At 58.3% G+C, this 115,343-nt stretch carries 101 protein-coding genes and 1 tRNA gene (2 of these 102 cut by a window edge); 47 read left to right on the forward strand and 55 right to left on the reverse strand.

Features of this window, described 5'->3' with window-relative positions; translation table 11 throughout:
• Both C4N22_RS08655 and C4N22_RS08660 read left to right on the forward strand, forming a co-directional pair.
• On the forward strand, positions 1–886 hold the 3' portion of the coding sequence (locus C4N22_RS08655; RefSeq protein ID WP_112148663.1) for an ABC transporter ATP-binding protein. The gene continues 866 nt to the left of window position 1, outside the view; the window shows 886 of its 1,752 coding nt (coding positions 867–1,752); its start codon lies off the left edge, out of view; it ends in the stop codon at positions 884–886.
• Complete coding sequence (locus C4N22_RS08660) at positions 886–2,814, forward strand: ABC transporter ATP-binding protein (RefSeq protein WP_112148664.1); 1,929 nt, start codon at positions 886–888, stop codon at positions 2,812–2,814. The genes C4N22_RS08655 and C4N22_RS08660 overlap by 1 nt, the downstream gene beginning before the upstream one ends.
• Before the next feature lie 76 nt (positions 2,815–2,890).
• Here C4N22_RS08660 and C4N22_RS12905 read toward each other — a convergent pair whose 3' ends face one another.
• From C4N22_RS12905 to C4N22_RS08675, 4 genes are all read right to left on the reverse strand, one after another.
• A complete protein-coding gene (locus C4N22_RS12905) occupies positions 2,891–3,031 on the reverse strand; it encodes a hypothetical protein (RefSeq protein ID WP_181567193.1) in 141 nt (46 codons plus the stop codon).
• A gap of 106 nt (positions 3,032–3,137) precedes the next feature.
• Positions 3,138–3,731 (reverse strand): TVP38/TMEM64 family protein, encoded by a 594-nt coding sequence (locus tag C4N22_RS08665; RefSeq protein ID WP_112148665.1) that lies wholly within the window; start codon positions 3,729–3,731, stop codon positions 3,138–3,140.
• A 156-nt stretch (positions 3,732–3,887) separates the two neighbouring features.
• Positions 3,888–4,901: a 3'-5' exonuclease gene (locus tag C4N22_RS08670; protein ID WP_112148666.1), complete on the reverse strand. Its 1,014-nt coding sequence runs from the start codon at positions 4,899–4,901 to the stop codon at positions 3,888–3,890.
• A gap of 16 nt (positions 4,902–4,917) precedes the next feature.
• Positions 4,918–5,739: a Cof-type HAD-IIB family hydrolase gene (locus C4N22_RS08675; protein ID WP_112115850.1), complete on the reverse strand. Its 822-nt coding sequence runs from the start codon at positions 5,737–5,739 to the stop codon at positions 4,918–4,920.
• A gap of 413 nt (positions 5,740–6,152) precedes the next feature.
• On the opposite strand from C4N22_RS08675, the gene C4N22_RS08680 reads away from it, so the two are divergent.
• Together C4N22_RS08680 and C4N22_RS08685 are read left to right on the forward strand one after the other, a co-directional pair.
• Complete coding sequence (locus C4N22_RS08680) at positions 6,153–6,434, forward strand: DUF6110 family protein (protein ID WP_022256992.1); 282 nt, start codon at positions 6,153–6,155, stop codon at positions 6,432–6,434.
• 69 nt (positions 6,435–6,503) lie between these two features.
• A complete protein-coding gene (locus C4N22_RS08685) occupies positions 6,504–8,606 on the forward strand; it encodes a heavy metal translocating P-type ATPase (protein ID WP_242980992.1) in 2,103 nt (700 codons plus the stop codon).
• A 65-nt stretch (positions 8,607–8,671) separates the two neighbouring features.
• On the opposite strand, the gene C4N22_RS08690 is transcribed toward C4N22_RS08685, so the two are convergent.
• From C4N22_RS08690 to rsmD, 11 genes are all read right to left on the reverse strand, one after another.
• A complete protein-coding gene (locus C4N22_RS08690; RefSeq protein ID WP_112148667.1) occupies positions 8,672–10,150 on the reverse strand; it encodes a UDP-N-acetylmuramoyl-L-alanyl-D-glutamate--2,6-diaminopimelate ligase in 1,479 nt (492 codons plus the stop codon).
• 14 nt (positions 10,151–10,164) lie between these two features.
• Positions 10,165–11,715, reverse strand: a complete 1,551-nt coding sequence (locus C4N22_RS08695; protein ID WP_112148668.1) for a cell division protein FtsQ/DivIB — start codon at positions 11,713–11,715, stop codon at positions 10,165–10,167.
• 53 nt (positions 11,716–11,768) lie between these two features.
• Positions 11,769–12,896, reverse strand: coding sequence for an undecaprenyldiphospho-muramoylpentapeptide beta-N-acetylglucosaminyltransferase (gene murG, locus C4N22_RS08700; protein WP_112148669.1), 1,128 nt, complete (start codon positions 12,894–12,896; stop codon positions 11,769–11,771).
• Between the two features lie 24 nt (positions 12,897–12,920).
• Positions 12,921–14,213 carry an FtsW/RodA/SpoVE family cell cycle protein gene (locus C4N22_RS08705; protein WP_112148670.1) on the reverse strand — a complete coding sequence of 431 codons (1,293 nt, stop codon included), beginning with the start codon at positions 14,211–14,213 and terminating at the stop codon, positions 12,921–12,923.
• A gap of 19 nt (positions 14,214–14,232) precedes the next feature.
• Complete coding sequence (locus C4N22_RS08710; RefSeq protein ID WP_112115845.1) at positions 14,233–15,270, reverse strand: glycosyl transferase family 4; 1,038 nt, start codon at positions 15,268–15,270, stop codon at positions 14,233–14,235.
• 29 nt (positions 15,271–15,299) lie between these two features.
• Positions 15,300–16,667: a UDP-N-acetylmuramoyl-tripeptide--D-alanyl-D-alanine ligase gene (locus C4N22_RS08715; RefSeq protein ID WP_112148671.1), complete on the reverse strand. Its 1,368-nt coding sequence runs from the start codon at positions 16,665–16,667 to the stop codon at positions 15,300–15,302.
• A gap of 15 nt (positions 16,668–16,682) precedes the next feature.
• The gene (locus C4N22_RS08720) at positions 16,683–19,178 is read right to left on the reverse strand and encodes a peptidoglycan D,D-transpeptidase FtsI family protein (protein WP_112148672.1); all 2,496 of its coding nucleotides are present in this window, start codon (positions 19,176–19,178) and stop codon (positions 16,683–16,685) included.
• A 61-nt stretch (positions 19,179–19,239) separates the two neighbouring features.
• The gene (locus tag C4N22_RS08725; protein ID WP_112115842.1) at positions 19,240–19,728 is read right to left on the reverse strand and encodes a cell division protein FtsL; all 489 of its coding nucleotides are present in this window, start codon (positions 19,726–19,728) and stop codon (positions 19,240–19,242) included.
• 36 nt (positions 19,729–19,764) lie between these two features.
• Complete coding sequence (rsmH, locus tag C4N22_RS08730; RefSeq protein ID WP_112148673.1) at positions 19,765–20,733, reverse strand: 16S rRNA (cytosine(1402)-N(4))-methyltransferase RsmH; 969 nt, start codon at positions 20,731–20,733, stop codon at positions 19,765–19,767.
• Between the two features lie 250 nt (positions 20,734–20,983).
• Positions 20,984–21,448, reverse strand: coding sequence for an ATPase (locus tag C4N22_RS08735; protein WP_112148674.1), 465 nt, complete (start codon positions 21,446–21,448; stop codon positions 20,984–20,986).
• The gene (gene rsmD / locus C4N22_RS08740) at positions 21,445–22,020 is read right to left on the reverse strand and encodes a 16S rRNA (guanine(966)-N(2))-methyltransferase RsmD (protein ID WP_022257526.1); all 576 of its coding nucleotides are present in this window, start codon (positions 22,018–22,020) and stop codon (positions 21,445–21,447) included. Before rsmD ends, C4N22_RS08735 begins: the two co-directional genes overlap by 4 nt.
• Before the next feature lie 159 nt (positions 22,021–22,179).
• Between rsmD and C4N22_RS08745 the strand changes: the two genes are divergently transcribed.
• The 5 genes from C4N22_RS08745 to C4N22_RS08765 all read left to right on the forward strand — a co-directional run bounded on the left by C4N22_RS08745 (position 22,180) and on the right by C4N22_RS08765 (position 27,599).
• Positions 22,180–22,800: a flavodoxin family protein gene (locus C4N22_RS08745; protein WP_022257527.1), complete on the forward strand. Its 621-nt coding sequence runs from the start codon at positions 22,180–22,182 to the stop codon at positions 22,798–22,800.
• 103 nt (positions 22,801–22,903) lie between these two features.
• Positions 22,904–25,300 (forward strand): glycoside hydrolase family 2 protein, encoded by a 2,397-nt coding sequence (locus C4N22_RS08750; protein ID WP_112148675.1) that lies wholly within the window; start codon positions 22,904–22,906, stop codon positions 25,298–25,300.
• 141 nt (positions 25,301–25,441) lie between these two features.
• Positions 25,442–25,837 (forward strand): hypothetical protein, encoded by a 396-nt coding sequence (locus tag C4N22_RS08755; protein ID WP_112148676.1) that lies wholly within the window; start codon positions 25,442–25,444, stop codon positions 25,835–25,837.
• A gap of 3 nt (positions 25,838–25,840) precedes the next feature.
• Positions 25,841–26,671 (forward strand): DUF5685 family protein, encoded by an 831-nt coding sequence (locus C4N22_RS08760; protein ID WP_112148677.1) that lies wholly within the window; start codon positions 25,841–25,843, stop codon positions 26,669–26,671.
• A 166-nt stretch (positions 26,672–26,837) separates the two neighbouring features.
• Positions 26,838–27,599, forward strand: a complete 762-nt coding sequence (locus C4N22_RS08765) for a DnaJ domain-containing protein (protein ID WP_112148678.1) — start codon at positions 26,838–26,840, stop codon at positions 27,597–27,599.
• A 72-nt stretch (positions 27,600–27,671) separates the two neighbouring features.
• On the opposite strand, the gene C4N22_RS08770 is transcribed toward C4N22_RS08765, so the two are convergent.
• The 3 genes from C4N22_RS08770 to serC form a co-directional block, all read right to left on the reverse strand.
• A complete protein-coding gene (locus C4N22_RS08770) occupies positions 27,672–28,613 on the reverse strand; it encodes a hypothetical protein (RefSeq protein ID WP_112148679.1) in 942 nt (313 codons plus the stop codon).
• A gap of 243 nt (positions 28,614–28,856) precedes the next feature.
• Positions 28,857–30,017 (reverse strand): phosphoglycerate dehydrogenase, encoded by a 1,161-nt coding sequence (locus C4N22_RS08775; RefSeq protein WP_112148680.1) that lies wholly within the window; start codon positions 30,015–30,017, stop codon positions 28,857–28,859.
• A 24-nt stretch (positions 30,018–30,041) separates the two neighbouring features.
• On the reverse strand, positions 30,042–31,124 hold the full coding sequence (gene serC / locus C4N22_RS08780) for a 3-phosphoserine/phosphohydroxythreonine transaminase (RefSeq protein WP_022257534.1): 1,083 nt from the start codon (positions 31,122–31,124) through the stop codon (positions 30,042–30,044).
• Positions 31,125–31,455: 331 nt separating this feature from the next.
• Here serC and C4N22_RS08785 point away from each other — a divergent pair, with 331 nt between their 5' ends.
• From C4N22_RS08785 to rlmD, 4 genes are all read left to right on the forward strand, one after another.
• On the forward strand, positions 31,456–31,878 hold the full coding sequence (locus C4N22_RS08785; protein WP_022257535.1) for a BlaI/MecI/CopY family transcriptional regulator: 423 nt from the start codon (positions 31,456–31,458) through the stop codon (positions 31,876–31,878).
• Positions 31,862–32,131 (forward strand): restriction endonuclease, encoded by a 270-nt coding sequence (locus C4N22_RS08790; RefSeq protein WP_181567194.1) that lies wholly within the window; start codon positions 31,862–31,864, stop codon positions 32,129–32,131. The genes C4N22_RS08785 and C4N22_RS08790 overlap by 17 nt, the downstream gene beginning before the upstream one ends.
• 223 nt (positions 32,132–32,354) lie before the next feature.
• Positions 32,355–32,498, forward strand: a complete 144-nt coding sequence (locus tag C4N22_RS12910; RefSeq protein WP_181567195.1) for a hypothetical protein — start codon at positions 32,355–32,357, stop codon at positions 32,496–32,498.
• Between the two features lie 154 nt (positions 32,499–32,652).
• Positions 32,653–33,807, forward strand: coding sequence for a 23S rRNA (uracil(1939)-C(5))-methyltransferase RlmD (rlmD, locus tag C4N22_RS08795; RefSeq protein WP_112148682.1), 1,155 nt, complete (start codon positions 32,653–32,655; stop codon positions 33,805–33,807).
• A 238-nt stretch (positions 33,808–34,045) separates the two neighbouring features.
• On the opposite strand, the gene C4N22_RS08800 is transcribed toward rlmD, so the two are convergent.
• The 9 genes from C4N22_RS08800 to C4N22_RS08840 all read right to left on the reverse strand — a co-directional run bounded on the left by C4N22_RS08800 (position 34,046) and on the right by C4N22_RS08840 (position 44,766).
• The gene (locus tag C4N22_RS08800; protein WP_112148683.1) at positions 34,046–36,487 is read right to left on the reverse strand and encodes a homocysteine S-methyltransferase family protein; all 2,442 of its coding nucleotides are present in this window, start codon (positions 36,485–36,487) and stop codon (positions 34,046–34,048) included.
• Complete coding sequence (locus C4N22_RS08805) at positions 36,474–37,163, reverse strand: methionine synthase (RefSeq protein WP_112148684.1); 690 nt, start codon at positions 37,161–37,163, stop codon at positions 36,474–36,476. Before C4N22_RS08805 ends, C4N22_RS08800 begins: the two co-directional genes overlap by 14 nt.
• Positions 37,164–37,282: 119 nt before the next feature.
• On the reverse strand, positions 37,283–38,425 hold the full coding sequence (locus C4N22_RS08810; RefSeq protein ID WP_112148685.1) for a YncE family protein: 1,143 nt from the start codon (positions 38,423–38,425) through the stop codon (positions 37,283–37,285).
• 66 nt (positions 38,426–38,491) lie between these two features.
• The gene (locus C4N22_RS08815) at positions 38,492–39,511 is read right to left on the reverse strand and encodes a PHP domain-containing protein (protein ID WP_022257540.1); all 1,020 of its coding nucleotides are present in this window, start codon (positions 39,509–39,511) and stop codon (positions 38,492–38,494) included.
• An 85-nt stretch (positions 39,512–39,596) separates the two neighbouring features.
• A complete protein-coding gene (locus C4N22_RS08820; protein WP_242980993.1) occupies positions 39,597–40,496 on the reverse strand; it encodes a carbohydrate ABC transporter permease in 900 nt (299 codons plus the stop codon).
• 23 nt (positions 40,497–40,519) lie between these two features.
• Positions 40,520–41,476: a carbohydrate ABC transporter permease gene (locus C4N22_RS08825; protein WP_112148686.1), complete on the reverse strand. Its 957-nt coding sequence runs from the start codon at positions 41,474–41,476 to the stop codon at positions 40,520–40,522.
• Positions 41,477–41,515: 39 nt separating this feature from the next.
• Positions 41,516–42,880, reverse strand: a complete 1,365-nt coding sequence (locus C4N22_RS08830) for a substrate-binding domain-containing protein (RefSeq protein WP_112148687.1) — start codon at positions 42,878–42,880, stop codon at positions 41,516–41,518.
• 359 nt (positions 42,881–43,239) lie between these two features.
• Positions 43,240–44,040, reverse strand: a complete 801-nt coding sequence (locus tag C4N22_RS08835) for an HAD-IIA family hydrolase (RefSeq protein WP_112148688.1) — start codon at positions 44,038–44,040, stop codon at positions 43,240–43,242.
• A gap of 36 nt (positions 44,041–44,076) precedes the next feature.
• Positions 44,077–44,766, reverse strand: coding sequence for an MgtC/SapB family protein (locus C4N22_RS08840; protein ID WP_242980994.1), 690 nt, complete (start codon positions 44,764–44,766; stop codon positions 44,077–44,079).
• A 437-nt stretch (positions 44,767–45,203) separates the two neighbouring features.
• On the opposite strand from C4N22_RS08840, the gene C4N22_RS08845 reads away from it, so the two are divergent.
• From C4N22_RS08845 to C4N22_RS08860, 4 genes are all read left to right on the forward strand, one after another.
• Positions 45,204–45,770 carry a glycerol-3-phosphate responsive antiterminator gene (locus tag C4N22_RS08845; RefSeq protein ID WP_112148689.1) on the forward strand — a complete coding sequence of 189 codons (567 nt, stop codon included), beginning with the start codon at positions 45,204–45,206 and terminating at the stop codon, positions 45,768–45,770.
• Between the two features lie 261 nt (positions 45,771–46,031).
• Entirely contained in the window at positions 46,032–47,480 is a 1,449-nt protein-coding gene (locus C4N22_RS08850; RefSeq protein WP_112148690.1) for an NAD(P)/FAD-dependent oxidoreductase, read from the forward strand.
• Positions 47,473–48,726 carry an NAD(P)/FAD-dependent oxidoreductase gene (locus C4N22_RS08855; RefSeq protein WP_022257549.1) on the forward strand — a complete coding sequence of 418 codons (1,254 nt, stop codon included), beginning with the start codon at positions 47,473–47,475 and terminating at the stop codon, positions 48,724–48,726. The genes C4N22_RS08850 and C4N22_RS08855 overlap by 8 nt, the downstream gene beginning before the upstream one ends.
• Before the next feature lie 5 nt (positions 48,727–48,731).
• Positions 48,732–49,079: a DUF1667 domain-containing protein gene (locus C4N22_RS08860; protein ID WP_112115819.1), complete on the forward strand. Its 348-nt coding sequence runs from the start codon at positions 48,732–48,734 to the stop codon at positions 49,077–49,079.
• A gap of 124 nt (positions 49,080–49,203) precedes the next feature.
• Here the strand turns inward: C4N22_RS08860 and C4N22_RS08865 are convergent, their stop codons facing one another.
• The 8 genes from C4N22_RS08865 to C4N22_RS08900 all read right to left on the reverse strand — a co-directional run bounded on the left by C4N22_RS08865 (position 49,204) and on the right by C4N22_RS08900 (position 60,160).
• Positions 49,204–49,899 carry a hypothetical protein gene (locus C4N22_RS08865; protein ID WP_112148691.1) on the reverse strand — a complete coding sequence of 232 codons (696 nt, stop codon included), beginning with the start codon at positions 49,897–49,899 and terminating at the stop codon, positions 49,204–49,206.
• 17 nt (positions 49,900–49,916) lie between these two features.
• Positions 49,917–50,612 (reverse strand): YesL family protein, encoded by a 696-nt coding sequence (locus tag C4N22_RS08870; RefSeq protein WP_112148692.1) that lies wholly within the window; start codon positions 50,610–50,612, stop codon positions 49,917–49,919.
• Positions 50,613–50,645: 33 nt separating this feature from the next.
• A complete protein-coding gene (locus C4N22_RS08875) occupies positions 50,646–51,386 on the reverse strand; it encodes a glycerophosphodiester phosphodiesterase family protein (RefSeq protein ID WP_112148693.1) in 741 nt (246 codons plus the stop codon).
• 72 nt (positions 51,387–51,458) lie between these two features.
• The gene (glpK, locus tag C4N22_RS08880) at positions 51,459–52,955 is read right to left on the reverse strand and encodes a glycerol kinase GlpK (protein WP_112148694.1); all 1,497 of its coding nucleotides are present in this window, start codon (positions 52,953–52,955) and stop codon (positions 51,459–51,461) included.
• Between the two features lie 279 nt (positions 52,956–53,234).
• Positions 53,235–54,383 carry a ComEC/Rec2 family competence protein gene (locus C4N22_RS08885; protein ID WP_112148695.1) on the reverse strand — a complete coding sequence of 383 codons (1,149 nt, stop codon included), beginning with the start codon at positions 54,381–54,383 and terminating at the stop codon, positions 53,235–53,237.
• Complete coding sequence (locus tag C4N22_RS08890) at positions 54,356–56,416, reverse strand: YgiQ family radical SAM protein (RefSeq protein ID WP_112148696.1); 2,061 nt, start codon at positions 56,414–56,416, stop codon at positions 54,356–54,358. Before C4N22_RS08890 ends, C4N22_RS08885 begins: the two co-directional genes overlap by 28 nt.
• 16 nt (positions 56,417–56,432) lie before the next feature.
• Complete coding sequence (locus C4N22_RS08895) at positions 56,433–59,375, reverse strand: DNA translocase FtsK (RefSeq protein WP_112148697.1); 2,943 nt, start codon at positions 59,373–59,375, stop codon at positions 56,433–56,435.
• Positions 59,376–59,464: 89 nt separating this feature from the next.
• A complete protein-coding gene (locus C4N22_RS08900; RefSeq protein WP_112115812.1) occupies positions 59,465–60,160 on the reverse strand; it encodes a ClpP family protease in 696 nt (231 codons plus the stop codon).
• A gap of 249 nt (positions 60,161–60,409) precedes the next feature.
• Here C4N22_RS08900 and C4N22_RS08905 point away from each other — a divergent pair, with 249 nt between their 5' ends.
• The 5 genes from C4N22_RS08905 to C4N22_RS08925 all read left to right on the forward strand — a co-directional run bounded on the left by C4N22_RS08905 (position 60,410) and on the right by C4N22_RS08925 (position 65,612).
• Positions 60,410–61,051: a redox-sensing transcriptional repressor Rex gene (locus tag C4N22_RS08905; RefSeq protein ID WP_022257562.1), complete on the forward strand. Its 642-nt coding sequence runs from the start codon at positions 60,410–60,412 to the stop codon at positions 61,049–61,051.
• Between the two features lie 83 nt (positions 61,052–61,134).
• On the forward strand, positions 61,135–61,737 hold the full coding sequence (locus C4N22_RS08910; protein ID WP_112148698.1) for a thymidine kinase: 603 nt from the start codon (positions 61,135–61,137) through the stop codon (positions 61,735–61,737).
• A 490-nt stretch (positions 61,738–62,227) separates the two neighbouring features.
• Positions 62,228–63,616 carry an ABC transporter substrate-binding protein gene (locus C4N22_RS08915; RefSeq protein ID WP_112148699.1) on the forward strand — a complete coding sequence of 463 codons (1,389 nt, stop codon included), beginning with the start codon at positions 62,228–62,230 and terminating at the stop codon, positions 63,614–63,616.
• A 200-nt stretch (positions 63,617–63,816) separates the two neighbouring features.
• Positions 63,817–64,743: a carbohydrate ABC transporter permease gene (locus C4N22_RS08920; RefSeq protein WP_022257293.1), complete on the forward strand. Its 927-nt coding sequence runs from the start codon at positions 63,817–63,819 to the stop codon at positions 64,741–64,743.
• A 17-nt stretch (positions 64,744–64,760) separates the two neighbouring features.
• On the forward strand, positions 64,761–65,612 hold the full coding sequence (locus C4N22_RS08925; protein ID WP_431602984.1) for a carbohydrate ABC transporter permease: 852 nt from the start codon (positions 64,761–64,763) through the stop codon (positions 65,610–65,612).
• Between the two features lie 153 nt (positions 65,613–65,765).
• Here C4N22_RS08925 and C4N22_RS08930 read toward each other — a convergent pair whose 3' ends face one another.
• Entirely contained in the window at positions 65,766–66,578 is an 813-nt protein-coding gene (locus tag C4N22_RS08930) for an AraC family transcriptional regulator (protein WP_242980995.1), read from the reverse strand.
• A 117-nt stretch (positions 66,579–66,695) separates the two neighbouring features.
• On the opposite strand from C4N22_RS08930, the gene C4N22_RS08935 reads away from it, so the two are divergent.
• Together C4N22_RS08935 and C4N22_RS08940 are read left to right on the forward strand one after the other, a co-directional pair.
• The gene (locus tag C4N22_RS08935) at positions 66,696–68,252 is read left to right on the forward strand and encodes a glycoside hydrolase family 28 protein (RefSeq protein WP_112148702.1); all 1,557 of its coding nucleotides are present in this window, start codon (positions 66,696–66,698) and stop codon (positions 68,250–68,252) included.
• Between the two features lie 5 nt (positions 68,253–68,257).
• Entirely contained in the window at positions 68,258–69,403 is a 1,146-nt protein-coding gene (locus C4N22_RS08940) for a glycoside hydrolase family 88/105 protein (RefSeq protein WP_112148703.1), read from the forward strand.
• Between the two features lie 247 nt (positions 69,404–69,650).
• On the opposite strand, the gene C4N22_RS08945 is transcribed toward C4N22_RS08940, so the two are convergent.
• Genes C4N22_RS08945 through C4N22_RS08960 form a run of 4 tightly spaced genes read right to left on the reverse strand, consistent with a single transcriptional unit; the run spans position 69,651 to position 72,231 of the window.
• A complete protein-coding gene (locus C4N22_RS08945) occupies positions 69,651–70,514 on the reverse strand; it encodes a hypothetical protein (protein WP_181567196.1) in 864 nt (287 codons plus the stop codon).
• The gene (locus C4N22_RS08950) at positions 70,504–71,151 is read right to left on the reverse strand and encodes a hypothetical protein (protein ID WP_181567197.1); all 648 of its coding nucleotides are present in this window, start codon (positions 71,149–71,151) and stop codon (positions 70,504–70,506) included. Before C4N22_RS08950 ends, C4N22_RS08945 begins: the two co-directional genes overlap by 11 nt.
• Positions 71,152–71,168: 17 nt before the next feature.
• Complete coding sequence (locus C4N22_RS08955) at positions 71,169–71,690, reverse strand: hypothetical protein (protein WP_242980996.1); 522 nt, start codon at positions 71,688–71,690, stop codon at positions 71,169–71,171.
• A complete protein-coding gene (locus C4N22_RS08960) occupies positions 71,683–72,231 on the reverse strand; it encodes an RNA polymerase sigma factor (RefSeq protein WP_112148704.1) in 549 nt (182 codons plus the stop codon). The genes C4N22_RS08955 and C4N22_RS08960 overlap by 8 nt, the downstream gene beginning before the upstream one ends.
• Before the next feature lie 152 nt (positions 72,232–72,383).
• On the opposite strand from C4N22_RS08960, the gene C4N22_RS08965 reads away from it, so the two are divergent.
• Positions 72,384–73,346, forward strand: coding sequence for a biotin--[acetyl-CoA-carboxylase] ligase (locus C4N22_RS08965; RefSeq protein ID WP_112148705.1), 963 nt, complete (start codon positions 72,384–72,386; stop codon positions 73,344–73,346).
• A gap of 178 nt (positions 73,347–73,524) precedes the next feature.
• On the opposite strand, the gene C4N22_RS08970 is transcribed toward C4N22_RS08965, so the two are convergent.
• The 4 genes from C4N22_RS08970 to C4N22_RS08985 all read right to left on the reverse strand — a co-directional run bounded on the left by C4N22_RS08970 (position 73,525) and on the right by C4N22_RS08985 (position 78,190).
• Positions 73,525–74,751 carry a hypothetical protein gene (locus tag C4N22_RS08970; RefSeq protein WP_112148706.1) on the reverse strand — a complete coding sequence of 409 codons (1,227 nt, stop codon included), beginning with the start codon at positions 74,749–74,751 and terminating at the stop codon, positions 73,525–73,527.
• A gap of 6 nt (positions 74,752–74,757) precedes the next feature.
• Positions 74,758–75,000, reverse strand: a complete 243-nt coding sequence (locus C4N22_RS08975) for an acyl carrier protein (protein WP_112148707.1) — start codon at positions 74,998–75,000, stop codon at positions 74,758–74,760.
• Positions 75,001–75,077: 77 nt separating this feature from the next.
• A complete protein-coding gene (locus C4N22_RS08980; protein WP_112148708.1) occupies positions 75,078–76,553 on the reverse strand; it encodes a class I adenylate-forming enzyme family protein in 1,476 nt (491 codons plus the stop codon).
• 155 nt (positions 76,554–76,708) lie between these two features.
• Positions 76,709–78,190, reverse strand: a complete 1,482-nt coding sequence (locus tag C4N22_RS08985) for a class I adenylate-forming enzyme family protein (RefSeq protein ID WP_112148709.1) — start codon at positions 78,188–78,190, stop codon at positions 76,709–76,711.
• Positions 78,191–78,566: 376 nt separating this feature from the next.
• On the opposite strand from C4N22_RS08985, the gene C4N22_RS08990 reads away from it, so the two are divergent.
• The 4 genes from C4N22_RS08990 to C4N22_RS09005 all read left to right on the forward strand — a co-directional run bounded on the left by C4N22_RS08990 (position 78,567) and on the right by C4N22_RS09005 (position 83,390).
• Positions 78,567–79,691 carry an acyltransferase family protein gene (locus C4N22_RS08990; protein ID WP_112148710.1) on the forward strand — a complete coding sequence of 375 codons (1,125 nt, stop codon included), beginning with the start codon at positions 78,567–78,569 and terminating at the stop codon, positions 79,689–79,691.
• A 49-nt stretch (positions 79,692–79,740) separates the two neighbouring features.
• Positions 79,741–80,562, forward strand: a complete 822-nt coding sequence (locus C4N22_RS08995) for a hypothetical protein (RefSeq protein WP_022257279.1) — start codon at positions 79,741–79,743, stop codon at positions 80,560–80,562.
• 35 nt (positions 80,563–80,597) lie between these two features.
• The gene (locus C4N22_RS09000) at positions 80,598–82,217 is read left to right on the forward strand and encodes a glycosyltransferase family 4 protein (RefSeq protein WP_112148711.1); all 1,620 of its coding nucleotides are present in this window, start codon (positions 80,598–80,600) and stop codon (positions 82,215–82,217) included.
• 138 nt (positions 82,218–82,355) lie between these two features.
• The gene (locus C4N22_RS09005; protein ID WP_112148712.1) at positions 82,356–83,390 is read left to right on the forward strand and encodes a lysylphosphatidylglycerol synthase domain-containing protein; all 1,035 of its coding nucleotides are present in this window, start codon (positions 82,356–82,358) and stop codon (positions 83,388–83,390) included.
• Positions 83,391–83,501: 111 nt separating this feature from the next.
• Here C4N22_RS09005 and C4N22_RS09010 read toward each other — a convergent pair.
• From C4N22_RS09010 to C4N22_RS09035, 6 genes are all read right to left on the reverse strand, one after another.
• A tRNA-Met gene (locus C4N22_RS09010) sits at positions 83,502–83,578 on the reverse strand.
• A gap of 92 nt (positions 83,579–83,670) precedes the next feature.
• Positions 83,671–84,831 (reverse strand): DUF4349 domain-containing protein, encoded by a 1,161-nt coding sequence (locus C4N22_RS09015; RefSeq protein WP_112148713.1) that lies wholly within the window; start codon positions 84,829–84,831, stop codon positions 83,671–83,673.
• Entirely contained in the window at positions 84,818–85,309 is a 492-nt protein-coding gene (locus C4N22_RS09020; RefSeq protein WP_112148714.1) for an RNA polymerase sigma factor, read from the reverse strand. Before C4N22_RS09020 ends, C4N22_RS09015 begins: the two co-directional genes overlap by 14 nt.
• Positions 85,310–85,572: 263 nt before the next feature.
• Positions 85,573–86,148: a hypothetical protein gene (locus C4N22_RS09025; protein ID WP_112148715.1), complete on the reverse strand. Its 576-nt coding sequence runs from the start codon at positions 86,146–86,148 to the stop codon at positions 85,573–85,575.
• Positions 86,148–87,143, reverse strand: a complete 996-nt coding sequence (gene argF / locus C4N22_RS09030; RefSeq protein WP_112148716.1) for an ornithine carbamoyltransferase — start codon at positions 87,141–87,143, stop codon at positions 86,148–86,150. The genes C4N22_RS09025 and argF overlap by 1 nt, the downstream gene beginning before the upstream one ends.
• 76 nt (positions 87,144–87,219) lie before the next feature.
• Positions 87,220–87,699, reverse strand: coding sequence for a deoxycytidylate deaminase (locus C4N22_RS09035; protein ID WP_022257286.1), 480 nt, complete (start codon positions 87,697–87,699; stop codon positions 87,220–87,222).
• Positions 87,700–88,147: 448 nt separating this feature from the next.
• Between C4N22_RS09035 and C4N22_RS09040 the strand changes: the two genes are divergently transcribed.
• The 11 genes from C4N22_RS09040 to C4N22_RS09090 all read left to right on the forward strand — a co-directional run bounded on the left by C4N22_RS09040 (position 88,148) and on the right by C4N22_RS09090 (position 103,874).
• Positions 88,148–90,232 carry an elongation factor G gene (locus C4N22_RS09040; RefSeq protein ID WP_112148717.1) on the forward strand — a complete coding sequence of 695 codons (2,085 nt, stop codon included), beginning with the start codon at positions 88,148–88,150 and terminating at the stop codon, positions 90,230–90,232.
• A gap of 283 nt (positions 90,233–90,515) precedes the next feature.
• Entirely contained in the window at positions 90,516–91,001 is a 486-nt protein-coding gene (greA, locus tag C4N22_RS09045; protein ID WP_022257288.1) for a transcription elongation factor GreA, read from the forward strand.
• Positions 91,002–91,012: 11 nt separating this feature from the next.
• Positions 91,013–92,524, forward strand: a complete 1,512-nt coding sequence (gene lysS, locus C4N22_RS09050) for a lysine--tRNA ligase (RefSeq protein WP_022257289.1) — start codon at positions 91,013–91,015, stop codon at positions 92,522–92,524.
• A 301-nt stretch (positions 92,525–92,825) separates the two neighbouring features.
• Positions 92,826–93,074: a DUF6061 family protein gene (locus C4N22_RS09055; RefSeq protein ID WP_112148718.1), complete on the forward strand. Its 249-nt coding sequence runs from the start codon at positions 92,826–92,828 to the stop codon at positions 93,072–93,074.
• Positions 93,075–93,306: 232 nt separating this feature from the next.
• Entirely contained in the window at positions 93,307–96,840 is a 3,534-nt protein-coding gene (locus tag C4N22_RS09060; protein WP_112148719.1) for a UvrD-helicase domain-containing protein, read from the forward strand.
• 1,759 nt (positions 96,841–98,599) lie between these two features.
• Positions 98,600–99,646, forward strand: a complete 1,047-nt coding sequence (locus C4N22_RS09065; protein WP_242980997.1) for a plasmid recombination protein — start codon at positions 98,600–98,602, stop codon at positions 99,644–99,646.
• Positions 99,647–99,722: 76 nt separating this feature from the next.
• Complete coding sequence (locus C4N22_RS09070) at positions 99,723–101,015, forward strand: virulence-associated E family protein (protein WP_242981001.1); 1,293 nt, start codon at positions 99,723–99,725, stop codon at positions 101,013–101,015.
• Between the two features lie 212 nt (positions 101,016–101,227).
• Positions 101,228–101,515 (forward strand): excisionase, encoded by a 288-nt coding sequence (locus tag C4N22_RS09075; RefSeq protein ID WP_112148721.1) that lies wholly within the window; start codon positions 101,228–101,230, stop codon positions 101,513–101,515.
• 111 nt (positions 101,516–101,626) lie between these two features.
• On the forward strand, positions 101,627–102,889 hold the full coding sequence (locus C4N22_RS09080; protein WP_112148722.1) for a tyrosine-type recombinase/integrase: 1,263 nt from the start codon (positions 101,627–101,629) through the stop codon (positions 102,887–102,889).
• A gap of 463 nt (positions 102,890–103,352) precedes the next feature.
• A complete protein-coding gene (locus tag C4N22_RS09085) occupies positions 103,353–103,619 on the forward strand; it encodes a DUF6462 family protein (RefSeq protein WP_112148723.1) in 267 nt (88 codons plus the stop codon).
• A 45-nt stretch (positions 103,620–103,664) separates the two neighbouring features.
• A complete protein-coding gene (locus C4N22_RS09090) occupies positions 103,665–103,874 on the forward strand; it encodes a DUF6462 family protein (protein ID WP_005920587.1) in 210 nt (69 codons plus the stop codon).
• Between the two features lie 95 nt (positions 103,875–103,969).
• On the opposite strand, the gene C4N22_RS09095 is transcribed toward C4N22_RS09090, so the two are convergent.
• A complete protein-coding gene (locus C4N22_RS09095) occupies positions 103,970–104,851 on the reverse strand; it encodes an Abi family protein (RefSeq protein WP_112148724.1) in 882 nt (293 codons plus the stop codon).
• A 221-nt stretch (positions 104,852–105,072) separates the two neighbouring features.
• Between C4N22_RS09095 and C4N22_RS12915 the strand changes: the two genes are divergently transcribed.
• The 3 genes from C4N22_RS12915 to C4N22_RS09105 all read left to right on the forward strand — a co-directional run bounded on the left by C4N22_RS12915 (position 105,073) and on the right by C4N22_RS09105 (position 107,279).
• Positions 105,073–105,243: a hypothetical protein gene (locus C4N22_RS12915; RefSeq protein ID WP_181567198.1), complete on the forward strand. Its 171-nt coding sequence runs from the start codon at positions 105,073–105,075 to the stop codon at positions 105,241–105,243.
• A gap of 36 nt (positions 105,244–105,279) precedes the next feature.
• A complete protein-coding gene (locus tag C4N22_RS09100) occupies positions 105,280–106,515 on the forward strand; it encodes a tyrosine-type recombinase/integrase (RefSeq protein ID WP_112148725.1) in 1,236 nt (411 codons plus the stop codon).
• 512 nt (positions 106,516–107,027) lie between these two features.
• Positions 107,028–107,279 carry a DUF6061 family protein gene (locus tag C4N22_RS09105; RefSeq protein ID WP_112148726.1) on the forward strand — a complete coding sequence of 84 codons (252 nt, stop codon included), beginning with the start codon at positions 107,028–107,030 and terminating at the stop codon, positions 107,277–107,279.
• 84 nt (positions 107,280–107,363) lie between these two features.
• Here the strand turns inward: C4N22_RS09105 and C4N22_RS09110 are convergent, their stop codons facing one another.
• The 4 genes from C4N22_RS09110 to C4N22_RS09125 form a co-directional block, all read right to left on the reverse strand.
• Entirely contained in the window at positions 107,364–108,839 is a 1,476-nt protein-coding gene (locus C4N22_RS09110) for a glycoside hydrolase family 32 protein (RefSeq protein WP_112148727.1), read from the reverse strand.
• A 24-nt stretch (positions 108,840–108,863) separates the two neighbouring features.
• Positions 108,864–110,534 (reverse strand): extracellular solute-binding protein, encoded by a 1,671-nt coding sequence (locus C4N22_RS09115; protein WP_112148728.1) that lies wholly within the window; start codon positions 110,532–110,534, stop codon positions 108,864–108,866.
• A 76-nt stretch (positions 110,535–110,610) separates the two neighbouring features.
• On the reverse strand, positions 110,611–111,546 hold the full coding sequence (locus C4N22_RS09120; RefSeq protein WP_097779273.1) for a carbohydrate ABC transporter permease: 936 nt from the start codon (positions 111,544–111,546) through the stop codon (positions 110,611–110,613).
• A complete protein-coding gene (locus C4N22_RS09125; RefSeq protein ID WP_112114530.1) occupies positions 111,530–112,477 on the reverse strand; it encodes an ABC transporter permease in 948 nt (315 codons plus the stop codon). Before C4N22_RS09125 ends, C4N22_RS09120 begins: the two co-directional genes overlap by 17 nt.
• Before the next feature lie 332 nt (positions 112,478–112,809).
• Between C4N22_RS09125 and C4N22_RS09130 the strand changes: the two genes are divergently transcribed.
• The 4 genes in view from C4N22_RS09130 to C4N22_RS09145 are tightly spaced (at most 43 nt apart) and all read left to right on the forward strand, a layout consistent with a single transcriptional unit that may run on beyond the window.
• Entirely contained in the window at positions 112,810–113,865 is a 1,056-nt protein-coding gene (locus C4N22_RS09130; RefSeq protein ID WP_112148729.1) for a LacI family DNA-binding transcriptional regulator, read from the forward strand.
• A gap of 17 nt (positions 113,866–113,882) precedes the next feature.
• Positions 113,883–114,533 (forward strand): YesL family protein, encoded by a 651-nt coding sequence (locus C4N22_RS09135; RefSeq protein ID WP_112148730.1) that lies wholly within the window; start codon positions 113,883–113,885, stop codon positions 114,531–114,533.
• On the forward strand, positions 114,520–115,137 hold the full coding sequence (locus C4N22_RS09140; protein ID WP_112148731.1) for a hypothetical protein: 618 nt from the start codon (positions 114,520–114,522) through the stop codon (positions 115,135–115,137). The genes C4N22_RS09135 and C4N22_RS09140 overlap by 14 nt, the downstream gene beginning before the upstream one ends.
• A gap of 43 nt (positions 115,138–115,180) precedes the next feature.
• Positions 115,181–115,343, forward strand: the beginning of a protein-coding gene (locus C4N22_RS09145; RefSeq protein ID WP_112148732.1) for a carbohydrate kinase family protein. Its footprint extends 770 nt past the window's final position; 163 of the gene's 933 nt are visible here — the first part of the coding sequence; its start codon is at positions 115,181–115,183; its stop codon lies off the right edge, out of view.

Here is a 115,343-nt window from a genome sequence, read left to right on the forward strand (position 1 = left end):
GCTGAGCATGGCGTTCGTCATGATCGCCATGTCCGCCTCTTCCGCCAAGCGTATCGTGGAAGTGCTGGACGAGAAGACGGACCTGCCCCCGGCCAAGAACCCCGTGCAGCAGGTGGCCGACGGCTCCATTGAGTTTGAGCATGTTTCCTTTCAGTATAAGCACGGCTCCGGCCAGCCGGTGCTGAATGATATCACATTCTCCGTCAAACCCGGCGAAACGCTGGGCATCATCGGCGGCACGGGCAGCGCGAAATCCAGCCTGGTCCAGCTCATTCCTCGCCTGTACGACGCCGAGACCGGCACCGTCAAGGTCGGCGGCGTGGACGTGAAAGATTACAACCTTGATGTCCTCCGCCATGAGGTCTCCATGGTACTGCAGAAGAACGTGCTGTTCTCCGGCACCATCCTGGATAACCTGCGCTGGGGCAACGAGAACGCCAGCGAGGAAGAGTGCATCCGGGTGGCAAAGCTGGCCTGCGCCGATGAATTCATCGAGCGCTTCCCCGATCAGTACAACACCTGGATCGAGCAGGGCGGCAGCAACGTCTCCGGCGGCCAGAAGCAGCGCCTGACCATTGCCCGCGCCCTGCTGCGCAAACCCAAGGTTCTGATCCTCGATGACTCCACCAGCGCCGTGGATACCGCCACGGACGCCAAGATCCGCAAGGCGTTCCGGGAAGAGATCCCCGGCACCACCAAGATCATCATTGCACAGCGCATCTCCTCGGTGCAGGATGCGGACCGCATCCTGGTGCTGGACAACGGCCAGATCAACGGCCTGGGCACTCATGAGGAGCTGCTGAAGACCAACGCCATTTATCAGGAAGTCTACAACAGCCAGACCCAGGGCAGCGGCGACTTCGACAAGCAGGGAGGTGAGCAGTAATGGCACAGGAAAAAGCAAAAGTGGTTCACGGCCCCGGCCCCCGCGGCGTCGGCGGCCCGCGCCCCAAAGTAGAGAACCCGGGCAAGCTGCTCAAGCGGATCATGGGTGAGGTATTCAAGCACTACCTGCCCCACTGCATCATCGTGCTGTTCTGCATCGTGGCAAGTGCCATGGCAAATGTGCAGGCCAGCCTGTTTTTGCAAACGCTGGTGGACGATTACATCGTCCCCATGACCCAGCAGGCCAACCCTGATTTTGCTCCCCTGCTGGGCGCTCTGCTCAAGGTGGGCTGCATCTATCTGGTGGGCATCATAGCCGCCTGGTGCAATTCCCGCATCATGGTCAACGTGACCCAGGGCACCCTGCGCAACCTGCGCGTCCAGCTCTTCACCCACATGGAGAGCCTGCCCATCAAGTATTTTGACCAGCACCCCCACGGCGATATCATGTCCGTTTACACCAACGATGTGGACACCCTGCGCCAGATGCTCAGCCAGAGCATCCCGCAGCTCATCTCCAGCGCCATCACCATCGTTTCCGTCTTTGTCAGCATGTGTATGCTGGACATCCGTCTCACCGTCGTCACCATGCTGATGGTAGCCCTGATGCTCTTCACCACCAAGAAGATCACCTCCCAGAGCGGCAAATACTTCATCGCCCAGCAGCGTGACCTCGGCAAGCTGAACGGCTACATCGAGGAAATGATGGAGGGCCAGAAAGTTGTCAAGGTGTTCACCCACGAGCAGAAAACTCTGGCCGGTTTCCGGGAGCTGAACGATAAGCTGAAAGACAGCGCCAAGCAGGCCAACAGCTACGCCAACATCATCATGCCCGTCACGGCCCAGCTGGGCAACGTGAGCTACGCCGTCTGCGCTCTGGTGGGCGCGGCCATGGCCGTGGGCAATGTGGGCGGCATGACGCTGGGCACTGTCATGGCGTTCCTGGCCCTGAACAAGAGCTTCAACATGCCCATCAGCCAGGTGTCCATGCAGGCCAACAGCATCATCATGGCACTGGCCGGTGCCGAGCGTATCTTCAAGATGATGGATGCGCCCAGCGAGGCCGATGAGGGTTATGTCACCCTCGTCAACGCCAAGTACGACCGGGACGACAACCTCGTGGAGACCAAGGAGCGGACGGGCATCTGGGCCTGGAAGCACCCCCACCACGACGGCACCACCACCTACCACAAGCTGGCCGGTGACATCACCTTTACGGATGTTGATTTCGGCTATGTGCCCGAGAAGACCGTCCTGCACGACATCAACCTGTACGGCCGCCCGGGCCAGAAGATTGCCTTTGTCGGCTCCACCGGTGCCGGCAAGACCACCATCACCAACCTCATCAACCGCTTCTACGACATCTCGGACGGCAAGATCCGCTACGACGGCATCAACATCCAGAAGATCCGGAAGAGCGACCTGCGCCGCTCTCTGGGCATCGTGCTGCAGGATACCCACCTGTTTACCGGCACGGTCATGGAGAACATCCGCTATGGCCGTCTGGACGCCTCGGATGAAGAGTGCATCGCGGCCGCCAAGCTGGCCAACGCCAATGGCTTCATCCAGCGCCTGCCGGATGGTTACAACACCATGCTGACCGGCGACGGTGCCAACCTGTCTCAGGGCCAGCGCCAGCTGCTGGCCATCGCCCGTGCCGCGGTCGCTGACCCGCCGGTGCTGATCCTGGACGAGGCAACCTCCTCCATTGATACCCGCACCGAGGCGCTGGTCCAGCGCGGCATGGACGGCCTGATGTACGGCCGCACCAGTTTCGTCATCGCCCACCGCCTGTCCACGGTCCGCAATGCAGACTGCATCGTGGTCCTGGAGCAGGGCCGCATCATTGAGCGCGGCAGCCATGATGAGCTGATTGCCAAGAAAGGCAAGTACTATCAGCTCTACACCGGCAACCTGGCCGAGAATTGATCAGACCTGAAAAGGGGCTGTTGCAAAAAACGCAACAGCCCCTTTTTATCATTTGCTTTTTATATTCTGTCCGAAATTATTTCCACAGGAAGTTCTCTGCTGCATTTGCAAAGGTCAGCTGCCAGCACTCCCAGTCATGGGCGGCGGGCACCTGCAGATAGGTATAGTCCAGACCCAGTTCGCTCATTCTTGCGTGTGAAAAGTCTGTCTTTTTCATGATTTTCCGAAGCAGTCCGCTTTTATCTCATCTGATCTATTGGAGTCTTTTCTGCCGGAGATCCCACAACACGGTAAGCCATCGCTCCATTGGGCTGCACCGCTTTTCAGTTGATATCGTGCTTCTTGCAGAATTGCTTGCTCACCCAGTACATTCCGCCCCAGATGGCAATGGCCAGCACCAGATACCCCGGGTTGCGCAGGCTGCTCAGCAGCGATTGTCCGAACACGGCCATCATGCCAACCATGGCACCTTTGCCCAGCAGCACGGTGCGCAGATAGTGGCCCTCGTCCATGTCCGACATGCCAAAGGCAAAGTGCATGAACGAAGTGGGCGCAAAGGGCAGCAGGGCCAGCATAAACAGGGACGCCGTATCCAGGTGGTTCACCCACTGCTGCGCCCGTTCCAGCTTGCGGGAGCGGCTGGCCAGCTTCCAGAAAAACCGCTTGACCACCCGCCGCCAGAACAGGAACATGATGGTGCCGCCTGCGGCCACCCCCATCCAGCTGTACAAAAAGCCCAGCACCCCGCCGTGAGCCGCCACATTGAGGGCCACAATGGCCACCAGCGGCAGCGGCGGGAAAAACGACTCCACCGCTGCCAGCAGGATGGGCACCAGCGGGCCCAGATTCTCAAACCCGGCCAGCAGGCCCTCCCAGAACTCCAGCTGCCCCAGCTGGTGGAACCATGTCCAGTCCATCACGCGTTCATCCTTTCCCGTTTCGCACATTCTATGCAGCTAGTATATCCAAATTCTATGACGGGGCTATGAACAGAATTTGAGCGTTTTTGCCTTTTTGCACCCGTCCTCTCCTTTTGTTACGGAAGAAAGGTGGGTTTTCCTGCAAAATTTTTCTTATTTCGCGGCGTTTTTGGCGGCTTCTTCCGCCTGCTTTTCGGCCCGGGCACGCATCCGCTCGATCTGCTGGGTGCGCTGCTTGTGCCAGCGGGCCAGGCCCGCGTCGTCCGGCACCTGCACGCAGCGGGCAAAGCTCCAGTGCAGGCCGTCCCGCCGGGCCAGCTTGTACCGCTGCAGGACGCCCTTGCCTGCCTCGTTGCCGCTGCCCTGGCAGCGGGGGCACTGGGCCAGCGTATACCAGCTGTTGCTGCCCTTTTTCAGCCAGATCTCGTCCGGGGTCAGATCTTCTCCGCACACCGGGCACTGCGCCACGCTGATGGCGGGATCCATGCGCCAGGTAGATGGCTCCACATAGCCGCGGAAGACTTTGAAATCCCGGTAATCGCCGGGGGCCGGGCAGAGGCTCTGGTGCAGGGCCTCGTCCTCGGTGGGGTAGGCCGCCAGCCCGGCCCGCAGGTCCAGCTTGCGGCAGACATCGGCGGTGTAGAGCGTGTCGGACAGGGCATCGTGGAACGGGCGATCCATCGGAATCCCCATCCGGGTGACGACACTCTCCAGCGTCATCCCCTCGCCCTCCTTGCGGGGGTGCTCCCGCAGGAAGACCTGCTGCAGATCATACCAGACGGTCGGGCGGCTCTCATCCAGATTGCACAGGAAAAGATTCTGCTTGAGCACCGGCACATCGTCCATGCCCCACTCCGCAAACTCGGCATCCGGGCCGCACCACTTCATAAAGCGGCGCAGCCCCTGCACGATGGGCTCGCCCCGGTCCAGGTCGGCCTGGGTCAGGCCCGTCACCTTGGCGATGTGGTGCTGTAATTTGCGGAAAATGCGGGGCCGGAGGTGGATGGAGAACGTATCCAGGACATTGGCGTCCTCGTCGATCTTCACCGCGCCGATCTCAATGATCTCGCCCCGGAATGTCTGCTGCACCCCGTGATAGTTGAATGGATACGGCTGGTAGCCGATGTTCCACTCCAAATCGAATAAAACCAGATTGCGCTGTGGCATTGTTGTGTCGTCCCTCTCAGTCCAAAATAAACTTCTCGATGGCTTCGGCCACGCCGTCGTGGTTGTTGTCGGCGGTGGTCACATCGCTGGCCACCGCTTTCACGGCGTCCTCAGCGTTCCGCATGGCAACGCCCGTGCCGGCAAAGGCCAGCATGGAGCGGTCATTCAGGCCGTCGCCGCAGGCCATGAGATTTTCGCGGGTCAGCCCCATCTTCTCCAGCAAAGCCCCCAGGCTGACGTCCTTGGCGACGCCCAGCGGCACGGCCTCGATGAAGAACGGGCTGGAGGGGTACAGGTCGATCTGCCCCTCAAACCGCTTTTTCCCCTCGGCGCAGACTTCGTCGCGGCGGGCGGGGTCCAGCGTGATGAGCATTTTGCAGATGGGGTAATCCACATAAGCCGCCAGATCCTCCACTTGGATCATGGGCAGGTGGCAGGTAAAGCCCTCCCGGGCCGCCCACTCGTCCTCCGGGCGCTCGGTGACAACGCCCTCTTTATTGTAAGTAAGAATGGCAATGTCCTGCTCCGCCGCAAAGGCGCAGAGCTTAGGCACCATGTCCGGGTCCAGCCGCTTCTGGTAAAGGGTCTCCCCCGTTTTGCAGTCGATGATGGCACCGCCATTGTAGGCCAGGATGCAGCCGCCCTTTTTGTCCAGTCCCAGGTCCTTTGCCAGCGGCATGATGCCTGCCGTGGGGCGACCGGAGGCCAGCACGATGGTCACGCCCTTTGCCACGGCGGCATCCAGCGCCGCGCGGGTGCGGGGAGTCACTTTCTTTTCGTCATTGGTCAGGGTGCCGTCCAAGTCCAGTGCCAGCACCCGGATATTCTTCTCGCTCATATCTTCCTCACTTCCGGGCAGTGTTGCCCGCCCTTTGGATGGTCGTTTTTCTCTCTTACGCTTTATTGTACAATGAAGCGCTGCCCCAGTGCAACCCTCCGGGCCGTATTTCGTTGATTTTTTTGTTCCCGGCGTATTACAAAGAGTGGTTTGTTCAGCCATACAAACCGCAGTTTGTTATAAAAAACACGTAGGGATAGCGTTTTCTAACTACTTTTCGTAAAAAGTTAGCACGTCTTAATTTAACTCAAAACCCTTGAAAATTTGAAAAGCCGTGCTACAATATGGCCAGAAGTGGTCCTCCACTGCCCGGATTCGGCCTGTAGACATCGGGTGAAAGCAGGCAAGGCAGCCGCGGGGGCTCAAGACAGGCATTCCAGATGCCGAAATAAAAATAAGTGAGGTTTACAACTATGGTTGACGTGAAGAAGATTGCTCTGTTTGTTGGTGGTGTCGTGTTTGGTTCTGCCGGTTTCAAAGTGCTGGCAAGCAAGGATGCCAAGAAAGTTTACACCCAGACCACTGCCGCCGTCCTGCGCATGAAAGACTCCACCATGGAGACTGTCAATAAGGTCCAGGAGCAGGCCGGTGATATCCTGGCCGATGCAAAGGCCATCAACGAGGCCCGCGCTGCCGAGGCTGCACAGGAAGTCATCGAGGACGCTGCCGAGACGGAAGCAAAGACCGAGGAATAATCCCGCAGCTTCTGAGCCGCCTTCGGGCGGCTCTTTTTCATGAATCTGCACTAAAAGAGGTTCTTACTGATGAAATGTACGATTTTACATGAAAGCCGGGGCCGGATGCGGGTGCATGTCCACGCTGTGCGGATGACCCTCCACCGTGCCGATGTGCTGGAAGCTTACCTGAACCATCAGGACAGCATCCACCACGCCACCGTGTATGAGCGGACAGGCGACGTGGTGCTGACCTACACTGGCAGCCGCAAGGAAGCCATTGCCCTGCTGGCCGGTTATAAATTTGATAACGCGGAGCTGGATGTGCTGGTCACCTCCAACGACAGCCGGAAGATCAACCGGGAATATCAGGATAAGATGTTCACCCTGGTGGCCGGCCACTACGCCCGCAAGCTGTTCCTGCCCGCTCCCATCGCGGCGGCCTACACCATCTGGCGCTCCATCGCGTTCGTTTGGAAAGGCATCCGCTGCCTGCTGCAGCGCAAGCTGGAGGTGGAAGTGCTGGATGCACTGAGCATCAGCGCCTCCATCCTGCGCAGCGATTTCAACACCGCCAGCTCGGTGATGTTCCTGCTGAACCTGGGCTCCCTTCTGGAAGAGTGGACCCGCAAGAAGAGCCTCGATGATCTGGCCCGCAGCATGGCCCTGAACGTGGATAAGGTCTGGGTGCGTGCCGGGGGCGGCGAGGTCCTGGTGCCCCTGACGAAAGTCCACCCGGGCGACGAGATCGTGGTCCGCTCCGGCAACATGATCCCGCTGGACGGCACCGTTCTGGAGGGCGAGGCCATGGTGAACCAGGCCGCCCTGACCGGCGAGTCCATGCCGGTGCGCAAGGCTTCCGGTGCCACCGTTTACGCCGGCACTGTGGTGGAAGAGGGCGAATGCGTCTTTACCGCCAAGGCCGAGGGCGGCGCCAACCGTTACGACAAGATCGTCTCCATGATCGAGGAGTCCGAGAAGCTGAAGTCCAGCACGGAGAACCGCGCCCTGCAGCTGGCCGACCGTCTGGTGCCCTGGTGCCTGGCCGGTACCGTGGCCACCTACGCGCTGACCCGCAACGTGACCCGCGCCATCTCCATCCTGATGGTGGACTTCTCCTGCGCCCTCAAGCTCTCCATGCCGTTGGCCGTCCTCTCCGCCATGCGCGAGTGCGGCAACTACCACATCACCGTCAAGGGCGGAAAATATCTGGAAGCTCTGGCCAAGGCCGACACCATCGTGTTTGATAAAACGGGCACCCTGACCCACGCCACCCCGCAGGTGGTGCAGGTGGTTCCGTTCTCCGGCTGTGAGGAGCGTGAGGTGCTCCAGCTGGCTGCCTGCCTGGAAGAGCACTTCCCCCACTCCATGGCCAACGCCGTGGTCCGTGCCGCCAGGGAGCGCGGCATCTCCCACGAGGAGATGCACTCCGAGGTGGAGTACATCGTGGCCCACGGCATCGCCAGCCGCGTGGGCGGTGAGCGGGTGGTCATCGGCAGCCACCATTTCGTCTTTGAGGATGAGCATTGCACCGTCCCCGCAGGCGAAATGGACAGGTTCAACGACCTTGACCCGCAGTATTCTCACCTCTACATGGCCGCTTCCGGCCAGCTGGTGGGCGTTATCTGCATCGCTGACCCGCTCCGCCCCGAGGCCGCCCATGTGCTGCGCCAGCTGCGCGAACTGGGCATCTCCAACACCGTGATGATGACCGGCGACAGTGACCGCACCGCCGCTGCCATCGCCAAACAGGTGGGCGTGAACCAGTACTTTGCCGAGGTGCTGCCCGAGGATAAGGCTTCCTTTGTCCAGAAAGCCAAGGCTGAGGGCCATACCGTCGTCATGATCGGCGACGGCATCAACGACTCCCCTGCCCTCTCCGCCGCCGACATCGGCATTGCCATCAACTCAGGCGCTGCCATTGCCCGCGAGATCGCGGACGTGACCATCAAGGCCGACAGTCTGGAAGAGCTGGTGGCCCTCAAGGCCATTGCCAACCAGCTGCAGCGCCGGGTGAGCGCAAACTATCACTTTGTGCTGAGCTTCAACTCCACCCTCATCGTGCTGGGTGCCATGGGCATCCTGCAGCCGGCCACCAGCGCCATGCTGCACAACCTGTCCACCATCGGCATCAGCCTCAAGAGCATGACCAACCTCCTGCAGGAGGAGAGCGTTCCCCAGCTGAACGCCTGAATCTGAATTTACAAAAAATACCGCCGTGTCACACGACACAGCGGTATTTTTTATTGCTCGCAAATTTATTCCAGGCCGATCTGCCGGGCGTACTCTTCCAGCAGTTCCCGCTCCAGGAACGGGGTCTTGACGCCCTCGCGGTCACGGTAGGTCTCGTGGCCCTTGCCGATGACGGCGATCAGGTCGCCCTCCTGGGCGTGGTCCACCGCGTAGTGCAGGGCATCCAGCCGGTCCGGGATCTCGATGTACTTGGCGTCCGGGTTGCCCTTTTCCATGCCCACACGAATGTCCGCGATGATGTCTTCCACTTTCTCAAAGCGGTTGTTGTCCTCGGTGACGATGGAGAAATCCGCCATCCTGGCGCAGATCTCGCCCATGCCGTAGCGGCGCAGCTTGGAGCGGTTGCCGCCGCAGCCAAACACCACCACCAGCCGGTGTGGGTGGTAGGCCCGCAGGGTGGTAAGGAGGCTCTCGGTGGAGACTTCGTTGTGGGCGTAGTCCAGCAGGATGGTGAACCGCTTGCTGATGGGCACCAGCTCCACGCGGCCCTTGACCACACACTTGCCCAGGCCCTCGTGGATGGCCTCATCCGGCAGGCCCAGCACCTTGCCCACGGCCAGGGCGGCCAGGGCGTTGTACACGCTGAACTCACCGGGCATGTTCACTTTCACGTCCATATCGTCCTTGCCGGAGACATGGAACTGCACGCCCAGAAAATCGTGGGTACGGAGCAGCTGATACTCGCCTGCACGGTAATCAGCGGCCTCGCCGCAGCCATAGGTCACCAGCTGGCAGGTGTGGCCCTCCAGCAGGGCCTCGGTGTTGGCGTCGTCGATGTTGACCACGCCGATATCGCACCGCTGGAACAGCTTGCCTTTCCAGCTGCGGTATTCCTCAAAGGTCTTGTGCTCACCGGGGCCGATATGGTCCGGCGAAAGGTTGGTGAAGACGCCCACATGGAAGTGGATGCCCGCCACACGGTCCATCATCAGGCCCTGGCTGGAGACTTCCATCAATGCCGTATCACAGCCCGCGTCCAGGAACTGGCGGAACGTCTTCTGCAGCTCATAGCTCTCGGGCGTGGTGTTGGCCGTCTCCTTGTGGTGGCCCAGGAAGTAGATGCCGTTGGTGCCGATCATGCCCACCTTGCGGCCCGCGGCTTCCAGCACGCTCTTGATCATGTGGGTGGTGGTGGTCTTGCCCTTGGTGCCCGTCACGCCGATCATGGTCATCTGGCGGGAGGGGTTGCCGAACAGATTGGCGCTCATTTTTGCCATGGCGTAGCGGCTGCTCTCCACCTTGATGACATTGACGTCCGGCATGGCCGAGAGGTCGATATCGTGCTGGATGACCAGCGTATTGACGCCCTTTGCCACGCAGTCGGCGGCAAGATCATGGCTGTCCCGCTGGGTGCCCACGATACAGACGAACAGCAGGCCGGGCGCGGCTTTGCGGCTGTCGTAGATGATATCCTCGATTTCGGTCTCCAGGGTGCCCTGCACGAGGGTAAAGGGCACATCCTCCATCAGTTGTTCCAGTTTCATAAGTAACACACTCCTCATCCCTGATTGGTGGTTTCCTGATTTGCGGCTTTTTCCGTCGGCGGAGTTTCCGCTCCGGCCGCAGGGTCGGCCTCCGGCGCTGCCGATGTCTCCGCGGAGAGCTCCGCATCCGCCGGGGGATCCGCCTCAGCGGCGTCCGGGTTTTCCACCGGCGTTTCCTCCGGTGTGGAAACTTCCGGCACGAGATAGCCCGAGGGCAGGGTAGGTTCGCCCTGCGCAAAGCGGAATTTCCGGGTGCTGGACGCGCTCAGGTGGCTCAGGTCCAGCAGACCGGTATCGGTGGCGGCGCAGCCCTTGCCGTCCTGGTTGAGCAGGACATACTGGGCCAGCTTGAGCTTGTAATCCAGCTCATTCAGCGTGCCCAGCAGGACGCTGATGCGGTCCTGATACAAAAAGGCCATTTCCTCGGTGTCCGCAAACTCCATGCGGGTGGCGTCGCCCAGCATCCCGTAGCTGTCCAGTGCGGACATCAGGGTGTTGAGCGATTCCAGCCGTTGGTCGGTCTCCGCCTCTGTTTCCGAAGAAGCCGCGCTGTCGGCACTCTCTGAAGCGGCCGCACTGCTGGCGGCAGGGGCCGCGGCAAAGTCCAGCTGTTCGCCGGGCGTGGTAGACACCGGCTCCCCGCCGTAAAGGGTGGCAAGGCCCGCTGGCTGGGCGGCATCCTTGGACAGGATCTTCAGGCTGGCCGAGAGGGTCAGCCAGCCGCCCTCCACCTGCATGGCGTAGGTGGGCCGGGCTTCTGTCACCTGGACCACCACGGTGCCGGGGTACTGCCGCTCCACATGGATGAACTCCAGCATGGGGAACGCTTTTTCCAGCTCCTTGGATTTCTGGCCCGGGTCAAAGCTGAAGATGTTCTCTTCGGTGTGGACGCCCAGCGCCTGCAAGATCTGCTCGCTGGCGTAGCCGCCCGCCTCGGCCACCTGCGTGCCGTCCGCCGTCTGCACCTGAATGGAGCTGATCTTGAACAGCATGGTGACCGTGAGGTAAACGCCCGCCGCAATGACGCAGAGCAGCAGGGCAAAGGCGGTCAGACGGCGGATGATCCTGCGCCGCCGGATGGCCGCGCGGGTCAGCTTCCGCTTCTTTTTGCTCTCCCGGCGGCTGGGGCTGCGGAGGTTGGCCTCCGTGGGGCGCATCCTCCCGCTGGGGCCGTTTTTCGCGCCTCTGGAGGCTCCGTTCGCCGGGCGGGTGCTGCTGTTCCCATTCCGGCCGCGGGCACGGTCCTGGGCGCTCCGGGAGCGGCCCGCGCCGTTCTGCCCGGCAGAGCCGGACATCTGCCTTCCCTGCCGGGGGAACTGGATGCTGTTATCTGCCCGGCGGGGCTGCTCATAGCGCACACTGCCGTTTGCAAAATCAATGGTCTGCTCCTGGTAGCCCTGCGGGCTGCCCCGGCGCTGAGAGGAGGCACGGCGGGCGTCCTGCGCCTGGTCATACACCCGGCGGCGGCCGGAAGCGTTGGAACGGCTGCGGCGGCGGGCTGTATTTCCCTGCGCCGGGCGGCTCTGGTTCCGGTTTGGATTCTCACGCCTGCGGTTCTGTGCCATGGGGCCTCCCCTCCTTTCCGTCTGATTTTATCACAAGTTGTCTCCCGGTGCAATTACGGGGTCTTGACCAGCTTGAGCAGGGCGTCTGCAATGCGGTCCAGGCTGTCGTCCACCGAGAGCTTCCGAGCGTTCTGGCCCATTTCAGCCAGCTTGCCGGGCCGGGCCAGCATGTCGGAAACGGTCTGCACCAGCTTTTCCCCGGTCAGGTCTTTTTCCTCAATGACCACGGCGGCCCCGGCTTTCTGCAGCTCGAGGGCGTTGTAATACTGGTGGTTCTCCGCCACATTGGGGCTGGGGATCAGGACTGCAGCGCGGCCCACGGCCTCCAGCTCGGCCAGCGTCAGGGCACCGGCGCGGCTGATGACGAGATCGGCAGCCGCCAGCAGCTCCGGCATGTTGTTGATGTATTCTTTTACCACAAGGCTCTCGCCCGGGGCAAAGCCTTTTTCTTTTTCCAGATTCTGGAACAGCTCCACGCCGTACTGACCGGTGGCATGCAGGTGGAGCACCGGCTTTGCATTCTTCTGTTCCCAGGCGCAGAGGTCGGCCACCACTTCATTGACACGACGGGCACCCAGACTGCCGCCGAACGACAGGATGATCGTCCGGTCGCCCGCGCCCAGCCCGGCACGGATGGCGTCACGGTTCCTGGCCTGCGCAAACACCTCCGGGCGGACCGGGTTGCCCACCACGATGGTCTTTTCCGGGGCACCCAGCTTCTCCACGGCGGCGGGCACGGCGGCGAACACGATGTCCACATCCGGGGCCAGCAGTTTGTTGGTCACGCCGGGGAACGCGTTCTGCTCATGCAGGGCGGTCTTGATGCCCTGCTTGGCGGCGCAGCGCACCACCGGGCCGGAGACATAGCCGCCGCAGCCGATGACGAGGTCCGGCTGGATCTCTTTCATCATCTTTTTCGCCGTGGGCCCCGAGAGGGCCAGGTTCCACAGGGTGATGATGTTCCGCCGGATGTTGTTGAGCGAGAGTTTGCGCTGGAAACCCGTGATCTCAATGTGATGGAACGGGTAGCCCGCCTGGGTGACCAGGCGGTACTCCATGCCCTCTTTCCGGCCTGCAAAATGGATCTCAGCGGTGGGGTCGGCTTTTTTCAGGGCACCCGCAATGGCCAGCGCCGGGTTGATATGGCCGGCCGTGCCGCCGGCAGCGATCAGAACTTTCATACAATTTCCCTCCTGATAGGCCCATTACCGTTCCGGCTGGGCATTGCGTGCCGTATCCAGCACGATGGTTTTGGCTTTCCGCTGCTCTTCCCGCAAATGATGCAGGTTTTCCCGCTCCAGGCGGGCGCGCTCGCCGTTGCGGCCGATGTTGACCATAACGCCCATCTCGGCCAGCAGCAGGATCAGGCTCGTACCGCCCGAAGAGAAGAACGGCAGCGAAATGCCGGTATTGGGCAGGGTGTTGGTGACGACCGCGATGTTGCAGAACACCTGCCACGCGATCTGCGCCATGATGCCGATGCCCACTAAGGTGCAGTAGCGGTTCTCGGCGTGGAACGCCAGCCAGAGTCCCTCCACCAGAAACAGCACAAACAGCAGGATGACCAGCACGGCCCCCACAAAGCCCAGCTCCTCACAGACCACGGAGAAGATGAAGTCGTTGTTGCTCTCGGGCAGCCAGAGCTGTTTTTCAATGCTGTTGCCAAGGCCGAGGCCGGTCACGCCGCCGGAACCGATGGCGTACAGGCTCTGCAGGGTCTGGTCCGTCATCTGGGAGAGGTCCTGCGTCCAGCCGTCGAGGCGGCTCTGCAGGTACGGGATGGAATCAATGTGCTGCAGCAGGGTCTCCAGCAGGAAAATGCCGGTAGCAGCCCCCGCCCAGGTGATGATGCCGCCGTTTCCGCCCAGCAGCAGGATGGTGCCCACGATGGCCGTGGTCAGCACGATGCCGGACATGTGGGGCTCCAGCACCAGCAGCGCCAGCACCAGCAGCAGGGGCAGCAGCGGAACGATGAGCTCCCGCACCAGGCGCTGGTAGAGCCAGACGCTGGGCGGCACCCGGCGGTTGGAGCCGGGGTCCAGCTTTTCCAGCCGGGGGGCCCTGGCGGCCAGATGGGCCGTGAGCAAGATCATCTCAAACTTGGCGATCTCCGATACCTGCACCGTAAAGCCGCCGAACGAGATCCAGCGGCGGCAGCCGTTGAGCGGCGTGCTGAACAGCACCAGCACCAGCAGTACCAGACAGAGCAGATACCCCGGCCAGACCAGCTTGCGCAGAAAACGGTAGTCGATATAGGAAAACAGGGCCATGGCCACAACGCCAAGCCCCAGACAGAGCACCTGGCTGCGGATAAAGTGCAGGCTGTCGCCAAAGCGGAGGTAGCCTGTGGTGTAGCTGGCGCTGAACAGCATCACCAGCCCGAAGATCACGATGATGCCCAGCGTCGCCATCCAGTTGATGAGGAGCGTTGGCCAGGGGCCGGGGTCGCGCTGTAAGATGGAAAAAGGCTCCGCCTTTTTTCTGCGGATGGTCGCCATCTGCATTCCTCCCTCTGAATCAGCTGATCTTTGCCATCTGCATCGCCAGTGCGACGCCCAGCATGGCAAAGACACAGAACGTGTAAAAAATTGAGATGGGGGCACGGCCCCGCTTTTCCAGCCAGCGGTGGAGCGGCGCGGTGCCAAAGAGCTGCTTCCGGCCTTTTGATGCCTGATAGACCAGAATCTGCAGCGCCACCATGCCGCCCTCCAGCCAATAAGGCAGGCCCAGCGGCACACTCAGGCCAGGCCAGCCGATGCTCAACGGCACGCAGCCCAGCGCCCCGGCCAGGAACAGGCTGCCCACGCTGCCGGGCAGCAGCTTGGCAGGCGGGAAATTCCAGAGCAGGAGCGCCATCAGCGCCCCGGCCAATGCGGCAGGCAGCACCCCCAGCGGGAACCAGCCCAGAATGGTCATGGCTCCCATAAGGCCCAGCATCCCGAGGAACGCGCTCCCGCAGACCACGCCGTCCGCTCCATCGGCCACCCGGGCGCTCTCGGCAAGGCCGACGAGGAGCAGTCCCCACACGATGGGGGCCAGCACGCCCAGCTCGCAGTAACCAAGGCCGGGCAGTACCAGCCCGGTGGCAAGGCAGTGGTTGGCCGCCAGCAGCACCTGCACGGCGGCAGCAGCCGCGGCCTCCAGCCCCAGCCGCACCGGGCGGCGGAGGCCCAGCGGGGCATGGCGGCGCAGGCGGGCCAGGTCATCGGCCAGGCCCACGGCCCCAAAGGCCAGCGCCCCAAACAGCGCGATGAGGAGCCGGGTGGTCCACAGGCCCTCATCCCCCAGCAGGGCAGGCTCTGCCACGCAGGCGGCCGTCCAGCCCACGCCCACCGCTGCCAGCGTGCCCACCATGAGGCAGAGGCCCCCCATGGTCGGGGTGGCCGGGGGCGGCAGGTCGTCCGGGTCGCTGTCCGGCTGCAGCTGAGAGGTCTGCGGTGCCTCGGGCTCCTGCCCGGGGCCGAACGCCCGGAGCAGCGGCACCATGAAATTCCCGAGCGCCGCCGTGAGGAAGAACCCCAGCGTTGAGGCGACGATCAAGGCAAAACGGATCATTTTTGTATTACTCCAATTGATATTTCTTTTTATTTTTGCTCATTGTAAAAGATTTCGAGCACTTTTTCCAGCGCCATGCCCCGGCTGGCCTTGACCAGCAGCGCGTCGCCGGGCTGCATCCGGGCCAGCAGCAGTTCTGCCGCCTCCCGGTAGGTATCCACATGGCGGGCCTCCACCCCGGCAGCCGCGGCAGCCTGGGCCGTGCGTTTTGCCTCCGGGCCATAGGCCACGAGGAAGTCCACGCCGTATTCCGCAGCCTGTTTGCCCACCGTCTCATGGGCTTCCGGGCTGATCTCGCCCAGCTCCAGCATATCGCCCAGCAGGGCAAAGCGGCGCTTGCAGGGGTACTCTTTGAACATGGCCAGCGCGGCTTTCATGCTGTCGGGGTTGGCGTTGTAACAGTCCTCGATGACATCCACGCCCTTGCTGTGGACCACTTTCTGGCGCATCCCGGTCTGCTGGAACTGGCTCAGCCCCGCAATGACCCGCTTGGCGTTCAGGCCCAGCCGGGTGGCGGCGGTGTAAGCCGCCAGCGCGTTGGCCACATTGTGGCGGCCCATGGCCGGGATGTGCACCTCGGTGGTGTCTTCCTCCCGGTCTTCCAGCGTAAAGGTCATACCGTCGTCCTCCTGCCGGATGTTCAGGGCGCAGACGTCCGCGTTCTCATCCCCCAGGCTGAACCAGACCGGGTGGACATGTTCCGGCAGCTTCGCGGCCCGCAGGAACGGGTCATCCCCATTGAGCACCAGCGGGGCACCGTTGGGCAGGCCCTCGCAGATCTCCAGCTTGGCCTTGCAGATATTCTCCTGGCTGCCCAGGTTGCCAATGTGCGACACACCGATGCAGGTGATGATACCCACATCCGGGCGGGCACAGCGGCTCAGCCGCTCGATCTCGCCCCGGTGGCTCATGCCCATCTCCACCACCGCGTACTCCGTCTCTTTGCCGATGCGGAACATGGTGCGGGGCAGGCCCAGCTCGTTGTTCTGGTTGCCCTCGGTCTTGATGGTATTGCCAAAGCCCGCAATGGCGGCGTAGGTCATCTGTTTGGTCGTGGTCTTGCCCACGCTGCCCGTCACGCCCACTACCTTGGGGGAAAACTGGCGGCGGTAGTTGGCACCCATCATCATCATGGCGCGGTAGCTGTCCGGGCAGAGGAAACACTTCCCCGCCGGGACATCCTTCACCGGGTGGTTGAGGACGACATATTCGGCCCCTTCTTCCAGTGCTTTGGCCGCGAAATCGTGGCCGTCAAATTTTTCACCGGGGAACGCCACAAAGATGCACCCGGGGCGCACCTCGCGGCTGTCGGTGGTCACAAGGTCGATGGCTGCCTCATCGGCAAAGCCCTCCGGGGCCAGGCCTTTTAAAAGAACGCTTGCACTGATTTTATCCATAGCTGTACTCCTCATTTATCCACAAGTAATTGTAACGATGGTACCACGCTGGACGCTGGTGCCGGGGGCCTCGCTCTGGCTCTGGACCAGACCGTTGGCATCGCCTTCCACCGTGCAGTTCAGGCCCGCTGCCGCCAGCATCTGGCGGGCAAACTCAGCGCTCTTGCCGCTGACATCCGGCACCTCGGTGTGGCTGCCCTCGTAAGTGTCCGTGTACAGGTAGATGGTGGTGCCGTAGGGCACCTCGGCCCCGGCGCGGGGATACTGATAAGTGACCACGGCGGCGGTCTGGTCGGAGCTGCTCTCCATGAGCTGATGCTTGAGGCCCTTGATGTTCAGGGAGACCTGTGCGTTGCTCCACTCCTGCCCGATGAGGTTGGGCACCTTGTAGCTGGTCTGGCCGCGGTCCACGCCGTCGGTCGCAAGGCCCAAGTAGGGGGCCACCTCACTGATGATGTTGCCCACCACAGGCGCCGCCAGAATGGAGGAGTAGTCCGTCCTGGCGTTGTTGGGGTCGTCCAGCATGACGTAGACCAGAATCTCCGGATCATTCGCAGGGAGAACCGCCGCAAAGGAGGCCACTTTCTTGTAGTCGCCGTCGGCGCGGCGGTCCATGTTCAGCTGCTCGGACGTACCGGACTTGCCGCCGATGCGGTAGCCCGCCACGTAGGCGCGACCGCCGCCGCCCTGCGTGCCGTCCGCCACTTCGTATTCCATGATCTGGCGGATGGCGTCGCTGGCGCTCTCGCTGATGATCTGACGGCGGATGTTGGAACCGATCTCCTGAATGACGTTGCCGTTCTGGTCGGTGATCTTATCCACCACATGGGGGGTGACGAGGTAGCCGCCGTTGACGGCTGCCGAAATGGCGGTGCAGACCTGCAGCGGTGTGACCGCCATGGCCTGACCGAACGCCGAGGAAGCGAGCTGGACTTCGCCCAGCTGGCTGGCGTTGTAGTACTGCATAAAGTTGGTCTCATTGGGCAGATCCACGCCCGTCCGCTCGGTGAAACCGAACGCGTCAAAGTAATCGTAGAAGAGGCTGGAACCCACCCGCTGGCCCAGCTGGATGAAGTAGATGTTGCAGCTGTTCCGCAGGGCCATGGCCAGATTCTGCACGCCATGGGCCTTTTTGCCGGCGCAGTGGTAGGTCTGCTTGGCAATGGTGTAGGCACCGGAGCAGTTCAGGGTGGTGTTGAGGGTGGCATGGCCGGAGTCCAGCCCCATGGCCGCCGTGATGACCTTGAAGACGCTTCCGGGGTAGTACAGCTCGGTGATGGTCTTGTTCTTCCACTGGATATCACGGTAATAGCCCGAGTAATCGCCTTCCGGGTCCAGAATCTTATTGCCCCGCTCATCGGTGATGTAGTTGCCATTCTCATCTTTTTGATAGATGCCGTAGAGCTCCGGCTCCGCGTGGACCAGTTCATCCAGATAAGTCAGGTTCTGGCTGTAATCCAGCGGGTTATTGGGGTCAAAATCCGGCTTGGAGGCCATGGCCAGAATGGCACCCGTCTTGACGTTCATCACGATGGCGGCGCCACGGTTCTCGACATTGTTGGCTTTGATGGCCTCGTTCAGATACCGCTCCACCACTTCCTGGATATTGACATCCAGCGAGAGAACGAGGTTGGAGCCGTCCTTGGCTTCGTAAGTGGTGGCGTTCTCGTCGGCAATGGCGTTGCCATAGGCATTGCGGAGCGTGATGGTGCGGCCATTCACACCGGCCAGCGTGGATTCATAGGATTTTTCGAGGCCATAAGTACCGTAGCCGTCGGCATCGCAGAAGCCCAGCACCGAGGCCGCAAAGGCACCATAGGGGTAATCCCGCTGGAAGCTCTTGGTGGAGGAGACAGAGACGCGGCCCTTGCGGATGCCTTTTTCGGCGTTGGCTTTTTTGTGGGCCTTGTTGTACTCCGAGACGTATTTTTCAATGGAGAGCTTGACGGCGTTGTTGACATTGGTGGCCAGCACCTGATAGGATGAATCGTTTTGGGAGAGGGCGTCGTACACCGTCTGATACTGGGTCTTGTAGGCTTCAGAAGAAGTGTCCACGCTGTCCAGCGCCGCGCCATCGCCCGAGAGGAGCCGCAGGGTGATCTGGGTGCTCACCTCATTGAGGGCAGCGGGGTCGATGGTCTTGGTCACCACCTTGGTGTCGTCGTCCGTCTGGCTGGTGAAGAGAGCGCTGCTGTAGCTGGGGTCGGCCCAGATGGTCCATACCACGCTGGTGGATGCCAGCGTGATGCCCGAGGTATCGTAGATCTCGCCGCGGGTCGCCTGAATCGTGCTGTCCAGCAGCTGCTGCTGGGCGGCGTACTGGCGGTACTGGGCACCATCCCGGATCTGGATGTCATATAGGCTGTGGATGACGATGGCCGCCGCCGCCACAACAAAAAAGACCGCCGCGCCGAAGCTGAAATGCCGCAGCGTTGCGCCAAGACGCTCGTGCGGGTCGCTGCGGCGCAGACGGTAGTAGATTTTTTTATGGTTCTTGGGGGATTCTTGCATTGCGTACTCCTGCAGAAACCGAAAAAGCGTGCACTGCCGCACGCTTTCCCGTTGTTTCGTTTTATTTTGCCTGGTTGACCGCGCCAATGATGGTCATGGCACCATCGTGCAGAAAATCCGTCCACTGGTGGACTGCCGATTCTTTCCGCACCAGCACGCTGCCCGCATCCAGCCGGATATAGGTGATCTGGCTCTGGTCGATCTTCATGAGGCCAAGGCGGCTGGCCGCTTCCTCCACACTGGTGATGTTCGTTTTGCTGTTCAGGGCACTGTTGTAGTATGTATACTGACTCTGCTCGCTCACCAGCTGCGCTTTGGCATCCTGGATCTGGTCGTTGAGCTCCACCAGCTGGGCTTCGCTCCACAGCAGGCTGACCGCAAAACCCACCATCAGCGCCACCGAAATGAGCTGGATGGCGTGCTGCATGGCAGCCTGGAACGGGGTAAGGCGCCGCTTGCCGCCTTTTTCCACCCGCAGAGGGACGTTCTTCCGCGTCTGCGGTGCTCTTCTGCGGCGCACCGCGTTCATATCATATGCTGCCTGGCCCATGGTAGGTCTCCTCCTCACTCAGATGCCGTAACGCATTCAAATTTTTTCCAGTACCCGCAGATGGGCGGAACGGCTGCGCCGGTTTTCTTCCAGCTCCCGCGTGTTCGCCTCAATGGGTTTGCGGGTGATGAGCTTCGCCTTGGCTTTGCCGCCGCAGACGCAGACCGGAAACTCCGGCGGGCAGGTGCAGGCAGTGGACCAGCGGCGGAACTTGTTCTTTACCAGCCGGTCTTCCAGCGAGTGGAATGTGATGACACACAGCCGCCCGCCCGGGGCAAGATGCTCAAAAATGGTGTCCAGCCCCTCCTCCAGAGCGTCCAGCTCATGGTTGACCGCAATGCGCAGCGCCTGGAACGTGCGCCGCGAGGGGTTTTTGTTTTTGCGCCGCTCCGCAGGCGGCATGGCACTGGCCACGATATCGGCCAGCTGAAGCGTTGTTTCAATGGGGGCCGTCTCCCGCGCCTCCACGATCTTGCCCGCGATCTGCCAGGCAAAGGGCTCCTCGCCGTAATCGCGCAGGATGCGGGCCAGCTCTTCCCGGCTCTCGGTGTTCACGAGGTCGGCGGCGGTCTCGCCCTCCTGGCTCATCCGCATGTCCAGCGGGGCGTCCGCCCGGTACGAAAAGCCCCGGGCCGCGTCGTCCAGCTGGTGGCTGGAAACGCCCAGGTCCAGCAGCGCGCCATTGATCTTCTCAATGCCCAGCTGCTCCAGAGCTTGTCCGGCATAGCGGAAGTTGATCTGTACCACCGTGGCAGGCAGGCCCGCCAGCCGCGCCCGGGCGGTCTGTACCGCGTCCGGGTCCTGGTCCAGCGAGATGAGCCGCCCGCCCTTTGTGCCGTCCAGCCGGAGGGCGATCTGCCGGGAGTGTCCCGCGCCGCCCGCCGTGCCGTCCAAGTAAGTGCCTGCCGGGTCGATGGCAAGCCCGTCCAGGCACTCGTTCAGCAGCACAGGGATATGCTCAAACGAGGCCGGGTCAAAGGCTTGCGGGTTGGTTTGTGGTTCCACAGGGCCCAGCCTCCTTTCAAATGTCTCAAAATTGGGATGCTGTCAGGCTGGAAGCGTTGGAATTTTGCACCATTCTTCCGTTCCCACTGACACAAGTTTATTTTAACAAATCAAGCCCCCGATTGCAAGGATTTTCCGCTTGCCAAATGTGACAAAAAATGCCCCTGTGAGCCGTCATTTTTGCTCACAGGGGCCGTAGAAGCGAGACGCTCTGTTTTCGGGGTCGATTTTGCCCGCCGAATTTCTCTGGTTACAGGGTGGTTTTGCGGGGTGGCTGGCGCAGGTTTGCCCGCACGCTCTTGACCTGGGCGGCATTTTCCGCCATGGTCTCCTCGGTGGTCTTGAGCATGTTGTCGCAGTAGTCCGTCACGGTCTGGCGGACGGTGCGGGCCTCGGTCTGGGCGGCAGAGACGATCTCGGAAGCGCGCTGCTGCGCCGCTTTTACGATCTCCGCCTCACTGACCAGGATGCGGGCACGCTCCTCCGCCTTTTTCACGATGGCCTGTGCCTGCGCGTTGGCCGATTCAATCAGCTGGGCGCGGTCGCTGACGATGGACTGGGCCTGCCGCAGCTCCACCGGGAGGTTCGAGCGGACCTCGTCCAGATAGTCCCGAATTTGTTCCACGTCCACAATGCGTTTGCCGCCCGAAAGGGGCATTCCGGCGCTCTCTTCCAGCGCGTCCTCAATGGTATCCAGAAGCTCGTTTACGTTCATTCTTCCACTCCTCCGGTTTCTTCCTCGGCAGCCATGGGTTTGGTGTACTTCCACAGCAGCACCTTGCCATATTTATACTGCTTTTTGAGGGTCAGGCTGCCCACCTCGGCAGGCAGCACCAGGCCCGTCTCACTTTCGCACAGGACGATGCCGCCGGGTGCCACGCATTTCTCCACGCCGGGCAGGATCTTTTCCAGCGTACCACCCCGGAACGGCGGGTCCAGCAGAACCAGGTCGAACTGCTCATGGCAGGCCGAGAGGTAGCGGGCCGCCTCGCCAATGTTGACCCGGCTGCGGTCAAACACGCCGCAGTTTTTGCAGTTTTTCATCACGATGTTCACGGCGTCGCGGTTCTCATCCAGAAAAACGCAGCGGGCCGCCCCGCGGGAAAGGGCCTCGATGCCCAGCTGGCCGCTGCCAGCGTACAGGTCCAGCACCCGGGCGCCGGGCAGATCAAATTGGACGATGCTGAACATGGCCTCCTTGACCTGATCGAGGGTGGGGCGGGTCACGTCGGTGCCGGGCAGTGCTTCCAGCCGTCTGCCCCGGGCTTCTCCTGCAATTACGCGCATGTTTGGCCTCCTTTAAAGCTCTTGTTTTCGTAACTTTATATTAAAATCAAATCCCCGTGCTTTGTCAAGTAGCTGCGTTGCACTCCGGGCTGTTTTGTGCTAAAATCAGGCCAGAACGCGCCGGAACTTCCGCGCGGCGCACAAAGGAGAGTATTTGTTATGCATGTTCTGCTCATCAACGGCAGTCCCCACGAAAAGGGCTGCACTTACACCGCCCTCAGCCTGGTGGCCGGGGAGCTCAACGCCGCCGGCATCACCACTGAGATTTTGAATGTCGGCACCAAGCCCGTGGGCGGCTGCATCGGCTGCGGCGGCTGTGCCAAGGGCAATGGCTGCGTGTTTGGCGGCGTGGTCAACGAGGCCATCGAGAAAGCCCGGACCGCCGACGCCTTTGTCTTCGGTACCCCGGTGCACTATGCTTCCGCCTCCGGCAACATGACCAGCTTCCTGGACCGTCTGGCCTACGCGGGCGGCAAGTATCTGGCCTATAAGCCCGCCGCCATCTGCGCTTCCGCCCGCCGGGCCGGCACCACCTCCGCGCTGGATCAGCTGGTCAAGTACCCGGAGTTCTTCCACATGCCGCTGGTGAGCGGCTCCTACTGGCCCATGGTGCACGGCTCCAACCCCGAACAGGTTTTGCAGGATGAAGAGGGCTGCGCCGTGATGAAAGAGCTGGGCCGGAACATGGCCTGGCTGCTCCAGTGCATCGAGGCAGGCAAGGCCGCCGGGATCTCCCACCCGGAGAACCCCCGCCGCCCCATGACCAATTTTATTCGATAATTTTCCCATGAAAGCACCGAAATTGCACTTCGGTGCTTTTTTCGTTCATAACTTTGTGGTAGCATAGGAGGAGAATGTTGATTCACCGAGGGAGAGAACGGCGATGGAACACTACGATTGGAACGACGGCTGGCTGTTTGCCCCCGTCTTTACCCCCGCACTCGTACAGCCGGACCGCGCGGAAGAGCTGACCCCCGTGCGCGTCCCGCACACGGTCAAGCCCCTGCCCTACAACTACTGCAACGAGAACGATTACCAGCGGCTTTCCGGCTACCGGAAAGAGTTTTTTGCGCCCAAGGAGTGGGAGGGCCGCACGGTCCTGCTCACGTTCGGGGCAGTGGCCCACGACGCCACCGTTTTCTGCAACGGGCGGCGGATGTTCCACCACGGCTGCGGCTACACTGCTTTTACGGTCGATCTGACCGCCGCTCTCCGGCTGGGCCAGAAAAACGTGGTGGCCGTCCGGTGCGACAGCCGCGAGGATCTGAACATCCCGCCCTTTGGCGGCCAGCTGGACGGCCTGACCTACGGCGGCATCTACCGCGCCGTCTCGCTGGACATCAAGGAGCCCGCCTACCTGCGGGATATCTTCATCGAGGCAAAGGCCGAGGGCGATTTCCGCATCTATTCCTCCACCGTGGGCGAGACGGTGGGCTGCACGTTACAGGCCGAGATCCGCAGCCCCTCGGGCAGCCGGGCCCTCTACCAGGGGGAGCTCTCCCTCCCGATCGTGGGCACCTTGAACGGCGTCCATCCCTGGAGCCTCGAACACCCCTCCCTCTACACCCTTACCGTCCGGCTCATCCGTCCGGGCACCAACGGCCTGCCGGACCGTGTCCTGGATGAGCGGAGCACCCGGTTTGGCTTCCGCACCCTCCAGTTTGTGGCCGGGGGACTGTACCTCAACGGCCAGCGGGTGGAGCTGCGGGGCCTCAACCGCCACCAGAGCTACGCCTACCAGGGCTATGCCATGCCGGACAGCATCCAGCGGCTGGACGCCCAGCTGCTGAAAAAAGAGCTGGGCTGCAACGCCGTCCGCACCAGCCACTGTCCCCCCAGCCCGGCGTTCCTCGATGCCTGCGACGAGCTGGGCATCCTCGTGTTCACGGAAATGCCCGGCTGGCAGCACCTGGGCGACGACACCTGGAAAGCCCAGGCTTTGCAGAACTGCCGGGAGATGGTCTGCCAATACCGCAACCACCCCAGTATCTTTTTGTGGGGCGTGCGGGTCAGCGGCAGTGCCGACGACGAGGCGTTTTACAAGCGCACCAACGAGACGGTGCGCCGCCTGGACCCCACCCGCCCCACGGCCGGGGCCCGGGGCTTCCACAAGAGCCAGCTGCTGGAGGACGTGTACGCCTACAACGATTACTCCTACCGGGGCCGCGGCCCGGGCTGCGAGGCCCGCGGCAACGTGACGCCCGACACCCGCAAGGGCTACCTCATCAGCGAGTTCGGGGGGCAGCAGTTCCCCGCCAAAGCCTTTGACGACGAGCCCCACCGGCTGGCACAGGCTCTGCGCTACGCGGCTGTCCTCAACGACAGCATCGCCCAGCAGGGCGTGGCCGGCAGCTTTGGCTGGTGCATGACCGATTACAACACCCACCGGGAGTTTGGCAGCGGCGACCGCATCGCCTACCACGGCGTGATGGACCTGTTCCGCAACCCGAAGCTCTCCGCCGCCGTCTATGCCAGCCAGAAAACGCCCCGCGCTCCCTCGGACATCGTGCTGGAAGTCTCTTCCGGCATGGCTCTGGGTGATCTGCCCGGCGGCATTCCGGTGGCCTGCTGGGTCTTTACCAACGCCGAGAGTGTCCGCCTGTACCGCGACAACGATTTTGTGGCCGAGTTCGCACCCGACCGCCGGGGCCGGTTTGCCGCCCTCCCGCACCCGCCCATTGAGATCCAGGATTTCGTGGGGTCCCTGCTGGAAAAATACGAGGGGCTGGACCGGGCCGCGGCCCCGCAGGTGGCCGCCATCCTCAACGAGATGCGCCGGGACGCCATGGAGCTCTCGCCCCTGTCCCGGGCCCGGATGCTTTCGCTCCGGCTCAGCGCGCAGGAGCTGCTGCGGATGTATTACAAGTACATCGGCGTGCTGGGTAGCCCCACCAGTGTCTACCGCTTTGAGGCCGTCTGGCATGGCCGGGCCGTCAAGACCGTCATCCGGGAGCCCGTGCAGAGCGTCCGGCTGGAATGCACCGTCCACAACCCCATCCTGACCGACGGCCCCACCTGGGACTGCGCCGCCGTCAGCCTGCGGGCCATCGACCAGAACGGCAATCTCCTGCCCTACTGCAGCGAGGCTGTTCAGCTCCGCGTGGAAGGCCCCGTGGAGATCCTTGGCCCCAGCGTCGTGCCGCTGCGGGGCGGCATGGCGGGCACCTATCTGGCTACCACCGGCGAGGCCGGCCGGGCCGTGCTCCACTGCAAAATGGAGGGTGCTTTGGACACCGAGGCCGTGCTGACCATCCGCTGCCGGGAGGAATCCAGAGCTTAAACCCCGTCCTTTCATGATAGATTTGCACTCTGTTCAAAGTTTTATCATGGTTGCATGGTATCCTAATGGCAAAGAAACAGTTAAGGGCAGCCCCGGCTGCCCTCCTTTTTAAGCGTATTTGCAAAGGAATGGATGACGTTTATGAGAGAAAAACTCCGCCAGTTTATGATCGGCCGCTATGGCACGGATGGCCTGAACCAGTTTTTGAGCATTGCCTCGATCGTGATGCTGCTGATCTCCCTGATCACCCGGGTCAGTCTGTTCACTTATGTGGGCATGGTGCTGCTGATCCTGTGCTACTACCGCTCTCTGAGCCGCAACATCTCCAAGCGCACCGAAGAGAACTATAAGTTCTACACCATCAAGGACCGCATCACCGGCAAGGCCAACGGCCTGAAAGACCAGTGGGCGAACCGCAAGCTTTACCACTACTACCGCTGCCCCCAGTGCCGCCAGAAGCTGCGGGTGCCCCGGGGCCGGGGCCGCATCCAGATCTCCTGCCCCCGCTGCGGCACCCAGTTCATCAAAAAGAGCTGAGTTATGTTTGGTTATGTGATCCCCAATCAGGCCGCCCTCTCCCCGGAGGCGCAGGCCCGCTACCGCACCGCTTACTGCGGGCTCTGCCGCCGCATTGGCGCGCTGCACGGCCTGCGCGGGCGGTTGACCCTGAGCTATGACCTGACGTTTCTGAACCTGCTCCTCTCCAGCCTGTACGAGGGCGAGACGGAGTGCGTGCAGGGCTGCGGGCACTGCCCCATCCACCCGGTGCGGAAGATCCACTGGCGTTCCAGCGGCCCCACCGATTACTGCGCCGATCTGAGCGTGGCGCTCCACTACTACAACGCGCAGGATAAATGGAACGATGACCACAGCCTGCTGGGCCTTGGGTTTGAAAAACTGCTGGCTGCCCCCACACAGGACGCCGCCGCCCGCTGGCCCCGCCAATGTGAGGCCATCCGCAGCTGCCTGGATCAGCTGGCCGAGTATGAGGCCGCCGGCAGCGAAGATTTAGACGCCGTTTCCGGCTGCTTTGGCCAGTTGATGGCGGAGCTGTTTGATTACAAGCAGGATCACTGGTCGCCGGAGCTGCGGAGCATCGGCTTCCACCTGGGCAAGTATCTCTATCTGCTGGACGCCTACGATGATTTAGAGCGGGATCAGCGCAAGGGTGCCTACAATCCGCTCAAGACCCTGAGCCAGCAGCCCGGATACGAAGAAGAGATGCGGGAAATTTTTGAGCTGCTGCTGGCCCGCTGCGCCAAGAGCTTTGAGCGCCTGCCCTGCGTGGAGGATGCAGACTTGCTGCGCAACATCCTGTATTCCGGCGTGTGGCTCAAATACAACTGCAAAAACGCCAAAAAAGAGAAATAACCCTCTCGGGCGCTCATGCGCCAGGTCTCGCCTCTCCCTTTGGGAGAGGTGTCATTTTGCGAAGAAAAATGACGGAGAGGGCGTGGAAACACTTGATTTATTCTCTGTGTTCCTGTAGACTGAGAAAGTATTGTGACCAATGCTAGAGACGTGAGGAAGTAGACCGATGAGAGACCCCTATGAGGTGCTGGGCATCCAGCGCGGTGCAAGCGATGAAGAGATCAAAAAGGCATACCGGGCCAAGTGCAAGCGCTGGCACCCGGACCTGAACCCCAACGACCCGACGGCTGAAGAGCACTTCAAGGAGGTGCAGGCCGCTTACGATGCCATCACCAAGGGTGAGACCCAGCAGCAGGCCGGCGGCTATAGTTACGGGCAGCAGGGCTACAGCAACCCCTACGGCAATTACCAGCAGCAGGGCAGCTACCAGCAGAACGGCTATTACAGCAGCCAGAACAACGGCTATACCGATTTTGGCGGCTTTGATTTCGACCCGTTCGGTTTCGGGTTCAACTTTGGCGGCTACCAGCAGCAGAGCGGTGCCAGCTACAACAGCACCGACAGCGCCGAGATGCAGGCCGCCCGCAACTTCATCATGAACCGCCGCTACGCCGAGGCCCGCCGGGTGCTGGACAGCATGAACGCCCGGAACGCCCGCTGGTATTACCTCTCCTCCCTGGCCAACCAGGGCCTGGGCAACAGCATCGACGCCCTGCAGGACGCCCGCCGCGCCGCCCAGCTGGACCCGAATAATACCGAGTACCAGATGCACCTGCGCAATTTGCAGAACCCCGGCCAGACTTACCGCACCCAGACCACTTACGCCCAGCCCGGCGGACTGATGCGCTGGTGCTGGAGCATGATCCTGCTCAACCTGCTGTGCAACTGCTGCTGTGGCGGCGGCTGGGGCTGGCGGTTCCGGATGTAAGCATTTTCATTTTGATCAACATAACAGCAAAGGCCCCGTGCACCGCACGGGGCCTTTGCTATTTATGCATCTTTAATTGATCACGATGGTTCGGGTGATCTTTTCGCTGGAGTAGTTGCCAGCGGCCTTGGCCGTCTGCGTGTAGGTGCCCGGCTCGGTGGGGAAGCCGCTGATGGTCGTACCGCCAAAGAAGCTGCTCTTCTTTTTATAGCTGTAGGTCACCTTGCCGTTCTCAACCACCTGCCCGTCGGACTCGACGACAGCGGCAGCGTTGAAGCTCCGGGCCTCTTCCACGGTCATGGCGGCGGGAGCCTCCTGGGCCCAGTAGACCCGGACGCCCTCCGTCTTGGGCTTGATTTTGAAGAATGCCACGCCCGCGGTGTTCAGATCACCGGATTCCAGCGCGATGGCACCGGCAATGTAGCTGCCGGCATCGCTGGGCTGTTCATCCACATAAATGCGGCTCATGCTGCCCGCCGGCAGATACTTGCGGATCATCTCCAGCGCCAGCCGGAGGCCAGTGGAAACATCCTTGATGGTGGGGATATAAAACTGCAGAGCATCCATCACCGAGGCGACCTCATCGGCCACCCGAAGCAGCACCTCCACGTCGTTGCCGTCGATGAGCTGCTTGATGTAGGAATACAGGTTGAAATCGGTGGTCTGGTCCGGCGTTGCGGACATCCGCTTGGGCAGCGGGATCATTTTGAGCAGGGTGCGGATCTTATCGGAGAAGACCAGGGTCACAAAGCCTTTTGCCTCGCCCTTGGTGCCCAGCACCACCCCCAGATACTGCGTCTCGGCCGGGCGGGTCTCCACCACCAGCTCAAACGGAGAGCCGTACACCAGCGGGCCGGAGGCCGTCAGCTTGATGGACACCGGGCCGTTGCTCTCCTCCAGCGCCGCGCTGCCGGGCAGAGCCGGCGCTGCCGAGGCGGCCACAGCCGGGGTCACGGCGACACCCAGCGTCAAAACCGCTGCTAAAAACAGTGAAAGGATGCGTTTGGCGTTCATATGCAAAACCTCCTGTTTGCAAAACTTCCGGCAGAGTTTCCGCATTCTGCACGGGCCCGGAGCACCGCCCCAAACGCGGCACTCCGGATAGTCTCATTTTACCGCAAACCGGAGGGCAAATCAACAACGGGATTCAACCAGTTTCACTTTTTGAGGTACTTTTCCCGCCGCTGCCGCAAAGAGCCGCTGCCCGGGCGGGCGGCGGCTCTTTGCGGATAAAAAGGTTCGTGGAAGATCTCCGTGTTACAGGATGCGCACCCGGATGACGGCGGGGATGGCAGCCAGCTTTTCGGCCAACGTGCCGTCCACGGCACCGGTCGCGTCCAACATGGTGTAGGCCATATTCTTTTTGCTCTTGTTCACCATGTTTTCGATGTTCAGGCCCGCCTCGGTGGTCAGGGCGGTGATCTGGCTGATCATGCCCGGCTCATTCTTGTGAATGATGCAGATACGCTTGCCGCCGGCACGGGGCTGGTGAACTTCCGGCATGTTGACCGAGTGGGCAATATTGCCGTTTTTGAGGTAATCGCTGATCTCCTGCGCTGCCATGACGGCGCAGTTGTCCTCGGCTTCCGGGGTGGAAGCGCCCAGGTGCGGGGTGCAGACGACGCCCGGCTTGCCCAGCAGGGCCTCGGTGGGGAAATCGGTCATGTAACCGGAGACCTTGCCCGTCTCCATGGCGTCCAGCAGGGCGGGGGTGTTCACCAGCTCGCCGCGGGCGTAGTTCAGGATCCTGACGCCATCCTTGCACAGGGCCAGTGTCTGGGTATTGATGGTATCTTTCGTGGTGGGCAGGTAGGGCACATGGAGGGTGATGTAATCGCAGAGAGGCAGCATGTCGTTCAGGTTGACACAGTGGCGCACCTGGCTGCTCAGGTTCCAGGCCGCGTCAATGGAGATGTAGGGATCGTAGCCGTAGACCTCCATGCCCAGCGCGATGGCACAGTTGGCCACCCGGGAACCGATGGCACCCAGACCGACGACGCCCAGCGTCTTGCCCTTGATCTCGTTGCCCACAAACTGCTTTTTGCCCTTTTCCACACTCTTGGCCATGGCGGCATCCCCGGCCAGCCCCTGGGTCCACTGGGCGGCGTCAGCCACATTGCGGCTGCCCGCGATCAGCATTCCGATGACCAGCTCGGCCACGGCATTGGCGTTGGCACCCGGCGTGTTGAACACCACGATGCCCTGCTCACTGCAGCGGTCCAGCGGGATGTTGTTGACGCCTGCACCGGCGCGGGCAATGGCCAGCAGGTTGTCCTTGAACGTGGTGTTCAGCAGGTCTGCGCTGCGGACGAGGATGCCGTCCGGCGCGTCGGCATCCACCGACACGTCAAAGAGGCTTTTGGGGAGCTTTGCCAGGCCCACCGGGCTGATGGCGTTGAGGGTTCTGATGGTAAACATACTTTCCGATCTCCTATACACAAATCAGGCATTCGCCTTGCGGAATTTCTCCATAAAATCGACCAGCTTGTCGATGCCCTCGCTGGGCATGGCGTTGTAGATGGAGGCGCGCATCCCGCCTACCAGACGGTGGCCTTTCAGGTTGACAAAGCCTGCCTCCGCGGCCTCCGCACAGAATTTCTTGTCCATGTCGGGGTTGGGGCTGGTGAACGTGACGTTCATCGTGCTGCGGTAACGGTGCTCGACGGGGTTGTTGTAGAAGTCCTGGCCGTCCAGATAATCGTAGAGGACTTTTGCCTTGGCCTCGTTGATCTTCTGCATGTTGGCCAGGCCGCCGATGTCGTTTTCCAGGTACTTGAGCACCAGCCCGGTCATGTAGATGCACCAGCAGGGAGGCGTGTTGTACATACTGTCCTTGTTGATCAGGGTGGTGTAGTTCATCATGGTGGGCACATTGTCCGCTGCTTTGCCCAGCAGATCGTCCCGGATGATGGCAATGGCCATACCGGCGGGTGCGACATTCTTCTGGACACCAAAATAGATGCATCCGTACTTGGTCACATCCACAGGCTTGGAGAGGATCATGGAGCTCATATCCGCCACCAGCGGCACGCCCTCCACCTGCGGCACCTCCACATACTGGGTGCCGAAGATGGTGTTGTTCTGGCAGATGTGGATGTAGCTTGCATCCTTATTATAAGGGATGGCGTTCACATCCGGGATGTAGGTAAAGTTTTTGTCCTTGCTGGAGGCCACGATGTTGGCCTCGCCGAACTTGGCGGCTTCTTTGGCGGCCAGGTTGGAGAAGTTGCCGGTCACGATGTAATCGGCCTTGCCCGTGGTCATAAAGTTCAGGGGCACCATGGCAAACTGCTGGGTAGCACCGCCCTGGAAAAAGCCGATCTTGTAATGATCCGGGATGTTCATGACCCGGCGCAGGGTGGCTTCCGTCTCAGTGATGATGGCATCAAACCACTTGCTGCGGTGGCTCATCTCCATCACGCTCTGGCCGCTGTCGCCGTACTCGAGCAGCTCGGCCTGTGCCTGCTTCAGAACTTTCTCGGGCAGCATGCTGGGCCCCGCGCTGAAATTATATACTCGTGCCATAATGCACCTCTCCTTTTCCCTCAGTGATTCCTGGAAACGCCGCCCGAACCTTGGCGGCGTTCGTGTTCTGGATTTGTCCGTAGTATACCGGTTTTGAGGGGAGCAAAACAAGAGCATCTTTGCACAAAGATGCAGCGTTCCTGTCCGCATTGAAATCGCAAAGCGCACAAACGTTCGTCGTATAAGAACAAATTCTAAGACATCTGTAAAATAAGTACAGAATCGCCGCATGACCACTCGATTTTCCGCTCTTGCGCTTTGGTGTGGATTCTGGTAAAATAGCAGTATCAGAGACAATTGTAAAAGTATTTTTTTGAAAGGAGGCGGTCCCATGTACGGTATCCCGGAGCACTGCCAGCCCCTTTCCCCCGCCGAGGAGCAGGTGCTGCTGGCCGTCTGGGCCTGCCGCCCGCCTGCCACCCGGCGCGACATCGGCGAAAAGCTGGCTGCCAAGGGCTGGGCCCCGGCCACAGTGCTCAACTTCTTGTATCGGCTGGAAAAAAAGGGCTGGGTGAAGAGCGGCAAGGACCAGAACCGCAACACCTACACTCCCACCGTTACCCGCCGGGCCTACGGCGTGGCCGCCATGCGGGAACGGCTGGACACCGTCTTCGGCGGCGACCTCGCCGAGGCCGTCCGGGCCCTCGTCAGCGAGAGCGGCTGCGGCCAGAGCGAGCTGGAACAGGCCATGGCCGTCCTGGCCGAAAAGCACGCTGAAGCGGAAGAATATGATTTGTATGACCCCTACGGGTAAAGCAATAGTCAATTTAGCGGATGCTGACCACATGCTTTTTGTTACAACCAGTAATTATTCTTCTGGTGCTATAGAGTATGCCGCTTCAAGTGGGGTGTCTCTTATCAATGGCTCTGAATTATTAAAACTTTTGAGCACCTACGGCTTTCTTCATAAAAATGATGTAACCATTGCCCCCTCTGAATGGCAACTAACTGTTTCCGATTTAAAGCCGTACGTTCCTACTGATATTTATTCACGATTCTTTTTGTAGCAGTGCATTAAAAACGAAAAAAGCTCCGACAAATCGGAGCTTTTTTCGTTGCTTTTCGTTTGCATTTATGATATCCTAAAAGTGCCGTATTTCGCGGTAGGCGCTGTCTGCAAATGCAGGTGGTCAGACTCCACCCCGGGCATTGACCCGGAGGAGTTTCTTTTTGTCATCCTCCGGGTGGTACGAATGTTTTTACACACGATACCCAAAGGAGGAGTCCATTATGGATTATTTGAATCTTGTTTTTAGTGCTCTCACGCTGTTAGCCACCGTTACGCTCGGCGTCATCCAGATCACCTGGATGATCGCGCGGGACGTTTTTCGGGACAAACACAAAGCCAGGCATGATTCTTGGGATAAAAAGTAACGACCGCCTCACGTTCCCCAACACGAGCGGTCGTTGCTTTTAGCAATAATGTTCTGGTAAGGAGCTGACCATTTTGCAGGCAGCGCCTTTTCTATTTGTAGTATAGTGATTTTTTGTTGTTTTGTCAAGCCCGCATGGTGGGCTGGGAGGATCTATGTCAGATTGCAAACTGCGCGCCAAAAACTGCGGCGGCTGCCCGCTTCTGGGGCTGGACTACGCCGCGCAGCTCAAACAAAAAGAAAGCGCCGTCCGCGCCCTGCTGGGCAAATACGGTCCCGTGCACCCCATCCGGGGGATGGATGTCCCCTACCGCTACCGCAACAAGGTCATTTCCACCTTTGCCCCGGCAGCGGGCGGGAAGCTCACCTCCGGCATCTATGCGGCCCGCACCCACAAAGTGCTGCCCGTGGAGAGCTGCCTGCTGGAAGACGAAGTGCTGGACAAGGTGCTGCTGGCTGTCCGGGCGGCGGCCAATCGCTGCCGCTACCAGCCCTACAACGAGGACCGCGGCACCGGCCTGCTCCGTCACTGTCTGCTCCGTCGGGCCGTTGCCACCGGGCAGGTGATGGTGGTACTGGTCACGGCCCAGCCCGTTCTGCCCGGTGCCAAGAACTTCGTCCGTTATCTCTTGGAAGAAGCCGAAACGCGCGGCGTCCCTGTGACCACCGTGGTGCAGAATTACAACCCCCGCCAGACCAGCGTTGTGCTGGGCGAGGCCGAAAAAGTGCTGTACGGCAAGGGCTTCATTCTGGACACTCTCTGCGGCAAGACCTATGCCCTGAGCCCCCGCAGCTTCTACCAGGTCAACCCGGTGCAGACGGCGGTGCTCTACGGACTGGCCGTGGATGCCGCCCGCCTGACCGGAAAAGAGACCGTGCTGGACGCCTACTGCGGCATTGGTACCATCGGCCTCACGGCCTCCGGCAAGGCCAAGCAGGTGGTAGGCGTCGAGCTCAACCGGGACGCCGTGCGGGACGCCATTGGCAACGCCAAACACAATGGCGTGAAAAACGCACGCTTCTTCGCCGCGGATGCCACCGCGTGGATCCAGGAAGCCGCCGAAGCGGGCCAGCGGGCAGACGTCATCTTCATGGACCCGCCCCGAGAGGGCTCGACCCCCCGGTTCCTTGAGAGCGTGGCCAGGATGGCCCCGAAGCGGGTGGTCTATGTCAGCTGCAACCCCGAGACCATGGCCCGCGACCTCGCTCTCCTGACCCAAAAAGGCTACCGCGCCGAAGGTTTTGTCCCAGTGGATCTATTCCCCCAGACCGCCCATTGCGAAGTGGTCGGGGCCTTGTCCAGACTGTGAATCAAACACCGTGAAAGCGAGGAAGCAGTATGAATGAGTTTTCACACTTAAAAAACAAGCTTCTGGCAGCGTGGGCTTCCTCGTGGCACTGATCATCTCTTTCTTTGCTTGACCGACGATTTGATTCTCTTTCAAGTTGTCGTTCCCTGTTCTCCTAATTCATTTACCTTCTAAAACAACAGCCGCTCCGGTTTATGCTTTGCCCGGAGCGGCTGTTGTTTTTTATTTTAAATTGAAATCACGCCCCAAAGAACTCTTTTGCGATATCCGCGCTCTGCTTGGCGTCCTTGGCGTACCAGTCCGCGCCGATCTTCTCGGCGTACTCGGGGGTCAGCACGGCACCGCCCACCATCACCTTGCAATCCAGCTTGGCGGCGTGGAGGGCCGCAATGGTCTCCTCCATGCTCTTAAGGGTTGTGGTCATCAGGGCGGAGAGGCCCACAAGGTGGACGTCCTTTTCCCGGACAGTCTCCACTACGGTCTCCACGGGAACATCGCGGCCCAGGTCGATGACCTCAAAGCCATAGTTTTCAAGGATGACCTTGACAATGTTCTTGCCGATGTCGTGGACATCGCCCTTGACGGTGGCCAGCACGATGCGGCCTTTGCTGGCCCCGGAACCGCCCCGCTGGGCAATGGCGGTCTTGATCTCGTCAAAAGCGCTCTGGGCCGCGCTGGCGGCCTGCAGCAGCTGCGGCAGGAAGAGCTTCCCTTTCTCGTACTTGACCCCCACGATGTCCAGTGCCGGGATGAGGGCCTCATCCACCAGCTCCAGCGGCTCTTTCTCGGCCAGCAGGGCCTTGGTGCAGGCAGCAGCTTCCCCTTTCAGGCCCTGCTCCACCGCTTTCATCAGGGGGGCATAGGGGCCGGACACCGCCGGGCCCGCTGCCTCCGCGGCGGCAGGGACACCGCTGGCAGCTTTGTCCTGCATGGCCTTGGCCAGCGCCGCCGAGGCGGGCACTTGATCGGCATAGCGGGCAATGTATCTGCCGCTCTGCTTGTCCCGGTTGGTGAGGACGTTGTAGGCATAGACCGCCGCCATCATCTCCTCGCTGGAGGGGTTCATGATGGCAAGATCGAGGCCTGCATACATGGCCATGGTGAGGAACGTGGTGTTCAGGTACGGGCGGCAGGGCAGGCCGAAGCTGATGTTGGACACGCCCAGAATCGTCCGTACCCCCAGCTCCGTCTTACAGGTGTGGAGAGCCTGCACCGTGGCAAGCACGTCCTCCTGCTGAGCGCTGGCGGTCAGGGTCAGGCAGTCGATGTAAATATCCTCCTGCGGGATGCCCGCTTCCAGCGCCGCTTTTTTGATGCGGCGGGCAATGGCCACACGGTCTTCCGCCTTGGGCTGGATGCCCCGCTCATCAATGGCGAGGCCTACCACGGCGGCACCGTACTTTTTGCACAGGGGCAGAACTTTTTCCAGCACCTCCGGCTCGCCGTTGACCGAGTTGACGATGGGTTTGCCGTTGTAGACCCGCAGGCCCCGCTCCAGCGCTTCGGCGTGGGAAGAATCCAGCTGCAAGGGCAGGCTGACCACGCTCTGCAGAGCCTTGACCACCTGCTCCATCCGAGCGGGCTCATCCACGCCGGGGGCACCCACGTTGACGTCCAGGATCTGTGCTCCGGCCTCGGCCTGGCTGACCGCCTGCTCGAGAATATAGTTCATGTCGCCGTCCCGCAGGGCCTGCTGGAACCGCTTTTTGCCCGTGGGGTTGATCCGCTCGCCCACCACGGTGATGCCGTCCACATTCACGCAGTCCACCGGGCTGCAGATGACCGAGAGCATCGGGTGCTCCGGGCGGCCCGGCTTGCAATCGGCAAACACGCCGTTGAGCATCTGGATGAACTCCGGCGTGGTGCCGCAGCAGCCGCCCGCCGCAAACAGGTGCAGCTCCCGGTAGGGCTTCATCTGCATTGCGTAAAGCTGCGGGGTGATGTCGTAGCCGCTGCCGTCGGCCCGGGGCAGGCCCGCGTTGGGCTTGACGAAGACCGGGAAATCTCCGGGCACGGCCTCCGCCAGCCGCTTGGCCATGGGGAAGATCTCTTTGGGTCCCAGCGAGCAGTTGATGCCCACGGCGTTGGCCCCCAGGCCCCGGGCCGTGGCCGCAAAGCTCTCCACCGTGCAGCCCGTAAAGGTGCGGCCATTGGCCTCAAAGCTCATGCTGGCCATGATGGGCAGGGTGCTGTTCTCCTTGGCGGCCAGCAGAGCCGCTTTCATTTCATACAGGTCCGTGAATGTCTCAAAATAGAGGATGTCCGCCCCGGCGGCCACACCGGCCCGGACGATACGGCCATACTCCGCCACGGCGTCCTCAAAGGCCAGCGTCCCGCTGGGTTCCAGCAGCTCGCCCAGCGGGCCCACATCCAGCGTGACCAGCGCGCCATACGGAGCCACGGCCTGCTTGCAGTTGGCAATGCCCGCCGTGATGACCTCTTCCAGCGTGTACTTGCTGTCGGCCAGCTTGTGGGGCGAAGCGCCAAAGGTATTGGCGTTGACGACGCGGCTGCCAGCGGCCGCGTATTTTGCATGGATGCTCCGGATGAGCTCCGGGTTTTCAAGGTTCAAATCTTCCGGCCGGGTCCCCAGCTTCATCCCGGCTGCCTGCAGCATGGTGCCCATACCGCCATCCAACAGGATGGTATTGGGCTGGTTGAACAGTTCACTCGCTTGCACAGGTCTTCCCTCTCTTTCGATATTCGCACCGGGTACGGAGCACACAATGCCCGCAGCCCGCTAAATGTCCCTTGACCGGGTGGTCACTGAGGCCCAGAATGGCCGTCACGCTCTTGCGGGGGGTCATCAGGTTGGTGTTCAGCACACAGATGCCCGCCCGCCGGGCGGTGTCCAGCACTGCCGCTACTTTCGGCTGCACCGTGATGGGCCAATCGCCGTAGCCCGGCGAGAAGCGGCCCGTGAGGTACTTTTCCTCCCGCGCGGCCCACTGCCGCAGCTCGGCTTCGGCGGCATCCGCCGCCTGCTCCGCCAGGGCGGAACCCAGTGCGTCCGACGCCACGGAGGCGGCAATATCCCCCACCCCGGCCCGGCGGATCTGTGCATCCACGCCGGGGCCCAGAGTAACTGCCAGCAGCAGTGCCTGCGGGCAGCCCTCCAGATGCTTCATCACATCCCCGCCCTGCAGGATCCCTGCTTCCAGCAGGCTGTCCACATCGGCTTCCAGCCAGACGGCCCGGGGCGTGGCGGCTGCCAGAATGGGCACCGCGCATTTTTCCAGCAGTGTCCGAGTGGCAGTGTCCGGCTCCCCCCGGGCTCCAAAGTAGCGCGCCGCCTGCGGGATATCGATCTTGGCCGGTTTTTCCAGCACCAGCGGCCTGCTTGGCCCGATGGACATTTCCGCCGCCCCCTTTCCGTAGAATCTGTTTCAGTATACCGCACCGGTGGGATTTTATCAATCCCGCAGACAGAAAAACACCCCTGCACACGGGGCGCAGAGGTGTTTTGCATCCGGTATCAGAATTTGATCTTCCACACATGGTCGGTGCGGAACGTGCCGTTGGCGTAGTGGATGGCACCGGACTCAAACAGCACATAGATGCCGCCGTCCTTGGCGTCGGCCAGTGCCTCGGTCATGGGCATGGCGGTCACGCTCTCTTTGAGGCGCTTGCTGTCCAGAATGTAACCCGGCACATCCCTGCCCTGCACGGTCAGCATGGTGTCCAGCGTCTCTCCCAGTGCCAGCGAGTAGTGGAGCAGGCTGGCGTTGTTCTTCCGGCCATAGGACTGGCTCAGGGTGACGGTATCGTCCTCCCCGACCACGACACCCTGAATTTTGTTGGGACCGACCAGTACCACATCCGGCTGAGCATAATCGTCGCCGTCCGCCACGGAAAGGCTCCCCTTGCTGAGGTCATAGCCCATGATGTAGCAGCCGTAGTCCTCGCCGTCGGCGCTGGCCGTGGTGTACTTCATGCCGTCCGAGAGGGGGTAATCCGCGCCCGGGTGGTAGAAGTTTCCCACCCACAAATAGCCGTGGGAACAACTCAGGAACGAGGGCGAGACCGGCACCGGGATGGTCTGCTCCAGCTTCACCTCGTGGCTGCCCTCGGCGGGCAGGTCTTTGAGGGGAATCGCGCAGATGGTGTACAGACCGTTTTGCTTCTGGCCCGAGACGTAGAGGGTGTCTTCACTGACAGCCACGCCGCCCACATGGCCGTCAAAGGGGGTGCCACCTGCATTGAGCAGGAGATACTCCGCCGTCAGCTCCCCGGTGGCGGTGTCCACGGCCAGAATGGCCGAGGATTTTCCGTCGGTGGTGTAATAGCCGGAGATGTACAGGATGCCTGTTTCATCGCACTGGTCCATGCCCTGGGGGATGAGGTTTTCCGCAAGGCCCGGAATGACCAGCCCCGGCTCCGCCTTGCTCAGGAAATCCGCAAAATCCGCTTCCTCTTTGTAGGTCTCCGTGGGCACGGTGGGGGTCTGGGTGTACTTCATGGCAGGCTCTTCCGGCTGCTCTGCCGCCTCCGAGGAAGCCACAGACGATGCAGGCACGGAAGAAGCCGAGGATGCCGGAGCACCGCCGCAGGCCGTCAGGAGCAGGGCCCCTGCCAGCAGGGCAGCAGAGAGGGATAACCCTTTTTTGAAACAGGACATTGCTTTCATCCTTTCCGTTTTGTTGTTTTGTTCGTGTTTATTCTGTTTTGTATGATCTTTTCCGGGCTATTCCGCAAGCTCTGCCCGCCGGAACGCCCGGGTATGGGCGGCTTTTCCATCGGCCGTGTAGACCGAGAAATAGACGTACTCGCCGATGGGCGGCAGGTCCAGCTCCGCGTGGGTGATGGGGCTGCCGTCCGGGTTGTAAAAGCTCTTGCCCAGCTTGGGGCTGCCGTGGACGACGATCCGCTGGGCCGGGCTGCAGCCGATCCGCACATGGCTGCCGTCAAACGTCAGCTCGGTGATCTCGGGGCCGGTGGTGGCATAAAAGCGGCCCTCTTCCAGCGCCCGAATGACCGCCGGGTAGGTCAGCTCCTCGGCCAGGATCTGGGTCCAGGAGCCGAACGAATCGCACATCAGGTCCCCGAACGGTGCCTTGTTGTGGTTGTCGTCCGCGCCATGGACATAGAGGAATTTGCCCTTGCGGAGGAACTTATCGTACAGGGCCATGTTGCACTCGTAGCCGCTGATCTTCTCCGAGCCGGTGTTGAACACCTCCAGGCTGAAGCAGCCGTCATAGCTCAGGGTGTCTTCCTCGGCCTCCATGGACCAGCAGGGGTGGTTGTAGGTGACGAGATATCCGCTGGCCCGGGCCGTATCAATAAACCGCTGGATATATTCCCGGCTGTATTTCCGGGGGCCAAGGTCGCCCTTGTGCTCCCGCTGATGCTCGGCCACTTCCAGCGGCATATACTTGCAGAAATTGGGGTCCCAGCCGATGATGGCGGTGTTGTGCGGATCCTTTGCCAGCAGGTTGAGGTGAATTTCCGGCTTGAACAGGTCAAACTCGCAGGTGGGCGAGGGGCGGATATAGGCCTCATAACCCGTCAGCATGAGGAAATCGTCCGTGGAAAGGGCCGTGTGGTCATAGGGAGCCTCGTGGTCCGTGATGGCCAGGATGGAGTAGCCTTTTTCCTGATAGGCTTGTACCATCTGTTCCGGCGTCAGGGTGCCGTCCGAAAGGTTGGTGTGGGAGTGCAGGTTGGCGCGGTACTGCTTCGCGCCCGGGGCAATGTACGAGAACATGGCATGTGCCTCCTTGATTGCTTTGTGCCAGAACGGCAAAAGGGCAGCCGCCGTGGGCTGCCCTTTTCCGGTTGTGTGGAGGAATTTACTTCATTGCGGCCTTGGAGTAGCCCGTCATCATATATTTCTGGAAAATGAGGAACAGGATGACCACGGGGATGATGGCCAGCACGGCGCCCGCCATGATCTCGTGATAGTTGGAAACTGCCTGGCCGGCAAAGGTGTTTTTGAGCTGTGCCAAGCCGACGGTCAGCACGCGGCGGACTTCGTTCTTGGCAATGATCTTGGGCCAGAAGTAAGCGTTCCAGCCGTTGGTAAAGGTGACCAGCGTCACGGTGAAGATGGTGGCCTTGCTCATGGGGACCAGCACATACCAGATGGTACCCAGACGGCTCAGGCCATCAATGCGGCCTGCATCGATGTAGCTCTGGTCAATGGACATGAACGTGTTCCGCAGCATGAAGATGTAGTAAGCGGAAACTGCTTCCGGCAAAATCAGGCCCAGGAACGTATCGCACAGGTTCCAGTTGGCACACATGATGTAGATGGGGATGAACGTGACCTGCAGGGGGATCATCAACGCGCCCAGCACCACATAGAACAGGGCGTTGCGGCCCTTGAAGCGGCCCACCGCGAAACCATACGCCGCCAGGACGCCGGTGCCCACCTGCAGCAGCAGGATGCCCGCCGTCATGACGATGGTGTTCCAGTAGTATTTCATGAAGTTGGCTTTCTGGAGCACGTTGAGATAGTTTTCGGGGTGGAACTCATGCGGGAAGAGCGTGGGGATGACCAGCTGCACTTCCTCGGCGGACTTGAACGACGTTGCGATCATCCAGTACAGCGGGAAGAGCATGATCAGGGTAACGATGACAGCCACAACGGTCTGTGCATGGTAGCCCACGGAATATTTTTTGTGCTTGTGCGCCTCGTTGACCTCTTTGATCAGAGCCGCGTTGTCCATAGCTGTATTCTGCGTAGCCATGTCTGCATTCTCCTTTCAAAGCATTACGAGTCGTAAGTGACCGAGCGGTCGGACACTTTCATGGTCAGCACGGTGATAACCAGCAGGATGAGGAAGAACATGACGGCTGCGGTGGCCGCGCGATCCATCCGGAAGTCCACCATGGCGTAGCGGTAGATGAGGTAGACGAACACTTCCGTCGAACGGGCGGGGCCGCCGGACGTCAGGATATCCACCGACTGGAAAACTTTCATGGAAGACAGGAATGTGGTGACCAGCAGGAACAGCGTGGTGGGAGACAGCAGGGGCAGCGTGATGCGGAAGAACTTCTGGACGCCGTTTGCGCCATCCAGAGAAGCCGCCTCGTAATACTCCTGCGAAATGCCCATCATGGCCGAGAGGTAGATCATCATGCCGTAGCCGATGACACGCCAGCCGGTCAGCATCAACACCGAGGGCAGCGCCGTGGACTGCTGGTTGAGCCAATCCACCGCCGGCAGCCCGATGCACTGCAGCAGGTAGTTGAGAACGCCGGAATCGGTGTTCAGGATCCACAGGAAGACCACTGCCGCGGAGGACATGGCCACATACTTGGGCACGAACACAAAGGCACGCATCAGGCCGAACGAGCGGGTCATCCGGTTGAACAGCAGTGCCAGCAGCATACCGCCCACCATGGTGACGAGGATCTCGCCCATCGAGTAGAGGAACGTGACCTTGAGGGAGTTCCACAGGTATTTGGCACCGCTGCCTGCGAACAGCCACTGCCAGTTTTTCAGGCCGACATATTTCCAGGTGTCATTCAGCAGGTTCCAATCGGTAAAACTGATCTGCACCAGCTTCACGATGGGGTAGTAAGTAAACACGCCCAACAGGATCAGAGCAGGCAGAACGAAGAGGAAATCAATAAAATGGGAAAGGGTGCGCTGGGAAAAGAACGGCTTCTTGTCGGCTTTCACGGCCTGTGTGGCAGAAGCTGCGCCCGCAGCGGCTTGTTTCATGATCTCACGTCCTTTCAGGAGGTGTCGAATACTTATTTATCAAGCGTGGTCTGCCAGGATCTCGTCGATCTCCGTGACCATATCCTCGGAGTTGGAGTTCACGTCGCCGTCCTGGTTCATGATGACTTCCATGTAGTTCTTCCAGGTAGTGGCCAGCTCGCTCCAGGCGCTGTTCTGGATACGCGGGTTGATGAGGTTCAGGTTATCAAAGATGCACTGGAATGCAGGCTTCTTCTCCAGGAACTGCTTGCCCTCATCGGTCTCCAGCACGGAGTTACGGGTGGGCAGGTAGCCGGTGCCCTCGGCCCACTCCATGTTGACTTCCTTGCCGCAGAGGAACTGCAGGAACTGCCATGCAGCGTTCTTGGTGGCCTGGTCGTTCTTGGAGGGGATGCCCAGCACGCAGCCGCCGACCTCAGAATTCTTATCGCCGGTAGAAGCGGCGGGATACCATGCCATACCGACCTCGAAGTCCGGGCACTTGCTGACGTAGTTGTTATACAGGGAAGAGGTGTGCATCACGGAGAACGTCTTCTGATCGTAGAAGTTCTGACGCATGGCAGCGGAAGCATCGGTGCCGGTTGCAAAATAGGCATCGCCCGCGTCGCACCAGTCCTTGATCATGCTGGTCACGCCCAGAGCGGTGTCGCTGCCCAGGTCGCAGGTGTTGTCATCGGTGATGATCTGCACGCCCTCATTGAGGTACATGGTCTCGAAATACCACTGGTCCCAGCCCGGAACCACGGTGCCGTACACACCGGCGGTCTTGTGGACCTCGGCCAGGAACGGGGTAAAGTCCTCGATCTTTTCGGGGATGGTCCAGCCGTTGGCGTCGGCCATGGTCTTGTTGTAGTAGATGACCTGGGTGGAGTGCAGGAACGGCAGAGCCACCTGCTTGCCCTCGAACTGGGAGCTCAGCAGCAGACCAGCGGAGAAATCATCGGTGTCATAACTGGTGCCCTCGATGTAGGGGTCCAGGTTCTCAAACAGGCCGCTGTCGCCGTAGGAAGCAACGTAGTCGGTGTTGGCGACGGCGATCGCGGGCAGGCCGGTTCCGGCCGCGTGGGCAGCCACCAGAGCCTCGTTGATGTCCTTGTAAGCGCCGATGTACTGGGCCTCGACGGTGATGAGGCTCTGGGTCTCGTTGAACTTCTTGACCACGTCGGCCACCAGATCGTCGTACTGAGACTCCAGCGCGTGCCACCAGGTAATGGTGATGGGTTCGGTGACCTCATACTTGCTGGGGTCCGCAGCCTCGGAAGCAGCCGCGCTGGATGCGGGTGCGGAAGAAGCCGCCGCGCCGGCCTTGCCGGTGGAGCCGCCGCCAGAGCACGCGGTCAATGCTGCCGAAGCCGTCAGGATACCAGTAGCGGTCAGAAAGCTGCGACGAGAGATCTTTTTCATAGTTCTTCCTTCTTTCCTTCGTGTTTTGGTTGTTCTTTTTTAAAAGCGCCCGTTCCATAGAGCGCAGGGTCCATGGTAAATTGGCATCCCATTCCCCGCTCTTCCGTTTTCAGGGATAAAAGAAAAGCGAACAATCCAAAACGGCTCGAATGGCTCTTCAAGTCTCTTTCTGGTTGTCCGCTTGGCGCTCTCATCTCTGCAAGCTAGATACAGGGTTCGTGATGCAATTCTCTGGTTTTGATGATATCATATCATCTTGGATTTTTCAACGGGAAAAACGTATTTTTTACAGTTTCTATTTCCTATCTTGACCAATTTCGTCTACTTTGCCTAAATCTAACGCAAATTATAGGCAGATTTTACAATTGACAGAGCTGCTGGCCCATCTCGCCCAGTGAGGCAAAGATGGCATCCGGCTGCACCTCGGAAGTCGGCACATCTTCCAGATGTGTCTCCCCTGTCAGCACCAGCAGGCCGACGGCTCCGTTTTTCACGCCGGTAGCCACATCTGTATACAGGCGGTCGCCCACAAAGGCCACTTCCGGGGCGGCAAAGCCGGTCTTGTCCAGCACCATCTCCACGGTTTCGGCAAAGGGCTTCCCCAGGTACTTGGGCTGCTTGCCGGTGGAAAGGCTGATGGCGGCACAAAAGCTGCCGCAGTCCGGGATAAAGCCCGTCTCGGTGGGGCAGTTGATATCCAGATGGGTGGCTAAAAACAGCGCCCCCTCCCGGATGAACGTGCAGGCGTTGGAGAGTTTCTCGTAAGTCAGGGTGGTATCAAACCCGATGACCACAATGTCCGGTTTCTCATTGACCAGAGGGATGCCCGCCTCCTGAAAGCTCTCCACCAGCGGGGGCGTGCCCACCAGATAGACGGTCTTATCCGGGTAATGGGTCTGCAAATAGCGGATGGTCACATCGCCACTGGTCATGATCTGGTCCCGGGTGATGGGGCAGCCCATCTTTTCCAGCTTTTCCATGTAGTCCCGGGGCGAGCGGGAAGAATTATTGGTAAAAAACAGGTACTGCTTGCCTGCTTTTTCCACAGCTTTCAAAAAATCAGCCGCTCCGGACAAGATCTGGTTGCCCAGATAAAAGGTACCGTCCATATCCAGCACAAACAGCTTGGTGCGCTTGAGAAGTTCCATTTTGTCGGTCATACTTTATACCACCCTTTCGGTGATGCCCGGTGCGGGTCACTCGTTGACTTCCAGCACCCACGGCAGTTTCTCCAGCTCGCCGATGATGGTCAGCTGGTCCACATTCTTACCGGGCTTGATCCGCATTTCCACACGGATGATGTCGTTTTTCTTCTGCGTTACCGTCAGGTCCACCAGTTCGCCGCCCAGTGCCTGGATCTGCTGGACGGTCTGGCTCACGGTGCCGTTCCGTCCATCGATGCGCAGGACCAGGAACATCAACCCGCCGCCGATGATGTGCTCGTTGTGGAGCAGGCTCTGGGCCGTGATGATGATCATGGTACCGGCCACGGCAATGAGATACATCCCCGCGCCCATGGCCATGCCGATGCCGGCGGTGGTCCAGATGCCGGCGGCAGTGGTCAGGCCGGTAACACTGCGGTTGCGCTCAAAGATGATGCCCGCACCGAGGAAACCGACGCCCGAGACCACGCTGGACGCCACGCGGGAGACATCCGCCTTGAAAAACTCGGTGAGGGGCGAGACATCAAAAAAGCCATATTTGGAGACCAGCATCATCAGGGCCGCGCCCATGCAGACGATGAGGTGGGTGCGGATGCCCGCGTCTTTCAGGCGGTTGGTGCGCTCAATGCCGATGCACAGGCCACAGCAGGAGGCCAGGATCAGCCGCACGGCACAAACCATCTGAAACTCAAACGAAGACATTTCCTGCACGGTGGTCATCATGGCAGAGCCCTCCTCAACCGTCTGCGGGGTTCATAGCGATCAGCAGACCTGCTGCCCCGCTCCCGCCCCCGGTACACAAAAAAAGAGCAGACCTACAGCTTGAGAGGATAAAGCTTTCCCGTTCTCAAGCCGCTGCTTCTGCTCATTGCTCTTTCAGGCGGCTGTGCCACATCTTCTTTTCTGTCCGGCGCGCGTTCTGCCGCAGGCCGAAGTCCATGCACAGAGAGTAGCACACGATGTTCATATTTGTCAATACAAAGTTCTTCGAACGTAAAATCTTTGTATGTTTTGTCGAATTCGTTCTCCAAAAACCAAGCACCTTTACCAGTGTCCTTGTTGAATTTTTCAAAAAAGATTGCTTTTCTTTGGCAAAGCCGTCATAATGTTTCTGGAGAAGAGAGAATTTTAGAAACAGGAAAGTGAGGAATCTCAATTTCATGAAACAGGAACTGATGGACGCCATTCAGGAAACGCCCGTCATCGCCGCGGTCAAGGATGATGACGGGCTGCAGAACGCGCTGCAAAACGAAAATATCCGGGTCGTGTTTATCTTGTACGGAGACATCTGCAGCATTGCCTCCATCGTGCAGCGGATTCACGCGGCGGGCAAATTCGCCATCGTCCATGTAGACCTCATTGCGGGCCTTGCCAGCAAAGAGGTGGCCGTGGACTTTATCCGCAGCCAGACCGAGGCCGACGGCATCATCTCCACCCGCCAGTCGTTCATCCGCCGGGCCAAAGAACTCGGGTTGGCTGCCATCCTCCGGGTGTTCCTGCTGGACTCCATCTCGCTGGAGAGCCTGGGCAAGATGCCCGCCAACCTCCCGGACTGTCTGGACATCCTGCCCGGCACCATGCCCAAAATTCTGCGCCGGGTGTGCGCGGACGCCAAAGTGCCGGTGCTCACGGGCGGCTTGATCGCCGACAAAGAGGATGTGATGGCCGCGCTGGATGCCGGTGCCACCGCCATTTCCACCACCAATCAGGCGGTCTGGAACATGTGAGACGCATGTTCTGCAATATGCGCAAAAAGAAAAGCGGCTTTTTGTGGCTTCCTACAAATCGAGTACAAATCCTCTAAAACGCCTTGCAATTTGGGCCGCAGGAGGGTATGATAGAGCCAACATAAGTTGTTTGTTTCAAAGAGTTATGAGCGAAACGAGCAGGGGCTATGCCTTTGTTTTGGTTCGCTCTTTTTTTGTACAAACAGCACAGCGCCCCGGCTCCCGACGGGCCAAGGCGGAACTGACAGGAGGAAAAGAGTAATGTATGATGTTGCTATCATCGGCTGTGGTGTGATCGGCGCCGCTGCAGCCTACGCATTGTCGCGCTACGAGAACAAAGTCGTCATTCTGGAGGCAGAAAACGACGTGGCCGACTGCACCACCAAGGCCAACAGCGCCATTCTGCACGCAGGCTACGACCCCGCTCCCGGCACCAAGATGGCACGGCTGAACGTGCGCGGTGTGGAGCTGGCCAAGGAGATCTGCGCAAAGCTGGATGTTCCCTACAAGCAGTGCGGCTCCCTCGTGCTGGCTCTGTCCGAGAGCGAGCTGCCCCACCTGCAGCACCTGTACGAGAACGGCACGGCCAACGGCGTGCCCGATATGAAAATTTTGACCAAGGAAGAAACGCTGGCCATGGAGCCCAACCTCTCCGAGAATGTCTGCGGTGCCCTGTGGGCCCCCAGCGCCGCCATCGTCAGCCCCTGGGAGTACGCCCTGGCCATGACCGAAGTGGCTGTGCGCAACGGCGTGGAGCTGCGCCGCAGCTGCCGCGTGGAAGACGCTGAGGCCATGGCCGACGGCGGTTACCGCCTGACCACCACCCAGGGCACTGTGGAAGCCCGCTACGTCATCAATGCCGCCGGTATCTGGACCGAGAAAGTCCACTGCATGGTGGAGCCCGCCAGCTTCCACATCACTCCCACCCGTGGCGAGTACTACCTGCTGGACAAGAGCGAGGGCACCCGTGTGAACCACGTCATCTTCCAGTGCCCCAACGAGCTGGGCAAGGGCGTGCTGGTCTCCCCCACCGTCCACGGCAACCTGATCGTGGGCCCGGATGCAGTGCCCGTCCATGGCGATGACACCTCCTGCACCAGCAAGGGGCTGGAGTTCGTCAAGGCCACGGCCCAGCGCAGCGTGCCCAGCATCAACTTTGGCGAGTCCATCCGCAACTTTGCAGGCGTCCGCGCCAACCTGGACGTGGACGACTTCATCATTGGCGAAGAGCCCGAGGCACCCGGCTGGATCGACCTGGCCGGCATGAAGTCCCCCGGCCTGTCCGCCGCCCCCGCCGTGGCCGAGGAAGCTGTGGGCATCCTGAAAGGGCACGGCGCTCTGGGTGCCGAAAAAGCCGATTACAAAGATGGCCGCCGCCACATCCGCTTCAAGGAGCTGTCCGCTGAGGAAAAGGCCAAGCTCGTGAAGGAGCAGCCCGCTTACGGCCGGGTCATCTGCCGCTGCGAGACCATCACCGAGGGCGAGATCCTGGCAGCCCTTCACAGCGAAGTGCCCGCCACCACCATCGATGGCGTCAAGCGCCGGGCCGGTGCCGGCATGGGCCGCTGCCAGGGCGGTTTCTGCGGCCCCCGTGTGCTGGAGCTCATCAGCAAGGAACTGGGCATGGACCCGCTGGACATCCTGCAGGACAAGAACGGCTCCAATGTGCTTGTTAGCGAAACGAAAGTAGGAGGAAAGAGCAATGGTTGATCTGGTCATTATCGGCGGCGGCCCCGCGGGCCTTGCTGCTGCCTGCAAGGCATGGGAAAGCGGCCTGCGTGATATTCTGATTCTTGAGCGCGACAAGGAGCTGGGTGGTATCCTGAACCAGTGCATCCACAACGGTTTTGGTCTGCACCGCTTTGGCGAGCAGCTCACCGGCCCCGAGTATGCCGGACGCTTTATTGATATGCTGAAGAACACCGGCGTCAAGGTCCAGCTGGACACCATGGTGCTGGAAGTGACCCCGGATAAGAAAGTGCACTGCGTCTCCAAGACCGAGGGCTACCAGATCATTGAGGCCAAGAGCATCGTTCTGGGCATGGGCTGCCGTGAGCGCACCCGCGGTGCCATCGGCACGCCGGGCACCCGCCCCGCCGGTGTGTACACCGCAGGCGCCGCCCAGCGCTATGTCAACATGGAAGGCTACATGGTGGGCAAGCGTGTCCTGATCCTGGGCAGCGGCGACATCGGCCTGATCATGGCCCGCCGCATGACGCTGGAGGGTGCGAAAGTCCTGGCCTGCGTGGAGGTCATGCCCTATTCCGGCGGCCTGACCCGCAACATCGTCCAGTGCCTGAACGATTTCAACATCCCGCTGTACCTGTCCCACACCATCGTGGATATCCAGGGCAAGGAGCGGGTGGAGAAAGCCATCGTGGCCGAGATCGGCCCCGACCGCAAGCCCATTCCCGGCACCGAGATGGAGTTTGATGTGGATACCATCCTGCTCAGCGTCGGCCTGATTCCCGAGAACGAGCTGACCAAGCAGGCCGGCATCGAGATGGACCCCCGTACCAAGGGTGCTGTGGTCTACGAGAACATGGAGACCAGCATCCCCGGCGTGTTTGCCTGCGGCAACGTTGTCCAGGTGCATGACCTGGTGGACTTCGTCTCCGGCGAGAGCGAGCTGGCCGGTGTGGCCGCTGCCAAGTATGTGCAGAACGGCCCCGTGCAGGAGGGCCGCGTGCTGGCCGTCAAGCCCGGCAAAGACCTGGGCTACACCCTGCCCCAGCGCATCCGCGTGGAGGGTGTGGAGAAGAGCACCAATGTCTCGTTCCGTGTCCGCCGCATCTGCGGCAAGAGCACCATCCTCGTCAAGAGCGGCGATCAGGTCATCGCCAAGTTCAAGCGGGAACGCCTGGCCCCCGGCGAGATGGAACACATCGCCCTGCCCAGAGTCCTGCTGGACAAGGCTCCGGTGGACGAGCTGACCATTGAGATCGAGGAGGCATGAGCGATATGAAAGAAGTAATTTGCACCTGCTGCCCCAAGGGCTGCCACCTGCAGGTGGATGAAGCAAACGATTATAAAGTGACCGGCAATGGCTGCCCCAACGGCATTGCCTACGGCAAAGAGGAGCTGACCCACCCCACCCGCATCATCACCAGCACGGTCCGGGCCGAGGGCGGCCTGCATCCCCGCTGCCCGGTAAAGACCTCCAAGCCTGTGCCCAAGGGCCAGATGGCCGAGGTGGTGGCCGCGCTGGACAGCATTGTCCTCCACACCCCCATCCATGTAGGCCAGGTGGTCGTGGAGAACGTCTGCGGCACCGGTGCTGATATCGTGACCTGCCGCAACATGGATTAACAAGCTTCCTGTCACCTTCGACCCCCTGATACAACAGAAAAGGACCGGCTCGCAAGAGCTGGTCCTTTTCTGTTGCTGTAGACAGAGAACGATGAGAAATCGGAAATTGCAAATCACCAGAAGCTTATAGCCCGAAACTGTACCGCAGGAACTGCACGATCTGCTCCGGGTGGGGTGCCCCCGCCGGGACAAAGAAATAATAGGTGTGCTGGACATTGGGGTCTGCATCGGCCCCGGTGCCCGCCACAAAGCGGCTCTGGGTCATATCCAGCGCAATGGCAGTCGTTTTACCGTCCGCGTCCGTGTTGAAAAAAAGCTGATCCGCGAGGGCTTCCCGCAGGTCCGCCGGGAGAAGCGCTTCGAGGTCTTCCATGGGGAACGTGTCTTTGTAATACTCCAGCACCTCGTCGCTGGTCACCACAAAATCCAGCTCGTGCATCATCATGTAGGCGGTCAGCTTGCCGTTGCTGGCGGCGGTGTACTCGCTGGCCTCGCCCCCCAGATCAATATAGAGGGCGTCGTCAAACACGACGCGCTGCTGGCGGGTGAGGGTCTGGGTGGCGGCGTAGTCTTTCTCGATGCGTTCCGCCGGGAAGAGGTTGTACTCGTCGTTGGTGAAAAAGCCCTGCAATAAAATTTCTTTGTGGCTCTGGATGACGGCGTCCCCGATGTAGAACCCCACAAGGAGGAGCAGTGCCAGCCCGATGAACCAGAAGCGGTAATAGTGCAGGATGTACCCGGCCCGCTGCTTTGCGGTCATGGGGCGGAGCTTGGCGGCCTCCGTCTCTTTCCAGCGGGCAAAATGTTGCTTGATGCTCATAAGTACCCGGCCTCCGCTCACAGCATTTTATTTTTCTGGAGCTTCCGCCGCTGGCGGCGCTCCTCCTTCTTCTGCTTCCAGGCGGCTTCTTCCTCGGCCAGCTCTCCGGTGTACTTTTTGAACACCATGTCCACAAAGTAGGAGGAGGCAAAGATGGCCAGCCCCACCCAGACGAAGAAAACACCGCTGAGGTAGAAGCACCCCACGCCCGCCAGCGCCCAAACCAGCGCCAGCGTCAGGGTAACGGGCAGGTTGCCCACGGCCATGACGAAGCTGTTGGTCAGCAGCTTCTTGAGCGGGAACTCAAACACGGCCAGCAGCGGCCAGATGTAAAACGTGCAGCCCAAGAAAAGAAACGCCAGGCAGAGCACCAGTGCTCCTACCAGAATGGCCGGGAGCCCGCCCAGAAAGAGGAACAGGTTCCACACGCCCACGAGGTCGGCCGCGAAAAACGCGAGGCCCGCCACCTCCAGCAGCCAGAGCAGGGTGGCTTTTTTGAAATTGTGCCGGAACGCCTTAAAATACCCTGAGAGGATGCCTCCCTCGGTGTCCCGTACCTGATGCATGGTATAGGAATAGAACGCCGTGGTCGCGGCCCCCATGGTGACAAGTGGCAGGCTGGTGCCCACCCACAAAAAGCTCATACAGGTGACATCCGCGATCTTTCCGATAAAATTCCAGAATTTATTTTCCGGGTCAAACAAACGGCTCATGCAGCGTTCCTTCCAAATTTCAGTAGATTTGGCTTATTCAGCCTTGTTGGTGCCCTCCAGGATGTTGGTGGTGATGTAATCCACCCCCATGGCCACCAGGGCGTCGCCGTCCACGGCTTCGTTGACGGTCCAGACATTGTACTCCTGACCCAGGGCGTGCACTTTCCGCACGTTGTCCGGGGTGGCGGACTTGTAGTAGATATCAATGCCCAGGTTGTACTTTTCCAGGGTATCCAGCAATTTGTCGTCCCACTCTTTGATGAGGTACTGGGCCGGCTGGGTGGGATAGCGGCGGCGCAGGGAGATCAGGTTCTTGAGGGCAAACGAGATGAAGATGACGTGGTCGAGATACCCTGCTTTCTCGATCATGGAGACGATCTTATACACGTCGCTGGCCTTGAACTCGTTCTTGAGTTCCAGCACACAATGCTTGCCATACTTCTTGCAGATCTCAATATACTCCATCAGGGTAGGAATCGTCAAGTCGATGCGGCCGCGCTTGCCGTCGATGTCCACCAGCTGCAGTTTCCGCAGGGTCTCAAAGGTAGACTCCTCAATGACCAGATGGTCGAGGCCGACGCGGGCGGTGTTGTCGTCGTGGAAGATGACGAACTGGCCATCGACCGTGCGGTGGACATCCGTTTCCACGGCAAAATAGGTGGCGCGGTTGCAGGCCGCCACAAAAGCGGAGCAGGTGTTCTCTTTCTCAATGCCGCTCAGGCCGCGGTGCGCCACCATTTTGACTGCCTTGTTCTCAATTTTGATCGTATCCATCGTGAACTCTTCCTTTCGTGTCCGTTCAAAATGTCTTTCTATTTCAGGCTCCGGCCCTTTGGCCGGGGTACATCAGTGTTTGGCCCAGTCCTGGCTGCGGCCCACGGCCTTGTGCCAGCCCTCCAGCAGCTCTTCGCGCTGGGCGGCATCCATTTTGGGCTCAAAGAGCTGGTTGCAGCTCCACAGGTGGGTGATCTCCTCCCGGCTCTTCCACACACCAGTGGCAAGGCCGGCCAGGTAAGCCGCGCCCAGAGCCGTGGTCTCCCGGATGGCCGGGCGCTGTACGACTTTATCCAGAATATCGGCCTGGAACTGCATCAGGAACTGGTCCCGGCTGGCGCCGCCGTCCACCTTGAGGGTCTTGATCTTGATGCCGGTGTCCTTTTCCATGGCACCCATCAGGTCCGCGCTCTGGTAGGCGATGGATTCCTCCGCCGCCCGGATGATGTGGTTCTGGGTGGTGCCGCGGGTGATGCCCAGAATGGCACCCCGGGCGTACATATCCCAGTAGGGCGCGCCCAGGCCCGTGAACGCCGGCACAATGTACACGCCGCCGTTGTCCGGCACTTTCTGGGCGTAATACTCGGAGTCGCAGCTGTCCTGGATCATGTGCATCCCGTCCCGGATCCACTGGATGACGGCACCGCCCACGAAGACAGAGCCCTCCAGCGCGTACTCCACCTCGCCGTTCAGGCTGATGGCAACGGTGGTGACAAGGCCGTTCTTGCTCTGGTAGATCTCCTTACCGGTGTTCATCAGCAGGAAGCAGCCGGTGCCGTAGGTGTTCTTGGCGTCGCCGGGGGCAAAGCAGCCCTGACCAAACAAGGCGGCCTGCTGGTCACCGGCTATGCCGGCCACCGGAACATCCACACCCTGGATGTTGGTGTAGCCGTAGATCTCGCTGGAATCCCGCACCTCGGGCAGGATGCTGCGGGGGATGTCCAGTGCCTGAAGCAGCTTTTCGTCCCAGTCCAGCGTGCGGATGTTGTAGAGCATGGTGCGGCTGGCGTTGGTGCGGTCGGTCACATGGACCTTGCCGCCCGTCAGCTTCCAGACCAGCCAGGTGTCCACGGTACCGAACAGCAGCTCCCCTGCTTCAGCCTTTTCCCGTGCCCCGGGAACGTGATCCAAAATCCACTTGATCTTGGTGGCGGAGAAGTAGGCGTCCGGCACCAGGCCGGTGTTCTCCCGGATGTATTCGTCCATCCCGGGGGTCTTGAGCAGCTCGTCCACGATGGGGGCCGTGCGGCGGCACTGCCAGACGATGGCGTTGTACACCGGGCGGCCGGTGGCACGCTCCCACAGGATGGTGGTCTCGCGCTGGTTGGTGATGCCGATGCCCGCAATGTCGCGGGGGTCCACGCCGCTCTGGGCGATCACCTCGTTCATCACGCCGTACTGGCTGGACCAGATCTCCATGGGGTTATGCTCCACCCAGCCCTGATGGGGGTAGATCTGCTCAAATTCCCGCTGCTGCACACAGAGGATGTTCTGCTCGTTGTCAAAGAGGATGGCACGGCTGCTGGTCGTGCCCTGATCCAGCGAGAGAATGTACTTGGTCTGGCTCATATCAACTCTCCTTTTTCTGGTACGATCACGGACAAAAAAAGAGCGTGACAAACCAAAGCTTCCGTTGCTCTGTCTGCCACTCTCCTACTCTGAACAAACATCTATTCGCTTGGGTTTATTGTACTCCCACGGCAGAGGAATTACAAGCGCCTCCCACATTTTTGGTTGCTGTGCACAAAGGAGCACGCTGCCTCTTGAACACTCTGCCCGAAACCGGAACGCAAAACGCCCCCGCGCCGAGCCGGAATCTTCCGGTGCTCTGCACAGGGGCGCGGTTCTTTATTGGATGCAGGTGCTGCAGGGGGTATAGCCCGCGGCCACGGCCTCGTCGTAGCTGGAGAACAGGATCTGATTTTTCTCCGCCGGGAGGTTGGGGCAGGTGGGCAGGTGGAACTTTTTGCTGTTCACATTGCCGATGTAGGCCTGCTGCGCCGTACTGGACGCTGCAGGAGCAGTGGGGTTCAGCTCGGCGTCCGTGGCGTAGTGCTCGGTGCCGACGGTGTAGTTCTGCCCGTCCGAGCCGATGGTGATGGTCCCCAGCAGGTCGGTGCGGTAGACATCCACGCCTGCATCCCGCAGGATGCTCAAAGTCTCCTCATGGGGGTGGCCATACTTGTTGTTCACCCCGCAGGAGATGATTCCCATTTCCGGCAGGACCGCGTTCAGGAAAACATAGCTGGTGGAGGTGGAAGAACCGTGGTGGCCCACCTGCAGCACATCCACCTTGAGGTTGGCCCCGCTGTTGACGAGGTCCCGTTCGGCGTCGGCTTCCATATCACCCGTGAGCAGAAAGCTGGTGGCACCGTAATCAATGCGGAGGACAAGGGAGGTATCGTTGGTGTCACTGTACTGCGCCACCGGGCCCAGCTGAGTGATGGTTGCCCCGCCCAGCTGCCAGGTAGTGCCCACAGCGGGCACCTCTACCTGTAAGCCCTGCTGCTGGGTGTACTTGACGAAATCCTGAAAACACTTGGTGCTGGCCTCCGTCACCGGGGCATAGACGTGGTTGGCCGGGAAGTAAGCCAGTGCCGCGGCCAGACCGCCCACATGGTCCTCGTGGGCGTGGGAGCAGAAGACGTATTCCAGCCCCTCCACGCCCTGATTTTGTAAGTAGGAGACCACGAGGCTGCCGTCGTCCACATTGCCGCCGTCGTAGAGCATGAACTGCCCGTCGCACTCGATCAGCACGCTGAGGGCCTGCCCCACGTCGATGAAGTGCATCTCAAACGGGGCATTGACGGAGTCCACGGTGGAGGCCGACGCCGCCGGGTTGGGGATGACGTCGGCGCTGCCGCCCGGGACAACGCCCGAGACATCACAGGCGGCCAGACCCAGAGCCAGCGCCGCCGCAACGGCCAGCGCGGCCAGACGGCGGAACAGCCCCGGCTTTTGGGCGGGGGTCACTTTTTCTTTTTGGAAGTTTTCCACGTTGCATTCTCTTTCTGTTGATTGTTTTTCGGTTTATGGGTGCCGTTGGGGGCAAAGCGGGCTCCCGGGCTGGGCTGGCGGCCGCCTGCCGCGCGGCTGACCGGTGCCGCATGGCCTCCGCGGCGATTGCCCGGCTGGATCTTTCCGCTGTGGGGCCGGACGCTGTAGGTGCCGTCCTGATGGATGGTCACATCCGCCGCCTCCGCCTGGCGTGCCGAGCGCTGGACGGCGCGGCGGCCCTCGGCGGGCACCAGCAGGGGGATCAGGTCTTCCCGGTGGGTCATCCGCAGGGCCTTGACCACTTTCTCGGCGTTGCGGGGCTCATAGTACTGGAGCAGAGCACGCTGCAAGGCCTTGCCCTCGGCAGTCTTTTCCACAAAAACAGGCTTGAGGGTGTAGGGGTCCAGCCCGGTGTAGAACATGCAGGTGCTCACGGTGCCGGGGGTGGGGTAAAAATCCTGCACCTGCTCTGGGCGCATGTGGTTCTTGTAAAGATACTCGGCCAGATAGACGGCATCTTTCAGGGTGCTGCCCGGGTGGCTGGACATGAGGTAGGGCACCAGATACTGTTTTTTGCCCGCTTTTTTGCTCAGCTCGTAGAATTTATCCTTGAACTTGTTGAACGTCTCAATGGGAGGTTTGCCCATGTAGGCCAGAGTGTTGGGAGCGCAGTGCTCCGGGGCCACTTTCAGCTGGCCGGAAACATGATACTCCACCAGCTCTTTGAAGAACGTATCGTCCGGGTCGGCCATCAGGTAGTCAAACCGGATGCCGCTGCGGATGAACACTTTCTTGACGCCGGGCAGCTCCCGGACACGGCGGAGGATCTTGAGGTAGTCGCTGTGGTCCACGATCATGTGGGAGCAGGTCTGCGGGGCCAAACAGTGCTTGCCGCCGTTGCACATGCCCCGGAGCATCTGCTCCCGACAGGAGGGGAAGCGGAAGTTGGCGGTAGGCCCGCCGATATCGTGGATATAGCCCTTGAAATCCGGCTCATGGGTCATCCGCTCCGCCTCGGCCACGATGCTGTCCGCGCTGCGGCTGGTGACACGGCGGCCCTGATGGAGCTGGATGGCGCAAAAGTTGCAGCCGCCAAAACAGCCGCGGTTCTGGATGATGGAGAACTGCACCTCCCGGATGGCAGGCACACCGCCCATGTCTTCATAAATGGGATGGTAACGGCGGGTGTAGGGCAGGGCGTAGACTTTATCCAGCTCCCAGCGGACAAGGGGCTTGGCCGGGATGTTCTGCACCAGATATTTCTCGCTCTGCTTCTGGACGATGATCTGGCCGCTGACCACATCCTGATTGTCCATCTGGATGCGGCAGGCCTTGGCGTAGGCCGTCTTGTCGCTGGCCACTTTTTTGAAGCCCGCGCACTCCACATACCGCTCGGGCAGGTGGTCAAAATCGGTCAGGTAGCAGGTGCCGTCCACATCGGTGATGCTCTCTACAGGCTCCCCTGCCGCCAGCCGCCGGGCGATCTCCACGGTCTGGTGCTCGCCCATGCCGTAGCTGATGATGTCGGCACCGGAATCTTCAGCGATGCTGGGCAGCACAGTGTCCAGCCAGTAATCGTAATGCGCAAAACGGCGCAGGGAGGCTTCCAGGCCGCCCAGGATCACGGGCAGGTCCGGGTAAGCCTCTTTGGCCAGCTTGGTGTAAACAGTGGCGCTGCGGTCCGGGCGGGCACCGCCCTTTCCGCCGGGGGAATACTCATCCTCCGCGCGGGGGATCTTTGCCACCGAGTAGTGGCTCACCATACTGTCCACATTGCCGCCGCCGATGAAGAAGCCGTACTTCGGCTTGCCGAACCGCTTGAACTCCTCGCAGTCGGTATAGCGGGGCTGTGCCAGCACGCCGATCTTATAGCCCTCTGCCTCCAGTAGGCGGCTGATGATGGCGGTGCCAAAGCTGGGGTGGTCCACATAGGCGTCACCGCCCACCACCACAAAGTCCAGCTGGTCCCACCCCCGCGCCTCCATGTCCGCGCGGCTGATGGGGAGAAATTCGGTGTAGGTCTGCTGTTCCATGTTACTCCTTTTCTCTTTATTCCTCCGGCTGGTTCATCTGCATTTCCAGCCACTGCTGGCGGCTGATGAGCACGGCGCGGGGCTTGGCACCCTCGTAGGGGCCAATGATGCCTTTCTCTTCCATTTCGTCCATGATGCGGGCCGCGCGGGCATAGCCCAGCTTGCAGCGGCGCTGCAGCAGGCTGGTAGACGCCTGCCCGGCGTCGATGACCACTTCCACGGCCTGCTTGAGCATCGGGTCGCTGCCGGAATCCTCGTCGGAGTCGGCGCTGCCGCTGCCGCCCTTTTTGCCATCCTGAATGGCGTGGCGCTCCATCGCTTCGATCATGGCCTCGTCATACTGGACGGTGGCGCTCTGCTTGATGAAATTCAGCACCCGGCTGATCTCTTCATCCCGGACAAAGGTGCCCTGAATCCGGGTGGGCTTGGGAGCGCCCACGGGCATGAAGAGCATGTCGCCCATGCCCAGCAGCTTCTCGGCACCGGCACCATCCAGGATGGTGCGGCTGTCCACCTGGCTGGACACCGCAAACGCAATGCGGCTGGGGATGTTGGCCTTGATCAGGCCGGTGATGACATCCACGCTGGGGCGCTGGGTAGCCACAATGAGGTGCATCCCGGCCGCGCGGGCTTTCTGGGCAATGCGGCAGATGGAGTCCTCCACGTCCTTGCCCACCACCATCATCAGGTCGGCCAGCTCGTCGATGATGATGGCAATGTAGGGCATCTTTTCCAGCGTGGGGTCGGTGGCCGCCAGCTTGTTGAACGATTTGATATCGCGGACGTTGTTCTCCGCGAACATGTGGTAGCGCCGCTCCATCTCCTGCACCGCAGAGCCCAGAGCGCCTGCCGCCTTTTTCGGCTCGGTGACCACGGGCATGAGCAGATGGGGGATGCCATTGTACTCCGCCAGCTCCACGACTTTGGGGTCGATGAGGAGGAGCTTGACGTCCTCGGGGCTGGAACGGAAGAGCAGGCTCATGATGATGCTGTTGACACAGACGGATTTACCACTGCCTGTGCTGCCCGCAATGAGCAGGTGGGGCATCTTGCACAGGTCGGCCACCTGGGCCACACCGGCAATGTCCTTGCCCAGGGCGATGCCCAGGGGCGAAGTCATCCGCAGGAACGCCTGGCTCTCAAACACGCTGCGGATATAAACGGGGGTCTTTTTGTGGTTGGGCACCTCGATGCCCACGGCAGGCTTGCCCGGGATGGGGGCCTCCATGCGGACATCGGCCACGGCGAGGTTCAGGGCGATATCGTCCGCCAGCGAGGTGATGCGGCTGATCTTGACGCCCGCCATCGGCTGCACCTCGTACCGGGTGACCGAGGGGCCGCGGGAGATATCCAGCACTCGGGTGCGGACGCCAAAGCTCTCCAGCGTATCCACCAGCTTCTGGGCGTTGGCCTTGAGCTCGTCCTGCGCGCCCACGTCCGTTTCCTCGGGGGCACGCTCAAACAGCTCGATGGAGGGGTACTGATACTGGTAGGTCTCCACCGGCTCGGCTTCTTCGGCAGGGGCACTGGCGGCGGCCTGCTCCGAGGCGGCAGGCTTTTCCATGGCCGCTGCCACTAAGGTATTGAGGTCTTTCTCCTCCACCGGCTCAGAGGTAATGCTGATCCAGCCGTCCTCGTCCGGGGCGGAGCGGAACGCCACAGCGTTCTCCGCGCTCACCCGGTGCGGCTCCGCAGGGCTGACCGGGATGGGCTCAAACTCCGGCTCTTCCACAGCAGGGGCATCCGCATTCAGGCCCGGCATACTGGGCGTCTGGGTGGGGGCCGGGGCGATATCCGCCGGGGCCACCGCAATGTCACCGGGTTCCGGCGCGGGCCCCGGCTCCGGCTTGCGGAAGAAGTCCTCCGCCGGGGTCTCCACCGCATCCGGCACCACCGGCTTGACGATGGCGCGGGGTGCCGCGTTGCGGAGCGGGTCCATGCCAAACGTGCCGCCCGGGCCCAGAATGACGGGCTCGATGGGCTCACTGCCGCCCTCTTTTACCTGGGTATGGTCCGGGCCCAGGTCGATGTCAAAGGGAGCGCGGGGTCCCGGGGCGCTGACCTGGATGGGTTCAAATTCCGGGGCGGGCTGAGGCGGGGGCACATCCGCCGGATCCGGAGCCGGAGGCGGCTCGTAACCCAGGTTGGGGTCCTGGGGCGGCTCGGGCTCTGCCTCACCCTCCAGCTCTTTGGTCACCTTATGGCCCCAGGAGAGCACACCGGACAGCCAGCCGGGAGCCTTGAGGCCGGTTTCTTCGTCGTCCTCAAAGTCCTCGTCCAGCTCGTCGGGATCTTCCTCCTCGTAGGATCCTTCTTCCGCCTCCGCGGCAAGGCGCTCCGCCCTGCGTTCCGCGCGGCGGGCGGCGTTCTGCTCATAGACGGCCACGCCTTTTTCGTGCACGCCGCCGCCCACGTTGCAGAGCCACTGCCAGACTTCCGCCGGGGTGATATCAAAAATGTACAGGCTGGCGCAGAGGGCCAGCGCCGCCATGACCAGATTGGCTGCCGGGCGCCCGCAGAGCAGCAGCAGATTACCGCCCAGCACGGCACCCAGCGCGCCGCCGGACAGCCAGGCGTTGACGCCGTTCTGGTAACAGGCGGCTACCATGGTCGCCGCCGGGACATCGGCGGGGATATCCGAGAACACGATGACCGTGCTGCTGGCAAACACCAGCCCCAGCAGCAGCTTTGCAATGTGGGGCAGCAGGTCCTCGCCGCGGGTGTACAGGATGGCCAGATAGCACAGCGCCGCGCCCACCACAAAGCTGCCGCAGCCAAACACACCAAACAGCGCGTCGTGCAGAGTCTTCCAGACCGCGCTGCCCGGCACAAAAGCCAGCGCCATGAGGATGAGGCCCAAAAACAAGGTCACCAGCCCCGCAGGCATCCGGTCCTGTGCCCGGCTTCTCCGGCGCTGTCTGCCGCGCCCCGCAGTGGATTTTCGTTTCCGTTTTGCCATGTTCGCTCTTCCCTGTCGTTTCTATGATAAAATCGATTTCGATACTTCTCGATTCTTTCATTGTACCACGCGGAAAGTCAAATGGCAAATCATCCTTTTTCGATTTCCTGATACAGCCACTCCAACGCATCCGAAATGCCGCCCAGCTGGTCGATGAGCTTTTCCCGCACGGCCTTGCGGCCGTCCAGCACCGTGCCAACATCCATCACCAGCTCCCCGGTGCGGAGCATCAGCTCGGTGTAGCGCTTTTCCGTCATGCCGCTGTGGGCCGCCACAAAACCGGTGATCCGCTCCTGCATCTGCTCAAACCACCGCATGGTCTGGGGCACGCCCAAAATCATGCCGGAATGGCGCACCGGGTGGATGGTCATGGTGGCCGTGGGCACAATAAAGCTCCGCCGGGCGCTCACCGCCAGCGGGATCCCAATGGAGTGCCCGCCGCCCAGCACCACGGCGGCGCTGGGCTTGGAGATGCTGGCAATGAGCTCCGCCAGCGCCAGCCCGGCCTCTACATCCCCGCCCACCGTGTTGAGCAGCACCAGCAGCCCCTCGATGCCGGGGTCCTCCTGCACCGCCACCAGCTGGGGGATGACATGCTCATATTTGGTGGTTTTCTGGCCCTGGGGCGCTTCCACATGGCCCTCCACCTGCCCCACTACCGTCAGACAGTGGATGGCGTGTTTGCCCCGGGTGCGCCAGATGCTGCCCAGGTCCTCGATCTGCTCCTGTTCCAGCCGCTGCTGCTCCACAGGGCTGCTTTTTTCGTCGTTTGTTTTCTCTGCCATCTTCCATCCTCCCGGCCGTTTTTTCTCAGGATTCCCCGGGCGGCACGGTGCTATTCCAAAAGCTAAAAATCTTAGCCCAAAAATTTTGTCCAAAGGGTTTGACATTCTCGTATCAGGCTGTATACTTTATATTAAGTAAAACATTGTCAAGTATGTATCATTATTGCAAAAATTCTGAGAATCTGTCGGCGCGTCCTGCTTGCACTGCTTCCCCGCCCGGCACCTTTTGCAGAAAGGAGATTTTCTGATATGAACACCCCCGGAAAAGCGTCGCTCCCTGTCATCAAGCGGCTGCCTAAATATTACCGCTACCTGCGCACGTTAAAAAATGATGGCATCACCAGCATCTCGTCCCGTGAGCTGGCTGCCCAGATGGGCACCACCGCCTCCCAGGTGCGGCAGGATTTCAACTGCATCGGCGATGTGAATGGTCGGCAGGGCATCGGCTACTCGGTGGAGAACCTGCTCTCCATCCTGGAGCAGCTGCTGTTTGGCAACGGCGACCTTCTGCCCACCATCCTCATCGGCTGCGGCCGCTTAGGCAAGGCCGTGAGCCGTTTTATCACCACCGACACCAATGGTTACAAGCTGATCGCTGCCTTTGATAACTCCGCCGACGAAGTGGGCAAGGAGATCAGCGGCGTGCAGATCTTGAACATCGACGAACTGGAAGCGTTCTGCGCCGAGCATCACCCCGAAGTGGCCGTTCTCTGCCTGCCCCGCAGCGGTGCCGAGGAGCTGAGCAGCCGCCTGGTCAGCCTGGGCATCCAGGGCTTCTGGAATTTCTCCCACTACGACCTGTCCATTTCTTACCCGGATGTGGTGGTGGAGAACGTCCACCTGGGCGACAGCCTGATGAGCCTGGGCTACCGCCTGCGCAATCAGGACTGATCTCTTATACCATATAAAAGCAATCTACAACCCTCTCCGACCTATTTTGACTGGGAGGGTTGCCTTTTTATGAGGAGAAAACAATGGCAAAACTTTATTTTCGTTACGGTGCCATGAACAGCGGCAAGAGCACCGCCCTGATGCAGGTGGCCCACAACTACGAGGAGCAGGGAATGCGGGTGCTCATCCTCAAGCCGCAGGTGGATACCAAGGGCGGCGGCGAGCTGGTCAGCCGCCTGGGCGTGCGCCGCAAGGCCGACCTGCTGGTCCCGCCGGAAATGGACGTGTTTGCAGCGGTGCAGCAGGCCGCTGCCGCAGCCCCGCTGGCCTGTGTCCTCTGCGACGAGAGCCAGTTCTTCACGCCCCAGCAGGCCGAGGAGCTGTTCATGGTCACGGTGGAGCTGAACATCCCGGTCATCTGCTACGGCCTGCGGTCTGATTTCTCCCTCAAGGGTTTCCCCGGCTCCACCCGCCTGCTGGAGCTGGCCCACACCATCGAGGAGATGAAGACCATCTGCACCTGCGGCCGCAAAGCCACCTGCAACTGCCGCAAGGTCAACGGCGAGTTCGTCTTCGAGGGGGAACAGGTCGCCATCGACCTGCAGAACGATGTCCAGTATGTCAGCATGTGCCCCCAGTGCTATTTCAAGGCCCGCAAGGCGTTTTATGCGAAACGTGCCAAGTAGCAGCATTCAATTTAAAGATCTTTGCGCCGCCCATCCCGCCGGGCGGCGCTTTTTTCATCCGTTTTATAAGTAATTAGTATATCAGTTGCAAGGAAATTCGCACGTTTATTGCGTTATTGATATATCAGTTTCACATGAGAATCATCTGTCTTCGATTGTTTTATTGTATACAACACTCCAGCGACAATTTTCCACACCGTATAAAATTATAACAATTTACGTTGTTCTGTCGCCTAAGACCCTCAATTTCTATGCAAAGTGTTGAAGTATACAAGTTGCACAGTTTTTTAGCCGAAGTTTATTCATTCTGGCAAGGACGACGATGCCTCCGCAAAAGTTATGACAATATTTGTGCGTTTTTAGAGTGTATCACGCCAAATTCTATCTTTCTTTTTGTGAATGCTTTTGTTATCATAATTGTATACAACGGACGCTTTGCAGAGGCTCCGTTCCACACGAGGTTTTCTACATCATTAGGAGGAGAACAAAAATGAGCAAGGCAATTTCTCGTCGTGATTTCATCAAGGTCACTGGCGCTGTGGGTGCAGCCGGTCTGCTGGCTGCCTGCGGCGGCAACAGCGGCGCGGCTTCCAGCACCGCTCCTGCTTCTTCCGCGGCAGCTGCTTCTGTTGAGGCCGTCGGCGGCCTGAGCAGCGACCCCGTTACCCTGACCATGAGCTGGTGGGGCGGCGAGTCTCGTCACAATGCATACCAGGATGCCATCAAGGCTTTCTCCGCTGAGCACAGCAACATCACCGTCAACCCCACCTTTGCCGCATGGTCCGGCTGGGAGGATACCATGTCCACCAAGTTTGCCGGCGGCGTGGCGGAGGATGTCTGCCAGATCAACTGGAACTGGCTGTACAACTATTCCAAGAACGGCCAGACGTTCGTCGACCTGAACAGCACCACCGATTATCTGGATCTGTCTCAGTGGGATGAGGCTCAGCTGGCTGCCTGCAACGTGGCAAACGCTCAGCAGTGCGTGCCTGTCTCCATGACCGGCCGTATCTTCTACTGGAACATGACCACCTTTAACAAGGCTGGCATTACTGAGGTCCCCAAGTCTCTGGACGATCTGATGGCAGCCGGCAAGACTTTCCAGGAGAAGCTGGGCGATGACTATTATCCCCTGCACCTGGGCGCTTACGACCGTATGATCCTGATGGTCTTCTACCTCGAGTCCAAGTACGGCAAGGACTGGGCAGACCCCACCACCTCTACCCTGAACTACACCGCGGACGAGATCGCGGAGGGCATCGACTTCATCAAGAGCCTGGTCGATGGCCACGTCATCATGAGCCTGCCCACCTACTACGGCTCCAACGGCGACAACGCCGCTCACCAGTCCACCGAGTGGATCACCGGCAAGCTGGCCGGCTGCTTCGAGTGGGATTCCTCCGCTACCAAGTATCAGGACGCTCTGGACGAGGAGAACAAGCCCGGCTTCACCGTCGGCGAGGAGATCAAGTTCGGCGATTACAACGGCGGCTTCTCCAAGGTCTCCATGGGCCTGGCCATCACCAAGACCTGCGAGCACCCCGCGGAGGCAGCTACCCTCATCAACTTCCTGCTGAACGAAGAGGCTGGCGCTTCCATCATGGGTTCCGAGTGCGGCATCCCCGCTTCCAAGGCTGGTCTGGCTGCCGCTCAGGCTGCAGGCGCTGTCAAGGAGCTGGTTGCCGAGGCAAACGGCAAGGTCATGGCTTTCGTTTCCAACAAGCTGGATCCCCTGTTCGAGTCCAACGACCTGAAAGCAAACGGCACCGGCGTTTACCAGGAAGTCTTCGACACCGTCGATTACGATAACAAGTCCGGCGCTGACGTTGTTGACATCCTGCTGGATGGCATGGATGCCGTCGGTTACACCGTCGAGTAATTCTTCCACACGCTGCAGGGGGGTCCGAGTTACGGTATAACCTCCCGCCCCCTCGATTCTGTTTGGTCCATTGGTGGGGCATCCGCCGCCCAAGAGGTGGATGTCCCCTTTTTTGCAAGAAAAAGATGTCTAAACTTTGACCAAGATGTGTCCAAACCATGCTGCACCCACCCCGAATTTTCAAAAAGGAGGATTCCCGGATGAAAGAAAGCAAAGCGCCCTCGCTCGGGCGTACCCCGGCCCAGAAGTTTTTTGACAAATGGCAGGGCCTGTTCTACCTGATCCCCTGGATCATCGGCTTCGTCGTCTTCAAAGCCATTCCGTTTGGTCAGTCGCTGTACTACAGCTTTACGGATATGAACTTCTTTGAGGGCATCCACGAGTACGGCCTGATGAACTACGCCACCGCGTTCACCAATGCCAAGATCACCAAGGCACTGATCACCACGTTCAAGTACGCGTTCATCACCGTGCCCCTGAAGCTGATCTTCGCGCTGTTCATCGCTTACATCCTGAACTTCAAGATCGCCTGCGTGAACCTGTTCCGTACCATTTACTACATCCCGTCCATCCTGGGCGGTTCCGTGGCCATCGCCGTGTTGTGGAAAGCCGTCTTCCGTGATGACGGTCTGGTCAACACCCTGATCCGTATGATCACCTTTGGCCACGCACAGGGCCCCTCCTGGCTGTCCGACCCGACTTACGCGCTGTGGATCATCTGCTTCCTGCGCATCTGGCAGTTCGGTTCCGCCATGGTGCTGTTCCTGGCCGCTCTGAAAGGCGTGCCCGCAGACCTGTACGAGGCTGCCACCATCGACGGTGCCGGCAAGTGGAAGCAGTTCTTCTCCATCACCGTCCCGATGATCACCCCCATCATCTTCTACAACCTGGTCACTCAGATCTGCCAGGCGTTCCAGGAGTTCAATGGCCCGTTCATCATCACCAACGGCGGCCCCCGCAACTCCACCACCCTCATCTCCATCCTCGTTTACAACTACGCTTTCAAGTCCAACGAAATGGGTATGGCTTCCGCACTGGCCTGGATCATGTTCGTCATCGTCTGCATCCTGACGATCATTGCCTTTACCAGCCAGAAGAAGTGGGTCTACTACTCGGATGAAAGGTAAGGTGTAACACTATGGGAATGAAAGCTTCTAACGCCATTGCGACGTTTTTCAAGTACTTTGTCCTGATTCTGGTGGGCCTTATCATGATCTACCCGCTGCTGTGGATGATCAGCGCCACCTTTAAGGACAACAGCGAGATCTTTGCAGGCATCGGCCTGTGGATCAGGAACCCCACCCTCGAGGGCTATCAGAACGCGCTGAACAACTTTGGCGGTTCCATCAACATCCTGCAGGCCATGCTCAACACCTACAGCTATGTTCTGCCCAAGGTCATCTGCACCGTGGTCTCCTCCTGCGTGGCCGCCTACGGTTTTGGCCGTTTTGATTTCCCGGGCCGCAAGATCCTGTTCAGCATCATGCTGGCCACCCTCTTCCTGCCCCAGGTCGTCCTGAACGTGCCGCAGTTCCTGCTGTACACCAAGTTCGGCTGGGTCAACAGCCCGTTCTATCTGGCCATCTGGGTCCACACTGCTTTTGCAACGGAGACCTACTTCGTTTACCAGCTGGTGCAGTTCATGCGCAATGTCCCGCGTGACCTGGACGAGGCTGCCGCCATCGACGGCTGCTCCTCGTTCCAGACCCTGTACAAGGTCATTGTCCCCATGCTGATGCCCGCTCTGGTGTCCTGCGCCCTGTTCCAGTTCATGTGGAGCTGCAACGACTTCATGGGCCCGCTGCTTTATGTGCAGACCCCTGCCAAGTACCCCATGTCCCTGTTCGTCAAGCTGTCCATGGATGGTGATACGGGCTTTGCCTGGAACCGCATCCTGGCCCTGTCGCTGATCTCCATTCTGCCGCAGCTGATCGTCTTCTTCTGCGCACAGGATCAGTTCGTCGAAGGTATCTCCGCGGGTGCTGTCAAGGGCTAAGCGCTCTTTCTCCCGCGGCCAAGACGGCTGAAACCACAAACACCCCCTGTGCCATTGCCCGTAAGATGGTACAGGGGGTGTTGTGTTGTTCACTGGCTAGCCCTCTCAGGCCGCCTGTCGTCAGCGATGACGGAGAGGGCAAGGCTGTTTGCCTCATCGATGGCTCTTCCGGTATTGCAGCGGCCCGGTGCCCATGGTCTCCCGGAAGACACGCCGGAAATGGGCGGCGCTGGCAAAGCCCGTCTGCTCCGCCACCGTGCCGATGCTGAGCTCCGTTGTCTCCAGCAGCTTCTGGGCGGCCTCGATGCGGCGGCCATTGATGTAATCCACAATGGACTGCCCCGTTACCCGCCGGAACAGGCGGCTGAGGTAATAGGGCGAGATGTAAAACTTTGCCGCCACCTCGCTGAGGGAAAACTTCTGCTGGTAATTGGCGGCAAGGTAGGCGCAGATCTGCTCCACTGTCTCGTTGCGGGGGCGGGCGGCGTGGCTCTCGGCCCGGTACTCCTGCTCTGCATAGTGGAGCAGGAGCCCCAGGTAGAGCACACCCGGATAATCCTGCTCGCCCCGGGCTTTCCGCATCAGCTCCAGCACCGTCCGCAGACAGCTGGACCACTGCACCGGGCCGTATAAGAGCGTGGCCTGCCCCGGCTCAAACAGGGCGCTTTCGTCCCGCTGGGCCATATTCCGGATATCGTGGAGGGCAGCCACCGGGAAGCGGCACCCCAGCAGCTCCGGCGGCACACTGCCCGCCTGCTGCAGCCGCCCGCTGCCCGGGCCCAGCAGCAGCGCGCAGCCAGGAGCCGCCAGCGTGGTCTGGCCATCCCACTGGACATTGCAGCTGCCGCCCGAGACCAGGATCAGATAACAGAGCTCTTCTTCGCTCGTGAGTTCTCTGGCCTCTGCTCCCAGTCGCAGGTTCTCCGCCACGATCTTTGCATTGAGCCGTTCCCGTTCCGCACGCATGTTCCGCATCCCCCTGCATTTTACTTGCTTTTAGTGTACCATGACCGGCCCGGCCGGGCAAGCCGCAATACACTTCTGTTTTTTCCATTTTCTCAAATCTCTTTCAGGAGGCTGTTTATGAATCTGTCTCTCATCCGCTCCATGACCCGCAGTGCGGTCTTTGAGCTTGAAAACGGGCTGTGCTTCCGCCCTGCCCACCCGTTCACTGTCACGCTGAACGGCGAAACCATCTATGATGCCTGCAGCACCAATGTGTTCTCCCTCTTCTCCCTGCTCCCCGGCACCACTTATACCGTGGGCGTGCAGGCCGAGGGCGAGAGCCTGAGCCTGGAGTTCACCACCGAGGCCGAGACGTTCTTTGTGGACGCCTCCCGCTACGGCCTGGTGGGCGACGGCGAGACGGACAACACCGTCAAGCTGCAGGCGGCTCTCTCCACCTGCCCCAAGGGCGGCACCGTGTATGTCCCCGCCGGACGCTACCGCACGGCCAGCCTGTTCCTCAAGAGCAATACCACCCTCTACCTGGAAAAAGGCGCCGTGCTCCTGGGCGATAATGACCGCACCCACTACCCCATCCTGCCCGGCGTGCTGCCCAGCGAGAACGAGGTGGACGAGTATTACCTGACGGGCTGGGAGGGCAACCCCCTGAACAGCTTTGCAGGCCTGCTGAACATCACCCAGGTGCACGATGTGGTCGTGACCGGTGAGGGCACCCTGGACTGTGACGCCCAGAACGGCGACTGGTGGGTGAACCCCAAAGTCAAGCGGATCGCGTGGCGTCCCCGCGCCGTGGCCATGGTGGACAGCGAGAATGTCTGCCTGCACGGCATCACCGTCCAGAACAGCTACTCCTGGACCATCCACCCCATCTTCGTCAAGCAGCTGGACCTGCTCCACTTCAACATCAATAACCCCTACAACGCCCCCAACACCGACGGCATCGACCCCGAGAGCTGCGAGTATACCCGGATCATCGGCGTCAACATCCATGTGGGTGACGACTGCATCGCCATGAAAGCCAGCAAAGTCTTCCTGGGCATGAAGCTCAAGAAGAGCTGCGAGCACACTGTCATCCGCAACTGCCTGCTGGACAAGGGCCACGGCGGCATCGTCATTGGCAGCGAGATGAGCGGCGGCGTCAAGGATATGGTGGTCACCCAGTGCCTCATGGACCACACCGACCGCGGCCTCCGCGTCAAGACCCGGCGCGGCCGCGGCAACACCGCCGTCATCGACGGGCTGGTCTTCCGCAACGTGGAGATGCGGGGCGTCAAGGCGCCGTTCGTCATCAACATGTTCTACTTCTGCGACCCGGACGGCCACGGCCCCTATGTCCAGTGCCGCGAGCCTCTGCCGGTGGACGAGTACACCCCCAAGCTGGGCACCCTGACCATGGAGAATATCGTGGCCACCGACGCCCAGTTTGCAGGCTGCTACTTCGACGGCCTGCCGGAGCAGCCCATTGAGCGGGTGAGCATGAAGAATGTCACCATCACCTTTGACCCCGAGGCCAAAGAGGGCCAGGCGGCCATGGCCGACAACCGCCCGTTTGTGAAAAAGCTGGCCATCTACGCCGAGAACGTCCAGGAGATCGACCTGCACAACGTGAAGATCGAGGGCTATGAGGGCGAGCGGCTCCACTTTGCAAATGTCGGCCATTTTGAGGAGGACTGAAAGCCATGACGCATTCTGAAATTCTGACCATGCTGGGCGATTACGTGGATTCCCTCATCGCCCATTCCAGCGCCGAAGCACCCATGTGGAACATTGAGAAAGTGCGCAGCGGCAAACCCAACAAGTGGAACTACATCGACGGCTGCATGATCACGGCCTGCCTGAGCCTGTACCACACCACGGGCGGCCAGAAGTATCTGGATTTCTCCAAAAACTTCATCGACTATTTTGTGCAGGAAGACGGCTCCATCCAGACCTACGACCCCAAGGAGTACAACCTGGACAACGTGAATCAGGGCAAGAACCTGTTCACCCTGTACGACATTTACGGCGAGGAGAAATACCGCAAGGCCATTGATGTGATCCGCAGCCAGCTGGAGACCCAGCCCCGCACCAAGGAGGGCAACTTCTGGCACAAGGACATCTACCCCTGGCAGGTCTGGCTGGACGGCACCTACATGGCCCAGCCGTTCTATATGGATTACGAGACCCGCTACAACAAGATGCAGGGCTGCATTGACAGCTACAAGCAGTTCATGAACATCCAGAAGCACATGCGGGACGAGAAGACCGGCCTGTACTACCACGGCTATGATGAGAGCCGCCAGATGTACTGGGCCGACCCCGTCACCGGCTGCAGTCCCAACTTCTGGCTGCGGGCCATGGGCTGGTTCATGGTGGCCATGGTGGACACGCTGGAGCGGATGGACGAGCAGCTGTACAACGAGTACCGCGGCATCATGGCCATGTTGAAGCAGACCATTGAGGACGTGCACAAGTTCCAGGATGAGGAGACCGGCATGTTCTGGCAGGTGATGGATCACCCCGGCGTGGAGGGCAACTATCTGGAGACCAGCGGCACGGCCCTGTTTGCCTACGCCGTGCTCAAGGGCGTGCGCCTGGGCTACCTGCCCAAGCGGATGGCTGCCTGGGCCGAGAAAGCATTCTACGGCACCTGCGATCAGTACCTCTCCCAAAACCCGGACGGCAGCTTACAGCTGGGCGGCATCTGCCTGGTGGCCGGCCTTGGCGGCAAGGACCACCGGGACGGCTCCCTGGCCTACTACTTCAGTGAGCCCGTCGTCTGCAACGACGCCAAGGGCGTGGGCCCGCTGGTGCTGGCTTACACCGAGATGATCGCAAAGAAATAAACCTCTCCCATAACAAGTAAAAAACCAACCGCCACGGTGACAGATGCCGTGGCGGTTGGTTTTTGCACTTTTTTCCTTGTCCGTCGTCCCTCTATAGAACGCATCTACATTGTACCGAGAGACAAGCCCTTTGTAAAAGGTCTGTTTGGTATTGCAGAAATACAAAATTTGTATGGCTGCATCCGATCAGGCTTCGGAAGCTTTGCCTCCCGCCAGTGAGGGAACGGGAGTTTTCCTGAGCGAGCAGTCACTGCTCATTCTCTTCCTCGAGCAGCGACTCCACATCGGTGGCCTTTGCCATTTCCTCGGCCGTCCAGTCCAGCTGGACGGTGCCGTTCAGCTCCAGCTCATAGTTTTCTTTTTGCGCCAGACTGCCGGAGGACAGGTCCCTGTCCGCATCCGAAAATCCCCTGCAGAAAAAGCTGATCTGTTTGGGCTGCACTTCCATCTGTTGGACCACATTGGTCAGGCGGCGGCAGTCTTTTGCAAAGGCCTCTGCACTGTCATAGGGGCCCTGCAGCCAGACGTTCAGCCCCAGCGTTTCGGTGTTGTCCGGTGTCAGCTTTTCCACATCGTTGTGATAGCCGTAAAGCTCCACCCAGCAGCCCATGTCCTTGAGGCGGATCTCCGGTACGTCCTGCTGGAACTTTTCGTACACGCTCTGCTGGTAGGCATCCCTCAGCCTCTGTTCCTGCTGCTGGACCTCTGGATTCACCTGTTCCCACACCAGCGGCAGGAGGGTCAGGCCAAAGCAGCAGGCCATCAGGACCAGACAGACGAACACCGAGACGAAATCGTATCTGCCGCGCTGAGGCCTTGTGGCGTAATACAGCACCTCGCACCCCAGCAGAACGAGACCTGCTGCCGGAACGATCTTCAGCACCAGCAGCGCGTCAAAATTCGGCAGGAAGTGATAAGCAAAGAAAAATATCCCCGCAGTAATCAGGCAAATGCCCAGCGTCACACTGCCCACCCGCCGGACAGGCTCTGCCTGTGCGGCGGCAGGAGGCGGATTTTTCGGGACCCAGCTCGTTTCCGGGGCGGTATCCGCTGTCGTTTCCTTTCCATTTTGGACAATTTTTGTTGAAATATCCGGTTCGTTATTCGTCATGGCCATTTTCCTCCTTTGCGGAAGTGTCATCCGACAAGGTCATCTCCGGCGCATCCGGCATGGCATGGTATTCCTGGAAGTCGGCATCCCCGGCAGCGTCTTCCTGTGCCTCGGCCTGTTTTTTGCCGGCCTTTTGGGGGCCGCGCACCAGCCAGACACCACAGAGGATGAGGGCCACGCAGAGCACCACATCCGGCAGCCGATCCATCACCAGATAAAATGCCCGGAACACCACGCTGTCCCGGCCCCAGCGCCACAGAACATCGTTCAAAAGATTCATAATGATGTTCTCGTAGGCGATCAGCGCGCCAAAGGCGATGAGGGCCCAGCCCACCAGCTTGTGGCTGTCCAGCAGAAGCCGGGCAAGGCGCTTGTCCTTGGGGTCCAGGTGGACCAAATAGTCATCCGCCGGGGCATTGCCCAGGGCGATCTGCGCCCGGAGGTTGAGGGTATCAAAAAAGCTGTACATAAAAACGAGCAGCAGAAAAAACGCAATGGGGGAAAACAGCATCGCCAGCACACAGACGACACAGCACATCAGCATCAGCGAAAGGCCCCGTTTCATATAGCCCTGGTACATCTGGCCTGCGCCGGGGATAAACGCAAACAGCAGGGTCAGCAAACCATTTTTCAGCATAACAAATCCTCACATTCTCAGGTTACACTTTGTTTGGGTGTGGTCGGGATCGCTCCGGCGTCGGGCGTTTTGCCCGGGAGCAGATTTTCCAGTACGCCGGAAAGTTTGTGGTAAAACTCCCGCCGGGTCTCCATGGGCTTGCCCGTCAGCTCCTGCGGCGGGGTGCTCATGGTCTGGGAGGGCAGAATGGTTTTCAGGTCGCAGCTGTGGCCCAGCATGGCCGTGATGGCCCCGGACCGCCAGAGGCTGAGCGCCAGCACGGCGGCAACGCCTGCCACGGCCACCCGGCCATAGGTGCTCTGCATCAGCCGCACCCAAATCGTCGTCATGATGGTGCCATGCACCCCGCGGGGCGGCGTTTCCAGCACGTCCGCCGTCAACAGGGCCGTGTAGCGGTCCATGCATTTGTCGCAGTAAGAGAGGTGTTCGGCCGCTTCCAGCCGCCCCAGCTCGTCCAGCTGCCCATCCCGCAGGGCCTGTAAGCCCTCATCGGTCAGGCATCCGTCCTCCCGGAACAATTCCAGTTCTTTTTCATCCATTCTGGTTCCTCCTTTCCGGTTTCTGCGGGGCTTCCGCCCCACTGGCCCGCAGCTGGGCGGCCAGCATCTTTTTGGCCCGGTACACCTGGGCCTCCACGGTTTTCTGGGGCCTGCCGCAGAGGCGGGCCGTTTCCACGGCGGTATGCTGCTCCAGCAGCATCAGGCGGCAGGGCGTTTTGTAGGGCTCCCGCAGAGCCAGAATGCGGCGGGTGAGTTCTTCCTCGCCCAACGTCTCCAGCACCTGCTGCTCGGGGTCCGACTCCGGCGGAGCGCCCTCCAGCGCCAGCACCTCGTCGCCAGGGGTGTTCACCCGCCGGACCCAGGCGCTGCGTAAGTAATCTTTCGCCTTGTTGGAGGCGATGCGGGCCAGCCACTGCTTTTCAAACCCGGGCGGACAGCGGTCGATGCTCCGCCAGGCCGCCAGAAAGGTCTCCTGCGTCAGGTCCTGGGCTTCGCCCACATCCGGCACCAGCTGGTGACAGACGGTGTAGACGAGGCCCTGATACTGCCGCACGAGCCGGTCAAATTCCAATGTGGTCAATCGTCCGCGCCGCCTCCTTTCCCGTGGTGCGGGGGTGCTGTTTTTCGCGCCCCTCTGCTTTTGAATACGAGCCGGGAAAGCTTTTTCCTGCAGCTTCCTCAAAAAAATTTTCTGTGGTATACTTACTATATCACACAAGGAGGTCCACCGCCATGGCAATTCCCACAAAACAGGCCCTGTTGCAGGCACTTTCGGGTGCGGAGGGGCGTTACATCTCCGGCGAGCAGCTAGCCCAGACGCTGGGGGTGAGCCGAGCGGCCATCCACAAGGCGGCTGCCGCCCTCACAACGCAGGGGTACACGCTGGAAGCCGCCCCCCGCCGGGGCTACCGGCTGCTGGGCGGGGACCCGTTCTGCGCCAACGCCGTGGGCGAGTACCCCGCACCGGTTTATGTCCACGAGCGGCTGGACAGCAGCAACCAGACGGCCAAGCGGCTGGCACTGGCCGGGGCCCCGCATGGCACGCTGGTGCTGGCGGGCCAGCAGAGCGCGGGCCGGGGCCGGATGGGCCGCCGATTCGAGAGCCCGGCGGGCAAGGGCATCTATCTTTCTCTGGTGCTGCGGGCACCCGTGCCCGCTTCCGAGGCGCTGGGCGTCACCGTCGGGGCTGCCGTGGCCGTGGCCCGGGCTGTGCAGAAACTCTGCGGCATCGAGCTGGGCATCAAGTGGGTCAACGACCTCTACTATCAGGGCAAAAAGGTCTGCGGCATCCTGACGGAAGCCGGCACCAGCGTGGAGAGCGGCCTGCTGGAATGGCTGGTGGTGGGCATTGGGCTCAACCTGACCACCACCCCCGCCGACTGGCCGGAAGAGCTGGCCCGTACAGCGGGCAGTCTCTTCCCGGGCGGGCCAGCCCCTGTCGGCCGGGCGGCGCTGGCCGGGGCCATTGCCCGGGAGCTGCTGGCCCTCTGCCCGGCCTTCGACTGCCTGGACGAGTACCGCTCCCGCTGCTTTGTGCCGGGGCACTGGGTCACCGTCTGCACCGCCGCCGAGACCTACGCGGCCCGGGCCATCGCCATTGATGACAATGGTGCCCTCCTCGTGGAGCGGGAGGGTGGCCGCCGGGCCGCCCTGCAGCACGGCGAGGTGAGCATAAGACCAACGAAAACCGAGTAAGCAAACACAGCGATACGAGTTCTGTTTGTCAGAAGCATCGTATCGCTGTGTTTGTATGTTGAATTTTAACGGGCTCGCCCTCTCAGGCGCTGACGCGCCAGCTTATCCTCCCTCTGTCGCGTTACGACATCTCCCTCCGGCCGGAGGGAGTCTTTCAAAGGGAGAGCTTTCCTATTGTTTACGGTATGTAGGGGGATGTATAGGGCGAGGGGCCGAGCTCGGCGGCTTCCAGCACCTTGACGCCTGCGGACTCAAACGCGTGGCGGAGGGCGGCGGCATAGCCGGGCTTCTGGGCCTTGTTCTGGATGCAGATGGTGATAACGCCGTGGAGCGTCGTGCACTCCACGCCGATGGAAGCACCATCGGCGGGCACCCAGGTCTGGAAATCGGTAAGATACTTCTCCAAGTCCGGGTCGGCAGGGACGAACGGGTCGCCCTGATAGCTGACCCAGAAATCCGAGGGGAAGCCGCTGATGTACTCGCCCATCTGGAAGACGCGCTTCTTGATCTTGAGGGAAGCGCGCTGGCGGTACACCTGGTACACCCAGCCCATCTGCTCCGCCACCCGGAAGAGCTTGGGCTCTTTGGTCAGGTTGTGGTGGATGTCGGCCTCCACGCCAGGCACCAGCGTGGCCAGCGTATCGGCCTCCGTCACCGTGACCGGCCGCTGGAACGAGGCCACGCAGTTGAAAAGGGCCTTGGGCGTGCCCATGGCATCCCGGGCATCGGCGGAATAGTTGTACCTCAGGTCATCCCGGCCAAAGTACTCCCGGCCCGCCTTGCAGAAGAGGGCCATCAGCGCGCTGAACGGTTTGACCCCCAGCGGCAGAGCGGCATCCAGCAGGCTCTGCTTGTCCAGCCGAACCCGGACGAGCTGAGGCTTTGCCTCGCTGGTCTGGGTGACCTCTTTCTGCATGTCGTTCTCCACCTGGCTCTCCGGGTACCGGGCCAGAATGTCTTCAATGTCATAGGGCGGGTCCGACACAAGGGGCTCACAGGCAAAGGCCGTGCCATACCGCAGGTTGCAGTAGAGCTTGAGCACCAGCGTCACGAGCCGGGAAACGCCCCGGCCATCGGCCAGGAAGTGGAACCAGTCGAAAAAGATCTGGTTTCCCTCACAGCTGAAAGCCAGCTGATAGTCGTCGGTGTCCTCCGGGATGTGGGGCTGTACATGCCCGATGCGGACCCGGAACGGCGCGTCGTTGGGGGCCAGGTGAGCCTCCCGCTTCTCCCAGACCACTTTCTGGAAGAAATACCCCGCCAGGGGCCGGGCCTCGTCACAAGCCTGCTGGAGCAGTTCCGCATCCACCGGGTCTTTCATCGTCAGCTCATAGCGGCAGAGGACCGTATGCTCCCGGTAATAATACACGATACCCTGAAAAACAGAGCGCTGTTCCGCATTCATGGGCGTTTACCCCGCGTGGGCGGCCAAGTAATCGGCCAGGTCGCTGATGGTGACAAAGTTGCGCAGCTCCTTTTCCGGGATGCGCAGGCCAAACGTCTCCTCCAGGTCTGCCACCACGGTGAGGATCTCCATGGAGGACAGGTCCAGGTCGTCCATCAGGACGCTGTCTTCGGTGACATCTTCGGGCGAAATTTCAGCAACATCCTCCAGGATGGCGAGGATCTGGGATACGATTTCGGATCTTTCCATAGTGATTAGCTTCCTTTCCCGTTTACAAATCCGTGCGGGGACAGTGTGCCCCGCGGCGGGCTGGTTTATCCTGTTGTTTATTTGCGCAGCAGCTTGCCGGTGCCGGTACGGGGCAGCGGCTCGGTGCTGAACTCCACGGCGCTCATCCGCTGATACAGCGGCAGGGTGCGGTTGGTGGCGGTGATGTACTCCCGCACTTCCTCCTGCTTTGCTTCCTCGCAGTAGATGACGGCACAGATCTTCTTGCCCTTTTCCTTGACGACGCACTCTTTCACCGCCGGGCACTTGGCCAGCAGGCTTTCCAGCTCTTCCGGGCTGACATTCTCGCCGCTGTCCAGGATGATGAGGTTCTTCTTGCGGCCGGTGATGTAATAATAGCCCTCCTCGTCGGCACGGGCCAGGTCGCCGGTGTGGAGCCAGCCGTCGGCATCCACCACCTCCGCGGTGGCCGCGGGGTCCTTATAGTAGCCCAGCATGACACAGCCGCCCCGGATGCAGAGCTCGCCGTCCTCGGCGATCTTATACTCGCAGTGGTCGTCGGGCTTGCCGGCCGAGCGGATGTGCTTTTCGTCCTGGGCATAATTGATGATGCCGTCGCCGCAGGTCTCGGTCATGCCATACACCTGGGTGATCATCATGCCCTCCCGGGCCAGCTCAGCCAGCATCTTGCCATCAAACATGGCGGAAGAACCGCAGGGGTTCCACAGGCCGTTGAGACGCTCCCGGCGGCCCCGCTTGACATCTTTGTAGATGGACTCCATCAGCATGGGAGCCACGGCCATGGCGTCGCTGTGCATCAGCCGGACATCGCGGTAGAAATCCCGCAGGTCGCTGGAGAGGTTGAGGGCCCAGCCCTTACAGGGCCAGACGAACAGGCAGATGAACGTGCCCAGATGGAACAGGGGCAGGATGCAGAAGTTGCTCAACACATCGTTCTTGTTCTCGGGCATGTGGGTATGTTTGTAATCCAGCATGGCATCGCCGAAGACCACCTGCTCCCCGACGGTGGTGAAGAAGTTGCGCTCCGAGAGCATGACGGCCTTGCTGCGGCCAGTGGTGCCGGAGGTGAACATCAGCACCATCAGGTCATCGTGGCCGCGGGTGTTGGGGATGTCCATGGCGGGCTCGCTGTCCTGGAAGCTGTCCATGGGGCGGAGGATGGGGCCGTAAGCGGCCACCAGCTGATCCCGGCAGCCATAGTCGATGCCGTCGTTCAGGATGAGGCTGGGCTCCACCAGGCCGATCTCATATTCCAGCTCCGGCCAGGTCTTTTTCTGGTTCAGGGTCACGACCACGCCACCCGCCAGGATGATGCCAAAGGCGTTGGCGCCGTATTCATAGCAGTTTTTGCTCAGCAGGGCCACCCGCTTGCCTTTGATATCAGGGATGGCACCGCGCAGATAAGTCACCACACGGCGGATGTCCTGCACATACTGGGCATAGGTCTTTTCCACCACGGTCTCGCCGTCGGCGGCCACATAGCGAAACGCCACATGATCCGGGTACTGCCGCTCCATGGTCTGCGTTACAAGTTCAAACGCGTTATCGATCATTCTTTTTGCTCCTTGCCTTTTTCTTTTTTGCAACAACACGCCGGCAGATGCAAGCACTGCCAATACCTTAATAATACCTGTTTTGGCAGGGAATTGCAACCGCGCGGCGCGGTCTTTTACAATTGTTTTATTTTTGCTGCATCCAGGTTCCGGCCTTACTTGCGCAGCAGCTTGCCCAGAGCGTTGCGGGGCAGCGGCTCCGCCGTGAACTCCACGGCACTGATCCGCTTGTACAGCGGCAGGGTGCGGTTGCACTCGGTGATAAAGTCTTTCACCTCGGCCTGCCGCTCCTCCGCGCAGTAAACCACAGCGCAGATCTTCTGGCTCTTTTCTTTCACGATGCACTCCTGCACCGCCGGGCAGACAGCCAGCTTGTGCTCCAGCTCCTCGGGGCTGACGTTCTCGCCGTTAGCCAAAATAATGAGGTTCTTTTTGCGGCCCGTGATGTAATAGTAGCCATCCTCGTCGATGCGGCCCAGATCGCCGGTATGGAACCAGCCGTCCTTGTCGATGACTTCAGCGGTGGCCTCGGGGTCTTTATAATAGCCCAGCATGACGCTGTTGCCCCGGATGCAGATCTCGCCGGTCTCATCCAGCTGATACTCGCAGTGGTCGTCCGGCTTGCCCACGGCGCTCATGTGGTCAGCCGTCTGGGTAAAGTTGAGGATGCCGTCGCCGAATGTCTCGGTCATGCCATAGCACTGGTTGACCACAAAGCCGTTGGCGGCCAGCTCTTCCAGCATCTTGGGGTCGAGGGCGGCAGAGGAGCAGCACAGGTCCCACAGACCGTTGAGACGCTCCACGCGGCCTCGTTTGTAATCGTTGTAAATGGTCTCCACCAGCATGGGGGCCGAAGCCATGACGTCGCTGTGCATCAGGCCAAGGTCGCGGTAGAAATCGCGGATATCGCCGCAGAGGTTCAGGGCCCAGCCTGCCGGCGGGTAGGACATGACGCAGACAAAGCAGGCCATGTGGAAGAGCGGCAGCAGGGTCATGTGGCTCAGAGGCAGCTCCTGGCCCGCGGGCAGGCGGTTGGTGATCCAGTTTTCGGCCACCTCGGAGTAAGTGACCAGCGTGGAGCACATGTTCCGCTCCGAGAGCATGACACCCTTGCTGCGGCCGGTGGTGCCGGAGGTGAACATCAGCATCATGAGGCCGTCGTGGTCCACACAGTTGGTCAGCTCCCCGGGAGTGGAATCCTTGTAGCAGTCCATGGGGCGGAGCAGCGGGCCGTAAGCGGCCTCCAGCTGGGCACGGCAGCCGTAATCAATGCCGTCGTTCAAAATCAGAGCAGGCTCCACCTGGCCCAGCTCATATTCCAGCTCGTCCCAGGTCTTCTTCTGGTTCAGCGTGACCAGCACGCCGCCGGCCAGAATGATGCCGTAGGACGCCACGCAGAATTCATAGCAGTTGCGGCTCAGCAACACCACGCTGCGGCCCTTGAGGTCCGGCACTTCGTTTTTCAGGTAGGTGACCATCTTGCGGATGTCCCGCGCATACTCGCGGTAGTGCTTTTCCACCACGGTCTTGCCGTCTTCGGCCACATAACGGATGGCCACATTGTCCGGGAACTCCTGCTCCATGCAGCGGGTGACCATATCATACACACCAGCGGGAACTTTGATCTTCTCTGCCATTCGTATTCTTCTCCTTTGTGTCAGAATGTCTGATTTTGGGATATCACGGAAAACGCTGGGAAAAAACTCCCCCGGCATCAGTATACCGCAAAGAGGCCGCAAGCGCAATATTTCATTGCACAAATATGCAAGTAAAAGTTACATTCCGATTTGTGCAATTGCATGTAAATCCTTCCTTTTGTTGCGAGGGGGCTAACCCCTGTGGTACACTTTGTTCATCGCCCTGCCGCATTCAAATTGACAGCCACAGGAAAAAGCATTATACTATTTAACAACGCTAGTCCCACAAAATAATCCAACTTTTATCATTTTGCGCCAAGTAGGCGGCTTTCTGCCATCCCGGGGCGATCCTGCGGCGCAAAGGAGGAGCCCTTTCATGGAAGGTACCAAACCTCGTACTGCAAGCTCGCTGGGCATGTTCGACCTGCTGAAAGGCGTCGGTATGCTGCTGATCGTCTTTGCCCACACCTCGGAGCTTTACCCCGTGGGTGATATTTCCACCATCACGCCCGTCACGTTTTTTCTGTTTGCCTACCGCGAATCGCTGATGGCGGCGTTCTACATCGCCAGCGGCTACGGTTTCCGCAAGCGGAGCATTGGCAAATGCATCAGCCAGCAGTTCAAGACCCTGTTCAAGCCTTACGCCTACACCGGGCTTGCCACTACCATCGCGCATTTTGTCATCCATTATCAGACATTCGGCAATTGGAACAACGCCGTTTACGAGACGTATAAAGTGCTGGGCGGTTTTGTGCTGGGTCTGCCCCACACCGCCACCTATTTCGGGCAGGAGTTTTTCTCCTGCGGCCCCATGTGGTATCTGCTGGCACTGATGATCGGATGGATCCTGCTGGACATCATCCTGAATATTTTCCCCGAGAGCTACATAAAATGGGCCGTACTGGGCACCATGCTGCTGGGCTGGGGCATCTCTCTTGTGTGGGAGGCCCCGTTCTGCATCGCGCAGGGCATGGTCACGGTGCCGTACCTGTACATCGGGTTCCTGGCCAAGAAAAAGCGCCTGTTTGAGAAAAAGTTCCGGCCTCTGGCCATCCTGGGCCTGCTGGCAGCGGCGCTGGGCGTCGCCCTGGGTGTGCTGCTGACCGGCAAAACGGACTGCGTCTCCCTGGGCGAGTGGACCATGGGCCCGGTCAGCATCCTGCTGGACGGCATTGTGGGCCTCGGTTTCATCGTCCTGTTTATGAAAGTACAGCGGCTGCTGGACAACCCAGTCACCCACCTCATTGAGGCGGTGGGCCGCCGCTCGCTGTATATCTTCTGCATCCACACCGTGGAGCTCACGGCAGTGCCCTGGTACCTGATGGTGCAGAAATACGCTGCCGCCCCCACCAAAGGCCTCTGGCTGCAGTATGCCGTCTCGCTGGGCAGCATTTTCCTCCTGTGTGAGATCCTGCTGCGCCGCCGGGACGTGATGCTCAAGTTCTTCCCTGCTCGCCGCAGACACTTTGCGGGACACAAGCGGTATGTGGCAAAACATTGAATTTTTGCGGCTCTGCCGCTGAATAATAAAAACTGAGGAGAATCCGGCTATGAACAACGAAACTCCTGAAGCGGCTCTGCGCAGCCGCATTGCGGACCTGGAACAGCAGCTCAAACTCTCGGACGAGGGGTGTTCCCGGCTGGCGGCACGCTGCCTGGACCTGGAAAAAGAGGTACAGTCTTATCTGGCGGCCCACCCCCAGCGCGAGATGCACACCGATTCCCCCACCCTTTTGCAGCCGCTGCTCTACTTTGATGCAGGCTTCGGCTTCTCCGAGCGGGACACCCTGACCGCCCCCGACTATGTCTGCGACGAGCTGACCGGTACCGTGACAGCGACCTTTGAGCTGCCCACCGCCGCGCAGGCTTTGCGGTTTGACCCGGGTGAGCTGCCCTGCTGCATCACCAACCTGAGCTTTTCGGACGACCGGCTGCTCTGCGTGCCCGCCAACGGCCTGACACTGCCGGGCGACAGCATCCTGTTTTTGGGTGATGACCCCAATTTCCGGCTGGAGGGGCTGACCCATTACCCCGCCGGGATGAAGCTGGTGGTCTCCTACTGCTATTTCCCGCTGGAGACGTTGACGGACGAACCCCTTTTTAACGCGGTGCTGGAGGGGGTGCAGCACTTCCAGAAGACCTGGAACAGTGAGGCCCGGCACATCCAGCAGCTGGAGCAGGCCAACGCGGAGCAGCAGCAGGCTGTGGACGCCCTGCACAAGAACATTGCCGAGCTGCACCAGGCCAACGCGGAGCTGACCGCCCGCTGCCAGGCCTATGAAAAATCGCTGGAGGGGGTGCTGTCCAGCAGCAGCTGGCGCATCACCTCACCGTTCCGCCGTCTGCTGGGCTGGTTCCACCGCAGCCGCTGAGCGCACTCATCACTGACAGAGGAGCGACAACATTCATGTACAGCAGTTACAGTCCCCTGCAGCGGACCCAGCTGTCCGGGCAGGTTTATACCGATACGCAGAGCCTCTATCTTCTTGTTTATGCCCCGGGCCGCCGGGTGGCGCTGGAAAACACCCTGCGCGACCAGCTCCACCAGAAATTCCGGCTGGTGGATTCGCTGGCTGACGCTCTCACCCCCGCCGTGGCCGGTGTGCTGCTGGTGCGGGAGGATGTGGAGCTGATGTCCACCGCCCTCAACTACTTTGCCGCCGCCCTGAAAGACGGGGCGGATCTCGTCCTCAGCGACGCCGTGTTCGGCTACAACGGTGCCACCGCCCTCTACCAGAGCGACGCCCACATCTCCTGCACCGGCTGCGCGCTGGTGTCCCGCGCTTTGCTGGACCGCTGCCGCGCCGCCGCAAAGGACCCGGAGAGCGTCAGCGAACTGCTGGACGCTGCCGCCCGCCTGAGCGAGCGGTGCACCCGCGTCCCGCAGGCTCTGCTCCATTTTGAGCGAGACATCTGCGCCGAGGATGCCTATTCTCTCCACGGCAAGCGGGCATTCCTCATCAGCCATGTGCTGGATATGACGGGTGCCCCCATCGTGATGGTGAGCGCCGTGCCCGTGCTCCGCAGCATGGGCTATGAAGTGACGGTGCTGGGCCCCAGTGACAACGGTTCTTTGCAGCTGTTCCGGGACGCCGGTGCCGCCGTCATCACCCGGGCAGGATGTGTTTCCTCCCCGGCTCTGTGGGGGCTGGCCCTCTGCGCCGATTTCGTCATTGTCAACACCGTGGTCAGCGGGCGGGTGCTCCGGGCCCTGAGCGATACCGGCGTGCCTGTGCTCTGGTGGCTCCACGATGCCTTTGCGGGCTACCCGCACATTGCCCACCAGATCCCCAAGACCATTGCCCCGAATGTGGAGGTCTATTCCGTGGGCAAGCACGCGGCGGCGGCCATGCATGCCGTCCGGCCCGAGTTCGAGATCAAACAGCTCATCTATGGCCTGCCCGACTACTCGAAAGAAGACTTCCCGGTCTACGACCTGGGCTACGCCAATGGCCGCCCGCTCTTCGTCACCGTGGGTTCGTTCGAGCGGCGCAAAGGTCAGGATATCTTCTGCAAAGCCATCCGGCTGCTGCCCCCCGAGGTACGGCAGAAAGCCTCGTTCCTCTTTGTGGGCAAGGCAGCCGACCGGGAGATGATGGACGCCGTGCGGAACCTGACGGCCGATTATCCCGCCAACGTCTTCTACTGCAAGCGGCTGAGCCGGGACGAGATCAAATCCCTGATGCAGCAGTGCACCTGCCTGGTCTGCGCCTCCCGCGATGACCCCATGCCAACATTCGTCACCGAGGGCCTGATCTTCGGCAAGCCCTCTATCGTGTCGGAGCACACGGGCACGGCGGGCCTTGTCACCGAGGGTGTGGACGGCTTCGTCTACCGGGACGATGACCCCGCCCAGCTGGAAAAGCTGCTCTGCTGGGCCATTGAGCACCCCGCTGAGCTGGCCGCCATGCACGACGACTGCCGCGCCCTCTACGAGCGCTATTATTCCAAAGAAGCGTTCGCCCGGACGCTGACCACGGCGGTAAAAGAGCTGACCGAAAAAGTGGAACAGTTGAACAACAAATAACCCTCGAGGGACAGGCAGACGCCTGTCCCTTTTATCATATTGCTGTATTTGCCAAGAAAAATTTGTCTCATGTTCACAAAAAGCCCGCAGGGATATGCTATACTGTCCTCAAATCCCGTTGAGAAAGGAGCGTGTCCCATGCCCCGGCAAAGCCAAAACCAGAGCCCTGCCCCCTCCCGCAAAAAAGCCCTGCTCTCCGCAGCCATCCTGCTGGCCCTGACGGGCGTGCTCATCCTGCTGTTCCAGGATCACTGGGCCGAGATCTCCGCCGCGCTGGCCCAGCTTTCCCTCGGACAGGTAGCACTGGTGCTGGCGCTGGGCATCACCTACCCGCTTTTGGAGGGTGTGGCCAGCTGGCTCATCGTGCGCAGCCGCCTGCCCGGCTTTACCCTGCGGCACGGCATCGACAACGCATGGATGGGCACGTTTGGCAACGTCATCTGTCTGGGGGCCGGAGCGGTGCCCATGCAGACCTACTACCTCCACCGCTGCGGGCTGGGGCTTGGCCCCGGCGTGGGGCTGATGACCCTGCAATACGTCTTCCATAAGGCTGCCGTTCTGGTGTATGCCACGGTACTGCTGCTTTGGAACCGGCAGTGGTTCACGGCCCACGCCACTGGCGTTTTGAGCTACCTGCCCGCCGCCTACACGGTGGTGGCCGGGGTCATCCTGGGGCTGGTGCTCCTCTGCACCGCCCCGCTGGTGCAGAGCCTTGCCCGCAGGGCTCTGGGCCTGCTGCCCAAGACGGAGAAATGGCAGGCCCGCCGGGAGAGCTGGCAGACCCAGCTGGACACCCTGAGCGAAGAGAGCCGCCACCTGCTGACAGAAAAATCCCGCTGCCTGAAAATTTTCGCGGTCCATCTCTGCAAGCTTTTTTTGATGTACACCATCCCTTCCTTCTGCCTGCGGTTCATGGGGCTTTCCAGCGCTCTGAGTTTCGGGCAGGTGCAGCTGCTCACCGCGCTGATGCTCTTCCTCTCCAACGCTCTGCCCAATGTGGCCGGCATGGGCTCCATTGAGACGGCATTCCTGCTGGTATTCGGCGCGTTCCTCACCCGGGGCGAGACGATGAGTGTCCTGATGCTCTTCCGGATCGCGACCTATTATGTCGTGGTGGCCGTGAGCGCCGTGGGCTTCTTCTTTGCCCAAAAGAATGCCAAAAAATTGGGATAAGACGCACAAAAAGCCAGCCTCTGACCGGAACGTTCCGGCCGGAGGCTGGCTTTGGTTTTGGGGGACGAAAGGACAAAAGAAAAGCGTCCCGGATCATTCCGAGACGCTTGGTGGTTGCGGGGGCCGGATTTGAACCAACGACCTTCGGGTTATGAGCCCGACGAGCTACCAGACTGCTCCACCCCGCGATATTTACTTGTCCGCGTCAGCCGCTCGCTGACTGCTCAAGTATAATACCACAACACCGGGTGGATGTCAAGCATTTTTGAAAAGAAAAATCTTACTTTTGCTTTTTGTGCTTCGGGTGGCGCGCTTTATAGAAGATCACGCCGCAGACAGCGCCCACTACGATGAACGGCCAGTGGCCCACCAGGAAGACCGCCGCGCTCTGCACCGTCTCCACAAAGCCGGACCAGCCCTCCCGCAGGGCGTTCTGGATGCGGGAGCCAAAGCCCTCCTCCACGGGGGTATAGGTCTGCACCTCTTCCAGCGAGAGGTAGACGGTGCAGCACTCCACCTGGCGGCTGTACCAGTCCAGCTGGCTCTGATAGCTTTCCAGCTGGTACTGCACATCGCTCAGGGAGGACTCGATCTGAAGCAGGTCGGAGAGGTTATCCGCGCTGGCTTTCAGCTCCTGCAGACGGGCGCGCTGTTCTTTCAGACTGTCCAGCCGGGCCTCGATGTCCATATACTGGGTGGTGACATCCTCGGCCTGCTGGCTCTTGTAGGTCACATTGCCCGTTGCGGCCACGGCAGCGAGGAAACTCTCATAATTTTCCTGCGGGACCCGGAGGGTCAGGCTGAGGCTCCGGCGGCTGCCGCTGTTGGCGTACTCGTCGCTGGACTCCATATAGCCGCCGGCTTCCGCCAGCGCGGCATCCAGCGCGGTGCGGGCTGCGTCGTAATCCTTGCTTTCCAGCGTCAGGTTGGCCGTGTAGATGATCTTGCTGCTCTCCGCGGCGTGAGCACTCTCCCCGGCGCTCTCCAGCTCCCCGCTGGTCAGCACCGCCGTGCCGGTATCCGCGCCGCCTGCGGCGGCGCTGCTTTCGTTCATGGCATCGTCGGCCACGGCCGGGGCGCTGGCCATGGCATAAGAAGAAACAGAGTTTTCCATGCTGAAACCGGTGTCCTCCCGGGAAGAAAATGTGGCCGGGCCGGACGATTTGGCCCCTCCCACCCCGATGACTCCCAGATGGAGCACGGAAGCCGCACCACCTGCCACCACGCAGAACGCCGCGCAGGCAGCCAGCCCTTTCCACACACGACTGCCGGGAAAGTGGAGCGCCTTTTTGTGGGCAGGCACTTCCGGCTGTTTCCGCGTGACGGTTTTTGCAGCAGGAACCGAGACGGCCTGCTGGCTCTGCATGGCCAGCAGCTTTGCCTTTAAATCATCCGAGGCATGGAGGTCATCGACCTCCATCTTATATTCAAACCACCTCATCCTCGATCTCCTCCTTCAGCATCGTATGTAACTGTGCCCGCGCCCGCCGCAGCCAGCTCAGCACCGTGTTGGTGGGGGCGCCCAGCATCCGCCCCACCTCCGCCGCCGTGTAGCCCTCATAATAATGGAGGTAAATGGCGTTGCGGTAATTTTCGGGCAGAGAGCGCACGGCGTCCAGCACGCTGCCATCCTCAAAGGCATCCGGGGCAGGCAGGTTCTCGTCCAGCTCGGTGTCTTTCTGGTGGGCAGCGCGGGTCAGGTCGTGGCAGCGGTTGATGGCCACCCGCAGCAGCCAGGCCTTGAGATGCTCCTCACTCTCAAAGCGGCCGCTGTAGTTCAGCAGCTTTTCAAATACATCCTGCACCACATCCTCCGCATCGGCGGTGCAGCTGCAATTGTGCATGGCGGCACGGAACACCGTGTCGCTGTATCGCTGCACGGCCAGCGCAAAAACTTCATTTTTGGATAGCTGTCCCATAATTCGCATACTCCTTTGACACCCCGGCACCCGGGGGCTCGATGGATTCTGATTCGGTACTTGGGGGACATTTCGCTCATTACACGGTTGAGCGGCCCCGATTATTGCAGGAAACGCACAAAATTTTTCCAGTGCGCCCCGGCCCGCCCGTATTCTTCGGCAGGCCCGGTACGCAAAGTATAACATGAACACGCGCAAAACAAAAGAGCCATTTGTCCGAATTCCGAACAAATGGCTCTGGTAGATTTTAGGGTACGCTCTCCTCAGCGGCGGTAGACCCGCTGGAACAAGGCCACCCGCTCCGCCAGGAATGTTTCCACTCTCGGGTGGTGCAGCCAGCGCTTGCCCTCCGTCCGTTCCACCAGCCGCCGCCCCAGCGCGGCGGGGTCCGTGTCGATGGCCTCCACGTCCTGCATGGTCAGGGTGAGCGTCAGTGCCGCCGGAGTGTCCGGCAACGGCGGGAGCGGGTCTTCCCACACAAAGGGCGGCAGCAGCTGTACCGCAAACACGGTGCGGGTGCACTCCTCCGTCAGCAGCAGCGCCGCCGGGGCCCCGTCCGGCATCACATGCAGGCTGCTGTAGAGCAGCTGCAAATGCCCCGGGGCCAGCAGCCGGGTCATGCCCTCCCCTGCCGTGGAAGAAAGGGTCAGGTACTCCGCCGCCTCATCCGCATAAACGCGCCGGGCCGGGGCCTGAAAGCCCGCGTACAGGGCAGGCAGCGCAAAGCTGCCCTCTTTGTCCAGCGCGTGCTGCAACGCAAGGTAAAACTCGGTCAGCGGGTGGTTCGGGTCCGGCTGCGGCATCCCGAAATCCGGCCGGGAGACATGTCCGCCGCCCATCAGGCCTCGTAGCCCAGCGTCGCCGCCATAACAGCCTTGATGGTGTGCATCCGGTTCTCCGCCTCGTCAAAGACGATGCTCTGGGGACCCTCAAAGACCTCGTCCGTCACTTCCATGGCGTCGCGGCCAAAACGCTCGCCCATCTCCTTGCCCACGGTGGTCTTGTGGTCGTGGTAAGCGGGCAGGCAGTGCATGAACACGGCCTTGGGGCCTGCAATCTTCATGAGCTCCTGGTTGATCTGGTAAGCGGCCAGGTCGTTGATCCGCTCGGCCCAAACTTCCACCGGCTCTCCCATGGAGACCCAGACGTCGGTATACAGCACGTCGGCCCCCTTGGCGGCCACGGCGGGGTCCTCCTCAAAGCGGAGGGTCGCACCCGTCTCTGCCGCAATGGCCTCACACTGGGCCACGAGAGCCGGGTCCGGCTGGTACTTCTTGGGGGCGCAGGCCGTAAAGTGGAGACCCATCTTGGCGCAGCCCACCATCAGGCTGTTGCCCATGTTATAGCGGGCGTCCCCGAAGTAGACAAAGTGGATGCCTTTCAGCTTGCCGAAGTGCTCCCGGATGGTGAGGAAGTCCGCGAGGATCTGGGTGGGATGGAACTCGTTGGTCAGGCCGTTCCAGACCGGGACACCTGCATATTTTGCCAGGTCTTCCACGATCTCCTGCCCATAGCCGCGGTACTCGATGCCGTCAAACATCCGGCCCAGCACCCGGGCGGTATCCGCAATGGACTCCTTTTTGCCGATCTGGCTGCCCGACGGGTCCAGATAAGTGACCTGCATTCCCAGGTCATGGGCAGCGACCTCAAAGCTGCAGCGGGTGCGGGTGGAGGTCTTCTCAAAGATCAGGGCAATGTTCTTGCCGTGGAGTTTATCATGCGGGATGCCGGCCTTTTTCTTGGCCTTGAGGTCCGCGGCCAGATCAAGCAGCTGCTCGATCTCCGCCGGGGTGTAATCCAGAAGCTTCAGAAAGCTGCGGTTTTTCAGGCTCATTGTATATTTACCTTTCTATACGCAAATTTATGAATTTTTATGCGAATCGTTATGCCTTATTATATAGCAGGTAAGATTACAGGTCAAGATTTATTTTCCGGCCGCTGGCCTGATAGGGAGTCAGACGAACGCCCGCTTTTTTGAACATGAACCGCGCTGCCACACTGGAATCCGTATCGTGGTATTTATCGCTGTAGTACACCACTTCCGAGATGCCGGACTGGATGATGGCCTTGGTGCACTCGTTGCAGGGGAAGAGGGTCACATACACCCGGGCACCTTTCAGGTTGTTGTGGGCACTGTTGAGGATGGCGTTGAGCTCCGCATGGCAGACGTACATATACTTGGTGTTCAGCGGGTCGCCCTCCCGCTCCCAGGGCATGGCGTCATCATCACAGCCGATGGGCATCCCGTTATAGCCCAGCGAGAGGATCTTGTTCTCCGGGCTGACGATGCAGGCCCCCACCTGGCTGCTTGGGTCCTTGGAGCGCATGGCGGTAAGCAGAGCGATGCCCATAAAATATTCATCCCAGTTGATGTAATCAGTGCGTTTCATAACATGTCTCCTTTGGTTCTAAATGCCCCGTCCAGGCTTGGTCCAGGCTTGACAGCATACGAGAAATCGACTATACTACAAACAGAAAAGGCGCTGTCCGCAATGGTCAGCTCCTCCTCGGCTTAGTCAAAAAGAATGACCGCTTGCTTGGAAGGCTTTGGGCGGTCTTTTTTGTTACAGAATAACATAAAAAGATTCAAAATTCAACGCAAACAGCATCCATGCGTCCACCGGCGCACGGGTGCTTTTTTCTTTTGGCGTTTTACAATCAATTTTCGCCACGTCCAGTCAATATGCACAAAACCATCTCCGGAAGTTTGGCAGGGAGAAGAAAGATTTTTTCAAGCAATCTATTTGAAAATTGCTTTGAGTGTGGTATTATCTCTGTAAAATATGCCACAAAAGCGGAGAGAATGCTCCGTGCGGCGGAAAGAGGGAAAAAACCGATATGAAATACGCAAGCAACAACATCCGCAATATCTTGATTGCAGGCCATGCCGGCAGCGGCAAAACAACGCTGACTGAGGCATTGGTCTATTTTTCGGGCGCAGCAGAGCGTATGGGCCGTGTCGAGGACGGCACCACGGTTTCGGACTTTGACCCTGAAGAAGCAAAGCGCAAAGCCAGCCTGTCGGCATCGGTCGTTCCGGTGGAATATGAGGGCATCAAGTACAACCTCATCGACGCGCCGGGCCTGTTCGATTTTGAGGCGGGCGAGTATGAGGGCATCCGCGCGGCAGAGAGCGTGCTGGTCTGCGTGTCCGGCCGCAGCGGCGTGACCGTTGGCGCGGAAAAGGCGTTCCAGCTGGCCCGCAAGAACGGCAAGGCCACCATGGTCTTCGTCTCCAAGTGCGATCTGGAAAACGCCAACTACTTCAAGATCCTCGAGGATATGAAGATCAAGTTCGGCTCCACCGTCTGCCCCTGCGTCGTCCCGGCCAAGCTGGACGACGGCACCCCCGTTTACATCAACCTGTTCAGCCAGAAAGCCTTTAAGTATGAGGGCGGCAAGCAGATCCAGGTGGACCTGCCCGACATCGGCCACCGCTTCCAGGGCCTGATCGAAGCCATGAGCGAGGCGATCGCTGAGACCGATGATGAGCTGATGGAGAAGTTCTTCGGCGGCGAACCGTTCACCACTGAGGAGATCGTTGAGGGAATGCGCAAGGGCGTCAAGGACGGCCTCATCACCCCCGTCTTCTGCGGCAGCGCCGTCAATCTGCAGGCACTGGATATGCTGCTGTACAACATGCACAAGCTGCTGCCCAGCCCGGCACATGACGCTTTCATTCTGGCTGAGAACACCAACGGCGAGCCCGTGGAGCTGCACTGCACCGAGGAGGAGCCCACCGCCGCTTATGTCTTCAAGACCGTGGCTGACCCGTTCGTGGGCAAACTGAGCTACCTGCGTGTCATCAGCGGCAAAGTGACGGCTGGTGAGCCCCTGACCAACGCCCGCACCGGCGAAGTCGAGAAGATCAGCAAGCCGCTCACCGTCATCGGCAAGAAGCAGGTGGACGCGGACGGCATCGGCGCCGGTGATATCGGCGCGGTCGCAAAGCTGGTCTCCGCCAAGACCGGCGACACCCTCTGCGACGCCTCCCGTGTGGTCAAAATGCCCGCTCCTGTCTTCCCGCTGCCCAGCCTGTTCATGGCTGTCACCGTGACCAAGAAAGGCGACGAGGGCAAGATCAGCAGCGCGCTGGCCCGCCTGATGGAAGAAGACCCCACCCTGAGCTATCTTAACAATGCCGAGACCCACCAGCAGATCATTGGTGGTCTGGGCGAGCAGCACCTGGATGTCGTCAAGGCCAAGCTGAAGAACAAGTTCGGCGTGGAGATCGGCCTGGAAGCACCCCGCATCGCTTACCGTGAATCCATCCGCAAGGCCTGCCAGAAGCAGGGCCGCCATAAGAAGCAGACCGGCGGCCACGGCCAGTTCGGTGATGTCGTGATCAACTTTGAGCCCTGCGACAGCGAGCAGGTCGTCTTTGAGGAAAAGGTCTTCGGCGGCAGCGTCCCCAAGAACTTCTTCCCGGCTGTCGAAAAGGGTGTCCGCCTTGCCGCCGAAAAGGGCGTGCTGGCCGGTTATCCCGTCGTGGGCCTGAAAGCCACCCTGCTGGACGGCAGCTACCACCCCGTGGACAGCTCCGAAATGGCCTTTATCATGGCCGCCAAGCTGGCCTATAAGGCTGCTATGCCCGAGGCAGGCCCCGTCATTCTGGAGCCCATCCACACCCTGAAAGCGCATGTCCCCAACGACAACACCGGCGACATCATGGGCGACGTGACCAAGCGCCGCGGCCGTGTGCTGGGCATGGAACCCGACGAAGACGGCTTGCAGACCATCATTGCCGAGGTGCCGCTGGCAGAACTGAGCAACTTCACCACGTTCATCCGGCAGACCACCCAGGGCCGCGGCTGGTTCACCACCGAGTTTGCCCGCTATGAGATCCTGCCCGAGAATCTGGTGCCCGCCGTGATCGAGCAGGCTAAGAAACTGGGCAATCTGGATGAGGCAGCAGACGACTGATTTTTCGATTTGCAATAAAACCTCTCAGGCCGCGCGTTGGCGCGTCCAGCTCCCCTGCCAGGGGAGCCAATGAGAGGAACCCTAAGACATCTCCAAGGCCCTGTCGGCACTTCCCTCTGTCGGCAGGGCTTTTTCTTGCGTTTTTGCGCAGGCTGGGCGGGGTTTTTGGTTGACAACGCCCGGGGTTGCTATTATAATAAGAAAGTCAAAATGGCATTCGTGTGTGGTTTTGCGCCCTGTGCGCCCGGCTGCACCCAACAAATAGACAAGGAGAGATTCCCAAATGGCACAAGAAATCAAGATGTCCGCTGCTGGCCTCAAGGCGATGCAGGATGAACTGGAATACCTCAAGACCATCCGCCGCAAAGAGCTGGCAGAAGAGATCAAGGAAGCCCGCAGCCACGGCGACCTGTCCGAGAACAGCGAGTACGACGAGGCCAAGAACACCCAGGGCCTGGTGGAAAACCGCATCACCGAGCTGGAGCAGATGGTCAAGAACGCTGTCGTCATCGACGAGAGCGAGCTGAGCGTGGATAGCGTGGCCGTTGGTACCCACGTTTCCATCAAGATGACCGGCGACGATGAAGTGGAAGAGTACGACATCGTGGGCCGCACCGAGGCAGACCCCCTGAACGGCAAGATCAGCGATGAGAGCCCCGTGGGCCACGGCCTGCTGGGCAAGGCCGTGGGTGAGAAAGCCGAAGTCCTGCTGCCCACCGGCCAGACCGTTGAGTACGAAGTGCTGGCCATTACCCACGCTGCCAACTGATAGGAGAAACCATGGAAGAGCAAAAGAAGAACCCCGCGCAGGGTCTGACCGAGAGCGAGCAGGTACAGGTGCGCCGCCAGAAGCTGGCCGACCTGCAGGCCGCCGGTCACGATCCGTTCACCCTGACCAAGTTCCCTCAGGACGCCTACTCGGCCGACCTGAAAGAGGAATTCAAGGATCTGCCCAATGAGACCGACAGCGGCAAGACCGTGGCTCTGGCAGGCCGTATGATGTCCAAGCGCGTCATGGGCAAAGCCAGCTTTGCCCACCTGCGCGACGACAAGGGCGATATCCAGCTCTATGTCCGCCGCGACGAGCTGGGCGAGGAGCCCTATGCCGCATTCAAGAAGCTGGATGTGGGCGATATCATTGGCGTCAAGGGCGAAGTGTTCCGCACCAAGACCGGCGAGCTGAGCGTCCGCGCCACCGAGCTGACCCTGCTGGCCAAGAGCCTGCGTCCCCTGCCCGAGAAGTTCCACGGCCTGACCGATACCGAGACCCGTTACCGCCAGCGCTATGTGGACCTCATTGCCAACCCCGAGGTCAAGGAAACATTCGTCAAGCGTAGCCAGATCCTGAAAGAGATCCGCGCTTATCTGGACGAGAAAGGCTTCCTGGAGGTCGATACCCCCATCCTGACCCCGTTTGAGATCGGTGCCTCCGCCCGTCCGTTCTACACCCACCACAACACCCTGAACATGGACATGGTGCTGCGCATTGAGACCGAGCTCTACCTCAAGCGTCTGATCGTGGGCGGCATGGACCGCGTGTACGAGGTCGGCCGTATCTTCCGCAACGAGGGCATGGACCCCAAGCACAACCCGGAGTTCACCACCATTGAGCTGTATCAGGCTTTCACCGATTTCCATGGCATGATGGATCTGGTGGAGGAGCTGTACAAGCGCCTCGCCCTCAAGATCTGCGGCAGCATGGTCATCCCCTATCAGGGCAAGCAGATCGACATGGGCCACTGGGAGCGCCTGACCATGATCGAGGCTGTCAAGAAATATTCCGGCGTGGACTTCAACGACTGGAAGACCGATGAGGACGCCATCGCCGCCGCCAAGGCCAACCATGTGGAGCTGCCGGAAGTGCCCACCAAGGGTGCCATCCTGGCCGAGTTCTTCGACGCCTTTGTCGAGGACAAACTCATCCAGCCCACCTTTATCTACGATTACCCTGTCGAGATCAGCCCGCTGGCCAAGCGCAAGCCGGACGATCCCGCTTTCACCGAGCGCTTCGAGTATTTCATCGACTGCACCGAATACGGCAACGCGTTCAGCGAGCTGAACGACCCCATCGACCAGAAAGGCCGCTTTGAGCGCCAGGTCGCCGAGCGCAAGGCCATTGAGCCCGACTGCAAGGCCCAGGTCGATTACGACTACGTCAACGCTCTGGAGTACGGCCTGCCCCCCACGGGCGGCCTTGGCTTCGGCGTGGACCGCCTCGTCATGCTGCTGACCGACAGCGCCTCCATCCGTGACGTGCTGTTGTTCCCCACGATGAAGCCGATTGAACAGTAAATTTCCAATTTAAGCGAAACAAAGCCTGAAACTTCTTGATGTACCGAGAAGTTTTAGGCTTTTTCTTTTGATGAATTTCCAGCGAAAACTACGCCATACGCCAATTTTACGCCAAACGATGTATGATTTTGTGCAGAGCAAAAAGAGCGTTGTTCGCATTTAGCGTAAAATTGGAGCGTGTGGTGGATGGGTGCAGACCTGCAAAGGGCTGCATCAGAAAGTGGTTTTATGTATTTGCAAACGGACAGCTGAAACTTTCCACCGCAGAAGAAGTAAATGTGAAAAACATGGAGGTTTCCTTATGAACAAACTACTTTCCTGCCACTATAACATGGACACCAACCGGGTGGAAGCCCGATTCGAGGATGGCACCACCCTTGCCATCGACTGCATCGCCATCGAAGACGAGTACGGCAACACCCCGGCACAGCGGGCAGAACTGGACTGGCTGCTGTACAATAAGCCGCTGGAGTATGCACAGATGGTGCTGGGTGGGGAGATTGAGCGTTATCTGTCACTGGGATGCGACCACGGCAGGCTGGAAGATTGACCTTTTTATTATGGCAGGCATACCGTGGATGGTGTGTCTGCCGTTTTTTCGTATTTAATATGTTTTGTTGCATTTTTACGGAAGCTGCGGTATCATATAAATAATTATTACAAATGGGCAAGAAATACTTTTAGGTATTTTGTTGCGGTTGCCTTGATAACAATGGACCGTTTCTTTAACGAATACATTTATCATACAGGTAACTCTGAGATTTTGTCCTGCTGGAGGAATTATGCCAAGAATTCTCTATGATCGCTTTGGATTCGATCGTTTCGGTTACAATAAGGATGGTTATGATCGTATGGGGTATAACCGAGAGGGATTTGACCGAGATGGCTATGATCGTAATGGATTGAATCGTCAGGGGTTCAATAAACTTACGGGTTTTGATAAAGATGGATACGATAAGGATGGCTATGACCGAGATGGCTTTGATCGTTCTGGCTTTGATAAAGACGGTTTTGACCACAAAGGTTATAATACGTTGGGATATGATCGTACGGGCTTTAATCGTGCAGGTCTTGATAAGGATGGCTATAACCGACAGGGCTATGATAAAAGCGGTTACAATCGGCAGGGCTACAATAAAGATGGGTTCAATCAGTACGGCTACGATAAAGACGGATTCAATGCTCGCGGATATGATATTGAGGGATTTGACCGGAGTGGCTTTAATGGGGCTGGCTTTGATCGTGACGGGTTTGATCGTAACGGTTATGATAAAGACGGCTATAACCGCGATGGGTTTGACCATAACGGTATGGATCGTGAAGGCTATGGCGCAGACGGTTTCGATTTGTATGGCTTCGATCGTGATGGTAATGATCAAAACGGTTTTAGCTTTACAGGCTGGAACTCGGATGGAAAAAATATTCTAGGCTTTTACCGTGACGGCTTTAATTCAGAAGGACTCAGCATTGAAGGCTATTCTCGCGAATTGTTTGATGCCGATGGATATCATATTTATACAGGGTTTAACCTTGAAGGCTTTGATCGTGACGGTTACAACGTGAATGGTTTAGATAGCGATGGTTATAATCGAGAGGGATACCATTTCATAACAGGGCTCAATCATGCTGGTTATGACTGCGATGGTTACAATTTTTATGGGTTTGACCAAAATGGTTATAACCGTAATGGATATAATCGCGATGGATATGATGAAAATGGATTTGATGTCTTCGGATATGACAAAGCAGGTTTTGACCGTGCTGGATATAATCGCGATGGCTATGACCACGATGGTTACAATTTTGAGGGCTACAATGCTGAGGGTGAACTAAAACCATCCCTGCGAAAAAATATGCAGCTTACGTCCGATGCTCAACAAGAGAAATTGGAGCGTCAATATCTGACAAAGTGCCAGATTGCAGTTCGCAGAATCTATGGCAAACAAGTCGAAAATGAGATTATGCAGGATTTCAAGCCGGAGACGAGCTACTATTATGATAGCCGTTCTGGCTTGCTACAAACCAGACGATCAGAGCCTGATATGGAACTGGCACGGAGACAAATCGACCGAAAAGTGAATAAGGTCATCCGAAAACCTTATTTCTGCCATGTTGACTATAAATATAATGCGGAGTTGTATCTAGGAAAACAACAAGTTGCAGGATGGATTACAGATTGGGCTGACGAACAGGCATCGTTATATTATCAATGGCAAATGTACATTGGTAATGAAGATAAGAAATTGGAACTTGTCCGTGACGTTCACATTTCCGATGGCGATTATCAAGGGTACACTGATTTATACAATGCCCATCAAAAAGAAACCAAAAGTACCACAGTCGCTGATCAACACCTCGCACAAATTATTGCTGCCAACCAAAAGAACAAAAAAATCCATGATATTGTTGAATCTATACAACAAAACCAGTATCGAATTATTACGTCTAATATGGATACTCCACTTTTGGTGTTGGGATGTGCTGGATCAGGCAAGACCATGATCCTCATGCACAAAATCCGATATATGAAATACAACCATAAAGATCTTCAGATGGAAGATATAATTGTTCTTTCACCTACTGACATCCTTGGCAGAGAAAGCCATGAACTTTCACGATTGCTTCAAATCGAGGCGGTCAAACAATTTACAGTGGTATCATTTTACGAGGCAGCAAGCAAGCAGCTTCTAAACAAGCTTCAATTGCCTTATGAGGAGTTTCAGGTTATTGATGATGGTATTACCCCAAAAGCCTATTACCAAAAAACATACCTTGATACTTTGCGTTTGGATTTATTCAACATTTTACATCGCGGCTCCTCAAATGGTGGATCTTTAAAATCTTATCAAGAACAACTTGACGAAACGATCCGCTCCTATATAGAGCGATCAACCTTGAAGCCTGAAGAAATTGGACAGCTCGACTCTCTTTATAATTCATCTCTTAAAGAGCTTGAAAAAGCTAGCGTTCAAGATATTGAACATCTGGATTCACTGCTTGAAAAAAGAATTTCTGAACGTCTGAAATACGAAAATGCTCAACTGCTAATTCGACTTTTGCTTCGTGGCAATCTTCTGAAAGATGTACCTCAATTGAAGAATCCGGAAAGCTCTCGTCTTGAGCAAAAATTTTTCTATACTTTAAAGGTTTCAGCTTTAATCATCAGTGACGAATTCAACCGTGGAATGGTTCATCAAGAATTCACTCCGACTAGTATGGCTCAGTGCCTGCAAGTTTTACAACTGTTCCTTACTGAAAATCTTGAACGAGATGATGCGCGTAAACTTTTGAATGAATGGGAAAAGGTTTCCCGACAGGAAGCAGTAGCCTTTGATAGATTTCTTGACCAACAGGCAATGTATTTTGATCATCTGGAATACAAAAAGATTATACTGGAGAATCTACTTTCCGAAAAAATTGTTTGTCGAAAAAAATCCATCGGAGATGCCTTTGATTATGAAACTTCTTTTGAAAAGCTGGTTCAACTCTACGAAGAATCTGAAGATGCACTTGATAAAGTAGGGTTGACCCCCTTTACTTTCTTTTCTACCTATAACAAGATGCTCCGTGAGAAAAAGAGACTTCAGCAGCAGCGAAAGTCTCCAGACAAGAATACATATCTTTTGGATAGTATCCTTCATTTATTAAATGTTACTATATCTTACGACTCTATAACGGAAATTCCGCTGTCAAAAGCATTTTTAATGACTGAGTTGCTATCCTCTTATGCGGGCGATTTGTCTTTGGATAAAAAATACATTTTTGTGGACGAATTTCAAGATCTTTCACCCAATGAGCTTCGTTTGGTACAAAAACTTTATCCTAACTCGGTTTTTAATTTGTTTGGAGATCTTAGTCAATGCATCAGTGAAAAAGGAATTGCAGAACTCACCTCGATACCTAAAGACCTCCGTATTGGCACACCGGCGACTATATCAGAAAACTATCGAAATGCACGTCAGATTACGGAATATGTCAACCGAGAGTTCAGTATGAAAATGCTTGCCGTTGGATTAAACGGCAAGCAAGAAAAAGTTAATATGATTCCAGATTTGGAAATTGCACAAGATGATAGAGTCGCAATTATTGTATCAGGTGCACCTCTTGTTCTCAATGATTTTCTCCGTGACCACGATGTCGTTTTCTTTGATGAGCAACGAGAAATTGTTCGGGGAGCTTATAATGTTATCTCTGTGGCAAATGTAAAGGGCCTTGAATTTGAAAAAGCGATTGTTGTTCTTTCGGGCATGACACCGAACGAACAGTACGTTGCCTGTACTAGAGCCATTCAAGAATTATATGTAATCCCTTCCTAATAGATCAACTTGTCAAGAGGGCTGGCACCGTCCAGCCCTCTCTCTTTTTGCCAAAGTTCCCCTCGTTTTTTCTTGCAAGCCGCCGAAAGTGTCGTATTTCAAAAAGTTTTTGTTGACACAACTCGATTTTTGTGGCAATCTATCCCAACAATTTAATATAACATATTTTACTTAGAGTTCCAGCTCGGCTCCCAAAGAAGCCGGAGCAAGTTTTTGACTTTCTTATCGCTACATAACGAACCCGAACCAAGGCCATCCCGGAAGGGATGGTCAGGTTCAGGTTGTTGTGTGGCGATTTTTTGTCGTTTGTGATTTTTTTGTTAATTTTCGGAAAGATGGCTCTATTTTGGCCTTTCTCGTCGGCTACCTATTGAGGGGACTTTTTTGAAGTGGATATTTATGACAACTTTATTACAAAGAGTCATCAATGGGTGCCAAATGGCCCTTCTCGATGCCTACCAAGTGAGAGTGTCTTTTTTCAAGAGTGATTCGACTTTGGATATGCTCGCCGTTGTAAATGGCCTACCTCAGTTGGTGGCTCGATAAACCAATGATATTTTAACTCGGCGGTTGCTTCAGCTATATTTTCCAAGAACTTTTTAACAAATTTCTTTTTCGGGTAACAAAAAGCCCTTTTTCGATGCCTACCAATTAGAGGGATAATTTTTCGGAAGCCCTAAATTCTGAAGATTTTCTATATAACTCCGTTCTTTGAAAACAGAATAGTTCAATCGTCCGGTACTTCACAAAAGGTACTTCTGTAATTCGCAGCCCGGCCATAACGAAGGCGGGGTGGCTGAAATGCCAATGGTGCGGTGCAAGCCCGCCGTCGGACGATTCCCCACTCCTAGGGTGCCGAGGGCGAATATGGGAGACCTTAACATATTAAGCAGACCAGGGTGCTGATCTGCAATTGAGAGAGCTGGCGAGTACGCTGGTTCTCGATACATATTGAAGCCGGACGAGCTGTCCTTCAGGACAGCTTGCCCGGAGCAAGAGTGCAGAGAGCGCAGCTCTTTGCGCGGGTCAAGGGCGGCAGCCTTGCCCAGTGATATGATGCTGCGCGTCATATCATACTGGGTATTGTCTGGCGCAAAACGGCGGCAGATCCAGCAGCTTCGCTGCTGCGTTTTCCCCATCAAGCTGTTGAAACGGAGGGATATTTATTTGAAGCTTACGCAATGATATAGAATTTTTCCGGAGTTGAAGAGTGACGATGCTACGAAAAAGTGGAACGATGCTTCCTACTTTCACCGAAAATTAGGAACTCTCGGTTCCTGTTCGAGTATGAGTTTCTTTGCTATACTTTTCTTGCAGAGCGAAAGCAAACTCTTTTAAGCGGAAAGCGACAAACGCCATGATCTCCCACTGAGGGAAGGAGCGGTAGGCCACTTTCTTTGCAGTATAACAAACACATAAATCCTTTTCCGAAAGGATTACCTCTCGATTCCGAGAGAAGATTTCAAGACACGGTCTTGAAATGCGAGACCCGTTGCTTAGAAGAATTGTATCACTCCTGTGATTTGATCGCACGAGTGGCCGTACACAAAAAATACAGGAAAAGAGGGATGTCTATCTGAAATTAACACGACACAACGGACGAGCCGGAGCCCACGGCACTTATAACCCCAAACACAATGACCGGAGTTTCAACCTTGCCAACAGTGAGCACATCGACCCGGAACGAGCCAAGGGCAACATCTACTGGGACTGCTTCTACGGTTTCCGTTCGGCTCTCGACCCGCAAGACCCGGATGATTTGGCTGCGACCTTCTCGGATGTGGAACGGCAGTTCTACGAAACCCACTACACGGCCTTTGTTGAAAGCCAGAACGAGCGAAACGCCAGGATCCGGCACACGGAGCGCAACCGCTCCATTCCCGACCTGCTGTCCAGCCGCAAGACCTGCCCGGAAGAAACTATCTATCAGCTGGGAACAAAGGACGACCATGCCTCGGCAGAGAACTTGCTGAATATCGTCACCGAGTTCATTGAGGAGTTCAAGGCTAAATTCGGCGACCATGTTCATGTGCTGGACTGGGCACTGCATCTGGACGAAAGCACACCCCACATCCACGAGCGTCATGTGTTCGACTGCGAAAACAAGTACGGCGAGATCGCTCCGCAGCAGGAAAAGGCACTGGAAGCGTTGGGCTTCAACTTGCCCGACCCGAATAAGCCTCTCAGCCGCAGGAATAACCGCAAGATCGCCTTTGATGCCGCCTGTCGGAAGATGCTGTTTGAAATCGCCAAACGGCATGGGCTGGAATTGGAGGAAGAAGCAGAATACAGCAACCGCAAATATCTGGAAAAGCAGGACTTCATCCTTGCCAAGCAGAAGGAGCAGCTTGCCGCCCAGCAGAGCAAGCTGGACGAATTGACCCTCAAGGTCAACGACATGGAAACGCTGATCGATGAAGTTTCGACAGCAGCCTACGACAAGGCGGTGGAGGTCATAACGGACGTGGTGCGCACCGAGACTCGGAAAGAGGATATGCGGATGATCGAGGACACGAAGAAGTGGGTGCTGTCCCCTGAACGCAAGGCTCCGCAGACCACGAGAGAGTACGCCGCCCATCGGTTGGACACCGTGCTGGACAAGTTCCTCAAGACCATGCAGACCACCGCTACACGTCTGCAAGAGAAGCTGCTGAAGTCGGAAGTTCGGCAGAAAGGCAAAGAACAGGTCAAGGAGAAAGCACGGGATTCTGTTCTGCAACTGCTGAACCGCTTGCAGGCAGAGCAAACACGGCGGAAGCCATCTGAGCCGCCTACCGCTGAAAAGTCAGAAAATCGTTTTCAATAATAGTACGAGGTGATGTTTATTGAGCAAAGAAGTCAACGAAGAACGCGCTCCCCGAACCGTTGCGGACGTAAAAGAAATGCTGACCAAGCACTCCAACGGAGAGATACAGCGGACGATCCAGAACTGCATCACGATTTTGCAGAACGACCATGTGCTGACCGATGCCATCCGGCTGAACTTGTTGAGTGAGCGCATCGACATTGTGAAGCCCGTAGGCTGGCCCCGCTCCGGCAAGCCCCTGAACGACACCGACATGAAGTATATCCTGCGGAGAATGGAGAAATACGGTATTTCCAGCGAGAAGAAGATCGAATCCGCCATCCACATCGTTGCCAACGAGAACCGCTACCACCCCATCCGGGACTATCTGAACGGCCTGAAATGGGACGGCACGGAACGGATTGCCCACGTCCTGCACCACTTCCTCGGTGCTGCGGAGGACGAATACACTTGCGAAGCTATGAAAATTTTCCTGCTGGGAGCCATTAAGCGCGTGTTCCAGCCGGGATGCAAATTTGAAACCATGCTCTGTCTGGTGGGCGGGCAAGGCACAGGAAAGTCCAGCTTTTTTCGGCTGTTGGCGGTCAAGGATGAATGGTTCTCGGACGACCTGCGGCGGCTGGACGACGACAACGTGTACCGAAAGCTGCAGGGGCACTGGATCATTGAAATGTCGGAGATGATCGCCACCGCCAATGCCAAGAGTATCGAGGAGATCAAAAGTTTTCTCAGTAAACAGAAGGAAACCTATAAAGTCCCCTACGAGACCCATCCTGCCGACCGTCTACGCCAGTGCGTCTTTGCTGGCACGACCAACCGGCAGGATTTTTTGCCCCGTGACCGCACGGGCAACCGCCGCTTTATCTCCATCCCGGTGGATGCGGAACTGGCTGAGACCCACATTTTGGACAATGAGGAGGAATCTCGCGCCTATATCGACCAGCTCTGGGCAGAAGCCATGACGATTTACAACAGCGGCGACTACAGGTTGGCGTTCAGCCCCGCCATGCAGGAAACGTTGCAAGCCCATCAACAGGACTTCATGCAGGAGGACGCGCAGGCGGGTATGATCTATGCCTTTCTGGAGGACTACACGGGTGACCGGGTGTGTTCCAAGCAGCTCTATGCGGAGGCACTGGGCAACACCAACATCCCGGCAGAGTGGGAGACCCGCGCTATCTGCGAGATCATGAACACAGGAATTTCGCGCGGCGATATCCAAGGCTGGCAGGCTCACAAGACCGCCAAGCGTTACCCGAAGTACGGCGTTCAGAAAGGCTGGGAGCGCGTAACCAGCCCCGAAACCGGGGCTGAAAATTTCTCCGAAATGTCGGATGCGGAAGCCCAGCAACTGGGATTTCCCTTCTGATGGACAGCGGTTACACGGTCAGTTACAGGTTTGGTTACGCTGCAGTTACAGCGCAAAAACCGCATGATTGCTGCGTTTTCCGCTTTCTGTAACCATGTAACCTTAAAAAGATAAGAAAAAGTATAAAGTCCACCGAATGTCCTGCGTACAGAAAAAGAGAATTTTCCTGCCCGGTTACAGGCGTTCGGTTACAAGGAATTGGAGGTCTGCCTATGAAGGAAGTTCGCGTTTGCGAAGCAATGAAGTCCCCGGTGGGGACTTTAAGCGACGGAACGGTCTTGCATCAGCAAGATGGAGGGACCAAGTCCCGACAAGTTCCGATTTGGGAAAAGAGCAATCTGACGCTGGAAGAAGCTGCGGCTTATTCCGGCATTGACATCAACAAGCTGCGTTCATTATCGGATAAGGAGCATTGCCAGTTCGTGTTGTGGGTGGGTTCCAAGCGGCTCATCAAGCGGCGCAAGCTGGATGAATATACGGAGCGAATGTACTCGCTTTGAAAATGTCCCGGATATTTTTCAAAACGTCTTGCAGAGAATGGCGTATCTGTGGTACTATGAACACAGAACAACGCTCTTTTCTGTACCGCAATGTAGAAAGGAGCAACGCTCATGGCAACAAATCAGAACACGAAACGCAAGGACAAGGCGCGTGTGGTTCTCCGCAAAGGCGAATCCCAGCGTAAAGATGGCAAGTACGATTTCCGTTGGACTTCCCCGGATGGCAAGCGACATTCTATTTATGCCGTGACCTTGGAGGAGCTTCGGGAAAAGGAAAACGACATTCAGCGAGATTCGCTGGAAGGCATCAAGGCAGAAGCACGGTACGTCACCCTGAACGATGTGTTCACCCTGTGGGCAAAGGTGAAGCGTGGTCTGAAGGACAACACCTTTCAGAATTATCTGTACCTTTATCGGCAGTTCGTGGAGCCAGATTTCGGCAAATCGAAAGTGTCTGCGCTCAAAAAGTCGGATGTGAAGCAGTTCTACAACACGCTGGCAGACGAGCGGGGCTTGCAGATCTCTACGATTGACAGCGTACACACGGTTCTGCATCAGGTGCTGGACATGGCGGTGGATGACTGCTATCTGCGGAACAACCCCTCGGACAATGTTCTGCGGGAGCTGAAAAAGGCACACCAGTTTGAAACCAACCGCCGTAAGGCACTGACCGTGGCAGAGCAGAATCTGCTGCTGTCCTACCTCTCCAAAACGCCGAAGTACCAGCACTGGTATCCGATTTTCGCGGTCATGCTGGGAACTGGTTTGCGTGTAGGAGAAGCCACTGGTTTGCGCTGGTGCGATGTGGATTTAGAGGAAGGCACGATCTCCGTCAATCACACGCTGGTCAACTACGACCACCGTGAGAACAACGGCGGCAAGAAGGGCTGCTACTTCAACTGCCACTCGCCCAAAACAAAGGCCGGTGTCCGCACTGTTCCGATGATGGACTTCGTGAAAGAAGCCTTTGAAAAGGAACGTGCCTATCAGGAAGAAGCAGAGATCCATTGCGCGGTAACGGTGGATGGCTATACGGACTTCATCTTCGTCAATCGCTTTGGAGAGTGCCAGCATCAGGGAACGCTGAACAAGGCCATCCGGCGCATCATCCGGGACTGCAACGATGAAGTGCTGGCGAAGAATCCGAACAGCACCGTACTCCTGCCGCGTTTCAGCTGCCACACCCTGCGGCATACCTTCACGACCCGGATGTGCGAAGCGGGCGTGAACATCAAGGTGATTCAGGATGCGCTGGGACATTCGGATATTTCCACGACCTTGAACATCTATGCGGATGTGACCAAGGAACTGCGTAAGTCTGAATTTGAAAATCTTGACCGTCAGTTCGCACAGTGGAAAGACCCTGAAGAATAAAATAAAGCATACGCCAAATATGCCATACGCCATTTACGCCAATTCATACGCCAAACGATACCGTTCGGATAAAGGCTTGTGTAGAGATGTAAATGGAATGGCAAAATTCAACCCTTGCGGTGTAGAGTAGTATCAAGAAATAAAGGCTTATAACTGCTCGTCGATGACATCCCCACGATGAAGCCCATCGACCAGTGAACCGCAAGAAAATCAACATAGAAACGAAAGATTTGACTTCTGATTTTCTTGCAAAAACTGTGTCATCCCCGTTTTGACATCAATTTGACAGCAAAATCCTGAAGAATCACGTCCCGTTATGAAGCGTGACGGATTTCAGATAAAAACGCACAAGGCTTGAACAAAGCTGTAAGAGCACTTCTTGGAATCATCTGAGAAGTGCTCTTTTTGTTTGCTCCTGCGGCCAACTTCTGTCAGACAGTCACAAAAAACGGAGGATAAGATTATGAAAAACGACTATAAGACCATCAAACCCATGAAAGAAATCCCTGACCAGCTTCGCAAGCTACGCCGCCAGTTCCTGCGTTACCAGCAGGCAGAGATCGTATACAGCCTTTCTCACAAGAAGCTGCTGGAACTTGCCAGCGATGCCGGGGCAATCTACCGTTTCGACAGCACGGTGCTTATCAACCGGGAGATTTTTGATGCCTATTTGGAACGCTTCCATGAACCTGCAAGAAAAATTACCGCGGAGGAGGTCGAGGACGAGTGAGCGGCAGTGTGTGGATATCAAAAATAAAACATGGAGGTTTTGCTTATGGGTTACGCCCGAAAGGACGTTGAAAGAACAAAAATGAACGCGAAAAAGTTTGTCCGCTATCAGGAAGGGGCTGAAAAATACAGTCTTGGTCTGACAAAATTTCAGGAGTTAGCGAAGGAAGCTAAAGCCGTTTATAAAATCGACAAGGTGGCGTTGGTCAACTGCGAGATTTTCGAGCGGTATCTGGAAACCTTCCGCATTGCATAAAAATAGGCCGGAGGAAAATCCACCGACCCCAGACCGCCCACAGTGTTGCGCTGCAGAGCAGCTCGTGGGAGAAGTCACCTTTATTCTATGCAAAATCAGAGCTTTTCTTTCCAGTCATCCCGGAAGCCGTAATAATCCATTCGCACAAACGGATATTTTTCCGTCAAAGCAATGACGGCTTCCTTCATCTCTGCAAAGTTCTCAGCAGGCAGAAGCCTTCTCATGATGAGGAAGAACCCGAAGAAATGCGCGTTATCCATCGTGCCATCTTCCCGGCGAATCAACAATGTCTGTTCCTTCTTGTTGAGGGAAGGCTTTTGCTCAAAGAGACGATTGTAAATGCGGCTCCCGTGTGCGCAAAGATTGCGGATGATCGTCATGCTGTGCATATACTGCCCCAGAATTTCCGGGCCGCGATTCATGGTAAGCCCGAACCGATGGGCAATTGTTTCTTTGAGCGGACGTTCGGAAATGGAATACAGGAAAGAAATGTCGGAGATCGTCAGCAAATCAACGTAGGCCCAGAGCGGAATCTCTTGGTGCAGGTCGTTGATGAAGTGCTTTAAGTAGGCTTCGTGGGCCAGCCGCTGCCGCTTCTGCTGGTTGGCTTTGTCGACGATTTCCTTATGTTTTGCTTGATTGGAGAAATTTGCGGCATCCAGATAACCCAGCGGCCCATACACTTTTGTAAATTCATAGGCATAGATGGACTTTATCTGTACCTCAATGGTTTCGATATGGTGCAGGATGATATGACGGAACTCATGGTCGAAATTGTAAATGTCTTCGATATTTTGGAACGTGGCAGACTTCGCAAAAACATCGTTCTTGCGGAGCGTCAGAGAATAGCCGCTGACACGGTAATAATTGTTCCGCAGCAGAAAATCCTTTGCTTCGGCTTCATCCTCAATGGTAAGGCCGCGTGAACGAAGAATCTCGATTTGTTCGTCTATCGTTTTGAAGTCCTTGTCTGCCATGAAAAATCTCCTTTATAAGCAAAACGCCCCCAAGTGTGCATACGCTATGCGCAGAGGCCTGGGGGAGTTGTTACCATTATAATAGCAAATCAAGGACGAAATGTCAATGAGCAGAGTGTGAACTTTCGATTTTTCGTAAAAATTTTCAAGAAGGGTTTTTTACAGCTCGACTTCCTGTCACACGGAAAGTATACTGGTACTGTGGAGGTATGAGAGCAGCTATGGCAAAGATGGGACGACCAAAATCCAAAAATGCAAAAAAGAAAATCTTGAGCATTCGGGTAGAAGATGCCCTGTATGAGCGTATCTGTGCTTATGCCGAACAACATCAACTGACTGTAACAGAAGTTGTCTTGCAGGGGCTGGACAAAGTTTTGTCCGCCCTTAAATAGTATCAAGTCCTTCTTCTTTCGGGAAGGAGAATTGATATGGCAACGACACGAAAAGACCTGCGGGGGCGTACCCTGCGAAAAGGTGAGATGCAGCGCAGCTCCGATAAGCGATATGCGTATTCTTACACGGACCCGCTGGGGCGGCGCAAATACATCTACGCAAATGACCTTGTGACCCTTCGGGAGAAGGAAGCACGGCTCACCAAAGACCAGATGGACGGTCTGGATATTTACGTTGCAGGCAAAGCAACGGTCAACTTTGTGTTTGACCGCTACATGAGCCTAAAAACGAATCTACGCCAGACCACCCGGAGCAACTATCTTTATATGTATGACCGCTTCATCCGCGATACCTTCGGCAAGAAGAAAATTGCAGAGATTCGGTATTCGGATGTGCTGCAATTCTACAATTACCTGTTGGATAAGCAGGGCTTGCAGACGAACACGCTCGAAAGCGTTCATACGCTGCTACATCCCACCTTTCAGCTGGCGGTTCGGGATGAGATCGTCCGCAAGAATCCCACAGATGGTGTGATGGCAGAAATCAAGAAAAGTTCCGAGCAGACCACTGGTGTGCGTCATGCCCTGACGATTCCGCAGCAGCGGGCGTTCATGGAACATATCGCCAATCACCCGGTCTTCTGCCACTGGTGGCCGTTGTTCACGGTACTGCTGGGAACAGGCTGCCGCATTGGTGAAGCGTTGGGCTTGCGCTGGGATGATTTGGACTATGAGCGGCGCACTATCAGTATCAATCACAGTCTGGTCTATTACCCGGTGGGCGAAAGCCGCAATTCTGTTCTGCACATCTCGAAACCTAAAACGGAAGCAGGCGTTCGGACGATCCCTATGTTTGATACTGTGAAGGATGCCTTTGAAATGCTGCATGAGGAGCAGAAAGAATCCGGCTGGAACGATGTGGAGATTGATGGTATGACAGGCTTCATCTTCTGCAATCGTTTTGGTAACGTCCCGAATCCGCAATCTGTGAACCGCGCCATCAAGCGCATTATTGCAGACTACAACGCAGGCGAGGAAGTAGAAGCAAAGAAGCAGCATCGCGAAGCGGTTCTGCTGCCGGACTTTTCGGCACATCATCTGCGGCACACGTTCTGCACAAGGCTTTGCGAAAAAGAGACCAACCTGAAGGTCATCCAATCGGTCATGGGGCATAAGGATATTCAGACCACGATGGACATTTATGCCGAAGCGACTGAGGAGAAAAAACAGGAATCATTTGAGCGTTTGGCTGCTACACTGGACATTTTTTGAAGCAACAAAGAAGGGCTCTTACTGAGCGTTTTGTCTGACAGCAAAATTCTTCCAAGGACAGCAAATTGACAGCAAAACTACGAGAATGACGGCGAATCACGAAGGATTACGAATATCGGAAACTCAAGTGAAAATACGATTGTGAAGCATTACGAAGCATTGTAAGCCGGTTCCGGAAAGTATCCCCACGATGAAGCCGATTGAGCAGTAAATTTCCAATTTAAGCGAAACAAAGCCTGAAACTTCTTGATGTACCGAGAAGTTTCAGGCTTTTTCTTTTAATGAATTTCCAGTAAAAACTACACCATACGCCAATTTTACGCCAAACGATGCAGGATTTTGTGCAGAGCAAAAAGAGCGTTGTTCGCATTTAGCGTGAAATTGGAGCGTGTGGTGGATGAGTGTAGACCTGTAAAGGGCTGCATCAAAAAGCGGATTCATGGATCTGCAAACGGACAGCTGAAACTTTCCACCGCAGAAGAAGTAAATGTGAAAAACATGGAGGCTTTCTTATGAACAAACTGCTTTCCTGCCGCTACAACATGGCCTCCAACCGGGTGGAAGCTCGGTTCGAGGGTGGCACTCCCCTTGCCATCGATTGCATCGCCATTGAGGATGAGTACGGCAACATCCCGGCACAGCGGGCAGAGCTGGACTGGCTGCTATACAACAAGCCCTTGGAGTACACCCAGCTTGTGCTGGGTGGGGAGATTGGACATTATCTCTCGCTTGGTTGCGACCACGGCAGACTGGAAGATCAATGACATAAAAAACACAGCCCCACCTTGGCGAAGGAGAAGCCAAAGTGGGGCTGTATTCAATGAAGGAGAAATGAAAGGAATATCAGGTTACAGATTCAGTTCAAACTGTTCCACCGTAACAGTTGCTTTGCCATCGGCAGCAAAGGTGATGCCGTCGGCAGACTGAGGGGTGTAGATCCACGCAGTCATGGTCTGCTCGCCATCGTTGGCGAAAACTTCGATGCTGTTTTTATCCAGCAGGATGCGGAGCTTGAGCGCACCGTTCTGGCTGCGGACCTTGCAGCTGCGGCGGTGAACGATGTCGGCACGGGAACCGGCATAGCTGCGATCCAGCGTCAGCTCGGAGGTGTAGGGGTCGTAGGTCAGGCTGGTGTGATGGTCTGCGTCAGCAGCCAGCTTCAGGGTGAAGGAGCGGTACTCGCCGGGCTGTACCGTGACGGTCAGGTCGGCCACACGGCCCTTGATGCCTTCCAGAGAAGTTTCGCTTTGCACCGTCACATTTTCGTGGAAGGTGCGCTTGCCGTGGACGGCGTCCAGCTCCCGCACGGGGGTCTGAACAATGCGTCCGTCCTTAATGTGCAGCTCTCGGGGGCAGATGGTCTGCCCGAACCACTTGCAGCCCTGGGGCTTATCCTCGGTGTCCGACCAGGTCTGCAGCCATGCGGTCATGATCCGGCGGCCATCCGGGGCAAGGGTGGTCTGGGTGGCGTAGAAGTCGATGCCGCCATCCATCAACTGCACATTTTCCTTGGTGAAAGTGTGGGTGGCTTTGTCGTAGCTGCCGATGAAGGCAATGACGTTGTGACCGTTATGGAACTCGCCCTTGGGCAGCATCTCCATGGGGCCGAGCATCAAGACCTGTTTTCCGTCCAGCGGGAAGAAGTCCGGGCACTCCCACATTTTGCCGTACTGATTGTTGCAGCGTTCCAGCACCGTGACAAAGTGCCAGTCGAAGCCGTCCTTGCTCTGGAACAGTGCCGCTGCGCCGCTGTCGTCCTCGGCCCGGCAGACGGTGACGACGGAGTAAGTGCCGTCGGCCTCACGCCAGATCTTGGGGTCCCGGAAGTCAAACTTGCTGAAGCCTTTCGGCAGGTCTTTCTGGGTCAGCACCGGGTTGCAGGCAGGCTTTTCGTAGTCGAGCCCGTCACCGATGGCAATGCTCTGGGTCTGGATGTCCCGCATCTCCCCATTGGGCTGCTTTTCTGCCACCACGCTGGTGTACATCAGCAGCTGCTTGCCGTCATCCATCTCGGTGGCAGAGCCGGAGAAGCAGCCGGGGCCGTTATCCGCCGGGGAATCCGGGGCAAGTGCACAGGGCAGATACTCCCAGTGCAGCAGGTCGGTGCTGACGGCGTGGCCCCAGTGCATGGGCGCCCACCGCACATCGTAGGGGTTATACTGATAGAACTGGTGATACTTCCCCTTATAATAAGAGAAGCCGTTGGGGTCGTTGAGCCAGCCCACATAGGGGGTCATGTGGTAGGCAGGGCGTTCCGCCGGGGAAATGGCTGCGCCGTGCTCGGCCTCGTAGGCACGGGCTTTTTGTAAAGTCAGATTGTTCATGGAATCCTCCAAAGGAAAGAATTCTTATGCGTAGTAAGCATCCAGATATTTCTGCATAATGCCCAGATAGTCGGACAGGCCGTAGGCTTCCAGCTTGCTCAGATATTCGTTCCACTCTGCATCCGTAGTGCCGTTCATGATCCAGTTGGCCTTCTGCGTATTCATGTAGGTCTGCAGATCTGCCTGCAGGTTAGAGACCTGCTCGGTGTCCTCGCTGCTCATAAAGACATTGGGATAGACATAATCGTTGTTCATATCCGGGGTGTAGATCTCCTTGATCCAGTCCAGACGGTACTGTGCATCGTCCGGGCAGGTAACGTATACGCCATAGTAATCATCCAGAACCGCCAGAGGCCCACTGACACACTGCGCTTCACGGACTTCCACGGGAGAAGCATCGCCCAGAGGAGCGTGCTTCAGCATGGGCTCGCCCTTATCGTTGGTGGACAGTTCAAAAATGTTAAAGCCTTCCGCATCGCCGTAAGTACCCCAGTTGTTCTGCGGAGACTGGAGGGGCGCGTACATCTGATCCAGCCATGCACAAACCAGTGCAGGATTCGCCGCCTTTGCGGTGACAACGCACCGGCCGCGGGCAAAGCCGCTGGTGAAAGAGCCGTTCTGCGGGGTGATATTCCGGGTATCGGCGGTCAGGGCAGGCAGCGGCTCCCAGTCGGTCAGGTTGTCAATGTTGGCAACATCCCAGCTGAAGCAGACACCATAGCGGCCAGCCTTGCCCTTGGAAACGTAGGTGGACCACTCCTGCGTGAAGCACTCCGGGTCGATGAGCTGCTCGGCATACAGCTTGTGCAGCCAGTCCAGACCATCACGGTAGCCCTGCTGGGTGGCGGCACAGATGACTTTCCGGTCGTTGGTAACGGCGATATGGCGGTCTTTGTCTGCGTCGCCGTAGCCTTCGCCAAAGCCATTGATGAGGATGCTGGGGTCCTGATCGCCGTTGTTGACGATGCAGGACATGGGGATGATGTCGCCGTCAATGCCATACTCGGCCTTGATCGAAGCGGCGTTATCACGGAATGCCATCAGCACCTGCTCAAACTCGTCCACCGTGGTGGGCATCGACAGACCGAGGAAGTTCAGCCACTTGGTATTGATGAAGCTCATGTTGCCAATGGTCTGGATGGCGGTCTTTTCGGAGCCGAGCTGCTCGATCCAGGGCAGTGCCCAGATATGGCCCTCGCTGTCGGTGCACATGGTGCGGTACTCCGGGTACTGCTCAAAGACCTTCTGGAGATTGGGCATATTGTTGTCAATGTAATCTTCCAGATTGAGGATGACTCCCTGATCTGCGTAGCGCAGCAGATTGCTGTCGGTAAAATCAGCAGTAAAAACGAAATCCGTCAGGGTGTTGGGGTTGGACATATTCAGGGTGATCTTATCGCTCCACTGGTCGGACTGGATGGCGGTCCAGTCGATGTGCACATTGGTCTGCTCTTCCAGACGCTTGAAGATGGTGCGGTTGTTCGGCTCGGGTTCGCTGCCCACAGGGAAGCTGGTCATACCGGTAAAGGTGACCTTTTCGGACAGCGGAAATGTAACGGCACCGGTCGTGTCCACAGCTGCGGCAGCGGAATTGCTGCCGCCGGTGGATTTGCCGCCGCAGGCGGACAGAGCAGCGGCAGAACCTGCCAGAGCGCAGACCTTGAGGAAGTTGCGGCGAGAGATCAGCTTTTTCATGGTATTTTCTCCTTTTTCATGTTTCTTTTTTCGTGTAACAGATGAGCGTACCTGCTCATAAAGTTCTGGAATATCCTCAGCCTTTAATGGAACCAGCCATGATGCCGGCATCAAAATACTTCTGGAAGAAAGGATACATCACCAGCAGCGGCAGACTGGAAATAATAATGGTTGCATATTTGAGCAGCTCTGCCATCTTCGCACGTTCGGCAGTGCTCTGGATATCTGCGATCATGCCGGATTCCGGCTGGCTCTGGATCAGGATGGAACGCAGCACCAGCTGCAGCGGCTGCTTCGATGCGCTGTTCAGGTAGATCATGGCGTCAAAGTAGCTGTTCCACATTGCCACGAACTGCCACAGAGCCAGAACTGCCACCACCGGCATACAGACGGGCAGCAGGATCTTGAAGAAGTAAAGCATCTCGCTGGCTCCATCCACATCCGCAGCTTCACGCAGCTCACGCGGGATGCCTTGATAATAGGTACGGGCAATGATCATGTTCCACACGCTGAATGCTCCCGGCAGAATGACCGCCCACATGGAATCCAGCAGACCCAGATTGTTGATGAGCAGGTAGGTGGGGATCAGACCGCCGCTGAAAAACATCGTGATCACAAACAAGGTGTTGAAGATCGCTTTGCCTTTGAAATCCGGCAGCGACATGGGATAAGCGGCAAGCATCGTCACAGCTACCGAGATGATGGTGAAGATGATCGAGTAAAGTACTGCGTTCTTGAAGCCGACCCAGATCTGCTTGTCCGAAACGACACGCTGGTAAGCATCCAGACTCCACTTGCTGAAATCAAAAGAGATGCCCTTGTTTTGCAGAGTGACCGGGTCCATAAAGGACGCGATGACGATGTAGATCATCGGAACGATGATCGCCAGCAGGAACAAGCCCAGAAGTGCGTAGCCGCAGTACAGGATGATCTTATCTTGTCTGGTGTAGAGGGCCATTTTTGATTTTTTCTGTTTTGCCATGGTAAACCCCTCCTTACAAGCCCTTGCCATCGTTCATTTTGGCAACGACCTTGTTCACTGCGATCAGCAGGATGACGTTGACAACGGTGTTGAACAGACCGACTGCCGTGGAAAAGCTGTAATCGCCGTCCAACAGGCCCTTTTTATAAACGTAGGTTGCAATGATCTCGGCAGTGTTCAGGTTCAGGTCAGTTTGCAGGGCATAGGCTTTTTCAAAACCGATGCTCATGATGTTGCCTGCCTGCAGGATGAACTGAATCACGACCATATCCTTAATGGCGGGCCACTCCACCGTCATGATCTGCTGGATCAGGTTTGCGCCGTCGATCATCGCAGCTTCCTTCAGATCTTTGCTGGCGTTCGAAAGGGATGCGGTGTACATGATGGATGCCCAGCCGGCACCCTGCCAGATGCCGCTGATGATGTAGATGGGGCGGAACGCTTCCGGCAGCGTCATGAAGTTGATGCTGGTGTGAAGCAGGCCGTTCACCGGACCGGTGACACTCAGCAGCACCCGGACGATGCCGCACAGCACGATGACCGAGATGAAGTTGGGCATATACAGCACCAGCTGCACTTTCTGCTTGATCTTCTTGCTCTCGATACGGTTGAGCAGGAATGCCAGCAAGATGGGGATCGGGAAGCCCCACAGCAGACCGTACACGCTCAGCTTCAGGGTGTTGATCAGATAACGCTGGAAGTCCGGCGAGGACATGAAGCGGGTAAAGTTTTTGAAGCCTACCCACTCGCTGCCCCAGATGCCCTTGAAGGGATTGTACTTCTGGAACGCGATCAGCACACCGCCCATGGGAGCGTACTTGAACACCAGCGTCAGCACCACGGCAGGCAGCAGGAACAACAGGTAAAGCTGCCAATGCCGTTTGATGTAGACCCATGTGTTGTGCAGCTTGCGTTCTGCTGTCAGCACAGCCGTTTCCGGCGAGGCCGTCTTTGCTTTCATGAATCATTCTCCTCCTTTTTGATTTGCTTGCCGTTTGATTTGTATTTTACATTTGCACCTTTGAATTTTACGTTTTTTCGTTTTGATTGTGCAAATGTAAAATCCTTTGATTTATTTATACCACGCATGCAGGCGAATGTCAACGATAATTCATGGTATACATCAAGAATTATTGTGGATTTGTACAGATGCACAAATTCGAAAGTGCGTAAATATGCAAAATGATGATTTGCATTTTTGCATTTGACTAATTTGTGCATTTGCACTATACTGGAGTCGCAAAGAATAAGATCCGTCACCAGACTTTATCTATAAAAGAAAGAGGATGACTTATGGCAACCAAAGTCACCATTCAGGATATTGCAAACGAACTGCAGCTTTCCCGCAACACAGTTTCAAAGGCCATCAACAACACTGGTGTGCTGGCAGATGCCACACGGGAGAAGATCCTGCGCAAAGCCGCCGAAATGGGCTATAAGCAGTTCGCCTATCTGCCGCTGTTTCAGGAAGACGCTGCAAAAACAGCAGAACCTTTCATTCTGCCGAGTGGCAAACGGGAGATCGCCATGCTGACGACCCGGTTTCTGAACAACTCTCACTTTTCCTCCATGATGCTGGATCGTTTCCAGTCGGAAATCGACCATCTGCACAGCGGCATGACCATTCATCGCATTTCTCCCATGGAGCTGAAAGAGAAAAAACTTCCACTTTCTCTCAACATCCAGCACACAGCCGGCATCATCTGCTTTGAAGTATTCGACTATGACTACGCACAGATGCTGTGCGATCTGGATGTTCCGCTGCTGTTTGTAGACACCCCTGTGATGGATATGCGTCCTCCTCTGAAAGCCGACCGCCTTTATATGGAAAACCGCATGGAGATCCAGAATGTAGTGGCCCACATGGTCCAGCGCGGCAAAAAACGCATCAGCTTTGCGGGGGATAAAAACCACTGTCAGTCCTTCTTTGAGCGTTATATGGCTTATAAGGATGCAGTGGAGCACTTTGGTCTGACAGAAGGCCTGAGCACCTGTGCGATGCCATCTGGGCAGCAGAACTATCCGGTATCCCTGTACGAAACCATCCGTCGGTTCAAAACGATGCCGGATGCCTTTGTCTGCGCCAATGACTTTGTTGCCATGGATCTGGTCAAGGCATTGAATGAGCTGGGGTATTCGGTTCCCGATGATATCTGGGTCTGCGGCTTCGATGACAGTCAGGAGGCTTCCTACTTTGTCCCCCGTCTGACTTCGATCCATATCCATGGACAGATCATGGGCTACACCGCTGCCAATCTGCTTATGACCCGCATCGAAGAGCCATCGCTGAACTATCGCACCGTCTATACGGAAACCAACCTGATCCTGCGCGAATCCACAGGAGATTGAGCGAAAGGAGAACCCCCATGCGTGACCTGTGCAATCCGGACAAGCCGCTGTTTGCTGTGCTGACGAAATTGACTTACAGTGCTTACCTGAACATCTTATGGCTCGTGTGCAGCCTGCCCATCGTTACCATCGGGGCTTCTACGACTGCACTGTTCTACGTCACGATCAAAATGGCGGAAGATCGGGACGATGGTCTGACCCGGATGTTTTTTAAGGCGTTCCGGGAAAATTTTAAGCCTGCCACAAAACTCTGGCTTATCCTGCTGACAGTCGGCAGTTTCCTGGCTGCGGATGGCTTTGTGCTGCGCCGAATGTGGAGCGAAAACATTTTCTGGACGCTGCTCACTGCAGTGCTTATTGGTGCGGCAGTTCTGTACGGCATCGTTCTGCTGTATGCCTTTCCACTGCTGGCACGGTTTGAAAACACCACTTTCGGCATCCTGAAAACAGCGTTTCTCGTGGGGGTCCGGTATCTGTTTTGCACCCTGCTGATGGCGGCGATCTATGGCATCATGGGGTACGTCATCGTGTTTGTGTTCACGCCTGCGTTCCTGCTGGGCATGGGTTTCTGCGCCATGCTCTGCTCCTTTCTGATGCTTCGGATCCTCTATCTGATCGGTGGAGACCCTGATGCAGTACACGAGGAATCCGACCATGACAAAAACTGACCGGGATACGCTCCGCTCCCTCCATGGGCGCAAAAAGTGGGAGCACATCTGGGCATATTACAAGCTGCCCATTGCGATCGTGCTCATCGTCGTCTATATCCTTGGCTATGCAGCCTACCGTCATGTGACGAAAAAAGAGGATGTGCTTTACCTTGGTCTGGTAAATATCACTGCCGGGTCTGATCTGACGGAACAGCTTACCACCGGCTTTGCCGAGGCGCAGGGTCTGACCAAAAAGCAACAGGTCGATCTGCTGTCCGGTTTGCTGCTCAGCAAGAGCGAACGCGCAGAGGAGCAGTATGTATATGCTTCGGAGATGAAGCTGCTGGGTGCAGTCAGTGCCCAGCGGTTAGATGTTGTTCTGATGGACGAATCTGCACGGGATCGACTGTTGGCAGATGATTATTTTCTCGATCTGCGGACACTGGATGCGTCTTTCCATGCACTGCCGGGTCTGAACGCCGGTGGGACCGTGCTGGATATTTCGGACACGCCGTTTGTCAGGCAGGCAGGTTTTTCTGGCAAGGTCTATCTTGGGGTAGTGCAGAATGCACCGCACCCGGAGCGTGCAGCCGCTTACATTCATTATCTGTTCCAGCGGTGATCGTTGGGTTTTAGCTTATAGGATAAAAATAAGGAGAAAACGCATGGACATTTTAACGATTGGTGAAGTTTTGATCGACCTGACCCAGACCGGCAAGGATGCGCGCGGCATTCCTCAGTTTGCCGCAAACCCCGGCGGTGCCCCGGCCAATCTGGCGGTGGCTGCTTCCAGACTGGGCGCACAGACCGCCTTTATCGGCAAGGTGG

The organism is Faecalibacterium prausnitzii (genome assembly GCF_003287495.1).
Lineage (GTDB): Bacteria > Bacillota > Clostridia > Oscillospirales > Ruminococcaceae > Faecalibacterium > Faecalibacterium prausnitzii_I.

Bases quoted from the DNA above. Each gene is read 5' to 3' on its own strand.
- C4N22_RS09100 (WP_112148725.1), top strand. From the start codon at position 105,280: ATGGCAACGACACGAAAAGACCTGCGGGGGCGTACCCTGCGAAAAGGT.
- C4N22_RS08845 (WP_112148689.1), top strand. From the start codon at position 45,204: ATGAAACAGGAACTGATGGACGCCATTCAGGAAACGCCCGTCATCGCC.
- C4N22_RS08975 (WP_112148707.1), bottom strand. From the start codon at position 75,000: ATGGAAAGATCCGAAATCGTATCCCAGATCCTCGCCATCCTGGAGGAT.
- C4N22_RS08990 (WP_112148710.1), top strand. From the start codon at position 78,567: ATGGAAGGTACCAAACCTCGTACTGCAAGCTCGCTGGGCATGTTCGAC.
- serC (WP_022257534.1), bottom strand. From the start codon at position 31,124: ATGGCACGAGTATATAATTTCAGCGCGGGGCCCAGCATGCTGCCCGAG.
- rlmD (WP_112148682.1), top strand. From the start codon at position 32,653: ATGTCAGATTGCAAACTGCGCGCCAAAAACTGCGGCGGCTGCCCGCTT.
- C4N22_RS09025 (WP_112148715.1), bottom strand. From the start codon at position 86,148: ATGGGCGGCGGACATGTCTCCCGGCCGGATTTCGGGATGCCGCAGCCG.
- C4N22_RS09075 (WP_112148721.1), top strand. From the start codon at position 101,228: ATGAAGGAAGTTCGCGTTTGCGAAGCAATGAAGTCCCCGGTGGGGACT.
- C4N22_RS09060 (WP_112148719.1), top strand. From the start codon at position 93,307: ATGCCAAGAATTCTCTATGATCGCTTTGGATTCGATCGTTTCGGTTAC.
- C4N22_RS12915 (WP_181567198.1), top strand. From the start codon at position 105,073: ATGGCAAAGATGGGACGACCAAAATCCAAAAATGCAAAAAAGAAAATC.
- C4N22_RS08735 (WP_112148674.1), bottom strand. From the start codon at position 21,448: ATGAACGTAAACGAGCTTCTGGATACCATTGAGGACGCGCTGGAAGAG.
- C4N22_RS08710 (WP_112115845.1), bottom strand. From the start codon at position 15,270: ATGATCCGTTTTGCCTTGATCGTCGCCTCAACGCTGGGGTTCTTCCTC.
- C4N22_RS08890 (WP_112148696.1), bottom strand. From the start codon at position 56,416: ATGGAACAGCAGACCTACACCGAATTTCTCCCCATCAGCCGCGCGGAC.
- C4N22_RS09040 (WP_112148717.1), top strand. From the start codon at position 88,148: ATGAAATACGCAAGCAACAACATCCGCAATATCTTGATTGCAGGCCAT.
- C4N22_RS09120 (WP_097779273.1), bottom strand. From the start codon at position 111,546: ATGGCAAGGGCTTGTAAGGAGGGGTTTACCATGGCAAAACAGAAAAAA.
- C4N22_RS09005 (WP_112148712.1), top strand. From the start codon at position 82,356: ATGCCCCGGCAAAGCCAAAACCAGAGCCCTGCCCCCTCCCGCAAAAAA.
- rsmD (WP_022257526.1), bottom strand. From the start codon at position 22,020: ATGCGCGTAATTGCAGGAGAAGCCCGGGGCAGACGGCTGGAAGCACTG.
- C4N22_RS09115 (WP_112148728.1), bottom strand. From the start codon at position 110,534: ATGAAAAAGCTGATCTCTCGCCGCAACTTCCTCAAGGTCTGCGCTCTG.
- C4N22_RS08965 (WP_112148705.1), top strand. From the start codon at position 72,384: ATGGCAATTCCCACAAAACAGGCCCTGTTGCAGGCACTTTCGGGTGCG.
- C4N22_RS08760 (WP_112148677.1), top strand. From the start codon at position 25,841: ATGTTTGGTTATGTGATCCCCAATCAGGCCGCCCTCTCCCCGGAGGCG.
- C4N22_RS08980 (WP_112148708.1), bottom strand. From the start codon at position 76,553: ATGATCGATAACGCGTTTGAACTTGTAACGCAGACCATGGAGCGGCAG.
- glpK (WP_112148694.1), bottom strand. From the start codon at position 52,955: ATGAGCCAGACCAAGTACATTCTCTCGCTGGATCAGGGCACGACCAGC.
- C4N22_RS08910 (WP_112148698.1), top strand. From the start codon at position 61,135: ATGGCAAAACTTTATTTTCGTTACGGTGCCATGAACAGCGGCAAGAGC.
- C4N22_RS08820 (WP_242980993.1), bottom strand. From the start codon at position 40,496: ATGGCTACGCAGAATACAGCTATGGACAACGCGGCTCTGATCAAAGAG.
- C4N22_RS08690 (WP_112148667.1), bottom strand. From the start codon at position 10,150: ATGAAACTGGAACAACTGATGGAGGATGTGCCCTTTACCCTCGTGCAG.
- C4N22_RS08765 (WP_112148678.1), top strand. From the start codon at position 26,838: ATGAGAGACCCCTATGAGGTGCTGGGCATCCAGCGCGGTGCAAGCGAT.
- C4N22_RS08830 (WP_112148687.1), bottom strand. From the start codon at position 42,880: ATGAAAAAGATCTCTCGTCGCAGCTTTCTGACCGCTACTGGTATCCTG.
- C4N22_RS08695 (WP_112148668.1), bottom strand. From the start codon at position 11,715: ATGGCACAGAACCGCAGGCGTGAGAATCCAAACCGGAACCAGAGCCGC.
- C4N22_RS08865 (WP_112148691.1), bottom strand. From the start codon at position 49,899: ATGAGCATCAAGCAACATTTTGCCCGCTGGAAAGAGACGGAGGCCGCC.
- C4N22_RS08745 (WP_022257527.1), top strand. From the start codon at position 22,180: ATGCATGTTCTGCTCATCAACGGCAGTCCCCACGAAAAGGGCTGCACT.
- C4N22_RS09095 (WP_112148724.1), bottom strand. From the start codon at position 104,851: ATGGCAGACAAGGACTTCAAAACGATAGACGAACAAATCGAGATTCTT.
- C4N22_RS08755 (WP_112148676.1), top strand. From the start codon at position 25,442: ATGAGAGAAAAACTCCGCCAGTTTATGATCGGCCGCTATGGCACGGAT.
- C4N22_RS08855 (WP_022257549.1), top strand. From the start codon at position 47,473: ATGGTTGATCTGGTCATTATCGGCGGCGGCCCCGCGGGCCTTGCTGCT.
- C4N22_RS08875 (WP_112148693.1), bottom strand. From the start codon at position 51,386: ATGGATACGATCAAAATTGAGAACAAGGCAGTCAAAATGGTGGCGCAC.
- C4N22_RS08680 (WP_022256992.1), top strand. From the start codon at position 6,153: ATGGTTGACGTGAAGAAGATTGCTCTGTTTGTTGGTGGTGTCGTGTTT.
- C4N22_RS08775 (WP_112148680.1), bottom strand. From the start codon at position 30,017: ATGTTTACCATCAGAACCCTCAACGCCATCAGCCCGGTGGGCCTGGCA.
- C4N22_RS08920 (WP_022257293.1), top strand. From the start codon at position 63,817: ATGAAAGAAAGCAAAGCGCCCTCGCTCGGGCGTACCCCGGCCCAGAAG.
- C4N22_RS08970 (WP_112148706.1), bottom strand. From the start codon at position 74,751: ATGAATGCGGAACAGCGCTCTGTTTTTCAGGGTATCGTGTATTATTAC.
- C4N22_RS12910 (WP_181567195.1), top strand. From the start codon at position 32,355: ATGGATTATTTGAATCTTGTTTTTAGTGCTCTCACGCTGTTAGCCACC.
- C4N22_RS08915 (WP_112148699.1), top strand. From the start codon at position 62,228: ATGAGCAAGGCAATTTCTCGTCGTGATTTCATCAAGGTCACTGGCGCT.
- C4N22_RS09020 (WP_112148714.1), bottom strand. From the start codon at position 85,309: ATGGGACAGCTATCCAAAAATGAAGTTTTTGCGCTGGCCGTGCAGCGA.
- C4N22_RS08750 (WP_112148675.1), top strand. From the start codon at position 22,904: ATGGAACACTACGATTGGAACGACGGCTGGCTGTTTGCCCCCGTCTTT.
- C4N22_RS09140 (WP_112148731.1), top strand. From the start codon at position 114,520: ATGACAAAAACTGACCGGGATACGCTCCGCTCCCTCCATGGGCGCAAA.
- C4N22_RS08770 (WP_112148679.1), bottom strand. From the start codon at position 28,613: ATGAACGCCAAACGCATCCTTTCACTGTTTTTAGCAGCGGTTTTGACG.
- C4N22_RS08660 (WP_112148664.1), top strand. From the start codon at position 886: ATGGCACAGGAAAAAGCAAAAGTGGTTCACGGCCCCGGCCCCCGCGGC.
- C4N22_RS08835 (WP_112148688.1), bottom strand. From the start codon at position 44,040: ATGACCGACAAAATGGAACTTCTCAAGCGCACCAAGCTGTTTGTGCTG.
- C4N22_RS08685 (WP_242980992.1), top strand. From the start codon at position 6,504: ATGAAATGTACGATTTTACATGAAAGCCGGGGCCGGATGCGGGTGCAT.
- C4N22_RS08675 (WP_112115850.1), bottom strand. From the start codon at position 5,739: ATGAGCGAGAAGAATATCCGGGTGCTGGCACTGGACTTGGACGGCACC.
- C4N22_RS08840 (WP_242980994.1), bottom strand. From the start codon at position 44,766: ATGATGACCACCGTGCAGGAAATGTCTTCGTTTGAGTTTCAGATGGTT.
- C4N22_RS09015 (WP_112148713.1), bottom strand. From the start codon at position 84,831: ATGAGGTGGTTTGAATATAAGATGGAGGTCGATGACCTCCATGCCTCG.
- C4N22_RS09125 (WP_112114530.1), bottom strand. From the start codon at position 112,477: ATGAAAGCAAAGACGGCCTCGCCGGAAACGGCTGTGCTGACAGCAGAA.
- C4N22_RS09055 (WP_112148718.1), top strand. From the start codon at position 92,826: ATGAACAAACTACTTTCCTGCCACTATAACATGGACACCAACCGGGTG.
- greA (WP_022257288.1), top strand. From the start codon at position 90,516: ATGGCACAAGAAATCAAGATGTCCGCTGCTGGCCTCAAGGCGATGCAG.
- C4N22_RS08850 (WP_112148690.1), top strand. From the start codon at position 46,032: ATGTATGATGTTGCTATCATCGGCTGTGGTGTGATCGGCGCCGCTGCA.
- C4N22_RS09000 (WP_112148711.1), top strand. From the start codon at position 80,598: ATGTACAGCAGTTACAGTCCCCTGCAGCGGACCCAGCTGTCCGGGCAG.
- C4N22_RS08790 (WP_181567194.1), top strand. From the start codon at position 31,862: ATGACCCCTACGGGTAAAGCAATAGTCAATTTAGCGGATGCTGACCAC.
- C4N22_RS12905 (WP_181567193.1), bottom strand. From the start codon at position 3,031: ATGAAAAAGACAGACTTTTCACACGCAAGAATGAGCGAACTGGGTCTG.
- C4N22_RS09085 (WP_112148723.1), top strand. From the start codon at position 103,353: ATGAAAAACGACTATAAGACCATCAAACCCATGAAAGAAATCCCTGAC.
- C4N22_RS08945 (WP_181567196.1), bottom strand. From the start codon at position 70,514: ATGACGAATAACGAACCGGATATTTCAACAAAAATTGTCCAAAATGGA.
- C4N22_RS08860 (WP_112115819.1), top strand. From the start codon at position 48,732: ATGAAAGAAGTAATTTGCACCTGCTGCCCCAAGGGCTGCCACCTGCAG.
- C4N22_RS08925 (WP_431602984.1), top strand. From the start codon at position 64,761: ATGAAAGCTTCTAACGCCATTGCGACGTTTTTCAAGTACTTTGTCCTG.
- C4N22_RS08725 (WP_112115842.1), bottom strand. From the start codon at position 19,728: ATGGGCCAGGCAGCATATGATATGAACGCGGTGCGCCGCAGAAGAGCA.
- C4N22_RS08870 (WP_112148692.1), bottom strand. From the start codon at position 50,612: ATGAGCCGTTTGTTTGACCCGGAAAATAAATTCTGGAATTTTATCGGA.
- C4N22_RS08815 (WP_022257540.1), bottom strand. From the start codon at position 39,511: ATGTTCTCGTACATTGCCCCGGGCGCGAAGCAGTACCGCGCCAACCTG.
- C4N22_RS08905 (WP_022257562.1), top strand. From the start codon at position 60,410: ATGAACACCCCCGGAAAAGCGTCGCTCCCTGTCATCAAGCGGCTGCCT.
- C4N22_RS09130 (WP_112148729.1), top strand. From the start codon at position 112,810: ATGGCAACCAAAGTCACCATTCAGGATATTGCAAACGAACTGCAGCTT.
- C4N22_RS09035 (WP_022257286.1), bottom strand. From the start codon at position 87,699: ATGAAACGCACTGATTACATCAACTGGGATGAATATTTTATGGGCATC.
- C4N22_RS08705 (WP_112148670.1), bottom strand. From the start codon at position 14,213: ATGGCGACCATCCGCAGAAAAAAGGCGGAGCCTTTTTCCATCTTACAG.
- C4N22_RS09110 (WP_112148727.1), bottom strand. From the start codon at position 108,839: ATGAACAATCTGACTTTACAAAAAGCCCGTGCCTACGAGGCCGAGCAC.
- C4N22_RS09105 (WP_112148726.1), top strand. From the start codon at position 107,028: ATGAACAAACTGCTTTCCTGCCGCTACAACATGGCCTCCAACCGGGTG.
- C4N22_RS08665 (WP_112148665.1), bottom strand. From the start codon at position 3,731: ATGGACTGGACATGGTTCCACCAGCTGGGGCAGCTGGAGTTCTGGGAG.
- C4N22_RS08825 (WP_112148686.1), bottom strand. From the start codon at position 41,476: ATGAAACAAGCCGCTGCGGGCGCAGCTTCTGCCACACAGGCCGTGAAA.
- C4N22_RS08720 (WP_112148672.1), bottom strand. From the start codon at position 19,178: ATGCAAGAATCCCCCAAGAACCATAAAAAAATCTACTACCGTCTGCGC.
- C4N22_RS09090 (WP_005920587.1), top strand. From the start codon at position 103,665: ATGGGTTACGCCCGAAAGGACGTTGAAAGAACAAAAATGAACGCGAAA.
- C4N22_RS08900 (WP_112115812.1), bottom strand. From the start codon at position 60,160: ATGGCAGAGAAAACAAACGACGAAAAAAGCAGCCCTGTGGAGCAGCAG.
- C4N22_RS09070 (WP_242981001.1), top strand. From the start codon at position 99,723: ATGCTGACCAAGCACTCCAACGGAGAGATACAGCGGACGATCCAGAAC.
- C4N22_RS08715 (WP_112148671.1), bottom strand. From the start codon at position 16,667: ATGGATAAAATCAGTGCAAGCGTTCTTTTAAAAGGCCTGGCCCCGGAG.
- C4N22_RS08805 (WP_112148684.1), bottom strand. From the start codon at position 37,163: ATGTCCATCGGGCCAAGCAGGCCGCTGGTGCTGGAAAAACCGGCCAAG.
- C4N22_RS08810 (WP_112148685.1), bottom strand. From the start codon at position 38,425: ATGTCCTGTTTCAAAAAAGGGTTATCCCTCTCTGCTGCCCTGCTGGCA.
- C4N22_RS08995 (WP_022257279.1), top strand. From the start codon at position 79,741: ATGAACAACGAAACTCCTGAAGCGGCTCTGCGCAGCCGCATTGCGGAC.
- murG (WP_112148669.1), bottom strand. From the start codon at position 12,896: ATGAAAGTTCTGATCGCTGCCGGCGGCACGGCCGGCCATATCAACCCG.
- C4N22_RS08950 (WP_181567197.1), bottom strand. From the start codon at position 71,151: ATGCTGAAAAATGGTTTGCTGACCCTGCTGTTTGCGTTTATCCCCGGC.
- C4N22_RS09135 (WP_112148730.1), top strand. From the start codon at position 113,883: ATGCGTGACCTGTGCAATCCGGACAAGCCGCTGTTTGCTGTGCTGACG.
- argF (WP_112148716.1), bottom strand. From the start codon at position 87,143: ATGAGCCTGAAAAACCGCAGCTTTCTGAAGCTTCTGGATTACACCCCG.
- C4N22_RS08670 (WP_112148666.1), bottom strand. From the start codon at position 4,901: ATGCCACAGCGCAATCTGGTTTTATTCGATTTGGAGTGGAACATCGGC.
- C4N22_RS08935 (WP_112148702.1), top strand. From the start codon at position 66,696: ATGAATCTGTCTCTCATCCGCTCCATGACCCGCAGTGCGGTCTTTGAG.
- C4N22_RS08940 (WP_112148703.1), top strand. From the start codon at position 68,258: ATGACGCATTCTGAAATTCTGACCATGCTGGGCGATTACGTGGATTCC.
- C4N22_RS08895 (WP_112148697.1), bottom strand. From the start codon at position 59,375: ATGGCAAAACGGAAACGAAAATCCACTGCGGGGCGCGGCAGACAGCGC.
- lysS (WP_022257289.1), top strand. From the start codon at position 91,013: ATGGAAGAGCAAAAGAAGAACCCCGCGCAGGGTCTGACCGAGAGCGAG.
- C4N22_RS08785 (WP_022257535.1), top strand. From the start codon at position 31,456: ATGTACGGTATCCCGGAGCACTGCCAGCCCCTTTCCCCCGCCGAGGAG.
- C4N22_RS08985 (WP_112148709.1), bottom strand. From the start codon at position 78,190: ATGGCAGAGAAGATCAAAGTTCCCGCTGGTGTGTATGATATGGTCACC.
- C4N22_RS08930 (WP_242980995.1), bottom strand. From the start codon at position 66,578: ATGCGTGCGGAACGGGAACGGCTCAATGCAAAGATCGTGGCGGAGAAC.
- C4N22_RS09080 (WP_112148722.1), top strand. From the start codon at position 101,627: ATGGCAACAAATCAGAACACGAAACGCAAGGACAAGGCGCGTGTGGTT.
- C4N22_RS08955 (WP_242980996.1), bottom strand. From the start codon at position 71,690: ATGGATGAAAAAGAACTGGAATTGTTCCGGGAGGACGGATGCCTGACC.